The 111006-nt window shown below is 65.2% G+C and carries 109 protein-coding genes and 1 tRNA gene (2 of these 110 running past the window's edge); 68 read left to right on the top strand and 42 right to left on the bottom strand.

The window, feature by feature from the left end; translation table 11 throughout:
• The 3 genes from ACVI1L_RS37565 to ACVI1L_RS37555 all read left to right on the top strand — a co-directional run.
• Positions 1 to 929: the 3' portion of an acetyl-CoA carboxylase biotin carboxylase subunit gene (locus ACVI1L_RS37565; RefSeq protein ID WP_456785141.1), read on the top strand. It extends 1087 nt beyond the left edge of the window; 929 of the gene's 2016 nt are visible here — the last part of the coding sequence; its start codon lies beyond the left edge, outside the window; it ends in the stop codon at positions 927 to 929.
• Between the two features lie 106 nt (positions 930 to 1035).
• Complete coding sequence (locus ACVI1L_RS37560) at positions 1036 to 1902, top strand: isocitrate lyase/PEP mutase family protein (RefSeq protein ID WP_253623764.1); 867 nt, start codon at positions 1036 to 1038, stop codon at positions 1900 to 1902.
• On the top strand, positions 1899 to 2198 hold the full coding sequence (locus tag ACVI1L_RS37555) for an acylphosphatase (RefSeq protein WP_028336455.1): 300 nt from the start codon (positions 1899 to 1901) through the stop codon (positions 2196 to 2198). The genes ACVI1L_RS37560 and ACVI1L_RS37555 overlap by 4 nt, the downstream gene beginning before the upstream one ends.
• A 9-nt stretch (positions 2199 to 2207) precedes the next feature.
• On the opposite strand, the gene ACVI1L_RS37550 is transcribed toward ACVI1L_RS37555, so the two are convergent.
• Positions 2208 to 3020: a class I SAM-dependent methyltransferase gene (locus ACVI1L_RS37550; protein WP_456785140.1), complete on the bottom strand. Its 813-nt coding sequence runs from the start codon at positions 3018 to 3020 to the stop codon at positions 2208 to 2210.
• Between the two features lie 230 nt (positions 3021 to 3250).
• Between ACVI1L_RS37550 and ACVI1L_RS37545 the strand changes: the two genes are divergently transcribed.
• The 4 genes from ACVI1L_RS37545 (at position 3251) to ACVI1L_RS37530 (ending at position 6369) form a co-directional block, all read left to right on the top strand.
• Positions 3251 to 3808, top strand: a complete 558-nt coding sequence (locus ACVI1L_RS37545; RefSeq protein WP_456785139.1) for a GbsR/MarR family transcriptional regulator — start codon at positions 3251 to 3253, stop codon at positions 3806 to 3808.
• Positions 3809 to 3834: 26 nt separating this feature from the next.
• A complete protein-coding gene (locus ACVI1L_RS37540) occupies positions 3835 to 4500 on the top strand; it encodes a DUF4166 domain-containing protein (protein ID WP_057020859.1) in 666 nt (221 codons plus the stop codon).
• Positions 4497 to 5933: a TIGR01777 family oxidoreductase gene (locus ACVI1L_RS37535; protein ID WP_076831225.1), complete on the top strand. Its 1437-nt coding sequence runs from the start codon at positions 4497 to 4499 to the stop codon at positions 5931 to 5933. Before ACVI1L_RS37540 ends, ACVI1L_RS37535 begins: the two co-directional genes overlap by 4 nt.
• Before the next feature lie 73 nt (positions 5934 to 6006).
• Positions 6007 to 6369: a hypothetical protein gene (locus ACVI1L_RS37530; RefSeq protein ID WP_143271108.1), complete on the top strand. Its 363-nt coding sequence runs from the start codon at positions 6007 to 6009 to the stop codon at positions 6367 to 6369.
• A gap of 18 nt (positions 6370 to 6387) precedes the next feature.
• Here ACVI1L_RS37530 and ACVI1L_RS37525 read toward each other — a convergent pair whose 3' ends face one another.
• Positions 6388 to 7245, bottom strand: a complete 858-nt coding sequence (locus ACVI1L_RS37525; protein ID WP_456785658.1) for a LysR family transcriptional regulator — start codon at positions 7243 to 7245, stop codon at positions 6388 to 6390.
• A gap of 115 nt (positions 7246 to 7360) precedes the next feature.
• On the opposite strand from ACVI1L_RS37525, the gene ACVI1L_RS37520 reads away from it, so the two are divergent.
• A complete protein-coding gene (locus tag ACVI1L_RS37520; RefSeq protein ID WP_456785138.1) occupies positions 7361 to 7786 on the top strand; it encodes a tautomerase family protein in 426 nt (141 codons plus the stop codon).
• 3 nt (positions 7787 to 7789) lie between these two features.
• Here the strand turns inward: ACVI1L_RS37520 and lipB are convergent, their stop codons facing one another.
• On the bottom strand, positions 7790 to 8518 hold the full coding sequence (gene lipB, locus ACVI1L_RS37515) for a lipoyl(octanoyl) transferase LipB (protein ID WP_456785137.1): 729 nt from the start codon (positions 8516 to 8518) through the stop codon (positions 7790 to 7792).
• 60 nt (positions 8519 to 8578) lie between these two features.
• On the opposite strand from lipB, the gene ACVI1L_RS37510 reads away from it, so the two are divergent.
• The 3 genes from ACVI1L_RS37510 to ACVI1L_RS37500 all read left to right on the top strand — a co-directional run bounded on the left by ACVI1L_RS37510 (position 8579) and on the right by ACVI1L_RS37500 (position 9627).
• On the top strand, positions 8579 to 8824 hold the full coding sequence (locus tag ACVI1L_RS37510) for a FliM/FliN family flagellar motor switch protein (RefSeq protein WP_076831216.1): 246 nt from the start codon (positions 8579 to 8581) through the stop codon (positions 8822 to 8824).
• 93 nt (positions 8825 to 8917) lie between these two features.
• A tRNA-Leu gene (locus tag ACVI1L_RS37505) sits at positions 8918 to 9002 on the top strand.
• Between the two features lie 250 nt (positions 9003 to 9252).
• Positions 9253 to 9627, top strand: a complete 375-nt coding sequence (locus ACVI1L_RS37500) for a hypothetical protein (protein ID WP_456785136.1) — start codon at positions 9253 to 9255, stop codon at positions 9625 to 9627.
• Positions 9628 to 9633: 6 nt separating this feature from the next.
• Here ACVI1L_RS37500 and ACVI1L_RS37495 read toward each other — a convergent pair whose 3' ends face one another.
• Together ACVI1L_RS37495 and ACVI1L_RS37490 are read right to left on the bottom strand one after the other, a co-directional pair.
• Entirely contained in the window at positions 9634 to 11010 is a 1377-nt protein-coding gene (locus ACVI1L_RS37495) for a polysaccharide deacetylase family protein (RefSeq protein WP_456785135.1), read from the bottom strand.
• Positions 11011 to 11106: 96 nt separating this feature from the next.
• Positions 11107 to 11922 (bottom strand): polysaccharide deacetylase family protein, encoded by an 816-nt coding sequence (locus tag ACVI1L_RS37490; RefSeq protein WP_456785134.1) that lies wholly within the window; start codon positions 11920 to 11922, stop codon positions 11107 to 11109.
• Positions 11923 to 12006: 84 nt separating this feature from the next.
• Between ACVI1L_RS37490 and mgtE the strand changes: the two genes are divergently transcribed.
• Both mgtE and ACVI1L_RS37480 read left to right on the top strand, forming a co-directional pair.
• Positions 12007 to 13428 carry a magnesium transporter gene (gene mgtE / locus ACVI1L_RS37485; protein WP_456785133.1) on the top strand — a complete coding sequence of 474 codons (1422 nt, stop codon included), beginning with the start codon at positions 12007 to 12009 and terminating at the stop codon, positions 13426 to 13428.
• Between the two features lie 126 nt (positions 13429 to 13554).
• Complete coding sequence (locus tag ACVI1L_RS37480; protein ID WP_028343385.1) at positions 13555 to 13875, top strand: helix-turn-helix domain-containing protein; 321 nt, start codon at positions 13555 to 13557, stop codon at positions 13873 to 13875.
• A 774-nt stretch (positions 13876 to 14649) separates the two neighbouring features.
• Here ACVI1L_RS37480 and ACVI1L_RS37475 read toward each other — a convergent pair.
• Entirely contained in the window at positions 14650 to 15177 is a 528-nt protein-coding gene (locus ACVI1L_RS37475; protein ID WP_168857468.1) for a DUF6428 family protein, read from the bottom strand.
• Between the two features lie 49 nt (positions 15178 to 15226).
• On the opposite strand from ACVI1L_RS37475, the gene ACVI1L_RS37470 reads away from it, so the two are divergent.
• The 4 genes from ACVI1L_RS37470 to ACVI1L_RS37455 are packed head-to-tail and all read left to right on the top strand — an operon-like array spanning position 15227 to position 17854.
• A complete protein-coding gene (locus ACVI1L_RS37470; RefSeq protein ID WP_057020839.1) occupies positions 15227 to 15586 on the top strand; it encodes an ArsR/SmtB family transcription factor in 360 nt (119 codons plus the stop codon).
• Positions 15586 to 16272, top strand: a complete 687-nt coding sequence (locus tag ACVI1L_RS37465; protein ID WP_456785657.1) for an aquaporin — start codon at positions 15586 to 15588, stop codon at positions 16270 to 16272. Before ACVI1L_RS37470 ends, ACVI1L_RS37465 begins: the two co-directional genes overlap by 1 nt.
• Positions 16269 to 16691, top strand: coding sequence for an arsenate reductase (glutaredoxin) (gene arsC / locus ACVI1L_RS37460; RefSeq protein WP_456785132.1), 423 nt, complete (start codon positions 16269 to 16271; stop codon positions 16689 to 16691). Before ACVI1L_RS37465 ends, arsC begins: the two co-directional genes overlap by 4 nt.
• Positions 16688 to 17854, top strand: a complete 1167-nt coding sequence (locus tag ACVI1L_RS37455) for an MFS transporter (protein ID WP_229192864.1) — start codon at positions 16688 to 16690, stop codon at positions 17852 to 17854. Before arsC ends, ACVI1L_RS37455 begins: the two co-directional genes overlap by 4 nt.
• Here the strand turns inward: ACVI1L_RS37455 and ACVI1L_RS37450 are convergent.
• Positions 17823 to 18731 (bottom strand): LysR substrate-binding domain-containing protein, encoded by a 909-nt coding sequence (locus ACVI1L_RS37450; protein WP_057020835.1) that lies wholly within the window; start codon positions 18729 to 18731, stop codon positions 17823 to 17825. The genes ACVI1L_RS37455 and ACVI1L_RS37450 overlap by 32 nt on opposite strands.
• An 80-nt stretch (positions 18732 to 18811) precedes the next feature.
• On the opposite strand from ACVI1L_RS37450, the gene psrA reads away from it, so the two are divergent.
• The 14 genes from psrA to ACVI1L_RS37380 all read left to right on the top strand — a co-directional run bounded on the left by psrA (position 18812) and on the right by ACVI1L_RS37380 (position 36118).
• Complete coding sequence (gene psrA, locus ACVI1L_RS37445; protein WP_057020834.1) at positions 18812 to 19942, top strand: iron-containing alcohol dehydrogenase PsrA; 1131 nt, start codon at positions 18812 to 18814, stop codon at positions 19940 to 19942.
• 25 nt (positions 19943 to 19967) lie between these two features.
• Positions 19968 to 21215 carry a phosphonoacetate hydrolase gene (phnA, locus tag ACVI1L_RS37440; RefSeq protein ID WP_371852169.1) on the top strand — a complete coding sequence of 416 codons (1248 nt, stop codon included), beginning with the start codon at positions 19968 to 19970 and terminating at the stop codon, positions 21213 to 21215.
• A gap of 26 nt (positions 21216 to 21241) precedes the next feature.
• A complete protein-coding gene (gene phnY / locus ACVI1L_RS37435) occupies positions 21242 to 22690 on the top strand; it encodes a phosphonoacetaldehyde dehydrogenase (protein ID WP_316395077.1) in 1449 nt (482 codons plus the stop codon).
• A gap of 86 nt (positions 22691 to 22776) precedes the next feature.
• Positions 22777 to 24093, top strand: a complete 1317-nt coding sequence (locus ACVI1L_RS37430) for an MFS transporter (RefSeq protein ID WP_141342698.1) — start codon at positions 22777 to 22779, stop codon at positions 24091 to 24093.
• 441 nt (positions 24094 to 24534) lie between these two features.
• Complete coding sequence (locus ACVI1L_RS37425; RefSeq protein WP_057020831.1) at positions 24535 to 25839, top strand: MFS transporter; 1305 nt, start codon at positions 24535 to 24537, stop codon at positions 25837 to 25839.
• A gap of 52 nt (positions 25840 to 25891) precedes the next feature.
• On the top strand, positions 25892 to 26668 hold the full coding sequence (locus ACVI1L_RS37420; protein WP_076834556.1) for a maleate cis-trans isomerase family protein: 777 nt from the start codon (positions 25892 to 25894) through the stop codon (positions 26666 to 26668).
• Between the two features lie 15 nt (positions 26669 to 26683).
• Entirely contained in the window at positions 26684 to 27490 is an 807-nt protein-coding gene (locus tag ACVI1L_RS37415; protein WP_316395074.1) for a GntR family transcriptional regulator, read from the top strand.
• Positions 27487 to 28251, top strand: coding sequence for an aspartate/glutamate racemase family protein (locus tag ACVI1L_RS37410; protein ID WP_057020829.1), 765 nt, complete (start codon positions 27487 to 27489; stop codon positions 28249 to 28251). Before ACVI1L_RS37415 ends, ACVI1L_RS37410 begins: the two co-directional genes overlap by 4 nt.
• On the top strand, positions 28251 to 29663 hold the full coding sequence (gene hydA / locus ACVI1L_RS37405) for a dihydropyrimidinase (protein ID WP_456785131.1): 1413 nt from the start codon (positions 28251 to 28253) through the stop codon (positions 29661 to 29663). The genes ACVI1L_RS37410 and hydA overlap by 1 nt, the downstream gene beginning before the upstream one ends.
• A 41-nt stretch (positions 29664 to 29704) precedes the next feature.
• Entirely contained in the window at positions 29705 to 30589 is an 885-nt protein-coding gene (locus ACVI1L_RS37400) for an alpha/beta fold hydrolase (protein WP_141342702.1), read from the top strand.
• 474 nt (positions 30590 to 31063) lie between these two features.
• Positions 31064 to 32710: a phospholipase C gene (locus ACVI1L_RS37395; RefSeq protein WP_256521415.1), complete on the top strand. Its 1647-nt coding sequence runs from the start codon at positions 31064 to 31066 to the stop codon at positions 32708 to 32710.
• A gap of 109 nt (positions 32711 to 32819) precedes the next feature.
• Positions 32820 to 34151 (top strand): cytochrome-c peroxidase, encoded by a 1332-nt coding sequence (locus ACVI1L_RS37390; protein ID WP_456785130.1) that lies wholly within the window; start codon positions 32820 to 32822, stop codon positions 34149 to 34151.
• A gap of 72 nt (positions 34152 to 34223) precedes the next feature.
• Positions 34224 to 35009 carry an aldo/keto reductase gene (locus tag ACVI1L_RS37385; RefSeq protein WP_076834545.1) on the top strand — a complete coding sequence of 262 codons (786 nt, stop codon included), beginning with the start codon at positions 34224 to 34226 and terminating at the stop codon, positions 35007 to 35009.
• A gap of 206 nt (positions 35010 to 35215) precedes the next feature.
• On the top strand, positions 35216 to 36118 hold the full coding sequence (locus ACVI1L_RS37380) for a hypothetical protein (protein WP_253590019.1): 903 nt from the start codon (positions 35216 to 35218) through the stop codon (positions 36116 to 36118).
• Between the two features lie 193 nt (positions 36119 to 36311).
• Here ACVI1L_RS37380 and ACVI1L_RS37375 read toward each other — a convergent pair whose 3' ends face one another.
• Positions 36312 to 36989, bottom strand: a complete 678-nt coding sequence (locus tag ACVI1L_RS37375; protein ID WP_076834541.1) for a DUF599 domain-containing protein — start codon at positions 36987 to 36989, stop codon at positions 36312 to 36314.
• A 119-nt stretch (positions 36990 to 37108) separates the two neighbouring features.
• Here ACVI1L_RS37375 and ACVI1L_RS37370 point away from each other — a divergent pair, with 119 nt between their 5' ends.
• The 5 genes from ACVI1L_RS37370 to ACVI1L_RS37350 all read left to right on the top strand — a co-directional run bounded on the left by ACVI1L_RS37370 (position 37109) and on the right by ACVI1L_RS37350 (position 40350).
• Entirely contained in the window at positions 37109 to 37762 is a 654-nt protein-coding gene (locus tag ACVI1L_RS37370) for a glutathione S-transferase family protein (RefSeq protein ID WP_057020823.1), read from the top strand.
• Between the two features lie 117 nt (positions 37763 to 37879).
• Entirely contained in the window at positions 37880 to 38248 is a 369-nt protein-coding gene (locus ACVI1L_RS37365) for a YidB family protein (protein WP_253590021.1), read from the top strand.
• A gap of 218 nt (positions 38249 to 38466) precedes the next feature.
• Complete coding sequence (locus tag ACVI1L_RS37360) at positions 38467 to 38670, top strand: hypothetical protein (RefSeq protein WP_018272021.1); 204 nt, start codon at positions 38467 to 38469, stop codon at positions 38668 to 38670.
• Between the two features lie 153 nt (positions 38671 to 38823).
• Positions 38824 to 39771 carry a hypothetical protein gene (locus ACVI1L_RS37355; RefSeq protein ID WP_456785129.1) on the top strand — a complete coding sequence of 316 codons (948 nt, stop codon included), beginning with the start codon at positions 38824 to 38826 and terminating at the stop codon, positions 39769 to 39771.
• 138 nt (positions 39772 to 39909) lie between these two features.
• Positions 39910 to 40350, top strand: a complete 441-nt coding sequence (locus tag ACVI1L_RS37350) for a DUF1489 family protein (RefSeq protein WP_028336418.1) — start codon at positions 39910 to 39912, stop codon at positions 40348 to 40350.
• Positions 40351 to 40393: 43 nt separating this feature from the next.
• On the opposite strand, the gene ACVI1L_RS37345 is transcribed toward ACVI1L_RS37350, so the two are convergent.
• Positions 40394 to 41140, bottom strand: coding sequence for a hypothetical protein (locus tag ACVI1L_RS37345; protein ID WP_456785128.1), 747 nt, complete (start codon positions 41138 to 41140; stop codon positions 40394 to 40396).
• Positions 41141 to 41281: 141 nt separating this feature from the next.
• Positions 41282 to 42133: a pantoate--beta-alanine ligase gene (gene panC / locus ACVI1L_RS37340; protein WP_028336416.1), complete on the bottom strand. Its 852-nt coding sequence runs from the start codon at positions 42131 to 42133 to the stop codon at positions 41282 to 41284.
• Between the two features lie 272 nt (positions 42134 to 42405).
• Between panC and ACVI1L_RS37335 the strand changes: the two genes are divergently transcribed.
• The 4 genes from ACVI1L_RS37335 (at position 42406) to ACVI1L_RS37320 (ending at position 46295) form a co-directional block, all read left to right on the top strand.
• Positions 42406 to 43329, top strand: a complete 924-nt coding sequence (locus tag ACVI1L_RS37335; protein WP_057020819.1) for a division plane positioning ATPase MipZ — start codon at positions 42406 to 42408, stop codon at positions 43327 to 43329.
• 390 nt (positions 43330 to 43719) lie between these two features.
• On the top strand, positions 43720 to 44661 hold the full coding sequence (locus ACVI1L_RS37330) for an alpha/beta hydrolase (protein WP_057020818.1): 942 nt from the start codon (positions 43720 to 43722) through the stop codon (positions 44659 to 44661).
• Positions 44662 to 44750: 89 nt separating this feature from the next.
• Complete coding sequence (locus ACVI1L_RS37325) at positions 44751 to 45491, top strand: vWA domain-containing protein (protein ID WP_168857453.1); 741 nt, start codon at positions 44751 to 44753, stop codon at positions 45489 to 45491.
• An 84-nt stretch (positions 45492 to 45575) separates the two neighbouring features.
• Positions 45576 to 46295, top strand: a complete 720-nt coding sequence (locus tag ACVI1L_RS37320) for a DnaJ domain-containing protein (RefSeq protein ID WP_456785127.1) — start codon at positions 45576 to 45578, stop codon at positions 46293 to 46295.
• Between the two features lie 239 nt (positions 46296 to 46534).
• On the opposite strand, the gene ACVI1L_RS37315 is transcribed toward ACVI1L_RS37320, so the two are convergent.
• A complete protein-coding gene (locus ACVI1L_RS37315; protein ID WP_456785126.1) occupies positions 46535 to 48328 on the bottom strand; it encodes a serine hydrolase in 1794 nt (597 codons plus the stop codon).
• A gap of 423 nt (positions 48329 to 48751) precedes the next feature.
• Here ACVI1L_RS37315 and ACVI1L_RS37310 point away from each other — a divergent pair, with 423 nt between their 5' ends.
• Positions 48752 to 49090: a phasin family protein gene (locus tag ACVI1L_RS37310; protein WP_016844841.1), complete on the top strand. Its 339-nt coding sequence runs from the start codon at positions 48752 to 48754 to the stop codon at positions 49088 to 49090.
• 71 nt (positions 49091 to 49161) lie between these two features.
• Here the strand turns inward: ACVI1L_RS37310 and ACVI1L_RS37305 are convergent, their stop codons facing one another.
• Both ACVI1L_RS37305 and ACVI1L_RS37300 read right to left on the bottom strand, forming a co-directional pair.
• Entirely contained in the window at positions 49162 to 51042 is a 1881-nt protein-coding gene (locus ACVI1L_RS37305; protein WP_057020815.1) for a TadE/TadG family type IV pilus assembly protein, read from the bottom strand.
• A gap of 345 nt (positions 51043 to 51387) precedes the next feature.
• Positions 51388 to 51564, bottom strand: a complete 177-nt coding sequence (locus tag ACVI1L_RS37300) for a hypothetical protein (protein ID WP_156436563.1) — start codon at positions 51562 to 51564, stop codon at positions 51388 to 51390.
• Between ACVI1L_RS37300 and clpS the strand changes: the two genes are divergently transcribed.
• Entirely contained in the window at positions 51557 to 51889 is a 333-nt protein-coding gene (gene clpS, locus ACVI1L_RS37295) for an ATP-dependent Clp protease adapter ClpS (RefSeq protein WP_038385792.1), read from the top strand. The two genes, ACVI1L_RS37300 and clpS, sit on opposite strands and share 8 nt — an antisense overlap.
• A 259-nt stretch (positions 51890 to 52148) precedes the next feature.
• Positions 52149 to 54554, top strand: a complete 2406-nt coding sequence (clpA, locus tag ACVI1L_RS37290; RefSeq protein WP_076834521.1) for an ATP-dependent Clp protease ATP-binding subunit ClpA — start codon at positions 52149 to 52151, stop codon at positions 54552 to 54554.
• 84 nt (positions 54555 to 54638) lie between these two features.
• Here the strand turns inward: clpA and ACVI1L_RS37285 are convergent, their stop codons facing one another.
• The 3 genes from ACVI1L_RS37285 to ACVI1L_RS37275 form a co-directional block, all read right to left on the bottom strand.
• Positions 54639 to 56060, bottom strand: coding sequence for an MFS transporter (locus ACVI1L_RS37285; protein ID WP_456785125.1), 1422 nt, complete (start codon positions 56058 to 56060; stop codon positions 54639 to 54641).
• A gap of 124 nt (positions 56061 to 56184) precedes the next feature.
• Positions 56185 to 56538 carry a PilZ domain-containing protein gene (locus ACVI1L_RS37280; RefSeq protein ID WP_141342905.1) on the bottom strand — a complete coding sequence of 118 codons (354 nt, stop codon included), beginning with the start codon at positions 56536 to 56538 and terminating at the stop codon, positions 56185 to 56187.
• 162 nt (positions 56539 to 56700) lie between these two features.
• Positions 56701 to 57657 (bottom strand): AraC-like ligand-binding domain-containing protein, encoded by a 957-nt coding sequence (locus ACVI1L_RS37275; protein ID WP_456785124.1) that lies wholly within the window; start codon positions 57655 to 57657, stop codon positions 56701 to 56703.
• A gap of 207 nt (positions 57658 to 57864) precedes the next feature.
• Here ACVI1L_RS37275 and ACVI1L_RS37270 point away from each other — a divergent pair, with 207 nt between their 5' ends.
• Together ACVI1L_RS37270 and ACVI1L_RS37265 are read left to right on the top strand one after the other, a co-directional pair.
• Positions 57865 to 58875: a carbon-nitrogen hydrolase family protein gene (locus tag ACVI1L_RS37270; protein ID WP_229192563.1), complete on the top strand. Its 1011-nt coding sequence runs from the start codon at positions 57865 to 57867 to the stop codon at positions 58873 to 58875.
• Positions 58876 to 58905: 30 nt separating this feature from the next.
• Entirely contained in the window at positions 58906 to 59958 is a 1053-nt protein-coding gene (locus tag ACVI1L_RS37265) for a phenylacetaldoxime dehydratase family protein (protein WP_456785123.1), read from the top strand.
• Positions 59959 to 59990: 32 nt separating this feature from the next.
• On the opposite strand, the gene ACVI1L_RS37260 is transcribed toward ACVI1L_RS37265, so the two are convergent.
• The gene (locus ACVI1L_RS37260) at positions 59991 to 60926 is read right to left on the bottom strand and encodes a glycine/sarcosine/betaine reductase selenoprotein B family protein (RefSeq protein WP_141342902.1); all 936 of its coding nucleotides are present in this window, start codon (positions 60924 to 60926) and stop codon (positions 59991 to 59993) included.
• 91 nt (positions 60927 to 61017) lie between these two features.
• Here ACVI1L_RS37260 and ACVI1L_RS37255 point away from each other — a divergent pair, with 91 nt between their 5' ends.
• The 5 genes from ACVI1L_RS37255 (at position 61018) to tsaA (ending at position 64945) form a co-directional block, all read left to right on the top strand.
• A complete protein-coding gene (locus tag ACVI1L_RS37255) occupies positions 61018 to 62121 on the top strand; it encodes a lytic transglycosylase domain-containing protein (RefSeq protein ID WP_233475619.1) in 1104 nt (367 codons plus the stop codon).
• A gap of 193 nt (positions 62122 to 62314) precedes the next feature.
• Entirely contained in the window at positions 62315 to 63067 is a 753-nt protein-coding gene (locus tag ACVI1L_RS37250; protein WP_028336401.1) for an AzlC family ABC transporter permease, read from the top strand.
• A complete protein-coding gene (locus ACVI1L_RS37245) occupies positions 63064 to 63408 on the top strand; it encodes an AzlD domain-containing protein (RefSeq protein WP_141342748.1) in 345 nt (114 codons plus the stop codon). Before ACVI1L_RS37250 ends, ACVI1L_RS37245 begins: the two co-directional genes overlap by 4 nt.
• 148 nt (positions 63409 to 63556) lie before the next feature.
• On the top strand, positions 63557 to 64450 hold the full coding sequence (locus ACVI1L_RS37240) for a Bug family tripartite tricarboxylate transporter substrate binding protein (protein WP_456785122.1): 894 nt from the start codon (positions 63557 to 63559) through the stop codon (positions 64448 to 64450).
• Positions 64451 to 64453: 3 nt separating this feature from the next.
• The gene (tsaA, locus tag ACVI1L_RS37235) at positions 64454 to 64945 is read left to right on the top strand and encodes a tRNA (N6-threonylcarbamoyladenosine(37)-N6)-methyltransferase TrmO (protein ID WP_026192858.1); all 492 of its coding nucleotides are present in this window, start codon (positions 64454 to 64456) and stop codon (positions 64943 to 64945) included.
• A gap of 99 nt (positions 64946 to 65044) precedes the next feature.
• Here tsaA and ACVI1L_RS37230 read toward each other — a convergent pair whose 3' ends face one another.
• The 4 genes from ACVI1L_RS37230 to ACVI1L_RS37215 all read right to left on the bottom strand — a co-directional run bounded on the left by ACVI1L_RS37230 (position 65045) and on the right by ACVI1L_RS37215 (position 68163).
• Positions 65045 to 65470: an HIT family protein gene (locus ACVI1L_RS37230; RefSeq protein ID WP_018271999.1), complete on the bottom strand. Its 426-nt coding sequence runs from the start codon at positions 65468 to 65470 to the stop codon at positions 65045 to 65047.
• Between the two features lie 53 nt (positions 65471 to 65523).
• The gene (locus tag ACVI1L_RS37225; protein WP_141342746.1) at positions 65524 to 66774 is read right to left on the bottom strand and encodes a GNAT family N-acetyltransferase; all 1251 of its coding nucleotides are present in this window, start codon (positions 66772 to 66774) and stop codon (positions 65524 to 65526) included.
• 165 nt (positions 66775 to 66939) lie between these two features.
• The gene (locus ACVI1L_RS37220; RefSeq protein WP_076834494.1) at positions 66940 to 67692 is read right to left on the bottom strand and encodes a glycerophosphodiester phosphodiesterase; all 753 of its coding nucleotides are present in this window, start codon (positions 67690 to 67692) and stop codon (positions 66940 to 66942) included.
• Between the two features lie 3 nt (positions 67693 to 67695).
• Positions 67696 to 68163, bottom strand: a complete 468-nt coding sequence (locus ACVI1L_RS37215) for a RidA family protein (protein WP_016845428.1) — start codon at positions 68161 to 68163, stop codon at positions 67696 to 67698.
• 263 nt (positions 68164 to 68426) lie between these two features.
• Between ACVI1L_RS37215 and ACVI1L_RS37210 the strand changes: the two genes are divergently transcribed.
• Together ACVI1L_RS37210 and ACVI1L_RS37205 are read left to right on the top strand one after the other, a co-directional pair.
• Entirely contained in the window at positions 68427 to 69293 is an 867-nt protein-coding gene (locus ACVI1L_RS37210; protein WP_456785121.1) for a cell envelope integrity EipB family protein, read from the top strand.
• A gap of 252 nt (positions 69294 to 69545) precedes the next feature.
• A complete protein-coding gene (locus tag ACVI1L_RS37205; protein WP_038388572.1) occupies positions 69546 to 69947 on the top strand; it encodes a RidA family protein in 402 nt (133 codons plus the stop codon).
• A 164-nt stretch (positions 69948 to 70111) separates the two neighbouring features.
• Here the strand turns inward: ACVI1L_RS37205 and ACVI1L_RS37200 are convergent, their stop codons facing one another.
• Entirely contained in the window at positions 70112 to 71428 is a 1317-nt protein-coding gene (locus ACVI1L_RS37200) for a DNA polymerase IV (RefSeq protein ID WP_456785120.1), read from the bottom strand.
• Positions 71407 to 71706 (bottom strand): DUF3572 domain-containing protein, encoded by a 300-nt coding sequence (locus tag ACVI1L_RS37195; protein WP_076834488.1) that lies wholly within the window; start codon positions 71704 to 71706, stop codon positions 71407 to 71409. The genes ACVI1L_RS37200 and ACVI1L_RS37195 overlap by 22 nt, the downstream gene beginning before the upstream one ends.
• Positions 71707 to 71934: 228 nt before the next feature.
• Here ACVI1L_RS37195 and ACVI1L_RS37190 point away from each other — a divergent pair, with 228 nt between their 5' ends.
• Positions 71935 to 72300 (top strand): response regulator, encoded by a 366-nt coding sequence (locus tag ACVI1L_RS37190; RefSeq protein ID WP_028336390.1) that lies wholly within the window; start codon positions 71935 to 71937, stop codon positions 72298 to 72300.
• 15 nt (positions 72301 to 72315) lie between these two features.
• Positions 72316 to 73689, top strand: a complete 1374-nt coding sequence (locus ACVI1L_RS37185) for a PleD family two-component system response regulator (protein WP_168857442.1) — start codon at positions 72316 to 72318, stop codon at positions 73687 to 73689.
• Between the two features lie 104 nt (positions 73690 to 73793).
• Here ACVI1L_RS37185 and ACVI1L_RS37180 read toward each other — a convergent pair whose 3' ends face one another.
• Both ACVI1L_RS37180 and ACVI1L_RS37175 read right to left on the bottom strand, forming a co-directional pair.
• The gene (locus ACVI1L_RS37180; protein WP_233475617.1) at positions 73794 to 74999 is read right to left on the bottom strand and encodes a serine hydrolase domain-containing protein; all 1206 of its coding nucleotides are present in this window, start codon (positions 74997 to 74999) and stop codon (positions 73794 to 73796) included.
• 139 nt (positions 75000 to 75138) lie between these two features.
• Entirely contained in the window at positions 75139 to 75741 is a 603-nt protein-coding gene (locus ACVI1L_RS37175) for a TetR/AcrR family transcriptional regulator (RefSeq protein WP_253590038.1), read from the bottom strand.
• Positions 75742 to 75873: 132 nt separating this feature from the next.
• Here ACVI1L_RS37175 and ACVI1L_RS37170 point away from each other — a divergent pair, with 132 nt between their 5' ends.
• From ACVI1L_RS37170 to ACVI1L_RS37160, 3 genes are all read left to right on the top strand, one after another.
• Positions 75874 to 77106, top strand: coding sequence for an MFS transporter (locus ACVI1L_RS37170; RefSeq protein WP_456785119.1), 1233 nt, complete (start codon positions 75874 to 75876; stop codon positions 77104 to 77106).
• 505 nt (positions 77107 to 77611) lie between these two features.
• Complete coding sequence (locus tag ACVI1L_RS37165; RefSeq protein WP_076834484.1) at positions 77612 to 79009, top strand: ammonium transporter; 1398 nt, start codon at positions 77612 to 77614, stop codon at positions 79007 to 79009.
• Between the two features lie 72 nt (positions 79010 to 79081).
• Positions 79082 to 79210: a hypothetical protein gene (locus ACVI1L_RS37160; protein WP_256520374.1), complete on the top strand. Its 129-nt coding sequence runs from the start codon at positions 79082 to 79084 to the stop codon at positions 79208 to 79210.
• Here ACVI1L_RS37160 and ACVI1L_RS37155 read toward each other — a convergent pair.
• From ACVI1L_RS37155 to ACVI1L_RS37120, 8 genes are all read right to left on the bottom strand, one after another.
• Positions 79207 to 79737, bottom strand: a complete 531-nt coding sequence (locus ACVI1L_RS37155) for a hypothetical protein (protein ID WP_028341027.1) — start codon at positions 79735 to 79737, stop codon at positions 79207 to 79209. The two genes, ACVI1L_RS37160 and ACVI1L_RS37155, sit on opposite strands and share 4 nt — an antisense overlap.
• Positions 79738 to 79846: 109 nt before the next feature.
• Complete coding sequence (gene rpmG / locus ACVI1L_RS37150; RefSeq protein ID WP_018271988.1) at positions 79847 to 80014, bottom strand: 50S ribosomal protein L33; 168 nt, start codon at positions 80012 to 80014, stop codon at positions 79847 to 79849.
• A gap of 129 nt (positions 80015 to 80143) precedes the next feature.
• Positions 80144 to 81469: an LLM class flavin-dependent oxidoreductase gene (locus ACVI1L_RS37145; protein WP_057020797.1), complete on the bottom strand. Its 1326-nt coding sequence runs from the start codon at positions 81467 to 81469 to the stop codon at positions 80144 to 80146.
• A gap of 204 nt (positions 81470 to 81673) precedes the next feature.
• A complete protein-coding gene (locus ACVI1L_RS37140; protein ID WP_141342741.1) occupies positions 81674 to 82423 on the bottom strand; it encodes an NUDIX hydrolase in 750 nt (249 codons plus the stop codon).
• Positions 82424 to 82459: 36 nt separating this feature from the next.
• The gene (locus ACVI1L_RS37135; protein ID WP_018271985.1) at positions 82460 to 82897 is read right to left on the bottom strand and encodes a DUF983 domain-containing protein; all 438 of its coding nucleotides are present in this window, start codon (positions 82895 to 82897) and stop codon (positions 82460 to 82462) included.
• Positions 82888 to 85245: a ribonuclease R gene (gene rnr / locus ACVI1L_RS37130; protein ID WP_456785118.1), complete on the bottom strand. Its 2358-nt coding sequence runs from the start codon at positions 85243 to 85245 to the stop codon at positions 82888 to 82890. Before rnr ends, ACVI1L_RS37135 begins: the two co-directional genes overlap by 10 nt.
• Positions 85246 to 88017: a type I DNA topoisomerase gene (gene topA, locus ACVI1L_RS37125; RefSeq protein ID WP_456785117.1), complete on the bottom strand. Its 2772-nt coding sequence runs from the start codon at positions 88015 to 88017 to the stop codon at positions 85246 to 85248.
• Between the two features lie 884 nt (positions 88018 to 88901).
• Complete coding sequence (locus ACVI1L_RS37120) at positions 88902 to 89378, bottom strand: winged helix-turn-helix transcriptional regulator (protein WP_057020794.1); 477 nt, start codon at positions 89376 to 89378, stop codon at positions 88902 to 88904.
• Positions 89379 to 89487: 109 nt separating this feature from the next.
• Here ACVI1L_RS37120 and ACVI1L_RS37115 point away from each other — a divergent pair, with 109 nt between their 5' ends.
• Both ACVI1L_RS37115 and ACVI1L_RS37110 read left to right on the top strand, forming a co-directional pair.
• Positions 89488 to 90261 carry an SDR family NAD(P)-dependent oxidoreductase gene (locus tag ACVI1L_RS37115; RefSeq protein WP_229163205.1) on the top strand — a complete coding sequence of 258 codons (774 nt, stop codon included), beginning with the start codon at positions 89488 to 89490 and terminating at the stop codon, positions 90259 to 90261.
• Positions 90262 to 90515: 254 nt separating this feature from the next.
• Positions 90516 to 90674: a hypothetical protein gene (locus ACVI1L_RS37110; protein ID WP_092078167.1), complete on the top strand. Its 159-nt coding sequence runs from the start codon at positions 90516 to 90518 to the stop codon at positions 90672 to 90674.
• Positions 90675 to 90731: 57 nt separating this feature from the next.
• Here ACVI1L_RS37110 and ACVI1L_RS37105 read toward each other — a convergent pair whose 3' ends face one another.
• Positions 90732 to 91340 carry an FMN-dependent NADH-azoreductase gene (locus ACVI1L_RS37105; protein ID WP_076834471.1) on the bottom strand — a complete coding sequence of 203 codons (609 nt, stop codon included), beginning with the start codon at positions 91338 to 91340 and terminating at the stop codon, positions 90732 to 90734.
• Positions 91341 to 91439: 99 nt separating this feature from the next.
• On the opposite strand from ACVI1L_RS37105, the gene ACVI1L_RS37100 reads away from it, so the two are divergent.
• The gene (locus ACVI1L_RS37100; RefSeq protein WP_456785116.1) at positions 91440 to 91850 is read left to right on the top strand and encodes a winged helix-turn-helix transcriptional regulator; all 411 of its coding nucleotides are present in this window, start codon (positions 91440 to 91442) and stop codon (positions 91848 to 91850) included.
• A gap of 167 nt (positions 91851 to 92017) precedes the next feature.
• On the opposite strand, the gene dprA is transcribed toward ACVI1L_RS37100, so the two are convergent.
• Positions 92018 to 93133, bottom strand: a complete 1116-nt coding sequence (dprA, locus tag ACVI1L_RS37095; protein ID WP_456785115.1) for a DNA-processing protein DprA — start codon at positions 93131 to 93133, stop codon at positions 92018 to 92020.
• Positions 93134 to 93257: 124 nt separating this feature from the next.
• On the opposite strand from dprA, the gene ACVI1L_RS37090 reads away from it, so the two are divergent.
• On the top strand, positions 93258 to 94496 hold the full coding sequence (locus tag ACVI1L_RS37090; RefSeq protein ID WP_168858163.1) for an amidase: 1239 nt from the start codon (positions 93258 to 93260) through the stop codon (positions 94494 to 94496).
• Between the two features lie 118 nt (positions 94497 to 94614).
• Here ACVI1L_RS37090 and plsY read toward each other — a convergent pair whose 3' ends face one another.
• The 3 genes from plsY to ACVI1L_RS37075 all read right to left on the bottom strand — a co-directional run bounded on the left by plsY (position 94615) and on the right by ACVI1L_RS37075 (position 97696).
• Positions 94615 to 95211, bottom strand: coding sequence for a glycerol-3-phosphate 1-O-acyltransferase PlsY (gene plsY, locus ACVI1L_RS37085; RefSeq protein WP_456785114.1), 597 nt, complete (start codon positions 95209 to 95211; stop codon positions 94615 to 94617).
• 224 nt (positions 95212 to 95435) lie between these two features.
• Positions 95436 to 96737, bottom strand: a complete 1302-nt coding sequence (locus ACVI1L_RS37080) for a dihydroorotase (RefSeq protein ID WP_141341912.1) — start codon at positions 96735 to 96737, stop codon at positions 95436 to 95438.
• Between the two features lie 5 nt (positions 96738 to 96742).
• Entirely contained in the window at positions 96743 to 97696 is a 954-nt protein-coding gene (locus ACVI1L_RS37075) for an aspartate carbamoyltransferase catalytic subunit (RefSeq protein ID WP_026192854.1), read from the bottom strand.
• Positions 97697 to 97964: 268 nt separating this feature from the next.
• Between ACVI1L_RS37075 and ACVI1L_RS37070 the strand changes: the two genes are divergently transcribed.
• On the top strand, positions 97965 to 98699 hold the full coding sequence (locus ACVI1L_RS37070; protein WP_456785656.1) for a M15 family metallopeptidase: 735 nt from the start codon (positions 97965 to 97967) through the stop codon (positions 98697 to 98699).
• A 228-nt stretch (positions 98700 to 98927) separates the two neighbouring features.
• Complete coding sequence (locus ACVI1L_RS37065) at positions 98928 to 99341, top strand: hypothetical protein (RefSeq protein ID WP_456785113.1); 414 nt, start codon at positions 98928 to 98930, stop codon at positions 99339 to 99341.
• Positions 99342 to 99853: 512 nt separating this feature from the next.
• Here the strand turns inward: ACVI1L_RS37065 and ACVI1L_RS37060 are convergent.
• From ACVI1L_RS37060 to ACVI1L_RS37050, 3 genes are read right to left on the bottom strand one after another with little or no spacing between them, the layout of a single operon-like run.
• Positions 99854 to 101830: a glycosyltransferase family 2 protein gene (locus ACVI1L_RS37060; RefSeq protein WP_456785112.1), complete on the bottom strand. Its 1977-nt coding sequence runs from the start codon at positions 101828 to 101830 to the stop codon at positions 99854 to 99856.
• Positions 101830 to 103053, bottom strand: a complete 1224-nt coding sequence (locus tag ACVI1L_RS37055; RefSeq protein ID WP_456785111.1) for a hypothetical protein — start codon at positions 103051 to 103053, stop codon at positions 101830 to 101832. The genes ACVI1L_RS37060 and ACVI1L_RS37055 overlap by 1 nt, the downstream gene beginning before the upstream one ends.
• On the bottom strand, positions 103050 to 104339 hold the full coding sequence (locus tag ACVI1L_RS37050; RefSeq protein ID WP_456785110.1) for an HlyD family efflux transporter periplasmic adaptor subunit: 1290 nt from the start codon (positions 104337 to 104339) through the stop codon (positions 103050 to 103052). The genes ACVI1L_RS37055 and ACVI1L_RS37050 overlap by 4 nt, the downstream gene beginning before the upstream one ends.
• 643 nt (positions 104340 to 104982) lie before the next feature.
• On the opposite strand from ACVI1L_RS37050, the gene ACVI1L_RS37045 reads away from it, so the two are divergent.
• The 4 genes from ACVI1L_RS37045 to ACVI1L_RS37030 all read left to right on the top strand — a co-directional run bounded on the left by ACVI1L_RS37045 (position 104983) and on the right by ACVI1L_RS37030 (position 109761).
• Positions 104983 to 106626 carry an acyl-CoA dehydrogenase family protein gene (locus ACVI1L_RS37045; RefSeq protein ID WP_456785109.1) on the top strand — a complete coding sequence of 548 codons (1644 nt, stop codon included), beginning with the start codon at positions 104983 to 104985 and terminating at the stop codon, positions 106624 to 106626.
• Between the two features lie 128 nt (positions 106627 to 106754).
• Positions 106755 to 107525 carry a CPBP family intramembrane glutamic endopeptidase gene (locus tag ACVI1L_RS37040; protein WP_168858158.1) on the top strand — a complete coding sequence of 257 codons (771 nt, stop codon included), beginning with the start codon at positions 106755 to 106757 and terminating at the stop codon, positions 107523 to 107525.
• A 66-nt stretch (positions 107526 to 107591) separates the two neighbouring features.
• Positions 107592 to 108335 (top strand): CPBP family intramembrane glutamic endopeptidase, encoded by a 744-nt coding sequence (locus ACVI1L_RS37035; RefSeq protein WP_456785108.1) that lies wholly within the window; start codon positions 107592 to 107594, stop codon positions 108333 to 108335.
• A gap of 214 nt (positions 108336 to 108549) precedes the next feature.
• Complete coding sequence (locus ACVI1L_RS37030) at positions 108550 to 109761, top strand: ABC transporter substrate-binding protein (protein WP_456785107.1); 1212 nt, start codon at positions 108550 to 108552, stop codon at positions 109759 to 109761.
• A 272-nt stretch (positions 109762 to 110033) separates the two neighbouring features.
• On the opposite strand, the gene ACVI1L_RS37025 is transcribed toward ACVI1L_RS37030, so the two are convergent.
• The gene (locus ACVI1L_RS37025; RefSeq protein WP_456785106.1) at positions 110034 to 110417 is read right to left on the bottom strand and encodes a hypothetical protein; all 384 of its coding nucleotides are present in this window, start codon (positions 110415 to 110417) and stop codon (positions 110034 to 110036) included.
• Between the two features lie 18 nt (positions 110418 to 110435).
• Here ACVI1L_RS37025 and ACVI1L_RS37020 point away from each other — a divergent pair, with 18 nt between their 5' ends.
• Positions 110436 to 111006, top strand: partial view of a GNAT family N-acetyltransferase gene (locus ACVI1L_RS37020; RefSeq protein ID WP_456785105.1) — the 5' portion only. 224 nt of this gene lie beyond the right edge of the window; the window shows 571 of its 795 coding nt (coding positions 1-571); its start codon is at positions 110436 to 110438; its stop codon lies off the right edge, out of view.

Genomic DNA, 111006 nt, shown 5'->3' with positions numbered 1-111006 from the left:
AGGCCAGCCATGACGGCATCACGATCCGCAACGACACCGGCGTGCAGGAAGGCGGCGAGATTTCGATCCATTACGATCCGATGATCGCCAAGCTCGTCACCCACGCCCCGTCGCGCGCCGCGGCGATCGAGGCGCAGGCGACCGCGCTCGACGCCTTCTATGTCGACGGCATCCGGCACAACATTCCGTTCCTGTCGGCCTTGATGAACCATCCGCGCTGGCGCGAGGGCCGGCTGTCGACCGGCTTCATTGCGGAGGAATTCCCGAAAGGGTTTTCGGCGCGCGCGCCCGAGGGCGAGATCGCGCGGCGGCTGGCCGCGGTCGGTGCCGCCATCGATCACGTGCTGGGCGAGCGCAAGCGGCAGATCTCCGGCCAGATGGGCGGCCGCGTGGTGCTGCGCGAGCGCCGCCGCGCGGTGTGGCTCGACCGCGCCGAGATCGCGCTCGATGTCGCCCGCGAGGGTGACGCCATCGCGGTGCGCTTCATTGCCGCCGACGGGCTCCCTGGCAATCCGCACAATCTGGTGTCGGGCTGGGTGCCGGGCGATCCGGTTTGGCAGGGCACCATCGACGGCAACTTCGTCGCCGTGCAGGTGCGGGCGATCAACAACGGCTTCCGCCTCGCGCATCAGGGTTTTGAGATCCCGGTCTATGTTTTCACCGAGACCGAGGCGACCTCGGCGCGGTTGATGCCGGTGGTCTCGGCCGCCGACACCGGCAAGAAGTTGCTGTGCCCGATGCCTGGTCTCGTGGTGTCGATCGCGGTGACCGAGGGGCAGGAGATCAAGGCCGGCGAGACCCTGGCGGTGGTCGAAGCCATGAAGATGCAGAACGTGCTGCGCGCCGAGCGTGACGGCACGGTCAAGAAGATCCACGCCGCCGCCGGCGCCACGCTCGCGGTCGACGCGCTGATCCTGGAGTTCGCTTAGCACCGTCATTGCGAGCGCCAGCGAAGTAATCCATCTAGCCTCATATGATGAGAGATGGATTGCTTCGTCGCTTTGCTCCTCGCAATGACGTGGATGGAGACACATCATGGCCTTCCGCAAACGCCGCGAAGCCCTGCGATCGATACTCACCGGATCGATCTGCATCCGCCCGGGCTCGGTCTATGACGCGACCTCGATCCGGATTGCGGAGGATCTCGGCTTCGAGCTCGGCATGTTCGGCGGCTCGGTGGCGTCGCTCGCCGTGCTCGGCGATCCCGATATTGCGCTGATCACGCTGACCGAATTCGCCGAGCAGATACGCCGCATGTCGCGTGCGTCGACGCTGCCGGTGCTGGTCGATGCCGACCACGGTTACGGCAACGCGCTCAATGTCCGCCGCACGGTTCAGGAGGTGGAGGCCGCCGGCGCGGCCGGCCTCACCATCGAGGACACGCTGCTGCCGCAGGTGTTCGGCCAGGCCAAGACCCAGCTGATCTCGCTGGAGGAAGGCGTCGGCAAGATGAAGGCGGCGCTTGACGGCCGCAGCGATCCGTCGCTCGTCATCCTGGGCCGGACCGGTGCCGTCTCGATCACCGGTCTCGACGATGCGATCGCACGCGCCAGGGCCTATGAGGCGGTCGGCGTCGATGGCTTGTTCTTCACCGGCATCAAATCGCGTGGCGAGTTGGAGGCGCTCTCGGCCGCGACGACGCTGCCGATCGTGCTCGGCGGCGCGCCGGAGGAGATGACCGCGCTCGACTATCTGGCAAGCCGGCGCGTCAGGATCGCGCTGCAAGGCCACGCGCCATTCGCGGCCGCAACCCAGGCCGTCTACGAGACGCTGAAGGCGCTGCGCGAAGGCACCTCGCCGAAGAACCTCAAGGGTATCGCCTCGTCCGAACTGACCGGCCGCGTCATGCGCGAGGCGGAGACCAAGGCGCGCAGCGGCGAGTTCCTCGGTCTGAAGAAATGAGCGGCGTGATCCGCCACGTCACCATCAGCGGCCGCGTCCAGGGTGTCGGCTATCGCGCCTGGGTCGACGAGCAGGCAAACGCACGCGGCCTCGAAGGCTGGGTCCGCAACCGCCGCGACGGCAGCGTCGAGGCGGTATTCGCCGGTCCCGACGACGTCGTCACTGAAATGATCACGGCATGTGGCCGCGGTCCGTTCTCGGCGCGCGTCGCTGCCGTGCACGCCGCATCTGGCAATTCCGATCTTTTGAACCAGCGCCGGGCAGGGGAGCGGTTCTCGGTCCTGCCCACGATCTGAAGCGCGTCGTTACGCGGCCGCTGAGATCACCAGCGCCTGAATCCGGCCTTCGATCGCGCCGCTGCCGAAGCGGCGCGCAACGGCCGATGCGGCGTGCTCGGTCGCCGCATCAAGGCCGATACCGCCGCGCGCCTCGATCTCGCCACGCAACGGTGATCCCTGGCAAAAGCCGATCGCAGGATCATGAGGCGCATTGGCCCGGCTTTGCAGCCGAACGTCGTCGATTTCGATCTTGCTGAAGCCCGCGAGTGCAAGGTCGGCCCGGATCGGGTCGGCCGCGTAGTGGCCATAAGGCGTGCGCGCCAGGAAGCGCGGCGGATCGGCCGGAAAGACCTCCGCCAATGCCTGGGTCACCACATCGGCAAACTCGTTGTCTTCGATGCGACCCCACATGCTGAACAGGAAACGGCCGCCCGGCTTCAGCACGCGGCGCGCCTCCGAATAACCCTTGGGCTTGTCGGGGAAGAACATCGCGCCGAATTGGCAGGCGACGACGTCGAAGCTCGCATTGTCGAACGGCAGGTTCAGTGCATCGGCCTGCCGCCAGGTGATTGCGGTCCCGCTCGGCATCTGTGACTTCGCTCGTTCGAGCATCGGCTCATTCAGGTCGGTCGCCACGATCCTGGTGTCGCTGCCGAGCGCGGACGACAGCGCGCGGGTGACGGCGCCGGTGCCGGCTGCCGTCTCAAGCAGGTCGCCCGGGCCAAGAGCCTTGGCGCGTTGCGCCAGATCGCGTGCGTAGGGTTCGAAAATCATCGGCACGAGGAGCCGGTCGTAAAGCTCTGGAATGGATCCAACGAACTCCTTGTCGGACGCTGGCATGCGCAATCTCCCTTGCGGCCGCGACGCCGGGCAACCCGGCGCACGGCCCATCATCCACGCGGATCAGCTTGGACGAAGAGCTCGGGGGCCACAAAGGAAAACTCCTCACCTCCGATGCAGGGCATTCGCCGAGGCGCCGGATAGGTCAGGAGACCTGCCATGTCTCGTGCGCCGTCGTGGACAGCACGGCCAGCCTTGACTTCTGCTCCGAACCGTCTGATATTTCTGTTATGACAGAAATATCCGCCAAGAAAAAACTTCCCGCCGTCGTCGAGCGCTTCATCCTGCATTGGGGCGACATGGGCGACGAATGGGGTGTCAACCGTTCGGTCAGCCAGATCCACGGGTTGCTCTACCTTGCCGAAGCGCCGATGACGGCGGAAGACATCGCCGACACCCTCGGCATGGCGCGCTCCAACGTTTCCAACTCGATCAAGGAGCTGTTGTCCTGGGGATTGATCCGGCGGGTGCCGATCCTTGGCGATCGCCGCGACCACTTCGAGGCCGAGACCGACATCTGGGAGGTCGCGGCCAGGATCGCGGCGGGACGCAAGGAGCGCGAGATCGATCCCGCGCTCGCAGCGCTGCGCGCCTGCGTCTCCGACGCGGCCGACGATCCCGCGATCAGCCCGCTCGCGAGCAAGCGGCTGAAGGAGATGCTGACATTCACCGAGCTGGTCGACCGCTGGTACACGCAGATGCTGAACGTGCCGCGGCCGCGCCTGGTCGCGCTGATCAAGCTCGGCGAGAAGATCGTGAGTTTCCTGCCCACGGGCAGGGCCAAATAAAGGCGGCGGCGTAACGGGAGTGTGCGATGGCGTCAGCAAGGATATCCACCTTAAAGACAGCGCCGGCTTCCGATACAAAGCTGCTCGACGACCACCGCTTCCGCGCATTGCTGTCGGACGAGGATTGGGGCCGCCTGCCGGTTGCGATCTGGCGGCGCTTCTCGAAACGGTTCGAGGACGGCAACACCGTCGTCTATGTCGGCGAGGTCGAGGAGGCGGCGTGCAGCCGCATCGGCTGGTGGCTGGCGCAGGCCGCACGGCTGATCGGCGGACCGTTCCCGACCGGCACCGAAACGCGCGTGCCGATGATCGTCACCGTCACCGAGGACGCGGCAAGCGGCGGCCAGGTCTGGACCCGCATCTGCGCGCGCCGCGACGGCTTCCCGCAGGTGATTCATTCCGCCAAGCGCTTTGCCGGTTCGACCGGGCTCGAGGAATATGTCGGCTTCGGCGTCAGCATGGCGCTGCGGATCGCGGTCGAGCACGAGGCGCTGGTGTTCCGCAGCGTCGGCTATTCGCTGCAACTCGGCACGTTTCGCCTGCCGCTGCCCGAATGGCTCACGCCGGGCGATCTCACCGTGACCCATTCCGATCTCGGCTGCGGTGACTTCCGCTTCACGCTGGAGATCATCCACCCGCGTTTCGGCCGGCTGATCCGTCAGTCCGCCGTGTTCAGGGAGGCCACGCCATGACGCCGCTGCTTTGGACGCTTGTCGCCATCCAGATTGCGATGGGCGCATTCGATACGTTCTATCACCACGAATTCACCGAGCGGCTGGCCTGGCGTCCCTCGCAGCGCCACGAGCTGCAGCTGCACAGCGTGCGCAACATGCTCTATGCGCTGCTGTTCCTCGTGCTCGGCTGGCTGCAAGTGCACGGCATCCTTGCGATCGCGATCATGGCCGTCCTCGTCGTCGAGGTCGTCATCACCTTGATGGATTTCGTCGAGGAGGATCTGAGCCGAAAGCTGCCACCGAGCGAGCGGATCAATCACACGCTGCTGGCGATCAATTACGGCGCCATCCTCGTGCTGCTGGTGCCGGTCCTGATCGGCTGGGCGATGCTGCCGACCGCCGTCGCGCCGGCCTATGCGGGTCCGTTAAGTCTGTTCGCGACGGCTGCGGCCTTCGGCGTCGCGCTGTTCGGCGCGCGCGACTTTGCCGCGACGAGGCGCCTCGGACGGTTGGCCAGCGTGCCGGCCGCGACGCTGGTCGAGAAATTGCCGGCGCGGCAGACCGTGCTGGTCACCGGCGCTACCGGCTTCATCGGCAGCCGCCTGGTCGCGAGCCTTACCGCATCCGGCCATCAGGTGATTGCGTTGATCCGAAATCCGGCAAAGGCCGACATGCTGCCGCCGCCGGTGACGCTGGTCACGAGCCTCGACCAATTGCCCGCCGACTACGGGATCGACGCCATCGTCAATCTCGCGGGCGAGCCGATCGGCAACGGCCTCTGGACCGAGGCCAAGCGCCGCAAGATCATCGCCTCACGTATCGACATGACGTCTGACGTGATCAAGCTGATCGCGCGCCTCGAACGCAAGCCGTCGGTACTCGTGAGCGGCTCCGCGATCGGCTGGTACGGGCTCTGGCAGGACCAGGTGCTGACGGAGTCGGCGAAATCCCACGCCTGCTTCAGTCACGAATTGTGCGAGGCCTGGGAGAATGCGGCGAAGCCGGCCGCGGATCACGGCGTGCGCGTGGCATATTTGCGCATCGGTCTCGTGGTCGGCATCGATGGCGGCTTCATCACGCGGATGCTGACGCCGTTCGAGTTCGGCCTCGGCGGCCCGCTCGGCTCGGGCAAGCAGTGGATGTCGTGGATCGAACGCGACGACCTCGTGCGCCTGATCGCGCATGTGATTGCGAGACCTGAACTGTCCGGTCCTGTCAACGCGACCGCGCCGATCCCGGTGACCAACATGAAATTCACCGAGGAGCTCGGACGCCGTCTGCACCGGCCGGCGATCTTCCGCGTGCCGGCGGCGCTGCTCCGCGCCGTTGGCGGCGATTTCGCCGACGAGCTCTTGCTCGGCGGCCAGCGCGTGCTGCCGAACAAGGCGCTGAGCAACGGCTTTGTGTTCCGACACGAAACCTTGCGCAGCGCGTTCGATGCGATCCTGTGAGGAGGCCTCGATGTGCAGCACCTGTTCCCGTGCATTCGGAGGTTGGCTTGCGGGCTGTGGCGCGGCGACTGCGGTGATTTCCGCCGTCGGTCAGACCATTGTGATGATGACGTCGCACGGCGATGTCGCGCGGCTGCTCTACGGCATCGTCGTGATGCTGCTTCCGTCGGCCGCGATCTTCGTCATCACTTGTCTGCTCACAGCGATTCCCACGGCGATCGTCGTCTGGTTCACCGAGGAGTTCCATATCCGAGCCGCGGGATTTTTCGCCTGCGCAGGCGCGGCGATCGGTGCGTTGAGCATCACTGTCCTTCTACGATCCCCGGCTGTCTGGACATCCGGACTGGTTTGCCTGTTCGTCGTGGCCGGGTTTGTCGCCGGCCTGACCTACTGGTTCGTCATGTGCGAACTGGCGGCAGGCGAAGACTCGATGTGAACCGCTACGATGTTCAACCTATGACGCAGACGCCACGCTCCGAAACGTCGCGGCCAGCGTCCTGAGTGCCGCGAGCTTGGCGGGATCGCTGACTTTCGAATGCAGCATCACCTTCGACGTGCCGAGCCGCGGCAGCTTGTGGGCAGGGCCGATATCGACCAGGCCCGGCGGCGCGATGCGGCGGACGAGGGGCGCGACGGCAAGCCCTGCAAGCGCGGCCGCCACCACCGCGGTGACGCCGCCGCCGACGAAGCTTTCGGTCCAGGCGATGCCGGCCTTGTCAAGCGCGCGCACGGCGAGGGCGCGCACGCCGCAGGGCGGCGCCAGGGTCGCGAGCGGCAGCGCATCGCCGCGCGGCCAGACGAAGCGTTTGGCGGCGAACCAGCCGAATTCGTCCTCGGTCAGCTTCTCGCCGCCGCGCCGGCTGCCTTCCTGGCGCACGATCACGGCGTCGAGCTCGCCGCCATCATAAGCGTCGAGCATTTCGCGCGAGAAGCCGATGGTCACGGAGAGGGCAAGCTGGGAGGCCATCGCGTGCAGCCGCTCCAGCAGCGGCACCAGCTCCGGGCCCGCGGCGTGGTCGCTGATCCCGAGCGTGAGTTGCTGCCGCGCCGGTTTCTCGCCGGCCAGCGCGCGATCATGCACCTCGATCAGCGCGCGGGCGTGCTGCAGGAAGGCCGCGCCGTCGGCGGTCAGCCGCACCGCGCGCGGCGAGCGCTCGACCAGCCGCTTGCCCAGCACCGTTTCGAGCCGCTGCAACTTCATGCTGATCGCCGCTTGCGTGGTGCCAAGCGCCTCGGCGGCGCGGGTGAAGCCTTGCAGCTCGGCGACGAGGAGGAAGGCCTGCACGGTGTCGATATCGAGCGTGGTGGTCATGATCAAGGATTATTATCATTGCTATCAATCTAGATAAGATACCAAGATGATGCGCGAAGGTCTAGCTAGAGGAGGCGCAATTGACCCGCGCCAACCGAATTCAAGGAGACCGATCATGCCGCTCATCACCGTCACCTACGCGACCTCGCGCGAGAGGCCGTCGCTGAAGTCCGACATCGCCGCCGCCGCGTCGGACCTGACCGCACGGATTCTGCACAAGGATCCGAAGGTCACCGCTGTTATCGTGAAGTCGGCCGATGCCGGCGACTGGTTCGCAGGCGGCAAGTCGCTCGCCGAGCAGGGGCTTGCAAGCTACTGGCTCGACATCCACGTCACCGAGGGCACTAACACCAAGGACGAGAAGGCGGCCTATCTCGCGGCGCTGTTCAAGCGGATGGGCGAATTGCTCGGGCCGCTGCATACCGAGAGCTACGCCCATGTCGACGAGGTGAAGGGCGACGCCTACGGCTTCGGCGGCCTTACCCAGGAGCGCCGCTACATCGCCGGCAAGCTCGAGGTCGCGCCGCAGAAGGCGGCGTGAAGCCTATGACGTCGCTTCCGGCAGGCGCGCTGCGGTGTCGCCGAACACCTCGGCGAATGCCTGCCGGAGCGCGATGTCGACATCGGCCATCGTGACCGGCAGTCCGAGATCGAGCAGCGAGGTGACGCCGTAGCGCGGATCGACCACGCCGCAGGGCACGATGGCCTGGAAGTGCGCAAGATCAGGCTCGACATTGATCGCGATGCCGTGGAACGAGACCCAGCGGCGCAGCCGCACGCCGATCGCGGCGATCTTGTCCTCATAGCCCGGTCCCTTGTCCGGGCGCCGGACCCAGACCCCGACGCGGTCCTCGCGGCGCTCGCCGCGGACGTTGAAGGCGGCCAGCGTGCGGATGATCCATTCCTCCAGCGAAGCGACATAGGCGCGCACATCGGGCCGGCGCCGCTTGAGGTCGAGCATCACATAGGCGACGCGCTGGCCCGGGCCGTGATAGGTGACCTGGCCGCCGCGGCCGCTCTGGAAGGTCGGAAAGCGCGGCGCGAGCAAATCGTCGGCCTTGCCGCTGGTGCCGGAGGTATAGAGCGGCGGGTGCTCCAGCAGCCATACCAGTTCGGGGGCCGCGCCCGTCGCGATCTTCACTACCCGCTCGTCCATTGCGGCGAGCGAATCGAGGTAGGGCACCGCGCGGTCGGAAATCCGCCATTCGACCGCTTCGCCGCCCGAAGGGCGCGCAAAGGTCGTCAAATCGAGGCTCTGGCGGTCGTTAACCATTAGCTAACCCTAACGTGGTCAGGTGAACCCACAATCTAGTTCCCGTTCGGCGGTTCAGAAGTGCCCACCCTCGATAAAGTCAGCGTTGATCTCATGGTGGTCCTCGGCACCACCACGATGCCGATTCACCAGGTCATGCGGCTGTCCCGCGGCGCCATCATCGAACTGGATGCCACCGAGGCCGACGAGGTCAAGATCCTCGCCAACAACCTGCCGGTGGCCAGCGGCGTGGTCCTGGTCGACCGCAACCGGATTGCCGTCGAGGTCAAGCAGATGCTGCCGAAATCTCCCGGGGTTCGCGGCTAATTCCCGCATTAATCGCCTTGTCCCTGCATCCGTGATTTGTTACATGGCCCCGTCGATCCGGCGGTGCCTTCGGGGTTCCATCCGGTATCCCAAGCGCTCGTGGCGGAATTGGTAGACGCGCTGCCTTGAGGTGGCAGTGGGTAACACCGTGGGGGTTCGAGTCCCTCCGAGCGCACCACACCTCAGCTGATCCTTGAAATCGCTGGACTTTTCGGAGCGTGGCCGCTCGCCGGCTATACCGGCCCGTGCCTCCGGGGGCAGGTCCGACGAGTGCAGGCGGGTGACGTGGAGGTGCAGGTCGATGCGGTCATGTAACACCGGTCAGGTAGATTCGCGGATGCATGGCCTTACCGGTTTGGTGTTGCCGACCGAAGCCGACCGCTTTCCCCCAATCGCGCGGCTGCAAGCTTGCCTTACCGGAGCGCCTGATGATCTTTGCGAGCTACGCCTACCGTGTGGTCTCCAACTTCGTGTTCCTGGGGCTGGTCTATTTCACGCTGAACCTTCTGGAGAAGTACGAGCAGCGCGCGACGGTCGCAATTCTGGTCCTGGTCTATGCGGCGATGCACGCCTTTTCCGGCCTGCGCTCGTTCTATTTCTTCCAGCGCATCGAGCGCCTGGAGGGTGAGACGCGGCGGCTCGCCGCGGCGGCCGGCGAGGGGCCAAATGGTGTCGCCTCGCGCAGGCAGATCGTCGCCGATGTCACCGTGCTCAGGCATGCTGGCGAGATCAAATCCTATATCGATATCTTCTTCCTGGCGCTGGTGATCCTGCTCTGCGTCGCCAAGATCCTGGCCAGCTAAATCACGTCAATCAGGCACGCGCCTGCCAGCCGACGCCTCGGCGCGCGGCGCGCGCTTCTTCACATTATTGGCGACGTGGACTGACGCGTTGTCGGCAGCCGGCGGCGCGACATGCAAGGGCGCGCCGTGGCCTCGGCCGTGCGCCGGGGCGGGCCCCTGATGCGCAGCCTGCTTCGGATGCCTGGCCTGGCGCGCGGAGAACGCCTGCGCGCGCGATACGCCAACGCCAATTGTCGCACGCTGCACGAGGCGGCGATTGGCCGCCGATCGGGCTGCGAGCAGGGTCAGGTCGAGCGCTTCGGGAACGCGGAACACGTCGGGCGCCGGGACCGGCAATGTCGGGACGGATGCGAACCGCGCAAGCTGGGGCTGCGGCCACAGCGTGCGGACGGGCATCGCGACCCGGGTGCGCTGTGCGTGGTCGAGGATGTCGGCATCGCGCCAATCCATGTCGGCAAGCACCGGGGCAGGCAGCGTCCGCGTCGCGGTGAAGACGAAGTTCGGAATCCTGGGCCAGCGCGTGGTCGCCACCGTCTCGGTCGGCGGATGCAGATACCATTGCTGCGGCTGGGTCGGCGTCGCCGGGCGATCGGGCGTTGCGGGCACGACATGAACGATCCGGTAGCCGCGCTCCTTCAGCGTGTTGAGGATGCGCGGCAGCGCCGCAACGGTGCGCGGCTGGATGTCGTGCAGCAGCAGGATGCCCTTGCGCTTGGCTTCGATCCGCTGGATCGCGAGGTCATAGACCCGCTGCGGCGAGATGTGACGCCAGTCGTCCGCGGGGAAGTCGGCGCTCCAGACCTGGATGCCCTGGGACGCCAGATAGGTCTCCGGGATCTCGGCGCGCATCAGGCCGGGAATCCGGAAGAACGGCGCGAGCTTGCTCTTGTCGCCATTGAGGGCTGCGATCGTCGAGGCAATGCCGTCGTCGACCTCCTGCCGCACCTTCTCGAGCGACATCTTGTTCATCGTCAGCGGATGGTTCTGGCTGTGCGTGCCGACGGTATGTCCGGCCGCGATCAGCTTGCGCACGCCCTCCGGATTGAACCGGGCCTGGGAGCCGATGGTGAAGAAGGTCGCCTTGACGCACTGGCTGGCGAGAATGGCCAGCACCTGGTTGCTATATTTAGGTAGCGGCCCGTCGTCGAAGGTCAGCACCACTTCGTGATCGGCGAGCGGCAAGGTCTCCGGGTACTGCATGGTGCCGATCCGGGGATGCTCCTTGGGATCGACGACGAGGGTCCGCGAGGTGCCGAGTGCGTTGGGGTTAGGGCAGTCTGCGGCGAGGGCGGCGTACGGCGTCATCAAGCCGCAGCCCAGCAGCGCCGCGCGGACCACGGTCCGCGACCGCTTCCGGATCATCACCAAGACGTTTGCAATCATCGAATCTCGGCCGCATTCCAAACGCACTGACGAATCCTTAGGTGCGGCGCCATGAATGCCGCCTTAACGGTCTGTAATCCACCTAGCGTCCCGGGTTCAATGTGTCCGGTCGGACACGGTTTTCAGCGCCGCCGGGACGATGTGGACGACGTGGTATTTATGCTCCTGCAGGTACCTCAAGAAGGCGGGCAGCATCTCGGCTGTCCGCATTTGCGGGTCATGCAGCAGTATAATTCCCTTGCGGTGGCCTTCGAGCCGCCCGGTGAGCAGCTTGAGTTCCTCCTCGGGGGTCATCTTGTTCCAATCGCTGGCCCAGAAATCGGCTCCGAACACCGCGATACCGCGCTTTTCCAGATGGTCCAGCAGGGCGGGTGTCGATTCGAAATAGGGGAACCGGAAGAATGGCGTGCTCGGGACCGTGCTTGCGGTGCCGCGCAGGGCCTTCTGGACCGCTTCGATCCCCCGGTTGATGTTCGCCTCGGCCTGATCCAGCGGGAGCTTGTTGAGATGCGGATGGTCCCAGCTGTGATAGCCGATGCTGTGGCCGAGGCGCGCGATCTTGCGGACCATATCGGGATGATCGGCCGCGTTGCGGCCGACCATGAAGAAGGTTGCCTGCACGCATTCGGCCGCCAGCGCCGTCAGCACCTTGTCGGTGACCCCCGGCGTCGGTCCGTCGTCGAAGGTCAGCACGATCTCGCCATCCCTGAGCGGCAGGGTCTGCGGAAAGCTCTTCAACCCGACGCGCGGATAGGTCGCAGGGTCGACCTCGAGCACACGTGAGGTACCGAGCGCGTCCTTGCGCTGGCATTCGGCGGCGTGCGCCGAGCCGAACAGTGCAACAGGCGCGAGCGCGACCAGCGCCGCGAAAGCCTTCCGGAGCGGTCGCGGTGCGCTCGACATCTTTCTCATTGCACTGGGCCCCACCGATTAGGTAATCCGTTCCGCACTCATCCAACCAGTTTTTCCCCTCCTGTCAAACCGGCGAAACACGGCATGGCCGAGAATTTCGACGTTGCCGAACCCGCCGAGGCCGATCCGCTGGCCCGGATGCCGATGTGGGACGAGGAGGGCGAGCTCCGCGGCGAATTCGTCGCGGCGATCACCCGGGCCATCCACGCCGCCGACCGGCCGTTGCTGTGCGAGGTGGTGGCGGAACTGCACGAGGCCGATCTCGGCGACCTGATCGCGGCGCTGGAGCCGGACGACCGCGTCACCCTGGTCGAGATCACCGGCACCGATTTCGACTTCTCGGCGCTCAACGAAGTCGACGAGACCGTCCGCGAGGAGATCCTCGAGGAACTCGAGCCGGAGACGGTTGCCGAGGGCGTCCGCGAGCTCGAATCTGACGACGCCGTCGAGCTCCTGGAGAGTCTCGACGAGGAGGACCAGGAAGAGATCCTGGAGAAGCTGCCAGCGGCCGAGCGCGAGGACATCGAGCGCAGTCTGCTGTACCCGGAGAATTCCGCCGGCCGGCGGATGCAGACCGAGTTCATCGCGGTGCCGCCAGATTGGAATGTCGGGCAGGCGATCGACTACATGCGCGACACGCCGGACCTGCCGGATCGCTTCTACGAAATCTATGTGGTCGATGCCGACAAGCACCTGCTCGGCGCCGTGCCGCTCGACGTGCTGCTGCGCGCGCGCCGCCCGGTCCCGATCAAGGACCTGCTCGACGAGGACCGTCGCCGGGTTTCCGCGCTGGAAGACCAGGAAGAGGTCGCGCGGATGTTCGGCAAGTACAACCTGGTCGCAGCTCCCGTGGTTGACACCATCGACCGGCTGGTCGGCGTGATCACCATCGACGACGTCGTCGACGTGATCGAGGAGGAGGCAGACGAAGACTTGAAGGCGCTCGGCGGCGTCACCAGCGACGAAGAGCTGTCCGACACGGTGTGGACCATCGCCCGCGGCCGCTTCAACTGGCTCCTGGTCAATCTCGCCACCGCATTCCTGGCCTCGTCGGTGCTCGGTCTGTTCGAGGGCCAGCTCGAGAAGATGGTGGCGCTCGCGGTGCTGGCGCCGATCGTGGCGAGCCAGGGCGGCAATGCCGCGACCCAGACCATGACGGTCGCGGTGCGCGCGCTCGCCACCCGCGAGCTCGGCCCGTACAACGCGATGCGGGTGGTGCTGCGCGAGACCATGGTCGGGCTCGTCAACGGCATCGCCTTTGCCGTCATCACCGGCGTCGCCGCGGTGGCGTGGTTCAAGATCCCCGGCCTCGGCATCGTGATCGGGCTTGCGATCATCTGCAATCTGGTCGCCGGCGCGCTCGGCGGCATCCTGATCCCGATGGTGCTGGAACGGGTGCGGGCCGACCCCGCGGTCGCCTCCGGCACCTTCGTCACCACCGTCACCGACGTGGTCGGCTTCTTCTCGTTCCTCGGCATCGCCACGCTGTGGTTCGGCCTCAAGTAACGCGCTCGCGGGCAGGGCGGCGCATGGTTCGGGCGCGAGCCGCGCCGGGCCGCTTATCGTTAATCCGAACTTAACGCGCTTCATCGATGATGCCGCTATCTCCAAGCGGCCATCACGGGGGCCATCATGCAGCGGTTGCGGCTCAAGGCGGACGGACGGATCGTCGAATTGCGCGACGGGCAGGAAATCCCGCTCGTGCCCGCACATCCCGACCAGGCGGCGATGCAGCCTGCGGCAGCGCAGCCGGCCGTACGCGATCTGCGCCGCCGGGCCCAGCTCACCCAGCTCGAATTCGCCGCCAAGCTCGGCGTGCCGGTGGAAACCATCCGCAACTGGGAGCAGGGCAAGCGCGCGCCGCGCGGACCCGCCCGCGCGTTGCTCGCCGTGATCGCCCATTCGCCGGAGACGGTGTTCGCCGCGCTGTCGAGCGAGCCGACGGCGGCTTGAGCGGGTAGGGCGCGCTCTATCATCGCTGCAATCTCGGTGTCGTCCCTGCCTAGTGCGCAATTGCGCACGGGAGCAGGGACCCATACTCCGCGGCCCGTGTTGTGAACGGGACTCGTTCGTTCGACCGTCCCGCAACAATGCCGATCTGTGGTTATGGGTCCCTGCTTTCGCAGGGACGACAGCGAGCGTGTTGCGCGAGCTGTGAATCAAGCTTCCGCGTCCTCGCGACATGATCTGCCCGAGCTTTGCTTTTTGTTCCGCCCTCTCTTGAACAGAGGGCGCAGGGAAAGCCGGGTGCCGATCGCACCCATGGGCCCCGAGCAAAAGGTAGAAAGCTCGGGGGTAGGACCACAGGTGTAACCGGAAACAACCCGGCTTTCCCTGCGCGATGGGTTACGGCTTATACGTGCTCTCCCCGGCGAGACTGGGCTTTTTTGTCGCCGCCCTCGCAAACGCTTGCGCACTTTGCGAGAGGACACCTGCCGCTAGGGCGTCAGGCCTGCACGATTTCGCCGTCCGCATCATGCGCACTCGTCAGTTGCGCTTGCCGCGTCCACCGCATCTCACCGCAACACTCCTGACGATGCGCAGCGCCCCTCGATCGGGTGAGACGGGTTATTCATACATTGAGTTGTCCTTCGGATAAAGCGAAATATTTTTGCTCCGAGGGCTTGACCCGTCGGGCAACTCAGTGATCGGCAATTTCCGGGCAGCCTTGGCCGCGAGCGCCAATCCGCGTGACACGTCTGGCCATATCAGGCGTTCAAGCATCCATCACCCGCAGCACGGCTGTTTGGTTTTCGGTGCGCAGCAGAACTGCTGGTCCTGGAGCCATCGGTCGCGCGGCTTGCAGCTCGACGGGCGCGCCGAGAGATGGACGCGGATCGCAGCGTCGCCGGTCTCCATGCGTTCCGCGCGATAGATCTGCATCGGCCGAACACCGTCGCTCACCTCGAACGTCAGCCTGGCTTGCGGGTCGAAGCCGACCGCCTCGTCGACCTTGCGGATGATCGCAAGAAATTTTCCGGCCGGCATGTGACCGCGGTTTTCCTCTTCGATGTCCCAGAGCTGAATGAAGGTCTCGCTCCAGCTCTCCGGGTTCGCGCCGCAATCGAGCGCCCTGAACGAACCGGTCTTGACTTCGGTCACGTGGTAGCTCGGGCGGACGTCCCGGCCGTCGTAGCTGAAGATCAGCGGTTTCTCCTTGTGCGCCTCAAGGCCGGAAAGGAGGGCCGCGGATGACAGCTCTTCCACCGGAAGCAGGGCGCCGACGATCGAACGGGTATTGGCAAGCGTGTCCATGGCTGCTATCCTCATTTCAACGATTGTTGAATTGTAGGATTATCGAAAGATGGAGGAGCGTCAAGCCCGAACCGCCTTCGCCGCGTTGTCGCAGGAAACGCGGCTGCGGATCGTGCGGCTGCTGGTCCAGGCGGGTCCCGAGGGGATGGCCGCGGGGGCGATTGCGGAGGCGGTCGAGGTGTCGCCATCCAACGTGTCGTTCCATCTGAAGGACCTCGAGCACGCCGGCATGATCGTGCCGCGCCGCGAGGCGCGCTCGATCATCTACTCGGCGGATTTCACCGGTTTGCGTGACCTCATCGCCTTCCTGATGAAGGATTGCTGCGCGGGCCACCCGGAGATCTGCGCGCCGGCGCTCGCCGCCGCCCAGTGCAAGCCTTCCACCAGCAAGAAGAAGGCGCGTGCGTGATGCGCGATTTCGATCTGCCACGGCGCCTTGTGGCGGAATGTCTCGGCACGTTGCTTCTGGTCGCGACCGTCGTCGGCTCCGGCATCATGGCAGAAACCCTGACCAAGGACGTGGCGCTGGCGCTGCTCGGCAATACGCTGCCGACCGGTGCCATGCTGGTGGTGCTGATCACGATCCTTGAACCGATATCCGGCGCGCATTTCAATCCGGCGGTGACGCTGGTGTTCACGCTCAAGGGCGAGCTCCGCCCGCCGCACGCCGCGCAGTACGTCGCGGCGCAGGTGCTCGGGGGAATCCTGGGTGCGATGGTCGCGCATGCCATGTTCGGCCTGCCGCTCCTGGTGTTCTCCGCCAAGGCGAGGACCGGGTTCCCGCAGTGGTTTGCGGAATTCGTTGCCGCGTTCGGACTGGTCGCAACGATCATCGGTGGCGTGCGGTTTCGCGAGGCCGCTATCCCATGGCTGGTCGGGCTCTACATCACCGCCGCCTACTGGTTCACCGCCTCCACGTCTTTCGCCAACCCGGCCGTTGCCATCGCGCGATCATTCACCGATACGTTTTCCGGTATCCGCGCGCAGGACCTGCCGGGATTCATCGTCGCCGAGATTCTGGGGGCGATGGCCGCGCTGGCGCTGATGACGTGGCTCCTGCGGCAGAGCGAAACGAAGATGGAAGCAATCCGATGACGATCACGATTTACCACAATCCCGCTTGCGGGACGTCGCGCAACGCGCTGGCCATGATCCGCCAAAGCGGGGAGGAGCCGGAGATCGTCGAGTATCTCAAGACGCCGCCCGCGCGCGACACGCTGATCGCGCTGATCAAGGCCATGGGCATGACGCCCCGCGCGCTGCTCCGCGAGAAAGGCACGCCTTATGCAGCGCTCGACCTTGCCAATCCGAAATGGAGCGACGACGAGTTGATCGATTTCATGATCGCGCATCCGATCCTGATCAATCGGCCGATCGTGGTCTCGCCGAACGGCGTGAAACTGTGCCGGCCGTCCGAGGCTGTGCTTGAACTTCTCGCCACTGGCATTGGCCAATTCGTCAAGGAGGACGGAGAAGTGGTCCCGCCCAGGACGCCGGGTGCGCGCGCCGGATGAGCCGCCGTGCAGACAACGTCCTGATCGTTGCGCTCGGGACCACGCAAACCCTTGCCTGGGCGGCGAGCTATTATCTGCCCGCCATCCTCGCGGATCCGATCGCGCGGGACCTCGGTATCTCGACGAACTGGCTGTTCGCCGCGTTCTCGATGGCGCTCGTGATCTCCGGGCTGCTCGGCCCGCGCGTCGGCCGCCAGATCGACCGAATGGGCGGACGCGAAGTGCTCTGCGCGTCCAACCTCATCCTGGCGTCGGGGCTGATCCTGCTCGGGCTGTCGCAGGGCGGCGTGCTGATGGCGGTGAGCTGGCTATTGCTCGGCGTCGGCATGGGCCTTGGCCTGTATGATGCCGCCTTCGCGGCGCTCGGGCGCATTTACGGCAACGCCGCCCGTCGCTCCATCACCGGCATTACATTGATCGCGGGCTTTGCCAGCACGATCGGCTGGCCGCTGAGTGCGTGGGGGCTCGCAACCATCGGCTGGCGCTGGACCTGTTTCGGCTGGGCTGCGGCGCACATCCTGATCTGTTTGCCGCTCAACGGCCTCCTGATCCCCAAGCTGAAACGGGAGCATCGGATCGCGGCCGACACGCCGAAGCCGCACATCGCCATCGACCGCGCGATGGTGTTACTCGCCTTTGCCTTCGCCGCCGCCTGGAGCGTGACGTCGGCGATGGCGGTTCATCTGCCGCGAATTCTGGAGTCGCTCGGTGCGACGCAGGCGCAGGCGATCGCGGCGGGCGCACTGATCGGCCCGGCTCAGGTGGCGGCGCGCATTGTCGAAGCGAGCCTGCTGAAGCGCTTCCACCCGCTCTGGTCGGCGCGCCTGGCCTGCATCACACATCCCTTGGGCGCCTGCGTCATCGGCCTGTTCGGCGGTGGCTTCGCGGGGGTGTTCGCGCTGTTGCACGGTGCAGGGAATGGAATCCTGACGATCGCGCGCGGCACGCTGCCGCTGGCGATATTCGGTCCGAAAGATTACGGCTACCGCCTGGGACTGCTCGGCGCGCCGTCGCGACTGTCTCAAGCCCTCGCGCCCCTCATATTCGGATTCCTGATCTCGCCGCTCGGTGGCTACACGCTTGCGGTCACATCGGCTCTGAGCTTGGCCGCGCTGCTGGCGCTGTTCGCACTCAAGGCCGGGCCGAAGACCCCCTCGCGGTAGCATCACGCCCCTTCATCCGCCGGACCGTGTCGATGAACGCCTTGATGATCGGGGAATGGCCGCGTCCGCTGTGATGCGCGATGCTGTACTGGGTCTTGATGGTGCGGTCGCTGATCTCCAGCGCGCGCAGATTGGGATGCGGCACGAATTCGAAGTCGGCGACGACGCTAATGCCCAGGCCGCGCTCGACCGCCTTCCACACACCCTCGCGGCTCTCGATCTCGAACACCGGTTCGATCCTGATGCCCTCGGCCTGCATCGTCGCCTCGAACGCGCGCCGCGTGGTCGAGCCGCGCTCGCGCAGCACGATGGGCTGGTCGGCCAGCTCGCGCAGCCTGACCGACTTGCGCTTGAACCAGGGATGGTCGCGGTTGACGAACACGATCACGCGGTGCGTGCGGTAGGGGATCATGGTGACGCGCGGATCCTCCGGCACCTCCGCCAGGATCGCGACGTCGGCCTCGAAGTCGACGATGTGGCGGAAGGTGCGTTCGGAATTGCCGAGCAGGGTCGAGATCTGCACCTCCGGATGATCGCGCTTGAACGCCGCGATGATCTCGGTGGCATGAAACGGCCCGACGGTCGCGACCCGCAGATGGCCCTTGGTCGCCTTGCCGTGCGCGGCCAGGAGGTCGTGAGCCTCGTCGCAGAACGTCATGATGCCGCGGGTGATCTCGAACAGCGCGGCGCCGGCCTCGGTGAGCTCGGTATGCCGCGGCTTCCGAATCAAAAGCTCGACGCCGTAGCTCTCCTCCAGCTCCTTGACCTGGATGGTCAATGTCGGCTGGCCGACGTTGAGCACGCGCGAGGCCGCGGTGAAGCCGCCATGGGTGGCGACCGCGTGGAAGGCGCGAAGCTGGCTGAACACTATTGACATAATCAATAGAACGCATCCGTAGAATGAATTTGTCAATAGCAGCCGGCGCCGTACCTTCGCGCCAAACGGAGGACGCGCGGATGGACTGGACTTATTCCAACCCGGTGAGGATCGAATTCGGAGCCGACAGCTTCGACAAGCTGCCGGGGCTGATCGGCAAGCGCGCCTACGCGCTCGTGACCTATGGCGAGCCGATCTTCGACGAGCTCGAGCGGCGGCTGCGCGCCGCGGCGGGACCGTCTGTCCTGACCATTCGCGACGTCGCGCCCAATCCGGACTACCGCCTGCTTACCGAGCAGACCGCGCGCTTTGCCGGGCTCGCGAGGCAGCCCGAGGTGATCGTCGCGCTCGGCGGCGGCTCGGTGATCGACTCCGCCAAGGTGTTCGCGGCCGCCGGCGGCGACTTCGCGACCGTCAAAACCTATCTGGAGACGCAGCAGGGCGCCGAGCGCCTCGCGGCGATCCCGATCATCGCGGTGCCGACCACCGCGGGCACCGGCAGCGAGGTGACCTGCTGGGGCACGGTGTGGGACGAGGCCAACGGCAAGAAATACTCGCTGGCGCGTCCGTCGCTCTATCCGACCCATGCCGTGATCGATCCGCGCCTGATGCTCGGCAAGCCGCAGCTTCTGACCGTCAGCACCGGGCTCGACGCGCTGTCACATGCGCTGGAGAGCATCTGGAACGTCAACAACAATCCGGTGTCGGCCAACCACGCGGTGGCCGCGGCACGCAGCATCCTCGAGGTGCTGCCGAAGCTCGCCAACGACCTCGGCAATCTCGAGCTGCGCAGCCGCATGGCGCAGGCGGCGCTGTTCGCGGGCCTGGCATTCTCCAACACCAAGACCGCGATCGCGCATTCGCTGTCCTATCCGATTACGCTGCGGCACGGCGTCCAGCACGGCATCGCCTGCTCGTTCTCGCTGCCGATGGTGCTGCGCAGCGTCAAAGGGGCGGGCGGGCTCTGCGAGGACAGCTTGAGGCAGATCTTCGGCGCCGACCTGGCCCGCGCGGCCGACGATCTCGAGGACTTCATGGCGCGGCTCGGCATCTCCTGCAATCCGGCCGCCTACAGGATCGAGCGCGCCGAATGGCACGCGCTGATCGCGGACTCGCTGGAGGGCGAGCGCGGCCGCAACTTCTTAGGGTCGAAGGAACGGCTGATCGAGGCAGCGCAGACGCAGCGGATGCCGAGCGCGGCGAACGCGTGACGACGGCGCAGTGACGAGGAGAGGCATCATGCAAGACAATCGTAAAACCATCACCGTGAACGGGCGCGATTACGAGGCGCCGACGCGGCCAACCGTCGTGATTTGCCTCGACGGTTCGGAGCCCGGCTATATCGAGCGGGCGATCGAGGCCGGCGTCGCGCCGACCTTCGCGCGCTTCATGAAGGAGGGCGCGCACGTCCATGCCGCCAGCGTGATCCCGAGCTTCACCAATCCGAACAACCTCTCGATCATCACCGGACGTCCGCCCGCGGTGCACGGCATCGCCGGCAACTACTTCTACGACACGGCGAACAACGCCGAAGTCATGATGAACGATCCGAAGTTCCTGCGCGCACCGACCATCCTCGCCGGTGTCCACGACGCCGGCTACAAGGTTGCCGCCGTCACCGCCAAGGACAAGCTGCGCACCTTGCTTGCGTACGGTCTGGACTATTCCAGCGGCCGCGCCATCGCCTTCTCGTCCGAGAAGGCCGACCAGGCCACCAGGGCCGCCAACGGCATCGATGACGTGCTCGATTTCGTCGGCCTGCCGCTGCCCGAGGTCTACTCGGCCGATCTGTCGCGCTTCGTGTTCGCGGCCGGCGTCAAGCTGGTCGAGCGTTACCGTCCCGATCTGATGTACCTGTCGACCACCGACTACATCCAGCACAAGGTCGGGCTCGGCACCAAGATCGCCAACGACTTCTACGCGATGATCGACGGCTATCTTGCGAAGCTGGATGCGCTCGGCTGCAACATCGTGGCGACCGCCGACCACGGCATGAACGACAAGTTCCTGCCCGACGGCAAGCCCGACGTGATCTACCTCCAGGACGTCATGGACGACTGGACCGGTACGGGCGCCGCACGCGTGATCCTGCCGATCACCGATCCCTATGTCGCCCATCACGGCTCGCTCGGCTCGTTCGCGACCATCTACACGCCGGAGGGCGCCAACGTCGATACGCTGCTGTCGCGGCTGCGTGCGACCGGCGGCATCGAGGTCGCGCTGACGCGCAAGGAGGCCTGCGCCAGGTTCGAGCTGCCGCCGGACCGGATCGGCGACATCGTCGTGATCTCGACCAGGCACAAGGTGCTGGGCACCAGCGAGTCCCGTCACGATCTCTCGGGCCTGACCGAGCCGCTGCGCTCGCATGGCGGGCTCACCGAGGAGCGGGTGCCGCTGATCGCCAACCGCAGGATCGCGCTGCCCGCCGGTCACGCCCTGCGCAATTTCGACGCCTTCGACGTCGCGCTCAACCGCATCCAGTGACGCATTCGGACCCCAAGGACAGTGCCATGAACATCCAGAGCCCGGCCGTTCGCCACGAGCAGATGCGGATCGCAGGCAGCCTCGTCGACACCGACGAGCATGTCGAGGTCTTCAATCCCTATACCAACAAGGTGGTTGGCACCGTGCCGGCGGCGCGGCCGGAGCATGTGCGCAGCGCCTTCGCCAGGGCAGCCGCGTTCAAGCCGAAGCTGACGCGCTACGAGCGCCAGCGCATCCTGCTGCGCACCGCCGAGATCCTGGCCGGGCGCAAGGAGGAATTCGCGCGGCTCATCACCGCCGAGTCCGGCCTGTGCTGGAAGGATTCGCTCTACGAGGCCGGGCGCGCCTACGACGTCTATTCCTTTGCCGGCCAGCTCGCGATCAAGGATGACGGCGAGACGTTCTCCTGCGACATCAGCCCGCAGGGCAAGGCGCGCAAGATCTTCACGACGCGCACCCCGCTGCTCGGCGCGATCTCGGCGATCACGCCGTTCAACCATCCGCTCAACATGGTGAGTCACAAGATCGCCCCCGCAATCGCGACCAACAACCGCGTGGTGCTGAAACCCACCGAGCTGACGCCGTTGACCGCGCTCGCGCTCGCCGACGTGCTGTACGAGGCCGGGCTGCCGCCGGAAATGCTGTCGGTGGTGACCGGCAATCCGCATTCGATGGGCGATGCGATGATCACCGATCCGGACGCCGATCTCGTCACCTTCACCGGCTCGGTCAGGGTCGGCAAGCACATCGCCAATAAAGCGGGCTACAAGCGGCTGGTGCTCGAGCTCGGCGGCAACGATCCGCTGATCGTGATGGAGGACGCCGACCTCGACAAGGCGGCCGAGCTCGCGGTGACCGGCGCCACCAAGAATTCCGGCCAGCGCTGCACGGCCGTGAAACGTATCCTCTGCGTCGAGGCGGTCGCCGACGATTTCGCCGCGCTGGTGCTGACGAAGGCACGCAAGCTGAAATGCGGCGACCCGATGGACCCGACGGTCGACGTCGGCACCGTGATCCATGAGGGCGCGGCGAAGGAATTCGAGCGCCGCGTCAATGCCGCCGTCGCCGACGGCGCCGAGCTGCTGCACGGCAACGCTCGCGACGGCGCGCTCTATCCGCCGACCGTGGTCGACCGGATTCCCTACACCAGCGAGCTGGTGATGCAGGAGACGTTCGGGCCTGTGATCCCGATCATCCGCGTGCCCAACGACATCGACAGCGTGATCCGGATCTCGAACGCGACCGCGTTCGGCCTGTCGTCCGGCGTCTGCACCAACCGGCTCGACTACATTACGCGGTTCGTCAACGAGCTCGATGTCGGCACCGTCAACATCTGGGAAGTGCCGGGCTACCGGATCGAGATGTCGCCGTTCGGCGGGATCAAGGATTCCGGCCTCGGCTACAAGGAAGGCGTGCAGGAGGCGATCAAGAGCTTCACCAACGTCAAGACCTATTCGCTGCCCTGGCCGGTCTAGAGCAGCGCGTTCGACGAGGGCCGCACGCGGACAACAAGAACAACGCGGCGGCCGACTGCGATCAACCAAACAAAGGGGAGGCCTTAATGTCGATCACGTTCAGTCCGTCGGGCGTCGGCTCGGTCGGAGTCCAGAATCCGGAGCTTGCGACATCGTTCCGCCGCGCGCAGTGGCGGATGCTGTTCGCGGCGATGTTCTGCTATCTGTTCTTCTACACCGGGCGGCAAACCTTCGGCTTCGCCATTCCCGGCATCCAGGCCGAATTCGGCGTCACCAAGGAGGCGCTGGGCTGGGCCAGCGCGGCGCTGCTCTGGTGTTACGCGGTCGGGCAGGCCATCAACGGCAATCTCGGCGACAAGTTCGGCGGCCGCCGCGTGATGAGCGCCGGCGCGATCCTCTCCTTCATCATGAATTGGGCCACCAGCCTGTCGACCGGGATCGTCAGCCTCACCGCGTTCTGGGGCATCAACGGCTATTTCCAGTCGATGGGCTGGGCGCCGGGCAGCCGGCTGCTGTCGAACTGGTGGGGCCGCCACGAGCGCGGCACGGTCTACGGGCTCTATACATTCGCGGCGGGGCTTGCCTCGGTGCTGTCGTTCGTCACCTCGCTGGTCGTGGTCGGCTACTTCCAGCTCGACTGGCGCTGGATCTTCCGCATTCCGGTAGTGCTGCTGCTGCTCGGCGGCATCGCGTTCTATCTGATCGCGCGCGAGAAGCCCGAGGACATGGGCTTTGCCTCGCCCCATGACGAGGCCGACGATGTCGCCTCTGCGGAAACTGCGGTCAGCGCCGATGAGGGCTCGCTGGCGCGCTACAAGGCGGTGCTGTCGAACTGGCGTCTTTTGGTCGCCGGCGTCGCGATCGGCTTCCAGAACGCGGCGCGTTACGGCCTCTTGGTGTGGGTGCCCGTGCACTTCCTCGGCAGCAACTGGGCCAAGGCCGGCGCCGCCTCGGTGATCGATCCGCGCTGGATCAGCATCGCGCTGCCGGTCGGCATGGCGGTCGGCGCGTTCAGCAATGGCTGGGTCTCGGACAAGGTGTTCGGCTCGCGCCGCTACCTCGCCATCGTGCTCTACATGGCGCTCGCCGCGGTCACCTCGCTGTGCATGTACGCGATCCCGACCTCGGACATCGTTCTCGGGATGACGGTGCTGTTCCTGTGCGGCTTCTTCACCTACGGTCCGCAATCCTCGTTCTGGGCGCTGTGCCCGGATCTGGTCGGCCACAAGCGGGCAGGGACCGCGACCGGGGTGATGAACTTCTTCGCCTATCTGTTCGCAGGTCTCGGCGAGCCGATGATCGGCCACTTCATGGACAAGCATAACCAGACGTCGCTGGTGTTCCTGGTGGTCGCTGTCTGCGCGACCTCCAGCGCGGTGGTGGCGGCCTTCATCCGTCGCTAGCTCACTCACTGCGTCCCGGGCAACGGCCCCGGGGCGCCGCTGTCCGTGCCTACGTAGCCCGGATGAGCGAAGCGATATCCGGGGCTGGTTTTGTCCCCGCATGTCGCTTCGCTCATGCGGGCTACGCTCGTTTTTGCAGTGAGCAGAGCACCGAGGCGGGCGATTTGTTGCAGCGGCGACGCCGGGCCAATTCCCTGCAATCGCCTGCCTCGCGCGGCTGACCTGACGCCCAATTCCTGATCATCGGCTGCTCAATTGAAGCGCAAGATTGATAAAATATCGATTTATATCAATAAGATAAACTAATTTGTATGCAGAATACAAAATGTGCTTGTCCCGTTTGCCGCCTTGAAGCAGACTTCACGCAGGGCAGGAGAGGCCAGCGACCGTCAAGGACGAGGGGCGCGGCAGGGCAAAACAATCTGTCGGGAGGAGCAAGCAATGAGCGATCAGGTGTCCACCATCGCAATGGCAGATGCGGCAAAGCCGAGCGGCGTCCGCTGGAAGATCTTCCTGCTGATGCTGTTCCTGATCTCGATCAACTATATCGATCGCGCCTCGCTCTCGGTCGCAATGCCGGTCATCGCCAAGGAGTTCGATATCGATCCGGCGATGCAGGGGCTGATCCTGAGCTCGTTCTTCTGGACCTATGCGCTGATGCAGGTGCCGGGCGGCATGCTCGCCGATCGCTTCAAGCCGCGCATCGTGATCGCGCTCGCGACGCTGTTCTGGGGCTTCTTCCAGGCGCTGGCGGCGCTGTCCACCAGCTGGATGCTGCTGCTGCTGACCCGGCTCGGGCTCGGCGCGTCGGAAGCGCCGATCTATCCGGCCGGCGGCAAGCTCAACGCGATCTGGATGACGCAGACCGAGCGCGGCCGCGGCGCCACCTTGCTGGACGGCGGCGCGCCGCTTGGTGCGGCGCTCGGCTCGATCGTGATCGCCTGGTTGATGGCGGCGTTCAGCTCCTGGCGCGTCGCCTTCGTCATCGCCGGCGTCGGCACCATGCTGTGCGGGCTGTGGGCCTGGTACTACATCCGCAACGTGCCGCGCGAGCATCCGTCGGTCAATGAAGCCGAGGCGCGCTATCTCGAGGAGGCGCACGCGATCGAGGATGCGGCGACGCCGCCGTCTTCGGGCGCAAGCTGGATGGCGTATTTCCGGTTTCGCTCGGTGTGGTGCATGTGCCTCGGCTGGATGTTCTTCAACACCACGTTCTACGGGCTGCTGACCTGGATGCCGACCTACCTGTTCAAGGTGCACGGCTTCGACATCAAGGCGCTGGGCGGCGCGTCCTTCATCATCTTCTTCGCAGGCTTCGTCGGCGAACTGGTCGGCGGCTGGATCGGCGATAACTGGCGGGAGCGGGGAGGGTCGCCCAACACCGTGTTCCGCACGCTGTTCGGCATCGCGGCGATCATGGCGACGGTGTCGATCTTCCTCGTCGCCTACGTCACCAACGCGGTTGCGGTCGTGGTGCTGCTGTCGACGACGCTGTTCTTCCTGCGCTGGTGCGGCATGTACTGGGCGATTCCGTCGGCGCTGGCGGGCCGCGGCAAGTCCGGCTTCCTCGGCGGCTGCATGAATCTCGGCGGCAACATCGCCGGCATCACGACGCCGCTGATCGTCGGCTTCATCGTGCAGGCCACCGGCTCCTATTTCCTGGCCCTGATGTATTTCGCCGCCGCGGGCATTGCGCTGTTGATCTGCTCGACCCTGATCGATTACAGCCGCAAGCTCCCGGTCTAAAACGGATGCGGCCGAATCCGCCAAGGATTCGGCCGCTTGATGAGGCTCACCAATGACACGTCCCGTCCGGCTCGGCATGCTGACGCCGTCGTCGAATACCGCGCTCGAGCCGATCACCTGCGCGATGCTATCGGGCGTCGACGACGTCTCGGCGCATTTCTCGCGCTTCAAGGTGACCGAGATCGCGCTGTCGGAGCAGGCGCTGCGCCAGTTCGACGCCAGCGAGATTCTTCGCGCGGCCGAGCTGCTGGCGCATGCCAAGGTCGACGTCATCGCCTGGAATGGCACCTCGGCAAGCTGGCTCGGTTTCGACCGCGACGAGAGCCTGTGCGAAGAGATCACGGCGGCAACGGGTATCAAGGCCTGTACCACGGTGCTGGCCTATCGCGACGTGTTGCGGCGGATCGGCGCCAGCCGCATCGGGCTGGTGACGCCGTATCGCAAGGACGTGCAGGAGCGGATCGTCGCCAACTGGAATTCGCAGGGGCTGCACTGTTTTGCCGAGCGGCATCTGTCGCTGCAGGACAATTTCTCCTTTGCCGAGGTCAGCGAGGCCGAGGTCGCGCGGCTGATCGAGGAGGTGGTGCGCGAGGGCTGCGATGCCGCCGTCGTGCTCTGTACCAACATGCGCGGCGCCGGCGCGGCCGAGCGGCTGGAGCGCGGATTTGGCGTCCCGGTGCTGGATTCGATTGCGGTGACACTGTGGGCATGCCTTGCCGCGGCCGGCTGCGATCCGTCGCGCGTGCAGGGCTGGGGCAGCCTGTTCTCGAACCCCGATCTGCGCGCGGCCGCCGCGATCCACGTGGGAGGGCGCGATCTCCAATCATGACAGTGAAGGCAAGCGGTGACTGAACCCAAGGCGACCAGACGTAACAAGGAACCCAAGCGCGCGATGACCGCGCTGCAACGGCGCCGTCTGCGCGTGCCGCGGGTTGGGCTGCACGAGCAGGCGGCGACGCGGCTGCGCACCATGATCGTGCGCGGCGAGCTGGCGCCGGGGCAATCGCTGGGGGAGGCGGACCTGTCCGACGCGCTCGGCGTCTCGCGCACGCCGCTGCGCGAGGCGCTGAAGCAATTGGCGAGCGAGGGCCTGGTCGAGCTGCGGCTCAACCACAGCGCCGTGGTGGCGCCGTTCCGCCGTGCCGAACTCGCCGAACTGTTCGAGGCCGTCAGCGGCATCGAACGCTGCGCCGCCGAGCTCGCTGCGCTGCGCATGGAGCCGGACGACTTCGAACGGCTCGCGGCGCTGCAGGACAAGATCGAATGGCATCACGGCCGCGGCGAGCTGCGCGATTATTTTCAAGTTAATCAGCAGATCCATTCGGCGATCGTCGGCTTCGCCCGCAATGCCGTGTTGAAGGCGACGCACGAGGCGCTGCTGGCGCGGGCCGAGCGGGCGCGCTTCTTCGCGCTGTCGGTGCTCGGCCGCTGGGATGAATCGGTGCAAGAGCATCAGGAGATTTTGTCGGCGCTGAAGGCGCGTGATGCGGCCCGGGCCGGGCAGATACTGGCCCACCACGTGCGCCGCACCGGCGAGATCGTCGCCGAGACGCTGGATGCCAAGGCAATGAACGACAAGGCGGACGACGCCGCGGCACCGGAGGCACCGGCAAGGCCACGCGGCCGCAAGACGAGGGACGTTGCGCCATGAAGATCCTGCTGCTCAATCCCAACACGACGGCTGATGTGACGGATCTGCTCCATGCCGCCGGCAGCAAGGCGGCGTCGGCCGGCACCGAGCTCGTGCCGCTCACCGCCGCGCGCGGCGTGCCTTATATCGCCACCCGCGCCGAGGCCCAGATCGGTGGTGCGATCGCGCTGGAGATGCTGGCTGAAGCCGGCCCCGGCGTCGATGCCGCTGTCATCGCGGCGTTCGGCGATCCCGGCCTGTTCGGCGCGCGTGAGCTGTTCGCCTTCCCCGTCGTGGGATTGGCCGAAGCTGCGATGCTCACGGCCTGTATGCTCGGCCGCCGGTTTGGTATCGTCACCTTCGCCGGCGCGCTGGCGCCCTGGTACGAGGAATGCGTCGCCATGCACGGGCTGAGCTCGCGCTGCGCCGGCATTCGCACGCTTGACGGTCATTTCCAGTCGATCTCGGAGGTGCAGGCCGAGAAGGAGGAGCTGCTGGTCGCGCTCGCCAACCGTGCGGTCGATCAGGACAACGCCGACGTCGTCATTCTGTCGGGCGCACCGCTTGCCGGACTCGCGGCAAAAGTCCGCGACCGCATTCCGGTGCCGGTGGTCGATCCGGTCGCGGCGGCGGTGCGGCAGGCGGAGACGCTCGCCGTGCTCAAGCCGCGCAAGGCGGTGGCCGGCACCTTCCGCCGTCCCGATCCGAAGCCGACGCGCGGGCTGGCCGAGCCACTCGCCGCAATCATCGAACACCGCTCACCGAAGGAGGGAACAAACTGATGTCCTTCGACACCATTATCCGCGGCGGCACCGTGGTGACCGCGGCCGACACCTTCGCCTGCGACGTCGGTATCCGCGGCGGCAAGATCACGGCGCTCGGCCATGATCTCGGCGATGCAGCCACGATCATCGACGCCACCGACCGCCTGGTGCTGCCCGGCGGCATCGACAGCCATGTCCACTTCGCCCAGCCGTCCGGCGACGGCATCGTAATGGCCGATGGTTTTGCCAGCGGCACGCGATCGGCGGCCTTCGGCGGCAACACCACCGTGCTGCCGTTCTGTCTGCAGGAGAAGGGCCAGACCCTGCGCGAGGCGCTGAAGCATTACCATTCGCTGGCCGAAGGCGAGTGCCATGTCGACGTCGCCTTCCATCTCATCCTCACCGATCCGACCGAGCATGTGCTGGGCCAGGAGCTGCCGGCCCTGGTCGAGGACGGCTACACCTCGCTCAAGGTCTTCATGACCTATGAGGGCCTCGCGCTGTCGGACCGGGAGTTGCTCGAGACCATGTCGGTCGCGCGCGAGACCGGCGCCATGCTGATGGTGCATGCGGAGAATTTCGACGCCATCCGCTTCCTGACCGACCGGCTCGAACGGACCGGTAACACCGCGCCGCGCTTCCATGCGACCTCGCGGCCGATCCCGGTCGAGCGCGAGGCCACCCATCGCGCGATCTCGCTGTCCGAGCTCGTCGACGTGCCGATCATGATCGTGCATGTCTCGAACCGCGAGGCGATGGACGAAATCCGGCGCGCGCAGCAAAGGGGCTTGCGGGTCATGGGCGAGACCTGTCCGCAATACCTCATGCTGACCGAAAAGGATCTCGATCAGCTCAACATGGAAGGCGCAAAATACGTCTGCTCGCCCCCGCCGCGCGACGTCGCCAGCCAGCAGGCCTGCTGGGAAGGTCTGCAGCAGAAGGTGTTTTCGGTGTTCTCGTCGGACCATTGTCCGTTCCGTTACGACGACCCGCAGGGCAAGCTTGCGCCGAAGGGACGTACCAGCTTCCGCTGGGTGCCAAACGGAATCCCGGGCGTGGCGACGCGGCTGCCGATCCTGTTCTCCGAAGGCGTGGTGAAGGGGCGGATCGACCTCAACAGCTTCGTCGCCTTCAGCGCCACCAACCATGCCAAGATCTACGGCCTCTATCCGCGCAAGGGTACGATCGCGGTCGGCTCGGATGCCGACATCGCGCTGTGGGACCCGAAGCGCAAGGTGACGATCCGTCACGAGTTGATCCACGACGGCGCGGACTACACGCCCTATGAGGGGCTCGAGGTCACGGGCTGGCCGGTGCTGACCATGGTGCGCGGCAAGGTCGTCGTCGATAACGGTACGCTCATTGGCGGCAAGGACCACGGCACCTATCTGCCCCGCGCCAAGCCGCCGAAGGCCGCGACCATTCCGTAACGCGACCAAATCCGTAACAAGAGAGAAGGCAGGAGATCAACATGCCCTATGCTGTGACAGACGACCGAGTGCGGCTCTATTTCGAGGAGACCGGATCGGGGCATCCGGTGATCCTGGTTCACGAGTTCGCCGGCGACTTGCGCAGCTACGAGCCGCAGATGCGGCACTTCGGCAAGCGCTTCCGGACCATCGCCTACAATGCGCGCGGCTTTCCGCCGTCGGATGTGCCGGAGCAGGTCTCGTCCTATTCGCAGGCGCGCGCCGCCGACGATATCCTGGCGGTGCTCGATCATATCGGCGCGCCGAAGGCGCATATCGTCGGTCTGTCGATGGGCGGCTTTGCGACGCTGCATTTCGGATTACGTCACCCTGATCGGGCGCTGTCGCTATGCATCGGTGGCTGCGGCTACGGCGCCGAGCTCGATAAGCGCGAGACGTTTCGCGCCGAGGCCGACGTGATCGCGGGCATGATCCGCAAGGAGGGCATGCCGACCTTCGCCGAGCGCTACGCCTACGGGCCGACCCGCGTGCAGTACGAGAACAAGGACCCGCGCGGCCATGCCGAGTTCAAGGCCATGCTGGCCGAGCATTCGGCGGTGGGATCGGCCAACACCCAGCAGGGCGTACAGAAGGAGCGCCCTTCGCTCTACACGCTGGTCGACGAGATGAAGCGGATCAAGGTGCCGACGCTGATCATCACCGGCGACGAGGATTGGCCTTGCCTGCTGCCGGGCATCCTGATGAAGCAGAGCATCCCGTCGGCCGCGCTCGCGGTGATGCCGAACTGCGGCCACGCTATCAACATCGAGGAGCCCGACGAATACAACCGGATCGTCGGCGAATTCCTGGCGCAGGTCGAGAGCGGCCGCTGGCCGCAGCGCGATCCGCGCGCGGTCAGTGCTTCGATCACTGGAATGAAGGGGTAGGCTTCACGCCGAGTTGAATCGCGGCCTTCATCCGCCACCAGACCAAGCATCCGCGCTTTTTGGGACACATCCCCGGAAGGCGCGGATTTTTTTCGGGCGTGAGCAAGCCGCGACAGCCGGCGGTGCACAACCTGTTCGCATGATTGCTGACTGCTGCAGTCATCTCCAACGCGATCCGTTCAATTCCATGTCTTGTGACCGAAACCGCGTCCACAGATAGCCGATCGCGTGAGACGGAAGAGGAGGGCGTCTGTCATGCGCGCAAAGATTGGTCCCCCGATATCTGCAACCGATGCGGACATGAGCGCGCATCATCGTTCGTCGCATTCATTCGACCGACACAGCGCTGTCATCGGTGGTGGATAACTTGTCGCAGGTCGACGTCATAAATCCTTAAAAACAAAAAGGGGCACTACGGTGAAAACCAAATTTCTTTCGACGGTCGGAGTCTGTCTGGTTGCTGCCGCTGCGGTGATGTGCAGCGCCGCCGCTCAGGACGACAACAAGGGCAATAACGGCCACGATCATCATCCGCACGACATCCACACCCAAACGCCGATCAAGCATCTCGTCGTCATCTTCAACGAGAACCGCTCGTTCGATCACTACTTCGCAACCTACCCGGTTGCGACCAACCCGACCGGCTCGATTCCGTTCACGGCGAAGCCGCATACGCCGAAGGTCAACAATCTCGCCAGCGCCAATCTGTTGACCAATAACCCGAACACCAATCCGGCCAACGGCACCGGCGCAACCAATCCGTTCCGCCTCGACCGCACCCAGGCCAACACCAAGTCGCAGAACCACGCCTACACGCCCGAGCAGCAGGCAGTCGACAACGGCAAGGAAGACCTGTTTCCGAAATTCACCGGTCGCGGCACCGCCGGCGGCGTCGGCGCGTTCGGTACCAACGGGCAGGTGATGGGCTATTTCGACGGCAACACCGTCACCGCGTTCTGGAATTATGCCCAGAACTTCGCGATGAGCGACAACAGCTGGACCGACACCTTTGGTCCGTCGACGCCCGGCGCGCTCGAGGTGATCTCCGGCCAGACCAACGGCGCGCAGAACATCGTCGGCTCGTCATCTTCGATCGCCGACGGCCAGGGCGGCCTGACGCTGATCGGTGATACCGACCCTGCCTACGATGCCTGCTCTAGCACGACCAGCCAGGTCCTGATGACCAGCAAGAACATCGGCGACCTGCTCAATGCCGAGCAGATTAGCTGGGGCAGCTTCATGGGCGGCTTCGACCTGACGCTCAAGAACAGCAACGGCACCACCAACTGCGGCCGCAGCACGTTCTCGAGCAACGTCAACGGCACCGTCGTGGACTACATCCCGCACCACGCCTGGTTCCAGTACTACAAGTCGACCGCCAACCCGAGCCATGCGCGGCCGAGCTCGGTGAATGCGGTCGGACACACCTATGTGCCCGGCAGCAAGACGCTCGATCCGGCCAATCACGCCTACGATCTCGAGGACTTCTATGCTTCGGTGAAGGCCGGCAACTTCCCGGCCGTCTCCTACATCAAGATGCCGGCCTATCAGGACGGTCATCCCGGCAACTCCGATCCGCTCGATGAGCAGGCCGGCAATGTCGAGTTGATCAACTTCCTGCAGAAGCAGAAGGAGTGGGGCGAGACCGCCGTCATCATCACCTATGACGACTCCGACGGCTGGTACGACCACCAGTACCTTGCACCGATCAGCGCCTCGTATGATCCCACCGCCGACCAGGTCAACGGTCCCGGCCAGTGCGGTCGCGGTATCGGCAGGCAGACGCCGCCGAACGGCCTCAACGGCCAGCCGGTAAACGGCCGCTGCGGTCCCGGTACGCGTGTCCCGTTCCTGGTGATCTCGCCCTTCGCCAAGCGGAATTACGTCAGCCACACCCGCATCTCGCAGGCTTCCGTCGTTCGCTTCATCGAGGACAACTGGCTGCACGGCCAGCGTCTCGGCGGCGGCTCGTTCGACGACAACGTCGAATCGATCGCCGACATGTTCGACTTCGAGCGCGGCCACGGCCAGGACCACGAGTACCGGCAGGACACGCTGTTTCTCGATCCGACCGCCGGCACCGTCATCGTCAGCGCGCCGGACGATCACCATCACCACTAACGCCCTTCGGTTCTGATCCAATCAGAACCGAAGCTCTGCCCTGACGCGTTCTGCTCGCGCGAACTGGTCTCCAGTTCGCGCGAAAACGCTTAACGACACTGGATCTGATATGAATGGCCGCACCTTGTGGCTTCTCGGCGCCGGCCTGCTGTGCATGGCCGGCGCCGTTGCGGCCGTCGAGACGCAGGGACTTCCGGGGACCAATCCGAACCCGGTGCAGCTCAGGCGTCCGCCTGTTGCTCCGCTGTCCGCCATGGCGCAGCTCGGCCAGAAGATTTTTTTCGACGCGTCGCTGTCCTCGTCGGGCGCATTGTCATGCGCGTCCTGTCACAGTCCGGACCACGCCCACGGGCCACCCAATGATGGGCCGGTGATGCTCGGCGGGCCCGCGCAATCCCGGCAAGGGACACGCGCCGTGCCGGGCCTGACCTATCTCGAGCGGCAGCCGAATTTCAGCATCGGGCCGGAAAAGGACGAAGACGACAATGTCGTCGACTTCGCGCAACTGGCCGCGCTCGGCCAGCAGGCTCCGCGCGCCAAGAAGGTCGCGACCGGGACGGCCGCGTCGGCGGTCAACATCGTGCCGCAGGGCGGACTGTTCTGGGACGGCCGCGCCGATACGCTGCAGGACCAGGCGATCTTCCCGCTGCTTGATCCCAACGAGATGGACGGCGGCAGCATCGAAATCGTGGCGCAGAAGCTGCGCCAGGCGAGCTACGCGCCGCGCTTCGCCGAGCTGTTCGGCGCCGGTGTCTTCGACAATACGCGGCTGCTGGTCGCGGAGGCGATGTTTGCCGTCGCGCGCTATCAGGTTGAGGAGCCGAGCTTCCATCCCTACACCAGCAAGTTCGACTACTGGCTGGAGGGCAGGGCGCGATTGAACGAGAGCGAATTGCGCGGCCTGCAATTGTTCAACGATCCGGACAAGGCCAATTGCGGCGGCTGCCATACGTCGCAGCCGACCCGGGACGGTCTGCCGCCGCTGTTCACCGATCACCAATATGAGGCGCTCGGTGCGCCGCGCAACGCCGCGCTCGCCGGCAACCGCGATCCCGACCATTTCGATCTCGGGGTCTGCGGTCCGTACCGCACCGACATTGCCGAGCAGACGCAATATTGCGGGATGTTTCTGACGCCGACCTTGCGCAACGCGGCAACGCGTCGCGTGTTCTTCCACAACGGCGTCTTCACCAGCCTCGAGCAGGTGCTCGACTTCTATAACTTCCGCGATACCAATCCGGAGAAGGTCTTTCCGCGCGGCGCCGACGGCACGGTGCGCAAGTACGATGACCTGCCGGAAAAATATCACGGCAATGTCGACGTCAGCGATCCGCCGTTCGAGCGCCATCTCGGCGACACGCCGGCGATGACGGCGCAGGACGAGGCCGACATTATCGCCTTCCTGAAGACGCTAACCGACGGCTACCAGCCGGAGCGGTGAGACGTCGCGACGTTCCATCGCGGAACCGAACCGCGAGTTGGCAGGGCTTCGTCATGCGCGCATAATGGGCCCATGAATGTCGTCGAAGGCAACGGTGCCAGAATCCCGGCAATCGGGCTCGGCACATGGGAGCTGCGCGGGCGGACCTGCGCACGCATCGTCGAGCAGGCGTTGCGGCTCGGCTATCGCCACATCGACACCGCCCAGATCTATGACAATGAGCGCGAAGTCGGCGAGGGGCTGCGTGCCTCCGGCATCAAGCGCGACGACGTGTTCGTCACCACCAAGGTCTGGACCACGCATTTCATGGCCAAGGATCTCGAGCGGTCGGCGAAGGAGAGCCTGGCGCGGCTGCGCCTGACCGAGGTCGATCTGTTGCTGCTGCACTGGCCCAATGCACAGGTGCCGCTTGCCGAGACGCTCGGCGCGCTGGCGCGGGTCAGGCAGGCGGGCCTGGCGCGGCATATCGGCGTCTCCAACTTCAAAGTGGCGCTGATCAAGGAGGCGGTGGCGGCATGTCCCGAACCGCTCGCCTGCGACCAGGTCGAGTACCATCCTTATCTCGACCAGGCCGATGTGATCGAGGCCTGTCGACGCCGCGGCATGGCGTTCGTTGCCTACAGCCCGATCGCAAAAGGGCGGGTCAAGGGCGACCGCGCGCTCGCGCGGATCGGCGACCGCTATCGCAAGAGCGCTGCCCAGGTCTGCCTGCGCTGGCTGGTGCAGCAGAATGTCTCCGCGATCCCGCGCACCTCGAAGCTCGAACGCCTTCAGGAGAACATCGACATCTTCGATTTCGAGCTGTCCGTTGACGACATGCGCGAGATCTCGGCGATCGGGAGCGCTGACGCACGGTGACGGGCCCCGCGACGCATGGGCTCTTTGCCTGAGCATCAAGTCTTGGAAAGCATCAAGTTTTGGAAAAATGGCTGGGTCCTGATCCGGATCATGCTAATGCGCCGCTGGCCGATTGCAGCTTTGGACCGAATGGGGATTGAGGCAGGCGGGTTCCGGCCGGTATTGTGGCCGGGCGGGAAGAGACGTCACTGATGTGATCGAGTGGGATGAAGTTTCGGCCAAACGCGGATCTGATGGCGTCGGTGTTCGTGCACCTGATGCTGCTCGCGCTGATTTTCCTTTATTCGGAGGTCCATCAATTCGATCCCGTCGCCGCTGACACGGTGCCGGTCGAGATCGTGACGCCGCAGGAAGTCGCCAAGTCCGAGGTCGAGACCAAGCCCGAACCGGCACCGAGCCCGTCGCCGACGCCCGAGTTGCAGTTGCCGTCGCTCGACAAGACGGTGGATTCAGCCCAGCCCGAACCATCGGCGCAGGCGCCTGCGCCGCAGCAGAACGCACCACAGCAGCCGCCGCAGAAGCAGGCGACGCCGACGCCCAAGCCCAGCCCGGCGCCGCAGCGTGCCGCGGCCGAGCCGCCGCCCGCGCCGGCACAGCAAACGCCACCGATGCCCCAGCCAACGGCGCAGCAACAGGCGGCAGCGTCGCCGCCTGCCTATGCGCAGCCCGAGCCCGATCTTTCGGTCAAATACAACGTCATGCTCGGCCTGCCGCCCGATATCTCCGTGAAGCCGCCAGCCAGCGCGCCGTCCGGCCCCGGACCCGGCAAGGATAATTTCGACGCGGCCGCCACCGAGCAGGCCGATGTCGGCTCGAGCGTGGTCGCCGAATTCCGCCGTCATCTGAAGACCTGCCTGAAGCTCCCGCCGACGCTGAAGACGGGCGATGACGTGAAGATCAAGCTCAGGGTGTTCATGAAGCCTGACGGCAGGCTCGCCGCGTCACCCTTGCTGATCGAAGCCACCGCCTCGGAAAAGGGGCCGCTGTTGCTGAAGAGCGCGACCGATGCGCTGCAGGCCTGCCAGCCCTATGCGATGCTGCCGCGGGATCGCTACGGCGAATGGAAGGTGCTCGACCTCGATTTCAGCCCGCGCGATTTCGCGTCGTAGACCAGGGACGAGCGGCGCACTCGGCCTCGCCCCGCGTGCGGGGAGAGGCCGGATTGCATCGCCAGATGCAATCCGGGTGAGGGGGAGTCTCCGCGAACGCGTCTCTCTCCGTCGATGCGGAAACAGCCCCTCACCCCAACCCTCTCCCCGTAAGAACGGGGAGAGGGAGCGCAGCACGGCCTCGACCGTCGCGTCAGCTTCCCATCGCCTGCCAGGCATTCGAGGCGAACTGCCGGCGCCAGATCACGATCACGACCGCGGCTGTCGTGACGAACAGCACCCAGGGGCTGACGAACCAGCCGAGATAGCCGAGCGCGAAGAAAAACGCGCGCTGGCCGCGGTTGAAGTGCCGGCCTGCGGTCTCGAACAGCCGCGTGGTGCGGATCACATGGGCCTCGGCCTCCGGCGTGTCGCGCTGGTCGGCCGGCGGCATCGCGCCGAACAGGATCGCCACATAGTTGAACAGGCGATAGGCCCAGGCGAATTTGAAGAAGGTGTAGATGAAGATCAGGATCAGCCCGATGCACTTGACCTCCCACAAAGCGGGCGAGGGCGTGAGGTTGACCGGCAGGGCGCCGAGCACGGCGAGCGCGTCATTGGTGGCGCGCAATAGCGCCAGCCCGCCGCCGATCGCGATCAGACTGGTGGAGGCAAAGAACGCGGTGCCGTTCTGCAAGCTGGCCATGATCTGCATGTCGACCATCCGTGCGTCGCGGTTGAGCAGATTCCGCACCCAGATCTCGCGATAGACATGCATCCGCGCCGATAGGCTGTCGCGCCCATACGCGGTGTGCTCCAGCGTGATGGCGTAGACCAGCCATTCCAGCGCAAAGAAGCCGACGGCCAGGATGTCGGTCCAATAGCCGGTCATGTTGCCTTCCTTCGTGAGCGCGCGGCTGACTGTCCGCGCCGGGCCGCATCCGCGTCATGTACAGGTTGAACGCGTGCAATGCACTATGGCAAACTACCGAGGCAACAGGATTCCCGGACATGCTCAAGCTCGTCATCGGCAACAAGAACTATTCGTCATGGTCGATGCGGCCCTGGCTGGCGTTGCGCGCCAACAACATCCCGTTCGAAGAGGTCTTCATTCCGCTCTACACGGACCAGGCCGACAAGGACCGCATCCTATCTTTCAGCAAGGCCGGCAAGGTGCCGACGCTGATCGATGGCGACGTCACGGTGTGGGATTCGCTGGCGATCATCGAATATCTCGCCGAGAGATTTCCCGAGGCGAAGCTCTGGCCTGCGGATCGTGCCGCGCGCGCGCATGCCCGCGCGATCTCGGCGGAGATGCATTCCGGCTTCATGCCGCTGCGCAACGAATGCGGCATGAACCTGCACCGGCCGATCCGCGCTGTCGCGCTGTCGGATGATGCGCGCGCCAACGTGGCGCGGATCCAGCAGATCTGGGCCGAGTGCCATGCGCGCTACGGCAAGCAGGGTCCGTTCCTGTTCGGCGCATTCTCTGCCGCCGATGCGATGTACGCGCCCGTGGTGCATCGCTTCCGCACCTACGCGATCCCGGTGAAGGCCGAAGCGCAGCACTATGTCGATGCCATGATGCAGCTTCCGGCGTTCCAGGAATGGACCAGCGACGGCGTTGCCGAGACGCTGCGGATCGCCCGATTCGAGGATGTCTGACGGTTGCTGCGCTTCCGAATTGTGACAGCGCTCGCAAAGATCGCGGCTTGACGCCGCGGGGCCGAAGGCGTCGAATCCGGAAAGGCTGGTTTTGCAAGTCGTGAAAGGACTTAGACCATGGGCATTCTCGATTCCCTGGAGAATTCGCCGGAGCTGAAAGGCATGCTTGGCCAGCTTGGCGCGGCGGTGATCCCCGTCGTGCTCGGCGAGGTCCTGGGCAATGGCGGGCAGGGCGGCTTGTCCGCGATCGTCGCCAAGCTCGAGCAGGCCGGGCTTGGCGAGCAGGTCAGATCCTGGATCGGTACCGGTCAGAACCTGCCGATCACAGCTGAGCAGCTCCAGCAGGTGCTCGGCAGCGACACGGTCAAGCAGCTCGCCGCCAGGTTCAACATTCCGGTGGACCAGCTGTCCAAGGTGCTCGCCCAGCAACTTCCGGCTGCGGTCGACGGCGCGAGCCCGGGCGGCAAGCTGCCGCACACCGCTTGAGCCGGTGGAATCAGGGTTCCAACCGGGCTCGGCGGGCAATTTCCGGCTGGCACGTAAATTGCTGCCTATCGCTCTGAAAAACCTGCAAAAATCGCACCTTCGCTATGCCCCAATCTTGCTGGATTTGGGGAGGTGCGATGTGCTAGCTTGCCGCAGGGTTCTCAAAATGCCGGCCTGAGCTATCGGGACTGTCAGCTCAGCCAGCAATCTCTAAGAAAATGGAGAGGGCGTTGAAGCATAAGTACTCGATTGGCGAGACCGTCTATTTCACGGCCAGCAACGTGGCGCGCCCCGCCGCGAGCGGCACCTATCAAGTGATCCGTCTGCTGCCGACCGACGGTGACGATTGCCAGTATCGCATCAAGAGCTCGACCGAAGCTTTCGAACGGGTGGCCAAGGAGAGTCAGCTCGCGCTGTCCTGAAGGAGTTGTGCGCAAGCCGGCGGCTGGAGCGGGTTCCGCGCCGCCGCCGTCAAAAGGCCCTGTTCGCAGATCCATTGTGCTGAAGGTTGGACGTCGGGGTGGCGGCGTTCGCCGCCGCCGATTGTGCTTACGCTGCGTTGAGGGACATCGCGCATGAACTGGGCTTCCTCGCTGGATCAGATCTGGCGCTCACCGACCTTCCCGATGTGGCTGACGCTGGCCGCTGCGGGGTTCTTTGGGATCGTCGTTCTGGTCACGCTGCTGCGTGCGGAAAAATCCGTCGCCAACGGCGCGCTGACCGTGATCACGCTGCTGTCGATCGCGGTTGCGGTCGCCGCGACGATCCGTGGCTTCGGCTCGGGCGGGCAGGCGGTGCCGGGCGAGACACGGACGGCGCAACTGGCCAGCCAGACGGTGCCGGCGCTGGCCTGCGTCGACGACCTCGCCGGAGACGCCGTTCTCAACGCCTGCGAGAAGGTGCTGTTCGGTTCATCGGATACGGCCGCGGCGGCGGTCAGCTACGCGGCGGCGCAGGTCTCGCGCCTGACCGCGCTGGGCGACCTCGCGACCGCCGAGCGCAATTCGACCACCGAGTTGCAGGCGCTGCGCCGCGCCATCGAGCATGACCGCTACGGCCTGGTCGCCTATGCGCTGATGGCGCGCGACCACTGCACGCCGACCGCGTGCCCCGCGTTCCGCTCGCTCGGCGACAACCATCAGATCATCACCAACATGAACGAGCGGACCTACGAGAACCTGATCACGCGCTACGCAGGGTCGTGGAACGCGCCGGCCGGCGCCCAGGCATCGGCTGCCTCCGGCCTGGTCGCGGCGCTGCCGCAGTCGTTGCCCACCGGCAAGCCGACCAATGCGGAGTTTCCGAGCTCAGCGAACACGCCGCCGGTCAGCATCATGACGCCCGAGCCGGCAAAGCCGGCCGCCGCCGCACCAGCGCCGGCCGCGCGCGCCGCCGCGCCGCCCGCCGCAGCCCCGAAGCGTCCGCCGGCGGCGAAGCGCCCGGTCCAGATCGCGCCGGCCCCGGCCGCGCCGGCGTCGCCTCCTGCCGCCGCCAGCGCACCGGCGGCTGCGAACGAGCAATGAGCGTGATGACAGCGGCTTGAGCCGCCGTCGTTGCGCTGTTCCGGCTTCGTTTGGCTCGAAAAGCGCTCTAGTCCCGATATCCACCGCCGCGGAGAGCGCTCCCTTTTCAAAGCGCTCGCCGGCCGCTACATCCGGCGCATGCCGCTTCATCTCATCAAGCTCGCCGTCGGTTGCGACTCCGTCAAGGAACTCAAGGGCTGGGTTGCCGAACGGATGGCGACCGCGAAGAAAAAGGGCCTGCCGCTCCGTCACGTCCACATCACGCGGATGACGCCGAAGCGCGAGGAGGAGATCCTTGCCGGGGGCTCGCTCTATTGGGTGATCCGCGGCGAGATCGCCGCGCGCGAGAAGATCATCGCCATCGAGCCGTTCCGCGACAAGGACGGCATCGGACGCTGCCGGCTGGTGATGCAGCCCAAGGTGATCGCGGTCTCGCCGCGGCCGATGCGGCCGTTCCAGGGCTGGCGCTACCTGACCGCAGACTCCGCGCCGGCCGATCTCACCAAGTCGAGCGCCGCCAGCGTGGCATCGATGCCCGAGCCGATGCGCCGCGAGTTGCGCGACCTCGGCTTGCTGTAAGCAATCGGGTTGCTCTGAGCAATCGAATGGCAGTGATCCGGGATCACTGGGTCACGAGATGCAGCCGAGCCCATTCTGAGGCCGGGACCTCGACATAACGGCCACCCGCCCTGTCGGCGGTGACGTCGAACAGTTCATGGCCGATCCCCATCTCGCTGAGATATCTCCGGAACTGATCGGTGAAGATTGTGGTAAGGCTTTCGCGGTGCTCGGCAGAGACGTTGGGTGCGAGCCGGTCGTAGATCTGCATCCTTGCGGTCAGGATGACGCGGTTGCCGGGCGGCAGGTTACGATGCACGCCGCCCGCAAGCATCAATACACATGCAAGCTCGCAGGGCACACCGGAGAGCTTTTCCTTCGCATCCAGCGGGCCGCCAGGCCGCTTCAGTGCAAAGCATTCCTCCTCGGGTTTTCCGTTGCATGCCTCGACCTCGGTTGCCGCCACCGCCGCATCGATGCCGCGACCGCGCAGGATGCGACCGAGGCTGGCAGCGACGGTGAGGTCGGAGCCCGGTTTGACATTGATCACCACCGGCAGCTTGCGTCCGTTCTGCCGGTCGAGGATCGCCAGCAGGCGCTTGTAGGTGTCCCATTGCACCGCGCCTTCGGCCGCGATCCAGTCCGAGCAGCCGGGGCCGCAGGCATCAGGCGCACCATGCGCGACGTAGAAGATCATGGCGCCGGGCGCCGAATTGACGCCGCCGACCGGCGGCCGGGTCTGTGCCTGCGCCCCAGCCGCGGCCAGCAGCGCGATGCCAAGAACAATGCCTTGCCTGAAGTAATGGTTCATTCCGATCGCCCTTGAAAGGCGCGATCATCCATGCGTCGCGAGCGTGGCGCAAGCACCCGGCCGCACAGATGAGGCCGAGCCCTCATTACAGGCTCGCATCCTCTCTGCGCATGAACCGTTTCACACTTTTCCGGTCCGGTCTCAGACCGCGATATTGTCGATCAGGCGCGTGCTGCCGAGCTTTGCCGCCACCAGCATCCGCATCGGGCCGTCCTTCAGCGAGCCGATCGGCGCCAGGGAGGCGGCGTGGCGCACTTCGAGATAATCGAGCACGAAGCCGGCCCTGGTGATCGCCGCGGCGCCGTCAGCCATTGCGGTCGCGGTATCCTCGCCGGCGCGCAGGCGGCCGGCCGTTTGCTTCATCACCCGGTGAAGCTCAGGGGCGGCGCGCCGTTCCTCCGGCGAGAGGTAGACGTTGCGTGACGACATCGCGAGACCGTCGCGCTCGCGCACCGTTTTGGATCCGATCACCTTGACCCCGAGGTCGAGGTCCGCGGCCATCTGAGTGACGACCCGGAGCTGCTGAAAGTCCTTCTCGCCAAAGATCGCGACGTCGGGCCGGACCTGGGTGAACAGCTTGCCGACCACGGTGGCGACGCCGCCGAAGAAATGCGGCCGGAAGCGATCCTCGAGCCCGGCGGTGGCCGGCCCCTCCGGCACGATCCTGGTGGCGAAGCCGTCCGGGTACATCGCCTTCACCTCGGGATGCCAGATCAGGTCGACGCCCTCGGCGGCGAGCTTGGCGACGTCGGCTTTCCAGGTGCGCGGATAGGAGCCGAAATCTTCGGTCGGCGCGAACTGGGTCGGGTTGACGAAGATCGAGACGACGACCCGCTTGGCGCGGCGCTTGGCGAGCCGCACCAGCGACACATGGCCGTCATGGAGCGCTCCCATGGTTGGGACCAGCGCGACGGTTGCCTTCTTGGCGCGCAGCGTGTCGACGGCGCGACGAAGGGCGGGGACGGTACGGACGACGGTGGGATTTCTCGGCATCTGGTCTCGGCTCGTGGGGCAATCCGGGTGGGAACGAATCTGGGCGGGACGGGTTGGCGTTCGGCAGGTCACGCAGCTTACCAAGTCCGAACCACGATCGGCAAACCGGCCGATAAGCCTTACACGATCTCGAACGTGCGCGGATCAAAGCCGCCGATCGACGCAGCAGTCTTGCTTGATCGATTCATCAGCACGGCAATCGATTTCCTGTCGCTGCATTTCACTTGACCGCAGCGGCGCTCGCTTTGAAGATCATTGCGGGGATTTGAATCATGTTGGTGCAGGCTCGTCAGGGTCAATCCGGCTCCGCACATGTCATCGTGCTGGGCAACGAGAAGGGTGGATCGGGAAAGTCGACCACCGCCCTGCATATCGCCGTCGCGCTGCTGAAGGCCGGGCAACGCGTCGCCAGCATCGATCTCGACTGCCGCCAGCAGAGCTTCACCCGCTACATCAGCAATCGCCAGGCCTGGGCGCGACGCACCGGGCTCGACCTCGAGCTCCCGGCACACCACTGCATCAAGTACGGCGAGACGATGCAGATCGAGGAGAACGAGAACGCGGAATTCCAGCAGTTCATGGCCGCTGTGAGCGCGGTGGAACGCGCCTGTGATTTCATCGTCATCGATACCCCGGGCGCGGACAGCTACCTGATGCGGCTCGCGCATTCGATGGCCGACACTTTGGTAACCCCGATCAACGACAGCTTCCTCGATTTCGACGTGCTCGGCACCGTCGATCCCGCGACTTACGCGGTGACCGGCGAGAGCCATTATGCGGAGATGGTGCGCGACACCAGACGCAAGCGCCGCCAGCTCGATGGCGCCTCGACCGACTGGATCGTGGTGCGCAACCGGCTGTCGATGCTCGGCTCGCGCAACAAGCAGCTGGTGGCCGACGGCTTGAAACAGCTCTCGCTGCGGCTCGGGTTCCGTGCGGTCGACGGCTTTGCCGAGCGGGTGGTCTATCGCGAATTCTTCCCGCGCGGGCTGACGGCGCTCGACGACATCGACGAGGCGACGCTCGGCACCCGCCCGAGCCTCGGTCACGTCACCGCCCGCGAGGAGGTGATGAGCCTGCTGCGCCAGCTCAAGCTGCCGCTCGACGAGCGCGGCCGCCGCAGGGCCGCCAACCGGGCCGAATGGTTCAGCCAGGTCGACAAGCCGCTGGAAGTCGACGACATCATCGGCAGCTAGACCGCCGGGCACTCCTTCTGGCAGGTTCCAGGGCGTCGGGCGTCCAGGAAGTGACTATCGTCACTTCCTGGCCCGTCCAGAAGCACGGTAGTCTTGCGGGGTTTTCGGCCACTCCGTCGCCAATATGCCGGAACAAAGCTGGCCAGATCCGGTTTTCCCAAGCCAGCCGCGTTTCCGCTCCCCGTCGGTTGGTCTTGAGGTATTATCGTGCCGCAGAGCCATGGCGCCAGAAGCGAATGCACAAAGGTTGTGTGCACCGCACAATGAACGTGCTGCGAAGTCCCAACTTTTAGACTTCCTGTCACAGCGCTGTGACATATATTCTCAAAAGGAGGCCGAAGAGTCTCCGGCCAAGAATAGCCCTGAAAAGGCGGGCACCTCGAGGACGTCATGAAGCGTGGAATTCTCGTTCTGCTTTCTCTCTCCGTGGTGATCACGGCGGCCTATTTCACCGCGAGCAAGTGGGCGATCCGTCATGAAACTCTCATGTTCAAGGACCCGACGCGCGATGAGCGGCCGGTCGCGGTCGACGTTGCCGTGCGCTTCGACAAGGAGATGCAGGCCGACGCTGGCATGATCACGCTGCCGGTTGCGATCCTCAATCATGGCAATACCGTCAAATTCACCGAATATTCCTTCCTCGCGAACGTGTTCGCGGCGCGCGGCTATCTGACCATCAGCATTCAGAACGACCTGCCGTCGGACGGGCCGATGGTGACCAAGGTCGGTGAGCTCTATGTCGGCCGCCTGCCGCAGTACCAGCGCGGCATCACCAACATCAAGTTCGCGATCGAGGAGATGAAGAAGCGCAAGCCGAACGCGGACTACAGCAAGCTGACGATGGTCGGCCATTCCAATGGCGGCGATATCGCGATGTATTTCGCCAAGCAATATCCGGACGAGATCAAGAAGGTGGTGACGCTGGACAATCTGCGCGTGCCGTTCATGACCGACGGCAAGTTCAAGATCCTGTCGTTCCGTTCGCATGACTCGCAGTTCAAGCCGGATCCGGGCGTCGTTCCCGATGCCGACGAATGCGAGAAGGCCGGCATCACCGTGGTGAACACCAACTTCCAGCACAACGACATGCGTGACACCGGGCCCGAGAAGGCCAAGGACTCGATCCAGGCCATGCTCGATAAATTCCTCGCCGATACCGACAGCGCTGTCGCGCCGGTCGACACCAGGAATGCGCCGCCGAAGATTCTGGAGCCCGGTCCCGTCTCGCTTTACGTGCCGGTCGAGAAACCTCAGACCTTGACCGATAAGCTCAAGAAGTCGCTCTCGCTGACCAAGACCGAGACGAAGAAGGATCCGTCGGTCACGAATTGACCGGGCGGCTCGCGGTCCAGGCTGGCCTCTCACGTTGACCAATCCACTGCCGCGGCCCACATAGTGTTTGCTGTACGAGGCAAGCGCTGATGGCCGGCAAGACGATCAAACCGACATCCGGAAGCGATGTACGCCCGGCCCATGCGCCTGGCGTGCCGGCATCCAGCGCGAACGACATCGCGGCATTCGTCGCCAAGGCGCGGGCGATGTCGCCGCATCGCGCCGGCGCCCACGGCAGGCTGGTGTTCGCGCTCGACGCCACGATGAGCCGGCAGCCGACATGGGACATGGCGTGCACGCTGCAGGCGGACATGTTCCGCGAGGCCGGCGCGCTCGGCAGTCTCGATATCCGCCTCGTCTATTATCGCGGCTTCAATGAATGCCGTGCGTCGGGCTGGATCTCCGACAGCGCGCAGCTCGCGCGGCTGATGAGCAAGATCGATTGCCAGGGCGGCAACACCCAGATCGGCAAGGTGCTGTCCGAGACGCGTCGCGAAGCGGTCGAGGCAGGGGTGCGCGCCTTGGTGTTCGTCGGCGACGCGATGGAGGAGAGCGCCGACGATCTCTGCGCCAAAGCCGGTGAGCTCGGCCTGCTCAAGGTGCCGGTCTTCATGTTCCAGGAGGGCAGGGATGCGACCGCCGAGCAAACGTTTCGCGAGATCGCGCGACTGACCGGCGGCGCCTGGTGCAGGTTCGATCCCGGCGCGGCCGCCCAGCTCCGCGAATTGCTGCGTGCCGCCGCAGCCTATGCCGCCGGCGGCCGCGAGGCGCTGCTGCAACTGGCGAAGACGACGAGCGGCGCGGCGAAGCTGATCGGCCAGATGAAATAGCGCCGCATCGCGTCAGGCTCCGCCTGATGCCGGTGAGACGAAGCTTCGCATGCTTTTTGCCGCCGGGCCGCCTATATTCCCGACATGCCAACGCTGATCGCCGGCGTCATCGCCGTTGTCGTCCTTTATTCCGCGCTGCAGATGTTCCGTGCGGCCAATCCCGCCGTGCTTGCGCGCGCGATCAAGATCGGCGGCGGGGTGCTCGCGCTGGCGGTCGCGGCCTTTACCGGCGTGCGGGGCGAACTGGCGGTGGCAATTCCGCTCGGCATTTTCGGCGCCGGACTGCTCGGCTGGTCGCCGTTCGGAAGCACCGGATTTCCCAATCTCGGCGGTATGTTCGGCGGTTCGCGCAGCCAGGGACAAAGCTCGCGGGTGCGCTCGCAATATCTCGATATGACCCTCGATCACCGCAGCGGCGTGCTCAGGGGCCAGATCGTGGCCGGACCGCAGGCCGGCCGCATGCTCGATGAGTTCGACCTGTCGCAGCTATTGGCGATGGTCCCGAGCTTCGACGCCGAGAGCGTCGCGCTACTTGAAAGCTATCTGGACCGCCGCTTTCCCGCCTGGCGTCAGGACGCACAGGGCGACCGGGCACGGGGGCAGGGCCGTGCGGCGTCGGGCGGCAAAATGACGAACGAGGAGGCCTATCAGATCCTTGGCCTGCAGCCGGGAGCGTCGCGCGACGACATCAGCCGGGCTCACCGAACCCTGATGAAGAAACTCCATCCCGACCAGGGGGGCTCGACGTACCTCGCGGCCCGTGTGAACGAGGCCAAGGACACTCTGCTTCGCACGCATCTCTAACTCCGGCTACGCTACCAACGCCACAGCCGAGAGCTGCCTTCCGTTTCTGATTGATGCCCCGTCTGGCCCGCCGCTGTCCGGCGTGGCCGATCGCTCTTTCGGGAAAACTTAACCGTAAAATCTTGACGAGAAGTTTCATGGTTGCGCCGCTCGCGGACGGCCGGCTGTTTTCGCGGCGGCAAAAGCAAAACGGCCGGCGCTTGCGGCGCCGGCCGTTCGAAATCAGCAGATGCTGACGATCAGTTGCGAACGGTGATGCAGGAGATCTCAGCGCGCTTCAGCGTCTTGCAAGCCGCCTCGGCCTGATCGCGCTCGAGGCCGGCAAAACGGGCGCGATAGAGCTTGCGATTATCCTTGGCGACCACCTCGGTAAACGGGTCCGCCTTGCTGAGCAGGCCGCGGGCCGAGCTGCGCGCCAGGTCGATGCGCTTGTTGGCTTCGCCCTCGGACTCCAGCGCGCCAACCTGGATGATCCAGCCGGTATGCGCGGCGCTCGGCTTTGCTGAGCTGGTCGGCGGAGCGGCCTGCACGCTGCGGGTTGCGGGCTCGATCGACGCAACGGCCTGTGGCGCCGGGGTAGCGGGTGCATGGACGGCCGAGGCCGGTAGCACGCCGAGGATGCCATTGCCGGTGCCGAAATTGGCCGGCTGCCGCGGCATTTCCGGCCTCGAGGTCTCGGCGGCCCGCGCCATCATCGCATTGGAGGTCTCGGGGACCTCGCCGCGCGAGGGGATCGTGTTGGTGATCGGAGGCGCGGACTGCGCCGGGCCGGCCGCGGCGAGCTTGATCTGGCCGGCTTTGACCTGCACCGTCTTCACCTTGACCGGCTTCATCGGTTCAGCCGAGCCGGGGATCGCGGCGATCGGCTGGGTCTGGATCACGCCTGAGGTCAGCGGCGCCGGCTCGGGCTTGGCCTGCGGCTCCGGCTTGGCCGGAAGCGGCGGCAGCGCGGCGGCGGCCGCCGCCATCAGCGAGGGCTTGCTGGCCGGGCGCGGCGCCTGGATCGCGGCAGCTGCAGCGGCGGGCTCCGATGCCGCGACCGGCGAAGTGTCCGGCGCGCGCGCACTATCCGCGTCGGCGACCTCGACATTGGCGTCGGCCGGATTGCGTTCGGTGATCGCTGCGGCAGTGCGGGTGGTCGCGGCCTTCCCGACGTTCTCGGCGAGCAGGTTGCGCATGATGGCGTCACGCGAGCCGCCGCTGCGGCCGCCAAGCACCACGCCGACCAGGAAGCGATTGCCGCGGCGCATCGAGGTCACGAGGTTGAAGCCGGACGCGCGGGTGTAGCCGGTCTTGATACCGTCAACGCCCTCGACGTTGCCGAGCAGATGGTTGTGGTTGCGGATCGATTGGCCGCGGAAGTTAAACACCGAGGTCGAGAAGTAGCGGTAGTAGCGCGGGAAGCGGTCCTGGATCGCGCGGCCGAGAGTCGATTGATCGCGCGCCGTCGTCACCTGCTCATCGTTGGGCAGGCCGGAGGCGTTGCGATAAACGGTCCGGCTCATGCCGAGCGCACGGGCCTTGCGGGTCATCATCCGGGCGAAATCGTCTTCGCTGCCGCCGATCGCCTCGGCGATCACGACCGCGGCGTCATTGGCCGAGCGGGTGACCAGGCCCTTGATGGCGTCTTCGACCTTGATGGTCGAGCCGGGCCGCAGGCCGAGCTTGGTCGGGTCCTGTTCGGAGGCGTGCTCGGACACCGGCATTTCGGTGTCGAGCTTCATCTTCCCGGAATCGAGGCGCTCGAACAGCAGATAGAGCGTCATGATCTTGGTCAGCGAGGCCGGGTGGCGCAGGCCGTCGGGACTGGTGGCGGTGAGCACCGAACCGGTGTTGCCGTCGACGATGATCGACGCGAATTGCGGGCTGTAGCTCTCGCGCGCTTCCTGGCTGTGGTGGTGACGGGCGTAGTGGCGCCGGTGACGGCGCGCCTCGGCGCTATCACTCGTGATCAGGATCGCCGTCGTGACGGTAACGAGCCCAAGAACGCCAACTCGCAGCGCCCGCGAGGAGGCCAAGGTTGTTCGAAGCATCTACTTCCCCGTCCCAATTTCTATCTAGATCACTGGCTCGTGAGGCGAAATTGTGCCCGGCGGCCATCGATCCTTGCCTGCGCAACAAACCACTTCGGGCAGAACCATCGGCCGAGGTGGCGGCTCAGGTCGCTCTTCTAGCTAAGGTGTTGTTCACAAACAGCTTTCGAGGCTGTCTGTCGGAAGGCGAACAAAGTCCGGGAATCAGGTTAGGCGGACCGAGTTTCCAAAAGATTAAGCAACCGTTGCGTAGTCCCCCGGGGTTTATCGCGAATGCCGGAGATTCGGGGTTGTGGGATTGTGCGATGCACAATATTCGTTGACTCTATTGTGCGATGCGATATGGCTATCGGCGTCAGGGGGCCGGGAGCTTCCCGGCAATGGGAATTTGCGCCTTCAAGTCTGGGAAAAGGAATTCCATCCATGGTCAAGATCGAAGACATTCAGAACTACGGCAAAGAGCATTTCGAGTCGGTCACCGCGTCGGCGAACAACCTGCAGAGCGGCGTTCAGGCCATCGCCACCGCCTATGGCGACTATGCCAAGAAGTCCTTTGAGGACACCAAGTCGTTCGTCGAGAAGCTGTCGGGCGTGAAGTCGCTGGACAAGGCGCTCGAGGCGCAGACCGAGTACCTGCGCTCGTCCTACGAGACCTTCGTTGCGGAATCGCAGAAGATCGCCGGCCTGTACAGCGACTGCGCCAAGCAGACCTTCAAGCCCTATGAGGGTCTGGTCTCCAAGTTCGCGCCCGCTGCTCAGTAAGCGCAGCGGACCAAGACAAGCGAAAAGCCCGGCTGTTTGGCCGGGCTTTTTTGCTGTGCCTGAAGCGGGGACTATTTGGCCAGCCGCAGCTTGCTGAGGGCGGTTCCGATCGTGTTGAACGTCGTCAGGATCTGGGTCGAGCTGGTCAGCATGAAGAATTTGTCGGGCGTGCTGGCGCAATTCTTGAGGACGGTCGAGGTCGGATCGGCGGGCGAGTGCGTGTTCACCTGGATCGTGTAGATCGTGTACAGCGGCTGGCCGCTGGAGTCCTTCGCGGCCTGCAGATTCTGGCACAGCAGGGCCTGCCTGGCGTCGATCGGGTTGCCGGAGGCCTGCGTGCGGCCGTCGCCGTATTCGGGCCAGCGGTCCTCGGTGTTCAGACCGTCGGACAAGAGAATGATGACCCGGTTGTAGGTGGTGTTGGAGTCCTCCGCCGGCGTGTTCAACGGGCCGCCCACCAGTAGCGACTGCCATGCCCACGCCAGGCCGACCGCCTGGTTGGTGCCGCCGGTCGGCTGCATCGCGTTGACCGCATTTTTGAGCGCGGTCCAGTTGTAGCTCAACGGAATGATCGGCTCGAGCTGCGGCGAGGAGTTGCTGCTGCAGTAGGAGTAGCCGTTCTCAAAGAGCTCGTTGGCCGGGAAAAGCGTGGTGACGTCGGATGACGCCGGCAGCACGCCGGTCGCATCATTCGGCTGGGTGCGGTCGGCGATGCAGCCCGTCCAGTTGCCGATCGGGTTGGTGGACGCTTGCCGCCAGTCGTTTTTCACGGTGGGGATCTGGTTGGTCGAGGTCCATTGATTGTTGGTCCATCCGACGACGGCGCTGACCCGGGGCTGGCCCTGATTGTCGGCCGTGTCGTTGGGGCCGGGCTGCGTCCAGTCGTGGGTATACAGCTTGCCGGTGCATTGATAGACGCCGCCGGAGGTGCCGCAACTGCAGCCGGAGACATCGTTACCCGACGAATTCTTCGGACAGCTGCACGACGTCGAGCCGCTGCAGAACACGCCGGTGCCGACCTGCGTGCTCACCCAGCAGCCATTGTAGCGCGTGTAGGAGTTCGCATCGACGCTGGGGCAGATGTAGCCTGAATAGGTCCCGCTCGAGGGGATGTAGTTCGCGCTGCCGGTATTTGTCGGGCTCTTCTGGCAGGTGAAGCCGCCGTTGTTGTTGGTCCACGGGCATCGCGCACCGGGTCCGACCGCGTGCCAGTTCATCGGCAGGCTTGCCTGCATGGTGCCGTTGGCGGGCTGCGTGGTCGGGGGATTGAGCCAGTCGGTCCAGTCGATCCAGCTCTGACCGACATTGCTGGTGCCGACATTGACGACCTTCTCGAACGGAATGACGGAGATATAGACGTCACCATTGTTCTTGCTCAGCGCGCTGAGCTGGTCGATCAGCCCGCCGGTTCCGGCCACCGCGTTGCGCAGCGCGGTGATCTTGTTGTCGTCCGACATCGATCCCGTGTTGTCGAGGGCGAGGGCGACGCGCATCTTGACGTTGCCCCAGGTGGTGGTCGTCGAGCTCTTGAAACCCAGCGTCGGAAAACCGGCCAGCTGCATGAAATCGGATTTGATGTGGCCGGATCCGCCCAGCAGGATGGTGGCCGCCGCGCTCGAGGTCGGGGTGGTGTAGTTCGCCGTGACGGAAATGCCCTGGCCGTCCTTATTGGTGTAAAGCGCGGTGAAATAGGTCTGCGCCTTGCTCGGGATATCCGCAGCCGTGATGTTGCCCATGGTCAGATCCTTGGACAGCATCAGCGCGGTCGAATCGAGGGCTGCCTGCATCGCGGAGCGGGCGTTGTTGGCGCGGGTATAGTCGATCGCGGCTCCCACGAAAGCGAGGAGCGGCAGCATTGCGAAGGTGAAGATCACCGCGACATTGCCGTTATTTGCCCTGGAAAACCGGCGGGCAACCGCGCAGACGCGATCGGAAATGGCTGAACCAAGCATGGCACTCTCGTCGAAATGGATTGCGGTGGCATCTCGACCGGCGCCGCTAAACAGATGGTGAATCGGGCGCGGGAAACCCGGCAGGGCGGCGCGGGGGAGGCTCAAAAGCCGGGCAAAAGCGCTCGCTATCCTCAATGGCGTCTAAATTGGCCGCCCGACTCCTTTGTCAAATCGGGCAGAAATGATTAACCTTCCGAGGGTTGCCGCGCCCGGAATCGGACCGGTGGGCCGCGCCGGGTCTGCGCTTGCGGCTGGGCCTCGCGAGGCCCATATTCGGGAAGTCGATCCGGCCGCCGGATCGGACCGGGAGCGGCAATCTGGAAAGCATTGCTGGGGGTTCCGCGATCAGTCTTGCGGCAATCGCGACCACCATCCAATTGCCATCCGGTTTCCCGCCATCCGGTTTCCCTTGGGGAATTCGAACGCCTGAGCCATGTTGCGATCCACGTTGACAGTCCCGATTTCCGAGCCGGTTTCGTCGATGCCGGCGGTGGCCGCCGCGCCGGCGCCGAAAATGAACAATGATGACAACCGCAATGGGACGGGCAACGGCCCGTCGACCTCGGTCATCACCAAGGTCAAGCCGAAGACCAAGCGTCCGAACCTGTACCGAGTCCTGATCCTGAACGACGACTACACGCCGATGGAGTTCGTCGTTCACGTGCTGGAACGATTCTTCAACAAGGACGCCGAGGCGGCGACCAAGATCATGCTGCACGTTCATCACCACGGGATCGGCGAGTGCGGCGTTTTTACCTACGAGATCGCCGAGACCAAGGTGACGCAAGTCATGGACTTCGCGCGCAAGCACCAGCATCCACTGCAGTGCGTGATGGAAAAGAAATAGGTCGCTGGAACGACTGACCCGCCGCGAGGCGCGGAACGGGTCTTGCATCGCGGATTTTGATGGTGGTGAACGGCGTTCCCGTACGATCACGGGCGTCGCCGCGCGACGCCCCGATGCCCCGAATTTAGAAGAAAACCATCATCGCGGGACCGGTCTTTCGCCACGATCCGTCGTAACTATATCAAAGGCGATCACGAAGGTTGTTATTGCCTGACCCGGTAATGGCGATCATGATGGCAGGGGGCCATAGAGGACGCGAATGCCAACTTTTTCCCAAAGCCTTGAACAGTCGCTGCACCGTGCATTGGCGATCGCAAACGAGCGTCACCATCAATACGCGACGCTCGAACATCTGCTGCTGTCGCTGATCGATGACTCGGATGCGGCGGCTGTGATGCGGGCCTGCAGCGTCGATCTCGACAAGCTCAGGACCAGCCTCGTTAATTATCTCGAGACCGAATTCGAAAACCTGGTGACTGACGGCGCCGATGACGCGAAGCCGACCGCCGGGTTCCAGCGCGTGATCCAGCGCGCGGTGATTCACGTCCAGTCGTCCGGTCGCGAGGAAGTGACCGGCGCCAACGTCCTGATCGCGATCTTCGCCGAGCGCGAGAGCCACGCCGCGTACTTCCTGCAGGAGCAGGATATGACGCGCTACGACGCCGTCAACTACATCAGCCACGGCATCGCCAAGCGGCCCGGCGTGTCCGAGGCGCGGCCGGTGCGCGGCGTCGACGAGGAAACCGAGACCAAGGGCAACGAGGACGCCAAGAAGAAGGGCGAGGCGCTCGAGACCTATTGCGTCAACCTCAACAAGAAGGCGCGCGACGGCAAGATCGATCCGGTGATCGGCCGCAATGCCGAGATCAATCGTGCGATCCAGGTGCTGTGCCGCCGCCAGAAGAACAACCCGCTGTTCGTCGGCGAAGCCGGCGTCGGCAAGACCGCGATTGCCGAAGGCCTCGCCAAGCGCATCGTCGACAGCGATGTGCCGGAAGTGCTGGCGGCCGCGACCGTCTTCTCGCTCGACATGGGCACGCTGCTTGCGGGCACCCGCTATCGCGGTGATTTCGAGGAGCGGCTCAAACAGGTCCTGAAGGAACTGGAGGCGCATCCGAACGCTATCCTGTTCATCGACGAGATCCACACCGTGATCGGCGCCGGCGCCACCTCCGGCGGCGCGATGGATGCGTCCAATCTGCTGAAGCCCGCGCTGGCTTCGGGCACGATCCGCTGCATGGGCTCGACCACCTACAAGGAATACCGTCAGCACTTCGAGAAGGACCGCGCGCTGGTGCGGCGCTTCCAGAAGATCGACGTCAACGAGCCGACGGTGGAAGACGCAATCGCGATCCTCAAGGGCCTGAAGCCCTATTTCGAGGATTACCATCGGCTGAAATACACCAACGAGGCGATCGAGGCGGCGGTGCAGCTGTCGTCGCGCTACATCCACGACCGCAAGCTGCCCGACAAGGCGATCGATGTGATCGACGAGTCCGGCGCGGCGCAGATGCTGGTCGCCGAGAGCAAGCGCAAGAAGACGATCGGCATTAAGGAGATCGAGACCACGATCGCGACCATGGCGCGGATCCCGCCGAAGAGCGTGTCGAAGGACGATGCCGAGGTGCTGAAGCATCTCGAGCAGACCCTGAAGCGCACGGTGTTCGGCCAGGACAAGGCGATCGAGTCGCTGGCGGCGTCGATCAAGCTGGCGCGAGCCGGCCTGCGCGAGCCGGAGAAGCCGATCGGCAGCTACTTGTTCTCGGGTCCGACCGGCGTCGGCAAGACCGAGGTGGCCAAGCAACTGGCGGCGTCGCTCGGTGTCGAGCTGCTGCGCTTCGACATGTCCGAATACATGGAGCGGCACACCGTGTCGCGCCTGATCGGCGCACCTCCCGGCTATGTCGGTTTCGACCAGGGCGGCCTGCTCACCGATGGCGTGGACCAGCATCCGCATTGCGTCGTGCTGCTCGACGAAATCGAGAAGGCGCACCCGGATCTCTACAACGTGCTGCTGCAGATCATGGATCATGGCCGGCTCACCGACCACAACGGCAAGCAGGTCAACTTCCGCAACGTGATCCTGATCATGACCACGAATGCCGGCGCGGCCGATCTTGCGCGGCAGGCCTTCGGCTTCACCCGCTCGAAGCGGGAAGGCGACGATCACGAAGCGATCAATCGCCAGTTCGCGCCGGAGTTCCGCAACCGGCTGGATGCGATCGTCTCGTTCTCGCACCTCAATGCCGAGGTGATCGGCATGGTGGTCGAGAAGTTCGTGCTGCAGCTCGAGGCGCAACTCGCCGACCGCGACGTCACGATCGAGCTGTCCGAGCCTGCAAAGGCCTGGCTGATCGAGCACGGCTATGACGAGCAGATGGGCGCACGTCCGATGGCGCGCATCATCCAGGAGCACATCAAGAAGCCGCTCGCGGATGAGGTGCTGTTCGGTCAGCTCAAGGGCGGCGGACACGTCCGCGTCATCCTGGTCAAGGACGAGGCGACCGCCAAGGACAAGATCGGCTTCGAATATGTCGAGGGCCCGGTCACGCCGAAGCCCGAGAACCTGCCGCCGCGCAAGCGCAAGCCGCCGAAGGGCGGTCCCAACGGCGGCGGAGGCGGCACCAAGGGGCCGGCCTCAAAGGGACCGATGGTCAAGGTCTGAGGCGCGAGCGAACAACCAAACGAAAAGGCCGGCTGAACAGCCGGCCTTTTTGTTTCTGGCGGTGGGAGGCGCGTCTCCGCGCCGTCACTCGCCCTTCAGCCGCTGGCCCTCCTGGACCCGCACCCGGTCGGCGCCGCGGCTGCCGGCCGAGGACAGCCGGAGCGTGCTGAGCACAGCTCCCACGACGGCAAAGCCGACGCCGACCATCAGCGAGATCCGGGTGCCGTCAGCCGGATAGCGAGCCAGCAGCAGCGCCACCAAAGCGGCGCCGATGGTCTGTCCGAGCAGGCGCGCGGTCCCTAACATGCCGCTGGCGCCGCCCGAGCGCTCGCGCGGGGCGGCGGCGATCATGGTGCGGTTGTTCGGGGTCTGGAACAGGCCGAAGCCGGCGCCGGCCAGCGCCATGCGCCAGACCACGTCGATCGGCGTGGCGTTGACCGGCATCAAGGCCAGCGTGCCCAATCCCGTCGCGAACAGCAGCAGGCCGATGCCGCCGAGCAGGCCGGCCGGATAGCGTTCCACCAGCCAGCCCGCGAGCGGGGCGGCGAACGCGACCGCAATCGGCCACGGCGTGATCAACAGGCCGATCTGCACCGCCGAATATCCGAAATGGTTTTCCAGATAGAACGGCATCGCGACAAAGGCCAGCATCTGGCCGCAGAACGAGGCGATCGAGGTGCCGATCGAGAGCGCGAAGATCGGAATCCGCAGCAGGTCGACGGGCAGCAGCGGCGAGGGCAGATGCTGCTGCCGCCGGTACAGCAAATGCGAGGCGACCGCGGCGACCGCGAACTCCAATGCGCAGAGATACAGCGACCCGCCATGGCCGGCGCTGTCGATCGCGCTGATACCGAACCCGAACGCGATGGCGCTCAGCGCGGCGCTCTGCCAGTCGAAGGCGTGAACCGCCGGCCTCGTGCGCGGCAGGAAGCGCCAGCCCAGCGCCAGCGTGACGATGCCGAGCGGGACATTGATGGCGAACAGATACGGCCAGGTCCCGACCGCCAGGATGAACGAGGCGATGGTCGGGCCGACCGCAGCGGAGATCGCGACCACCAGCGCGTTGACGCCGATGCCGCGGCCGAGCAGCGAATGCGGATAGATGAAGCGGACCAGCGCGGTGTTGACGCTGAGGATGCCTGCAGCGCCAAACCCCTGCAGGATGCGGGCGACCGTCAGCAGCGGCAGCGTATACGACAGCGCGCAGAACAGCGAGGCCAGCGTGAACAGCAACAGCCCCGCCAGATAGACGCGGCGATAGCCGATGATTTCGCCGAGCGAGGCCAGCGGCAGCAGCGAGATCGTGATCGCCAATTGATAGCCGTTGACGATCCAGATCGAGAACGCCGGGCTGGCGTTCAGATCCCGGGCAATGGTCGGCAGCGCAACGTTGGCGATCGAGCCGTCGACGACGGCCATCACAAGGCCGAGCGCGATCGTGAGAATGGCCCAATTGCGCTGCGGCTGCGGCAGCCCGTCGGGATGCTCAATGATCGCGGACGACATGTCGTGGAGTGGCTCTCGGTTCCGGCGTTGCGGGGATTACCGCATGCTGGATTAGCCCGGCCTTTGCAACCCCGAATGCCGGATGCCGGCCGCGACGGAAACGAAGACTCCGAGCCGAGGCGGCTCAGCCCTGGCCGAGCAATTCGTTGATGCGTCGCTGCAGCTGCCGCTTCTTGATCTCGCTGTGGCGGACCCGCTCGTCGAGATCGCTGACCGGCGTGTCGGAAGTCATGATCCGGAAGGCGAGGCCGACCTTGTTGGCCTGGCGCCAGATCAGGCGGGCCAGGAACGAGCGGCCCTTGCGTGCGACGCTGAGATTCATCTCTTCGGGCAAGTGCGCGGCATCGCTAAATTCAACGCAGGCACCGCCTTCGCTGATGTTGCGGACGACGCAATCCATCGTCGAGCCGCGTTCATTGATCTCCGCAACCGCACCATAGAACACCTTCTCGCGTACGTTCTGGCGCCGGTCCTGCATGGGAAATCCTCCAAATGAACGGCACGAATGTACCGGTCCGCCGCAGCGAAAAGAAGTGCGCCGGGGAACCCGTTGCAGTTAGTGTAAATATTTGCATCCGTGATGGCGTGGATTCCCGGCTATTTTGCGCCGCAAGAGACCCTTGGCTTCACGGAGAACGCTTTAGTTCGGCAGCCGGCTTTGCCGCCAGTCGCGCGGCGACAGGCCGTAATGGTCACGGAACACGCGGCCGAAATGCGAGAGATCGTTAAAGCCCCAGGCGAATGCAATCTCGCCGATGTGGCGATGCGCGTGCGCCTGCGAGGCGAGGTCGCGCTTGCAGCGCTCCAGCCGCTGCGCCAGCACGAAGCGCTGGAACGAGGTGTCCTCGTCGGCCAAAAGGCTGTTGACGTAGCGCGGCGAGATGCCGAGCGCGGCGGCGGTCTCGGCGAGGTTGAGCTCGGGGTTCGGCAGATGCGCAAGCACATGCGCCTTCAGCCGGTAGAGCAGCGCGGAGCGGTGGGTCGAGGCGGGCAGCGCGGCGCCGCCGAGCCGCTCGCTCATTGCCATCGCGAGCAGGTCGGCGGCCTGGTCGGCGAGGCGGATCGCGTTGTCAGGATCGAGCTTGTCGGCAATCTCGGAGAGCCCCGCGATGAACTGCCAGGCGAGCCGCTGCACGGGACGATCCGATGTGAACGTGGTCGCAGTTAAGCCCTGGGTGCCGGCGAAGCGCCGGTGCAGCATGGCGCGCGGCACCTGGAAGATGGTCTGCGTGAAGTCGGCGTTGAAGCGCAGCTCATAGGGCCGGGTGGTGTCGTAGAATGCGAACTCGCCCGGTTGGATCACGGTCTCGCGGCCGTCCTGCAGCACGGCGCCCGCGCCACTCCGGCCGAGGGCGAACAGAACAAAATCCTCGCTGGCGCGAGCGATCCGCGACGGGGTACGCAGGACCCGTTGCTGGCCTGACGAGACTACCGAGCATTTCACCGCGCCCAGCTGCGCGCTGGTGATGGCGCCGTGGAAGTCGATGCCGAGATCGGACTTGCAGTCGAGCTGCACGAACACGTCGCAGACGATGTCCTGCCAGAGCGCAAGGCGCCGATGGGTGGGCGCGTCTTCCGTGGTGAACAGGGCCGGCATGATTTCCTCCCTTCACGAGTGCAAACGCTGGCCACGCAAACAAAGCAAGCTTCATACCGGGGACGGCCGGGGAATCTCCTCCGCAGTCGAATTTTCCTTCCGTCCTGGTCGAACGGCGTGCCCGGTCTCGGGGCAGCATGATGTCAGAGGCCGCCATGGCCGATCAAGCACGAACCGGCCGGAAGCGTCGGCCGCGAGGAGGACATCATGGGCATCGAACATCCGAAATACCGCGTTGCGGTGGTGCAGGCCGCACCTGCCTGGCTCGACCTCGACGCCTCCATCGCCAAGTCCATCGCGCTGATCGAGGAGGCCGCCGCCAAAGGGGCGAAGCTGATCGCGTTCCCCGAGGCGTTCATCCCCGGCTATCCCTGGTACATCTGGCTGGACTCGCCGGCTTGGGCGATCGGGCGCGGTTTCGTGCAGCGCTATTTCGACAACTCGCTCAGCTACGACAGCCCGCAGGCCGAGAAGCTGCGGCTCGCGGTCAAGAAGGCCGGCATGACCACGGTGCTCGGCCTGTCCGAGCGCGACGGCGGCAGCCTCTATCTCGCGCAATGGCTGATCGGGCCCGACGGCGAGACCATTGCGAAGCGGCGCAAGCTGCGGCCGACCCATGCCGAGCGCACCGTCTATGGCGAGGGCGACGGCAGCGACCTTGCCGTGCATGACCGTCCCGGCATCGGCCGGCTCGGCGCGCTGTGCTGCTGGGAGCACCTGCAGCCGCTGTCGAAATACGCGATGTACGCCCAGAACGAGCAGGTCCATGTCGCGGCCTGGCCGAGCTTCTCGCTGTACGATCCGTTCGCGCCGGCGCTCGGCTGGGAGGTCAACAACGCGGCCTCGCGGGTCTATGCGGTCGAAGGCTCGTGCTTCGTGCTGGCGCCCTGCGCCACGGTCTCGCAGGCGATGGTCGACGAGATGTGCGACCGCGACGACAAGCACGCGCTGCTGCATGTCGGCGGCGGACATGCCGCGATCTACGGGCCGGACGGCAGCTCGATCGCCGAGAAGCTGCCGCCCGAGCAGGAGGGCCTGCTGCTCGCCGATATCGATCTCGGCGCGATCGGGATCGCCAAGAACGCCGCCGATCCGGCCGGGCACTATTCGCGCCCCGATGTCACGCGTCTGCTGCTGAACAAGAAGCCGTCGAAGCGCGTCGAGCATTTCGCGCTTCCGCTCGACAGCCTTGAGGAGATCGACGCGGCCGCGAGCTGAAAGCACGACATCCAACGGGAGGCGACTGCCATGGAATCCGCCATTCCATCTCATTTGCAGACAGTCCGATCGCGTCATCGGCGTGTGCCCGACGACTACGCGCCGCCTTATCCATCCTTCGTCGCGCGCCACAAGCCCGCGGTCACGCGCGTGATCATGGCCTATTTCGGCGTGCAATATCGCGGTGAGAGGAGCGCGGCGGCGACCGACGCGCTGGCGCAGATCGCCACGCGCTTTGCCAGAGAAAACAGTCCGACGCATTGGGACCGCGCGCAATATGTTGACCAGGCCGGCTTCACCAACGTCGTCTCGGTCGCCTATTGGGACGACGCCGGGCGTTTCGACGCCTGGTTCGACGGCGCGCGCGAGGCCTGGACCGGCAGCGGCGCCGGCGATGGCGTCGGTCGCTTCATCGAGGTGCTGCGGCCGCATGTTGCGCGCTACGAGACGCTGTTCTCGTCGCTCGGCCGTCCGGAGGGCGTCGCGGTGCTTGCCGACGGCATGAGCGGCGAGGTGCAGGAGCACGCCTATTGGGGCGGTATGCGCGACCGTATCCCGCTGTCGCAGACCGACGCGATGACGCCGGGCGGCGAGCCGCGCGTGATTCGCGACGGCGCACGCGTCCGTGTGGTCGCGCATGACAATCTCTGCCTGATCCGTTCCGGACAGGATTGGAGCGATACCGAGGCAGCGGAACGCAAGATGTATCTCGACGATGTCGAACCGGTGCTGCGCCAGGGCATGGATTTCCTGCGCGACGACGGTGTGCCGATCGGCTGCTATGCCAACCGCTATATGCGCGTTGTCGATGCGGAGGGCAGGCCGACCGAAAAGTCTTACGGCCAGAGCTGGTGGAAGAGCCTTGCGGCACTCGAGCGCTGGGCGGAATCGCACCCGACCCATGTCAGGATTTTTGGCGCGGCGATGAAGTATCTCTCGACCTTGGGGCCGAACGCCAAGCTCAGGCTGTATCACGAGGTCACGGTGGCAGGCGCCGACGAGCAGTTCTTCGAATATCTCGGCTGCCATGAACGGACCGGCATGCTCACCGCCGTACAGGTCGCCCGAGCGACGACGCCTTGAGTTGGCTAAGTGCTCGTGTCTAGCGCCGAGCCTTACGCCACGCGCTCGCGCAGGCCCTTGGCGACTTCCTTCTGCGCGTCGAACTCGCGGCGCAGGCGGGCCAGCTCCTCGGCGCTGAGCGCATCGGCGTTGCTGTAGTCGCGCTTCCAGGAAGCATCCTCGCTCCAGCGCAGCGGTGACTGCACGGTGGTCTGCGGACCGGGCGCCTGCTCAAGCACGCGCAGCGCCAGCTCCAGCGTGAACGCCTGCGAGGCGACGTCCTGCGGCTTGCCGGCGGAATTGCCGAGCGGGAAATCGGAGAACAGGAAACGCGGCACCGCGGCATGCTCGACGATATCCTTGGCGCAGCCTATCACGACCGTGGAAATCCCGTTGGCCTCGAGATGCCGCGCCACCAGGCTGACGGTCTGGTGGCAGACCGGGCAGTTCGGCACCAGCACCGCGGCGTCGACCTTGTCGTCACGGCAACGCTTGAGGATTTCGGGCGCGTCGGTCTCGATGGTGACGCGGTGGCTGCGGTTGGTCGGGGCGCCGAAGAAGCGCGGCGCGACGTCGCCGATCGTGCCGGCCGCGGCGAGGCGCTTCAGCTGTGCCAGCGGGAACCAGGTGCCGTTGTCGGTCGCCGTGGTGTGGGTGCGGTCATAGGCGATGTGCGAAATCCGCAGATCGTGCTGCTTTGACGTGTCGCCGTCATAGACCGCATAGAACTTGGCCCCGCCGTTGTATTTCGCGCCGGGACCCTGGTCGCCCCGTGCCGGATCGAACGGCGCCGCGGTCGTGATGATGGCGACCCGGGACTGGTTCAGCGGCTTCTTCAGGGGCTGGAACGGGGCGGAGGTGTAATGCGCCCAGCGGTAGGGGGTGGTGTAGCCGATAGCCGCGTAATAATCGCGGGTTCGCTTCATATAGCCGATCGGGGCGTCGTCATCGGGGGCAAAGCCGAGTTGATCGTCGGATGCTGCGGCCATTTGCGCTCCCTTTTGCGCGCCATCATTTCAGTCCATAGCTAGACCACGAGCTTGCGGTGTCAAGCCGCGCCCGCACGGGAACAGAATTGCCATGCGAACCGGTCGTTGCGCCGCATTGGTCATGCTTGTGCTGCTGGTGCCGCCGGCCCGGGTCGGCGCGGAGGACGCTCCGGCCGCGGCCCCGGCGCCGCCGCCTGGCGCCGAGCAGCCGGCAGCGCCGCCCCCGGACAAGCCCGCTGAGCAGCCCGCGGCCGCGCCGGCGGAGCCGCCTGCGCCACCGCTGGGAGAGCAGGCCGCACCATCGGCCGAGAAACCTGCCGCGCCCCCGGCGGATACGCCCCCGGCGGATACGCCCGCGGCGGCGACCGACAAGCCCGCGGACGATGTGCGCGAGAGCGACACCCGCGAGGCGATGTGCCTGATGATCGAGTCGGCGGCGCGGGCCAACGATCTGCCGCTCGAATTCTTCGCGCGCGTGATCTGGCAGGAGAGCCGCTTCCAGGCCGATGCGGTTGGTCCGATGACCCGCAACGGCCAGCGCGCGCAGGGCATCGCGCAATTCATGCCGGGCACCGCGAACGAGCGCGGGCTGCTCGATCCGTTCAATCCGGTGCAGGCGCTGCCGAAGTCGGCCGAATTCCTCAGCGAGCTGCGCAACCAGTTCGGCAATCTCGGCCTCGCGGCGGCGGCCTACAATGCCGGCCCGCGCCGAATCCAGGACTGGCTCGCCGGCTCCGGATACATGCCGCAGGAGACGCGCAACTACGTCTCCGCGATCACCGGCTCCAGCGTCGACGACTGGGCCGCCGCCGGGCGCAACGGCAAGATGCCGCAGCGCGCGCCGACCAAGAGCTGCCGCGAGCTGATGGCGTTGCTCAAGCGCGCGCCCAACCCGTTCGTCGCAGGGCTCGAGCAGCACATCACGCTGTCGGCGGCCAAGGTGTGGGGCGTCCAGCTCGCCGCCGGCTTCAGCCGCGACAAGGCGCTGGCGATGTATGCCCGCGCCATCAAGCGCCTCGCCAACGTGATCGGCGACCAGGATCCGAGCCTGTTGAGCTCGCGGCTGCGCACCCGCGGCAGCGCGACCTTCTACCAGGTGCGCATCGGCGCCGACACGCGCCCCGAGGCCGACGGCCTGTGCAACCGCATCCGCAAGGCGGGCGGGGCGTGCTTCGTGCTGAAGAACAGGGCGTGATTGCGTGGATCGGTAGCCCGGATGAAGCGAAGCGCAATCCGGGACAGCTCTCGCCGGTTGCAAGAGCGGCCCCGGATTTTCGCTGGCGCTTCATCCGGGCTACCAAGGCGCATACCCGCCCTGTGCCGTCTCTTGCTTGACCCTGCGTTGTCAGCGCCCTAAGCCGCCGCGATTGCAAACCATCCGGTTCCCCGTGGCGCTTCCTCCGCTCGATTCTCCGCAATGGCACACCTCATTCCGCGCCTTCCTATGGGGCGCGCGGTCGATCGGCGCGACCGTGCTGACCCTGGTGCTGTTTGCGACATATCTCGGCATCGGCGCGCTGGCGCATGATTCCGGTTTCTCGCTGGGCTGGACGCTGGCGAGCACGGCGTTCGTCTGGGCTGGCCCTGCGCAGATCATCGTGATCACGACACTCGGCTCCGGCGCCACCGTGCTGCAATCGGCGATCGCGGTCACCGTCAGCGCGATCCGCCTGTTTCCGATGGTGGTGTCGGTGTTGCCGATGATGCGGACCGAACAGACCAAGCGCCGGCATCTGATCCTGGTGGCGCATCTCACCGCCGTGACGCTGTGGGTCGAATGCTTCCGCTTCCTGCCGCAGGTGCCGCGCAACCGGCGGATCGCCTTCATCCACGGGCTCGGCTGCGGCCTGGTCACGGTCTGCCTGATCGCCAACACGATCGGCTACATGCTCGCGGCCAACCTCACGCCGCTGTTCGCCGCCGGCATGCTGATGCTGACGCCGCTCGCCTTCCTGTTCTCCACGGCGCGCAACTGCCGCGAGCTCGCCGATGTCATCGCGCTGGTGCTCGGCCTATTGCTGTTCCCGCTGGCGGCGATGCTGAACAGCGGCGTCGACATCCTGGTCAGCGGCGTCGTCGCCGGCACCATCGCCTATGCCGTGCACCGCGCGAGGGCAGGCATCGTCGGGGCGCGCGCATGAGCGGTTTCATCGGCGAATGGCACGCGCTGGCGATCCTGTTCGTCGCGGGCGTCATCCCCAACCAGATCTGGCGCATGCTCGGCCTGTGGTTCGGCGGCGGCATCGACGAGAACTCCGAACTCTTGGTCTGGGTGAGGGCGGTCGCCACCGCGATCCTCGCCGGTATCATCGCGCAGATCGTGGTGCAACCGCCGGGCGCGCTCGCCAGCGTGCCGGACTGGCTGCGCTACGGCGCCGTCGCCGCCGGCTTTGTCGTGTTCATGCTGGCGAGGAAATCGATCTTCGCCGGCGTGATCGCAGGCGAAGTCGTCATGATCGCTGGCAAATACTGGCTCGGCTGATTGCGGCGTCCGCATTATCCGCTACTCTCGCTCCCCAAGAACAAGACAACGGGGAAACGGCATGCAGCGGCGCGCATCATCGCTAATCATTGTTGCTCTGACGGCGTTGCTGGCGGCGACGCTGCCGGCGCGTGCCGCGGATTATCCAATGCGGCCGATCAAGCTCGTGGTGCCCTATGCCGCGGGCGGGCCGACCGACGTGCTCGGCCGCATCGTCGGCGAATATCTCGGGCGCGATCTCAAGCAGGTGGTCGTGGTCGAGAACAAGGCCGGTGCGCAGGGCGCGATCGGCGCCGAGGCCGTGGCGCGCTCCGATCCCGACGGCTACACGCTGTTCGTGACGGCCGCCTCGATCTTCGTGCTCAATCCGATGCTCTACAAGAAGCTGCCCTACGATCCGGACAGGGATTTTCACCTGCTGTCCGTCATCACGGACGCGCCGATGATCATGGAGGTGCACCCGTCGGTGCCGGCGAGGACGATCGCAGAGTTCGTCGCCTATGCGAAGAAGAATCCCGGAAAACTCAATTTCGGATCGGCGGGCACCGGCGGCACGGTTCATCTCGCCGGCGAGATGTTCAAGCAGATGGCCGGCGTCGAGATGACCCACGTGCCGTACAAGGGCGCAGGACCCGCGCTGACCGATCTGCTGTCCGGCAACATCCAGCTGATGTTCGACACGCTCGGCACCGCGCTGCCGCCGGTCAAATCGGGCATGCTGCGGCCGCTCGGCGTCAGCTCGACCGAGCGCATCCCCGATTTGCCCGATCTGCCGACGATCGCCGAGAGCGGCTATCCCGATTATGCGGTCAGCGTCTGGTATGGTATCGCAGCGCCGTCGAAAGTGCCTGACGACGTCGCCGACAAGATCAAGGCGAGCCTCGACCGGGCCTTGAACGACGAAGCGTTCCGCGCTTCGCTGCTCAAGATCGGTTTCCCGCCGCTGCATGCGAAGAGCCAGGCCGAGATCGACAAGTTCGTGAATACCGATCGCGCGCGATGGGCGGGCGTGGTCAAGGCGCTGAACATATCGCTGGATTGACACATGGTACGTGAAATGGAACTGCGCCAGGGCGAGGTCGCCGTCGACATGCCGACGGCGCGCGATGCCGCGCTTGTCTTCATCGGCCGCATCCGCACGCCCTGGACCTCGCGGCTGGCGACGCCGCGACAGGGGCGGCATGACGGCCCGGTGTGCCGGCTCGAGATTTTCGAGCCCTGGGTCGCCGCGATCAAGGGCGTCGATTTCTATTCAAATCTCGAGGTGCTGTACTGGCTGCACCAGTCGCGCCGCGACATCGTGCTGCAAAGCCCGAAGAACAACGGCAACACCCGCGGCACCTTCTCGCTGCGCTCGCCGGTGCGCCCCAATCCGATCGGCACCTCGATCGTCAAGCTGGTCGGCGTCGAGGGCAACGTCATCTTGGTGCGCGGCCTCGACTGCCTCGACGAGACGCCGCTGATCGACGTCAAGCCCGATCGCTGCGAGTTCACCCCGCTGGCTCCGCCGCAGGCCGGGGACTTTGAGACGGAGTAGAATCTCTCAACCGGTCATTCCGGGGCGATGCGAAGCATCGAACCCGGAATCTCGAGATTCCGGGTTCGAGCTCCGCGCGCCCCGGAATGACAGCGGGGATTACTTCAACGCTGCGATCAGCTTCGCCGCGCTGGCCTCCAGCACCTTGCCGTCTTCCTTGTGGCTCGCGGGCGGCAGCAGTGCGACGCCGTCCTTGCGTGGCATGACGTGCATGTGCAGATGGAAGACGACCTGGCCACCGGCCGGCTCGTTGAATTGCTGCACCGTGATGCCGTCGGCTTCGAACGCCTTCATCGCGGCGGCGGCGATCTTGTGCGAGGCGCGCGCGACATGGGCGTAGTCGTCGGGCTTGATGTCGAGGATGTTGCGGGCAGGGGCCTTCGGGATCACGAGCGTGTGCCCCGGCGAGCGCGGCATGATGTCGAGGAACGCGAACACGTGCTCGTCCTCATAGACCTTGTAGCAGGGCAGCTCGCCGCGCAGGATCTTCGCGAAGATGTTGTTGCTGTCGTAGGCGGCGGGCATGGCGGCGGCTCCTCGATGATGCTGCTTTTATTGCCTAGGTGGCGGCGGAGACGTCAAGCGTCGTCGTCGACCGTCTTGCGGAACGGGCCGGCCTCGGCGAGCTCACGGCCGACCTCGGCGACATAGTCGCGCTCGCGCTTGAGGTAATCGGCGATCGCCCGGCGCAGTCCGGGGTCGGCGATGAAATGCGCCGAATAGGTGGTCTGCGGCAGGTAGCCGCGCGCCAGCTTGTGCTCGCCCTGCGCGCCGGCCTCGACCACCTTGAGGCCGCGCTGAACCGCGAAATCGATCGCTTGGTAGTAGCAGACCTCGAAATGCAGGAACGGGTGGTGCTCGATCGCGCCCCAGTTGCGGCCGAACAGCGTGTCGGAGCCGATGAAGTTGATCGCACCGGCGATCCAGCGGCCGTTGCGCTTGGCCATCACCAGCAGCACGTCCCGGCTCATGGTCTCGCCGATCAGCGAGAAGAATTCTCGGGTCAGATACGGCCGGCCCCATTTGCGCGAGCCGGTCTCCATGTAGAACTCGAAGAACGCATCCCAGGCGTCCTCGGTGATGTCCGAGCCGGTCAGCCAGTGGATGGTGATCCCGGCGGCGACCGCCTCGCGGCGCTCGCGCTTGATGCCCTTGCGATGGCGGGAGTTCAGCGAACCGAGAAAGTCGTCGAAGGTCTTGTAGCCCTGATTGTGCCAGTGGAACTGCTGGTCGGTCCGCTGCAGGAAACCGTGGGCGCCGAGGAACCTGGCCTCGTCCTCGCGGGCGAACGTCACATGCACGGAGGACGCCTCGGTGGCGTTGCAGAGCGCCCGCAGGCCCCGCGCCAGCGCCGAGCCGATCACCTCGCGGTCGACGCCGTCGCGGATCAACAGCCGCGGCCCGGTCGCGGGCGTGAAGGGGACCGACACCTGAAGCTTCGGGTAATAGCTGCCGCCGGCGCGGTGGTAGGCCTCGGCCCAGCCGCGGTCGAACACGTATTCGCCCTGCGAGTGCGATTTCAGATAGCAGGGCACGACGCCGACGATCCGGCCATCGAGCTTCGCGATCAGATGCCGCGGGCCCCAGCCGGTCCGCGGGCAGGCCGACTTGGAGGCTTCGGCGGCGGCAAAAAAGGCGTGGGAAACGAATGGGTTATAGCTCGAACTTGCGGTGGTCTGGCAATCCTTTGCGGAACCGGGCGAGGCCAGCGTGTCGAGGTGATGGATGCTGTCCGCATCCGCCTTGGGATTGGCGCAGGCGTCCCATTCGGCGGCCGGAATGCCGCCGATGTCGGCTACAGCTTCTAGGGTGATTTCAGAAGACGCCATCGAGAATGAAGACCGGTGCCTCGTTTGAGCATGATCTTTCCGGAACAGCTGGCTCCACGTCCGGATCATGCCCCGCATTGCGCCATCGCCGATGACGACCAACCCTCGCCAACATCGTGCGTCGCAGCGACGAGTTCAAGACTGCAAGGGCATGTCTCGGACATGTCAGGTTCCCGGCACGAACCCCTCGAAAATCATCTGGTCGGCGTAGCGCGCCGCGCGCTCGCGCTGTTCCACCGTCCGCACGGTCCAGGCCAGCAGCGCACAGCCGAACACGTTGCGGGCGATCCACGGCTCCGGTGCCGGCAGCTGGTTGACCCAATAGGCGACGAAATGCGGCTCGGTCGTAAAGCCGTGCCGCAGGTATAGCATGCTGTCGCGCTGTGCCGGCGTCAGCTTGTCCCAATGGCCGTCGTCATAGGTGCGCTGGGCGGTGATGCCGCGCGGCAGGTTCGGCATGATCTCGCGCAGCGCCAGCACCTGGTCGGGATCGAAGGACATGCCGACCACCGGGCCGGAATAGGACGCCAGCACCTCGGCCATCCGCCGCACCAGCTTGCGGTCGCCGTCGAAATGGCTCTTCACCTCGACCACCAGCGGCACGCGGCCGGCGACCAGCGCGCAGAGATCGCCGAGCGTCATCATCTGCTCGGCGGTGTCCTTGAACTTGACGGCCTTCAGTTCGGCCGCCGTCCTGGTTGCCAGCAGGCCCGCCCCCTCGGTGAGGCGGCCGAGCGCATCGTCGTGATGCACCATGGCCTCGCCGTCGGCGGTGAGCTGGATATCGCACTCGATGGCGAAGTTGCCGGCGACCGCGGCGGTGGCCGCGGCCGGCATGTTCTCGATGATGCCGCGTGCGGCATCGTGCAGGCCGCGATGGGCGACCGGCCGTTTCGTCAGCCAATCAGGAGCGCGCATCGATCAGGCGACTTCGAACACGCCTTCGACTTCGACCGCAGCGTCCGCGGGCAGCGAGGCGACGCCGACGGTGGTGCGGGCATGGCGGCCCTTGTCGCCGAATGCTTCGACCATCAGGTCGGAGGCGCCGTTCAGCACCTTCGGCCCGTCAAAGAAGTCGGGCGCCGAATTGATGAATCCGCCGAGCCGCACCACGCGCACGACCTTGTCGAGGTCGCCGAGCGCGGCCTTGATCTGGGCCAGCAGATTGATTGCGCAGCCGCGCGCGGCAGCGGCGCCCTGTTCGAGCGTGACGCCGGCGCCGAGCTTGCCCTTGGCGATCAGCTTGCCCTCGGCGTTGAAGCAGACCTGGCCGGACACGAACAGCAGGTTTCCGCTGCGGACGAAGGGGACATAGTTTGCGACCGGGGAGGTCGGCTCGGGAAGTGTGATGCCCTGTGACGCCAGTTTTTGTTCGACGGTACCCGCCATTTTTGGTCCCCCAATTGGATTGCACGAAGCCTGAAACGCGGTCAGGGCCAAGTTTGTTTCGATTGTTTCGCGCATCGTGCCGCCGGTTGCAAGCGACGGTAAGGTGAGGACAACGCGGCCATGACGTGCCGAATCGCACGGAAAGGTGCCGAAAATGACGGCAATTTCGCTGCATACATTGCCATTTTGTCAGACTTGCCCCAGTTGCGGCGCAATACCACCGTCACTATTGTGGCGAATCCCTGCCTCCTTGAGGAAACCACATGACCCTGCCGTTCCGGACTCCGTCGCGTGCCCTGGTGTTTGCGATCGCCGTTGCCGCAGGATCCGACCTGGTTCAGGGGCCCGCGGTCGCTGCGGCAAGCGGGCCGTTTCTCGCGCATCAGGCGCTCTACGACCTCAGCCTGGTGAAATCGCGCGGCTCCAACTCGGTCAGCGATGCGCGCGGGCGCATCCTCTACAATTTCTCCGGCAACTCCTGCGAAGGCTACACCTCCGAATTCCGCCAGGTGTCCGAGCTCGACAGCGGCGAGGGCAAGGTGACGCTGTCCGATCTTCGCTCCACGTCCTGGGAGGACGCGGCCGGCAAAAGCTACCGCTTCAAGATCGACACGCGGATGAACGACAGCGAATCGTCGCCGGTCGACGGCATCGCCGAGCGGGTCGGCGATCATATCACCGTGAAGCTGACCCAGCCGGTCAAGAAGACGTTCAATATCGACGGCAAGATCGTGTTCCCGACCGAGCAGATCCAGCACATCATCGCTGCCGCCCGCGACGGCAAGTCGGTGCTCGAGCAGACCGTCTATGACGGCTCCGACAACGGCGAGAAGATCTACAACACGCTGACCGTGATCGGCCGGCCGATCACAGGCGACCGCGCGCCGTCATCGCCCGATCCGTCGACGGCGAGCAATGCGATGAAGGCCATGACGCGCTGGCCGGTGACGGTGAGCTATTACGACAGCGACGCGCGCGCGAAGGACGGCGAGCAGACGCCGGTCTACGCGATGTCGTTCGAGCTGTACGAGAACGGCGTCTCCCGTGCGCTGGTGCTGGACTACAACGATTTCGTGATCTCGGGCGCGCTGGACAAGTTCGACGTCAGGGATTCCAAGCCCTGCAAGTGAGGGCTGGCTATCGCCACCCACTCAGCGTCGTCCCGGGCAAGCGAAGCGGGACCCGGGACCCATAACTACAGGGTTGAGTTGTTGAAGGGGGCTGTGGCCCCAGCGTCGCACAACAATCACCTTCGGTGGATGGGTCCCGGCTTTCGTCGGGACGACGGCGGAGCAAGCCCGAGCACTCCACGACACCGCACTGGCCGGAACCGTCCGGCACGAGTAGGCTTCCCACAAACACGCGTGTCAGGGAGGCACCTCATGAGCGAGCTCAACCACCTTCGCCCCAGCGGCCTGCATCACAATCCGGCTTACTCCCACGTCGTCGTCGCCTCCGGCGCGCGCACGATCTACATTTCGGGACAGGTCTCCGTCGACGAGGAGGGCCGCGTGGTCGGCGCCGGCGATCTCGCCGCGCAGACGACGCAGGTGATGCAGAACCTCGGCATGGCGCTGAAGGCCGCCGGAGCCAGCTATTCCAATATCGTGAAGATCACGACCTTCGTCGTCGGCTACAAGCCGGAACTCCGTCCCATCATCGGTAAGGCACGCTCGGCGTTCTTCGAGGGCATGGAGCCGCCGGCCTCTACGCTGGTCGGTGTCACCGCGCTCGCGGCGCCGGAATGGCTGATTGAGATCGAGGCGGTTGCGGTCGCGGATTGAGAAGGGCATCGTGACGCTGAGTACCGTCACCCTGAGGAGCGCGCATCGCGCGCGTCTCGAAGGGCGACGGCCCGAGGCTTTCCGGTCATCCTTCAAGGCTCGCTCCGCTCACGCCTCCAGCGACAAAGGCGAGGCCTTTGCGCGGGGATGACGTCAACGATGAATTACTCCTCCGCGCTCTTCTGCGGCCCCTCATAGGCAATGCCCCTGATCACGGCGGCATTGCCGAATTTCCTGCGCAGATTGTCCATCGCGCGTTCGGCGTGCGCCGAGCGGCGGTCGAGCATGTCGGAATCGTTGGCCTGCGCGCCCGGGCGCAGCGCGCTGACGCCGGTGCCCATCAGGCGGAAGGCGGTGCCGTCGATTTCCTTCGCGAGCATCTCGCGCGACACCGCAAAGATCTTGGCGGCAAGCTGGGTTGGGGTCTGGATCGATTGCGAACGGGTACGCTGGCGGAAGTCCGCGGTCTTCAGCTTCAGCGTGATGGTACAGCCCGAGAGCTCGCTGGTCTTCAGCCGCGCCGAGACTTTCTCGGACAGTTTCCAGAGCAGTCTTTCCAGCGTTGCGAAGTCGCGGATGTCGGTCTCGAAGGTGGTCTCGCTCGAGATCGTCTTGGCGCCGCGATCGGCCACCACGCTCCGGTCGTCGATGCCGCGCGCCAGCCGCCACAGCCTACGGCCTTCGCTCGCGAACTGCTTCATCAATTCGTTCTCGTCGGCGCGCTGCAGGTCGGCGATGACGCGGAAACCGCGCTGCACCAGCTTCTCCTGGGTCGCAGGGCCAACGCCGTAGATGAACCCGACCGGCTTGCTCGCCAGCATCTCGCGCGCCTCGTCCTGGTCGAGCGCGGCAAAGCCCCTCGGCTTGTCGAGGTCGGAAGCGATCTTGGCGAGGAACTTGTTGCAGGACAGCCCGACCGACACCGTGATGCCGATGTCGCGCTCGACATCGCGGGCGAATTTGGCGAGCACCTTGGCCGGGATCATGCCGTGGACGCGCTGCGTGCCGGCGAGATCGAGGAAGGCTTCGTCGATCGACAGCGGCTCGACCAGCGGCGTCAGCGCCTGCATCGCCTGCCGCACCTCGCGCCCGACCCGGACATACTTCGCCATGTCCGGCGGAATCACGGTCGCATCCGGGCAGAGTTCCAGCGCCTTGAACATCGGCATCGCCGAGCGGACGCCATAGGTGCGGGCGATGTAACAGGCGGCCGACACGACGCCGCGCTTGCCGCCGCCGATGATGACCGGGCGGTCGGCGATCTCGGGATTGTCGCGCTTCTCGACGGTGGCATAGAACGCGTCGCAGTCGATGTGCGCCAGCGCCAGTGCGGGCAGGGCGCGATGACGCACCAGCCGCGGCGAGCCGCAATGGCTGCATCGCTTCACCTTGATATCGAGGTCGCCGAGGCAGTCTCGGCAGAAACTGAGGGGGCCGTCGGAAGCTGCCGCTGCCGTCGTCACGGCACGTCGCGCTCCCATTTCGGGTCGCCCAGCGCCTGATGGGCGGCGGCGATATTGGTCGGGTGCAGTTCCGAGGCCCTGGCAAACGCCTTCACGGTGGCGTCGTCGCGCATCACGAAATCGAGCACGCTCGCAAGAAATTGAGGGTTGGACGCGGCGTTCCGCAGCGTCTCTGGACCGATTCCGGTTTCAGCCAGGAACAGGCCCAGCCGCTCGGGATCGCCGGCAATGAAGCCGAGCGCCTGAATCGCAACGATTTCAGCAACTTCCCGGGGGTTGTGAACAGGCTTTTTCAACGCGCCGGTTTGCCTTTCCGTTAACTTATGGTCTCTATTGAGGGGCCCATCATGCCCGAGTCTTCCTCATGTGTTCAAGCAACGGAAACCACGCTGCGGAAGTTGGACTTCGGGTTAACGGGTTAGAGCGATTCTGGCGCTAGTTTGAATTCACATTTTCGACGCGCCCCGAGCGCGGTGCGTGAGGTACCGCAGCCGGGCCCGTCTCCTGGGTTTGGGAGGGACGGGATGGCCAAAACCGTCCTGATCGTGGAGGACAACGAGCTCAACATGAAGCTCTTTCGCGATCTGTTGGAAGCGCACGGCTATCAGACTTCGGGCACCAGCAATGGCTTCGAAGCGCTCGACCTCGTCCGCAAGCTGCGCCCCGACCTCATCCTGATGGACATCCAGCTACCCCAGGTTTCCGGCCTGGAGGTCACGCGCTGGATCAAGGACGATCCCGATCTGCGCGCAATTCCGGTGGTCGCGGTCACCGCCTTCGCCATGAAGGGCGACGAAGAACGTATCCGCGAGGGCGGCTGCGAAGCCTATTTGTCCAAGCCGATCTCGGTCGGCAAATTTATTGAGACTGTCCGACGCTTTATCGGATAGGGGAGTTGTGGTGCAATGTCCGCGCGTATCCTCGTGGTCGACGACGTTCCGGCGAACGTCAAGTTGTTGGAAGCCCGTCTGTCAGCCGAATATTTCGATGTGTTGACTGCCTCCAACGGGACCGAGGCACTGGAAATTTGCGCACGCGCCGAATGCGACATCATCCTGCTCGATGTCATGATGCCTGACATGGACGGCTTCGAGGTCTGCCGCCGGCTGAAGTCGAATCCGGCGACCCATTTCATTCCGGTCGTCATCGTCACTGCGCTCGACAGCCCGGCCGATCGCGTGCGCGGCCTTGAAGCCGGCGCCGATGACTTCCTGACCAAGCCGGTGTCCGACGTCGTGCTGATCGCGCGCGTGCGCTCGCTGACGCGGCTGAAGATGATGACCGACGAACTGCGCATGCGCGCCATCACCTCGCTCGAGATCGGCATGCAGGCGCCCGAGCGCAGCGCGATCGCCGACAAGGGCACCGGCGGCCGCATTCTCCTCGTCGACGACCGGCCGTCGTCCTACGAGAAACTGGCGCCGATCCTCTCCGCCGAACACAACGTCGACGTCGAGATCAATCCGTCGGAAGCCTTGTTCCACGCCGCCGAGGGCAATTACGACTTGCTGATCGTGTCGCTCAGCCTCGACAATTACGACGGCCTGCGGCTGTGCAGCCAGGCCCGCTCGCTGGAGCGCACGCGCCAGGTCCCGATCCTCGCCATCTCGGATGCCGACAACAACACGCGGCTGATGCGCGGGCTCGAGATCGGCGTCAACGACTATCTGCTGCGTCCGGTCGACAAGAACGAGCTCTTGGCGCGTGCGCGCACGCAGATCCGCCGCCGCCGCTACACCGATCATCTGCGCGACAATGTGCAGAACTCGATCGAGATGGCGATCACGGATGCGCTGACCGGTCTCAACAACCGGCGCTACATGGAAAGCCACCTCGCGACGCTGGCGGAGCAGGCCTCGATCCGCGGCAAGCCGCTGGCGCTGATGATCCTCGACATCGACTACTTCAAGGCGATCAACGACACCTACGGCCACGATGCCGGCGATGATGTGCTGCGCGAATTCGCCGTCCGTATCCGCAAGTCGATCCGCGGCATCGATCTTGCCTGCCGCTATGGCGGCGAGGAGTTCGTGATCGTGATGCCCGAGACCGACTTGCATGTCGCCGGGATGGTCGCCGAGCGGCTGCGCCGCTCGATCGCGGGCGAGCCCTTCACCGTCGACAAGGGCGGCAAGCGGATCACCGTCACGATCTCGATCGGTCTCACCACGCTGGAGCGCAAGGGCGAGCAGGTCACCGATGTGCTCAAGCGCGCCGACACTGCGCTCTATCGCGCCAAGCATGACGGCCGCAACCGCGTGGTGTCTGCGGCAGCGTAGCGCGATCTCGTAGCCCGGATGCAGCGAAGCGCAATCCGGGGTATCGCGCCGCTTGCACCAGCTTCCCGGATTTCGCTGCGCTCCATCCGGGCTACGAAGTGCCCTTAGCGGCCGCGTCTCACCGCGTCATAGGCCATCCGCTTGAACTCGAACGAGAACGGATGGACGAACGCCATCTGGCGCTGCGCCATCATGACGCCGGCGATGCCCGTTTTGGGCGAAATCCACCACTGCGTGCCTGCGACGCCGCCCCAATAGAGCTCGCCGGCGGCGTCGGGATGATCGATCGGGGAGGGGTTGAGGATCAGTCCGCCGGCGAGACCGTAGGTCTTGCCGGGCTGCTCGCCCATCATCGCAAAGCGGATCCATTGGCCCGGCGTGAGCTGGTTGGTCATCGCCTCTGCGATCGTCTCCGGCTTCAGCAGCGTCGGTCCGCCGGGCAGCAGGCTGCGGATCAGTGCGACCATGTCATGCAGCGTCGAGACGAGGCCGCCGCCGCCATTGAAGCGCGGCACCGGGCGCAGATAGGCGCCAGGATAGGGCGCGTTGTCGGTGCGCGTCAGCCCGGGCTTCATCGGGTCCATCAGATCGGCGCCGGCGTAATAGGCGACGAGCCGGTTGTGATCCTTCTCCGGAACATGGAAGCCGGTGTCGACCATGCCGAGCGGATCGAGGATGCGCGCCTTGATGAATTTGTCGAACGGCTGGCCGCTCACCACCTCGACCAGCCGTGCGACCACGTCGATGGCAACGGAATATTCCCACGACGAGCCGGGATGGAACACCAGCGGCAGATCGGACAGACCGTCGACCATGTCGGCGAGCGTCGTCATCGGATTGAGGATCTTGCGCTCGTTGTAGGCCTTGAAGATCGGTGTGCCCGGATCGAACAGGCCGTAGCTGAGGCCGGCCGAGTGGCTCAGCAGATGGCGAATGGTGATCGACCGCTGCGCCGGTTCGGTGTCGTCGATCGACGTCGCGCCCGGCCGCAGCACCTTGCGGTTTCTGAGTTGCGGGATGAAGGTCTCGATCGGATCGTCGAGCCGGAAGCGGCCTTCCTCGACCAGCAGCAGCGCCGCGCAGGAGGTGATCAGCTTGGTGTTGGAGAAGACGCGGAAGATGTGATCGGTGCGCAACGGAATCTGCGCTTCCTTGTCGGCCCATCCGACGCAGCCCGTGTCAGCGATGTCGCGCCCGACCAGAACCGTCCAGGAGATGCCGGACAGGAGATCGTTGTCGATGTAGCGCTGCATGGCCGCGCGCGCCGGCGCGAAATCATAGCCGGTGGCCGTCACCTTCAGATCTTCCATGGTCGTTTCCCCTGTTGTGCCGCAAGTCTTCTAAGTAGCAGGTCTTCGCGCAATCTCGCCGGACGGAATATCCAGCCGGGAATGCCGTGGCCTGCGGTCGGTGTTAACAACCAAACCTGACTTCCGCACGCAACCGGATTTATCCGGCGCGTTTCTTGCCGGCGGGGGCGGGGCTGCCGACCTTGACGCCTGCATTTGCCAGCAACACGCGCGCGGCTTCCTTGGCCGCGCGCGCCATCGCCGGATCGTCGCGCACCAGATCCTGCGCGATCGAGCCATCGACCAGCAGCGTGAGCTGGGTCGCAAGTCCCTCGGCATCGGCGACGCCGAGCCGCCGCAGCAGATCGCGAAACCAGAGCCGGCGGCTTTCCTTGAAGGCGATTGCGATGTTCCTGAAGGTGCGATCCTCGTCCTCCGGCCCGAGCTCGGCCACCGCGTTCACGAACGGGCAGCCGCGAAAATCCTTCGCCGAGAAGCGCCGCTCCAGCGAATCGAAGGTTGCGAGAATCTGCTCGGCCGGCGGCTTGTCGGAGGGACGCGGCTGCACGAAGCGGCGTTGCAGATAGGCTTCGATCAGCGCGTCCTTCGACGGGAAGTGGTTGTAGAGCGTGCGCTTGCTGATGCCGATCTCGGCCGCGATGGTGTCGACGCCGATGGCGCGAATGCCTTGCAGGTAGAACAGTCTGTCAGCGGTCTCGAGGATCCGCTCCTTCATGGTCTGTTTGGGAGGCGGGGAAGCCATGCGCCAGCCGTGATCCTCTTCGCTTGACAGTCGGCCCCCTGTATAGCCTAAGTGCACAGGTCTGTGTAACCAAAACATGCATGAATCGCAGGCCATGGCACGCGTGCCGTGCCGTATGGGAGAATAAGAACAATGCCCCTGTTGCAGGTCCTGCGTCCCACCCTTCCCATCCTGATCGGCGCCTCCATCATGCTCACGCTGAGCATGGGGCTGCGGCAGAGCCTCGGCATCTTCATGCAGCCGCTGACGCACGACATCGGCATCTCGATATCCCACTTCACGCTGGCGCTCGCGGTGCAGAACCTCGCCTGGGGTTTTCTGCAGCCGGTCGCCGGCGCGATGACGGTGCGTTACGGCTTTCGCCCGATCATGGTGGTCGGCGCGCTGGCCTACATCGCGGGCCTCGTGCTGATGACGACGGCGCATGGGCTCGTTGCCATCATGATCGGCGCCGGTGTCCTGATCGGCCTTTCGCTCGCCTGCACCGCGAATGCGATCGCAATGTCGGTCTCGGCGCGCGCGGTGCCGGAGACGGTACGCTCGACAGTGCTCGGCATGGTCTCCGCCGCGGGCTCGCTCGGCGCGCTGCTGTCGGCGCCGATCGGCCAGATGCTCAATGAGGGTTTCGGTTGGCGCGTCGGACTTGCCGGCTTTGTCATTCTCTCGATCTTCATGATCCCGGCGGCGTTGTACGCCGGGCGCGTCGACAAGATTCCGCTGCCGAAGCCCGCTGGCGACGACATCGGCAACGCCACCGCGGCGACGGCGGCGAAGACCGCGTTCGGCAACGCAGCCTTCGTGGTGATGACCTGCGCCTACATGGTCTGCGGCATGCAGCTCGTCTTCCTCACCACGCATCTGCCGTCGTATCTCGCGATCTGCGGGCTCGATCCGATGCTGAGCGCGCAGACGCTCGGCATGATCGGCGGCTTCAACGTGCTGGGCTCGCTGTTCTTCGGCTGGGCCGGCCAGCGCTGGAACAAGCTGGCGCTGCTCGGCGCGATCTACATCGTGCGCTCGCTGGCGCTCGCCTGGTACTTCATGCTGCCGGCAACGCCCGGCTCGACGCTGCTGTTCGGCGCGATCATGGGCTTCCTCTGGATGGGTGTCGGTCCGCTGGTCGCGGGCGCGGTGGCCGAGATGTTCGGCTTGCGCTGGCAGGCGATGATCCAGGGCCTCGCCTTCATGAGCCACCAGGTCGGCAGCTTCCTCGGCGCTTACGGAGGAGGGCTGATCTACGATTCGCTCGGCTCCTACACCATGGCCTGGCGCATCGGCGTCGCGCTGGGCCTCGCCGGCGGCATCATCCAGCTCGCCTTCGCGCTGATCCGGCCGGCGCAACCGCCACTGCTCAAGACCGCTTAGCTTTCAGACTCCCTGCGAAGCTGGCGGCTGCTCCTTGCGAGGGCAGTCGCCAGATGCCGCCTAGTTTTTGACCGGCCACTTGCCGCAAGAGCGTGCAATGGAGCGCGATGCTGTTCCGGCCGCGGATCGAAGCAATAGCGTTTTCAAAGTGTTACGCGGCGCGCAGTGGTGGCACGAATCTTGTTTCAATTTGGCTAGAAATCGTGCCGGAAAGCCTCGCTGAGGGTTCCGGCCTGGGGACTTTGGGAAGGGCTGGCCGCGATGGGGCTAGTCGCCGTCATTCTCCAGGCATCCGCGCACCACGGCCTTTGCCGCGCCGCCGAGCAGGAGGCCCTTGTGCCCTGCGTCGGGCCTGATGCCGCTGCGACTTCGCTGCATCCCGCCACCCGCACTGCGGCACTTCGAGACATCCCGATAGCCGGACGCGCGCTGTCCTTCGGCGCTCACGCTGCGAACGCGCCGCGCCCATTCCGAACGCCAGCATTTCTCTTGTGATGGGAGGTCGATGATGGAGTCTGCGACACACACGCGCCAGAAGCTCGTGAGAATCGTGGTTGCCTTGTTGGGCGTGGCGTTCCTTTGCCTGCTGTTCGGCGATCTTGCGCTGGCCGAGGATGCGGCGGCGCCGCCGGCCTGTGGCGGCAAGATCCTCGAGAAGTGCACGCCGAATTCCGGCGACACCGCCTGGATGCTCACGTCAGTCGCGCTCGTCCTGATGATGACGATCCCGGGGCTCGGCCTGTTCTATGGCGGCATGGTGCGCAAGAAGAATGTCGGCGATACCGTGATGACTAGCTTCGCGGTCACCTGCCTAGTCACGATCCTGTTTGCCGTCCTTACCTACAGTCTGGCGTTTCGTGCCGGCACGCCGTTCATCGGCGGCCTCGATCGCCTGTTCCTCAAGGACATCCTGAGCGACATCGGCAAGGGAGGCATCGGCAATCCCAATCCGCTCGCTGCGACGATCCCCGAGTCCGTTTACATCTGCTTCCAGATGACGTTCGCCATCATCACGCCGGCGCTGATTGCCGGCGCGTTTGCCGAGCGGATGAAGTTCTCCGCGATGCTCTGGTTCATCGGGCTGTGGGCGATCTTCGTCTATGCGCCGATCGCGCACTGGGTCTGGGGCCCTGACGGCATATTCTCGGCCGGCAACGACGCTGCGTATGTCAAGGTTCTCGATTTCGCCGGCGGCACCGTTGTGCACATCAACGCCGGCGTCGCGGGCCTGATGTGCGCCATTATGCTCGGCAAGCGCGTCGAGACGGGGCCGGCGCACAATATGGTGCTGACCTTCATTGGCGCCTCGCTGTTGTGGGTCGGCTGGTTCGGGTTCAACGCCGGCTCCGCTGTCACGGCCGGAATGCAGGCGGGCATGGCCATGCTGGTGACTCAGATCGCCACGGCGGTGGCGGGCTTCACCTGGATGCTGGTGGAATGGGCGTTGAAGGGCAAGCCGACCGTCGTCGGAATCTGCTCGGGTGCCGTGGCGGGCCTCGTCGCGATCACGCCGGCCTCCGGTTTCGTCGGGCCGGTCGGCGCTTTCGCGATCGGCATCGCCGCCGGCGTCTGCTGCTACTGGGGATGCACCGGCTTGAAGCGCATGTTCAGCTACGATGATGCGCTGGACTGCTTCGGTGTCCATGCCCTTGGCGGCATCGTCGGAGCGCTGCTGACCGGGGTGTTCGCGGTCGAGCAGTATGGTGGAACGGCAGGTGTTCTGGAAGGAAATCCCGGGCAGTTCCTCAATCAATGCATCGGCGTCGCGACGGTTTTCGTGTATGATGCCGTGGTGAGCCTGATCATCCTGTTCGTGATCAATCTCTTCGTCGGGCTTCGAGTGACGCGGGACATCGAGCGCGAAGGGTTGGATCTGGCACTGCACGGCGAGGTCGTGCAGTAGACTTTGGCGGCATTCCGCGCAGCCGGCGATCTTCGCCGGCTGGCGCGGATCTAAGCTGTTCGAGGTGATCCGATGAACTGGTTCTATTGGAACACAGCGTGGTCGCTGTTCTTCAGCCTCGTTTGGTTCATGACGATCACACACAATCCGGATGCAGAGATCGCGGACGCGCATCTGCGCGATGAGGCGTTCAAAGGTTAGCTCCGATAATAGCGCCACATCCTGAGGAAAGTCCGGTGGATCTCGTCGGGCGTCCGGTCGAATGGCTCCAGATTGACGCGGACCACGCCACGATGGTCCATGCGCCACGGCAGGCGCATCAGCAGCCGGTAGGCCGGCCGCTTGCGCCAATCGGCGACCAGCGCGCTGCCGAGCGGCCCGCTGAGTGCGATCTGCAATTCGTGAACGGTCATCGCGCGCTCGGCGATCTCGACGAGGTCGATGCGCGTGATAGCGCGCCAGCGGATCAGCCCGAAGGCCTGGATGAAGATGCCGTACTGGTTGGCCCCGATCGTCGGACGACCGGCCTCCAGCAGGGGGATGTTGTAATAGGTGAAGCCGCCCGCTGCCGCCGCCGGCGCCAGCCAATAGATCGCGCCCGTGATCCAGGTCGCGGTCAGAAAAATCGCGGCGAGGGCTGCCGTGACATAGACCGGAAAGTAGATGTCCTCGCGGCCGTAAGCGACCGAGTAGCCGCCGACGTTTCCCTCGTCCAAGGTTGCGATCATCTGAGCCCTGCGCCCGGGACTGGTCCGGGAATCATGAGGGATGACGCAAGCCTAGAAAGCAAAAACGGGGCCGCGAGGGCCCCGTTTGAAACGTCGGAAGCTGCAGATCTTACTTGATCTTGGCTTCCTTGAACTCGACGTGCTTGCGCGCGACCGGATCGTACTTCTTCTTGACCAGCTTGTCCGTCATGGTGCGCGAATTCTTCTTGGCAACGTAATAGAAGCCGGTGTCGGCCGTCGACACGAGCTTGACCTTGATGGTGACCGCCTTGGCCATGTGCAAAACCTCGAAAATCGGGGGAATTCGGGAGCCGGCCAAATCGGCCCGCGTTTGGCCGGGAAACTAGCCAGAAACAGCCCAAAGTCAAGGATTTCTGAGCCAAGATCACCCCGATTCCGGGCCTAATTACCCCTCGAAGAACTGATTTTTCGGCCGCGGCAGGCCCAAATTCTCGCGCAAGGTCCGCCCCTCATACTCTGTGCGGAAAATCCCGCGCTTTTGCAGTTCCGGCACCACCTTATCGACGAACTCGAACAGGCCCTGCGGCAGATAGGGGAACATGATGTTGAAGCCGTCGCTGCCCCGGCCGGTCAGCCATTCCTCCATCTGGTCGGCGATGGTCTGCGGCGTGCCGACGAAGGCGAGCCCGCCATAGCCGCCGACGCGCTGCGCGAGCTGGCGCACGGTGAGCTTGTCGCGCGCCGCGACATCGACGAGGCGCTGCCGGCCGCTTTTGCTTGCATTGGTTTCGGGGATCGGCGGCAACTGTCCGTCGGGATCGAAGCCGGACGCATCGGTGCCGAGGATAACCGACAGCGAGGCGATCGCGCTGTCGTAATGCACGCGGCTGTCGAGCAGCGCGCGCTTCTCTTTTGCTTCTTCGACGCTGTCACCGACCACGACGAAGGCGCCGGGCAGGATCTTCAGATGCTCGGGATCGCGGCCGATCTTCTCCATGCGGCCCTTGATGTCGGCATAGAGCTTCTGTCCGTCGGCCAGGCTGCCGCCGCCGGTGAACACGGCTTCCGCGGTCTCGGCCGCAAGCTGCCTGCCGTCATCGGAAGCGCCGGCCTGCACGATGACAGGCCAGCCCTGCACGGGGCGGGCGATGTTCAGCGGACCGCGGACCGAGAGATATTTGCCCTTATGATTGAGCACATGCATCTTGTCGGGATCGACGAACAGTCCGGACTCGACGTCGCGCACGAACGCGTCATCGGCGAACGAATCCCACAGGCCGGTGACGACATCGTAGAACTCGCGGGCGCGCTTGTAGCGCTCGGCGTGCTCCATATGGTCGTCGAGCCCGAAATTCAGCGCCGCGTCCGGATTGGACGTGGTGACGATATTCCAGCCGGCGCGGCCGCCGGAGATGTGGTCGAGCGAGGCGAAGCGCCGCGCGACGTGATAGGGCTCGTCGAAGGTGGTCGAACCGGTCGCGATCAGGCCGATATTCTCCGTCACGGCGGCGAGCGCCGATAGCAGCGTGAACGGCTCGAACGAGGTCACGGTGTGGCTGCGCTTCAGCGCGTTGATCGGCATGTTCAGCACGGCAAGATGGTCGGCCATGAAGAAGGCGTCGAATTTGCCGGCCTCGAGCTTGCGGATCAGCGTCTTGATGTGGTCGAAGTTGAAATTGGCGTCGGGCCAGGCCCCGGGATAGCGCCAGGCACCGGTGTGAATGCTGATCGGCCGCATGAACGCGCCGAGCTTGAGTTGACGCTTCGCCATTGCCCCGTTCCGTCCTTGATGTCGTTAGCGGAACAGATAGGGAGGCGTTTCGCGGCGCGCCATCGGGAAGATTATTTTGTTTTTGGCCGCTCTCTCGACAGTGTCATTCCGGGGCATCGCGCAGCGATGAACCCGGAATCTCGCGCCGCAATCTCGGGATTCCGGGTTCGATGCTGCGATCGCCTCGGAATGACGAGGATCATACTACGCCCCCAGCACGTCCTTCTGCATCTTGCCGCCGTAGAAATGGAAGAACGGCACCGGCGCGTCGTGGCGGAGCGGCCCGGTGGCGAGACGGCGGTCGAGCTCGGCGAGCACGTTCTTGGTCATGGCATGCGCGTCGGCGAGCGGCTCGGAGCCGATCTCGACCCAGACCAGCTCGACCAGCTCGGCATCGGCATGCACCACGCCCTCGACACGATGCGCGATGGTCGACGCGTCGGCAGTGAAGAAGCGCGTGTCGAAGCGGCGGACGCGGCCGGGCGGGGTGATCGCGCGCGCGATCAGGAACAGGCCGGACGGATCGGGCAAGAGACCAGCGTCGGCGAACGGTGCCCAGGGCCCGTCGAGCTTGTGCGGCTTCTCGACCTTGCGGCCGAGGCAGAGCCCGGTCTCTTCGCACGCCTCGCGGATCGCGGCGTTGGCAAGCGCACGCGCGCGGCCGGGCGTGATCTTCGGGCTGCCCTTCAACAGATTGGCTTCGAGCTCCGGCGTGATCGGCGCTGCGACCGGCACGCGGTTGTCGGCCTTGTCGACGCGGCCGCCGGGGAAAACGAATTTGCCGGGCATGAACACGACCTTGTCGTGACGCTTGCCGACCAGCACCTTCGGCTTGGCGCCGGAGCGATCGATCAGGATCAGCGTCGCCGCATCCTTCGGCCGGAAATACGCATGATGGTCGGCTTCTTTTTCGCCCTGGTGGACGACAGCGGCGGGCGCGGCAGCTTCAGTCATTTCATCCCTTTCATTTCTTCTTGCGGCCCGGTTTAGCTAGACCGGCGGGATGTCGCTAGGGGGATTCTCGTCAAAGCCATGCATGCGCAGGGCCCATTGCAAGCCGATCACGGCTCCCTTCACCGGCTGCAACAGCGCCAGCGATGCGAACAGCGTGAACGGCAGATAGATCGCAAGTTGCAGCCACACCGGCGGCGAATAATTGGTCTCGATCCACAGCGCCATCGGTACCACGATATGGCCGACGATAACGATGACGAGATAGGCAGGCAGATCGTCCGCGCGATGCGGCGTGAAGTCGAGGTCGCAGACCGGGCAATGGCCGTCGCATTTGAGAAACTTGCGGAACAGTCTGCCTTTTCCGCAGCGCGGACAGCGGCAGCGGAACCCGCGCTTCATCGCGCTCCACACGTCGCGCTTCTCGGGCTCGGCCGCCTCGCGAGTCCAGACCACTGTCGGTGGTGTCACTTCCATGACTTGCCTCGCTTCGATTTGCCGGACTTCTGCTGCGCCGGCTTGCGATCCTTCTTGCGCGATTTCCGCTCCTTGTGCGCCTTCTTGCCTGATCGTTTCGGTCCCTTGTCAAATCCGGCGGCACGGCGCTCGGCCCTTACGCTGTCGCGTTTTCTGCCGCGCGGAATTGCCTGACCATCGGATAATAACTCAAATCGCAGCGCGCCGGCTATCGGCGCGGCTTCCACCAGACGCACATCGACGACGTCGCCGAGGCGATACATGGTGCCGCTGCGCGTGCCGATGAGCGCGTGGCGAGTTTCGTCGTAGTTGAAATATTCGCTGCCGATGGTGCGGATCGGGATCAGACCGTCGGCGCCGGTGTCGTCGAGCTTCACGAACAGGCCGGATCGCGTCACGCCGGAAATGCGGCCCTGGAACGAGGCGCCGACCTTATCGGCAAGGAAATGCGCGATCAGGCGGTCGGTGGTCTCACGCTCCGCCTTCATCGCGCGGCGCTCGGTGACGGAAATCTGCGCGGCGATCTCGGCGAGCGTCTCCACGGTTTCATCGGTCGGCAACGCGCCTTCGCCAAGCCCGAGCGCGCGGATCAGCGCGCGATGCACGATCAGATCGGCATAGCGGCGGATCGGCGAGGTGAAGTGCGCGTAGCGGCGCAGGTTCAAGCCGAAATGGCCGTAGTTCTCGGCGGAGTATTCCGCCTGCGCCTGCGAACGCAGCACCACCTCGTTGACCAGCGGCTCGTAGTCCTCGCCGGCAACCTGCGCCAGCACGCGGTTGAATTGCGTGGGACGCAGCGCGCCCTGCTTGGTGAAGGGCAGGTCGAGCGTCTTCAGGAATTCCTGCAGGTTGTGCACCTTCTCCTGGCTCGGCTCGTCGTGCACGCGGTAGATCAGCGGCAGCGCCTTCTTCTCCAGCATCTCGGCCGCGGCGACGTTGGCGAGGATCATGAACTCCTCGATCAGCCGGTGCGCGTCGAGCCGCTGCGGCACGATCACGCGATCGACGGTGCCGTCGGCTTTCTGCAGGATCTTGCGCTCGGGCAGATCGAGATCGAGCGGGTCGCGCTCGTTGCGTGCAAGCTTGACCAGCTCGTAGGCCGACCACAGCGGCTTCAGGATCGGATCGAGGATAGGGCCCGTCGTGTCATCGGGCCTGCCGTCGATCGCGGCCTGCGCCTGCGCATAATGTAGCTTCGCAGCCGAGCGCATCAGCACGCGGTGGAAGGTATGCGAGCGCTTGCGGCCGTCGGCGCCGATCACCATGCGCACCGCGAGCGCGCCGCGCGGCTCGCCCGGCACCAGCGAGCAGAGATCGTTGGAGATCCGCTCGGGCAGCATCGGCACGACGCGATCAGGGAAATACACCGAGTTGCCGCGCTGCAGCGCGTCGCGGTCGAGCGCCGAGCCGGGCCGCACATAGAAGGCGACGTCGGCGATCGCGACATGGACGATGAAGCCGCCCTTGTTGTTCGGATCGGGATCGACTTCCGCATGCACCGCGTCGTCGTGATCCTTGGCATCCGGCGGATCGATGGTGACGAGCGGCACGTCACGCCAGTCCTCGCGGCCCTGCAAGGTTGCGGGCTTGGCGTCTTCAGCTTCGCGCAGCGCAGAAGTGGAGAACACCTGCGGGATATCGTGGGTGTTGATCGCGATCAAGCTGATCGCCTTCTCACTGGCGATCGAACCGAGCCGCTCCTTGACGCGGGCGGAGGCGAGGCCGTAGCCGCGGGTGCGGATCAGGTCGACGCTGATGAGATCGCCGTCTTCGGCGCCGCCGCTGTCGGCCTTGGCGATGTTGAGCTCGCGGCCGGCCTGCTTCTTGTCGACCGGGATCAGGCGCCCGCCGCCATCGGGATTGCGACGGAAGATGCCGAGGATCCGGGTGCGCCCGTGATCGATCACCTTGATGACGCGGCCGCGATAGGGTGTGCCGTCTTGCTCGTCCGTGACTTCGACGCGCAGCAGCGCGCGGTCGCCGACGCCGGCGGTGGTGCCGGGCTTCGGCCGCCGCGGCGTCTCGATACGGATTTTCGGGGCGGTGCCGTTCTCGTCCGAGTCCCACTCGGCGGGCGTGGCGATCAGCTCGCCGTCGCTGTCGCGGCCGGTGATGTCGGCGAGCAGGGTCGGTGGCAGCGCCGCCGGCTCGTGGATCTTGCGGCCGCGCTTGGCAATCGTGCCGTCGTCGGCGAGCTCACGGAGGATCCGCTTCAGCTCGACGCGGTCGGCGTTCTTCAGGCCGAACTCGCGCGCGATCTCGCGGGTGCCGACCTTGCCTGGATTGGCGCGGATGAAGGCGACGATGGCGTCCCGGCCCGGAAAGCCATGGTCGGGTTTTCGTTTCACTTATCCTCGTGCCTTGCCGGCGCTTTTCTTCGCGGGCGCTTTCGCTGGTGCCGATGATTTTGCAGGCGACGTCTTGGCACCGGAGGCGACCGGCGCGCGCGCCTTGCTGGTCGCATCCGTTTTCGGCTTCGTCGCGGCTTTCTTCGACGCAGCCTTCTTGGCGGGCTTGGCCTCGCCGTCGCCGTCAGTCTCGGTCGCCTCGGACTTGGCTTTCTTCGCCTTGGCGGGCTTTTCCGCCTTGGCCTTCTTGGCCTTTTTGCCGCCGCCCTTGGCCGCGCGCTCGTCGATCAGCGCGATCGCTTCGGCGAGCGTGATCTGGTCGGGGGTGCGGTCGCTCGGGATCGTCGCGTTGACGCCGCCCGCCGCGACATAGGCGCCGTAGCGGCCGTTCTTCAGCGCGACCGCGCCGAGCGTCGGATGATCGCCGAGCGGCTTGCCGGGATCGGCACCGAAGCGGCGGCCGCTCGGGCCCTTCGCGATCTTCTCCGCGATCAGCGTGACGGCGCGGTTCAACCCGATATCAAAGACCTCGTCGCCGGCCTCGAGGCTCGCATAAGTCTTCTCGTGCTTGACGAACGGCCCGAACCGGCCGAGGCCGGCGGTGATCGGCTGCCCGGTTTCCGGATGCTTGCCTATCTCGCGCGGCAGCGACAGCAGTTTCAGTGCCAGTTCGAGATCGACATCGGCCGGTGAGGTGCCCTTTGGAATGCCCGCGCGCTTCGGCTTCTCGCCTTCGGCGTAATCCTTCTGCTCGCCGAGCTGGATGTAGGGGCCGAAGCGGCCGGCCTTCACCGTGACATCGAAGCCGGTGTCGGGATCGGTGCCGAGCACGCGGTCGGCGCTCTCGGCGCTGTCGGCCGCGAGCGGACGGGTGTAGCGGCATTCCGGATAATTCGAGCAGCCGACGAAGGCGCCGAACTTGCCGGCCTTGAGGTTGAGCCGGCCGGTGCCGCAGGTCGGGCATTGCCTGACGTCGCCGCCATCCGCGCGCGGCGGATAGATATGCGGGCCGAGCATCTCGTCGAGCGCGTCGAGCACCTCGGCGACGCGCAGGTCCTTGATGTCGTTGACCGCGCCGATGAAGCCGCGCCAGAAGTCCTGCAGCACCTGCTGCCAGGCGATCTCATTGTTGGAGATGCGGTCGAGCTGCTCCTCGAGATCGGCGGTGAAGTCGTATTCGACGTAGCGCGAGAAGAAGTTCTCCAGGAACGCGACCACGACGCGGCCCTTGTCTTCGCCGTGCAGCCGCTTCTTCTCGAGCTTGACGTAGCCGCGGTCCTTCAGGACCTGCAGGATCGAGGCGTAGGTCGAGGGGCGGCCGATGCCGAGCTCCTCCATCCGCTTCACCAATGATGCTTCCGAGAAGCGCGGCGGCGGCTCGGTGAAATGCTGGGTGACGGCAAGGCTCTGGCGCTTCACGGCCTCGCCCTCGCTCATCGCGGGCAGGCGGCGCGAATCCTCGTCCTCCTCGTCGTCGCGGCTTTCCTGATAGAGCGCGAGGAAGCCGTCGAACTTGATGACCTGGCCGGAGGCGCGCAATTCCAGCACGCGTGAGCCGGCCTTGGCCTCGATGTCGACGGTGGTGCGCTCGAGTTCCGCCGACTCCATCTGGCTCGCAATGGTGCGCTTCCAGATCAATTCATAAAGCCGCGCCTGATCGGCATCGAGCCGTCGGCCGATGGTGGCCGGGCGACGCGACAGATCGGTCGGGCGGATCGCTTCGTGGGCTTCCTGCGCGTTCTTGGCCTTGGCCTGGTACTGGCGCGGGGCGTCCGGCACGTAGGCGTTGCCATAGTCCTCGCCGATCACCTTGCGCGCCTGCGTGATCGCTTCGGGTGCGATCTGCACGCCGTCGGTTCGCATATAGGTGATGAGGCCGGTGGTCTCGCCGCCGATGTCGATGCCCTCATAGAGCCGCTGCGCGATGCGCATGGTGTGCGCCGGCGCGAAACCGAGCTTGCGGCTAGCTTCCTGCTGCAGGGTCGAGGTGGTGAAAGGCGCCTGCGGATTGCGCCGCGCCGGCTTGGCCTCGACGGTCGCAACCTTGAACAGGGCCGCCTCGATCGCCTTCTTGAAATCCTCGGCTTCCGCGCCGGAGCCAATGTCGAGCCGTGCGATCTTCTTGCCGTCGGCGCCGACCAGCCGCGCCTCGAAGGCGTCGCCGCGCGGCGTCAGCAACGTCGCGACCAGCGACCAGTACTCCTTCGGAACGAACTTCTCGATCTCGAGCTCGCGGTCGCAGACCAGCCGCAGCGCGACCGACTGCACGCGGCCGGCGGAGCGGGCGCCGGGCAGCTTGCGCCACAGCACGGGGGAGAGGGTGAAGCCGACCAGATAGTCCAGCGCACGGCGCGCCATATAGGCGTCGACCAGCGCGCCGTCGATCTGGCGCGGCGCCTTCATCGCCTCGGAGACGGCCTGCTTGGTGATGGCGTTGAACACCACGCGCTCGACCTTCTGGTCCTTCAGCGCGCGCTTCTCCTTCATCACCTCCAGCACGTGCCAGGAGATCGCCTCGCCCTCGCGATCGGGGTCGGTTGCGAGGATCAGACGGTCGGCACCCTTGAGCGCCTTGGCGATGTCGTTGAGCCGGCTCGCGGCCTTGGCATCGACCTCCCAGATCATCTGGAAATTGGCGTCGGGATCGACGGAACCATTCTTGGCCGGGAGGTCGCGAACATGGCCGAACGACGCCAGGACCTCGTAGGAGGACCCCAGATATTTGTTGATCGTCTTGGCCTTGGCCGGCGACTCCACAATGACGATATTCATGTCATTCCAATAGCTTACGGGAAAACTTGAAGGTGGGTTCCGCTAGACTCGCGGCCCGCCGTGTCGGGGCGAACATGGGTGCTGGGGCGGTCCCTGTCAAATCGCCAGATATTGAAGGGAGGCGCCAAGCTGTGGAGTTTCTATCCCAAGGGTTGCAAAATGCGTCCTAGAGTTGCGGCCGGCAAGGGCTTATCTCTTTATATATAGCGTAGGAATCGGATTAGGCCTTTTGAGCAGCACAGGGGGCGGCCGGAAGCGCAAGGCGTCCGGCGGGCGACGAGACGGCTGGGGAAGGCGGCCCCGACGACGCCCTGGTCCTGATCGCAGGCGCCGCGACCTAACTCGCCAAACTCGCCCGGCGCCACAAACTCGAAGTTCTCGACCGCCTGTTCGCGATGGCCCGCCTGGGGGCCGACGAGCAGCTGCGCTCGCGCAGCCGAAGGAAGCGGTCGTGAGGGGCGTTACGGGAAGCAGGGTCGTGTCCTGGCTTTCGCCAGGACGACGGTGGGGATGGACCGCAATTCAAGATGTCAAACAGCGCGGTGCGGCGAAACAGAAGTCGTGATTTGCGACCCTTCCTGGAGAAAGGAAGAACGCTAGCTCGCGCCACATCCACCGCCGTCGTCCCGGCGAAGGCCGGGACCCATACGCCGCGGCGGGTGTTGAGAACGGGACTCGTCGTCCCAGCATCGTTCAACAATCCGCATTTGTGGTTATGGTCCCTGCTTTCGCAGGGACGACACCCAATATGGGTCGTCGTATGTGAGTCATACATCCGCATCCTCGCGACGCGAGGCGTATTCGGATAAAGCGAAATATTTTCGCGGGCGAGGATGACAAGTTTTTGGTGAGTTGCCCGTCGTGTCGTACCAGCAACACCCGTCCTACGCACTCACGAGGCGCCGCGCGCGCTTCGCTGCAGGCCGCGGCTTCAGCGTCGTATCCGCGGCACCCAGCACGCGTCCATCCTGCGAATAGAGCGCGAGCTTCTTCACCGGCTTGCCCTTGTCGCGGTCGACCAGGATGGTCGCGATCTCGTCCGGATGCTCGTCGAATTCCTCGGTCCATTGCCGCAACGCGACCAGGATCGGAAAGATGCCGTGGCCCTTCGGCGTCAGGACATATTCCTGATAGGCGCTGCCGTCGGAGGCGGGGACCGTCTTCAGGATGCCGCGTTCGACCAGCGTGCGCAGCCGTGTGGCAAGGATGTTTTTGGCAAGCCCGAGGCTCGCCTGGAATTCGCCGAAGCGGCGCCGGCCGAGGCTGGCGTCGCGGATGATCAGGAGCGACCACCAGTCGCCGAACACGTCGAGCGCGCGTGCGACAGGACAGCTGTCGCCTGCAAGGCTGGTTCGTTTCACCGGCTGTCTCCAGGAGTTTGGGCCATCACGACCTTGTGTGGTTGCAATATTAAACCGTATGCCTTAGCTAGGCAAAGAAGTTTAATAATGCAACCAACTGGAGGCGGAAATGAGACTGGCGAACAAGACGGCGTTGATCACCGGCGGCAACAGCGGCATCGGGCTCGCGACAGCGAAGCTGTTCGTGGCGGAGGGCGCCAAGGTCGTCATCACCGGGCGCAACAAGGAGACGCTTGCGGCGGCATCCAGGGAGCTCGGGCCGAACGCGCTCGCAGTGGTGGCTGATGCCACCGACGTCGCGGCGCTGGAAGCCGCGGTGAAGCAGGGCGCCGAGAAGTTCGGCAAGTATGACGTTCTGTTCGCCAATGCCGGCATTCCCGGCCAGACGCCGGTGGGCGGCACCACGCTGGCCGCATTCGAGAATGTGATCCGGACCAATCTCACCGGCGTGTTCTTCACGGTGCAGGCGGTCGCGCCGTACCTCAACGACGGCGCATCGATCATTCTCAACGGCTCGGTGATCTCCGTGCTCGGCAATCCCGGCTACTCGGCCTATGCCGCGAGCAAGGCCGGCGTGCGCGCGATGGCGCGGGTGATGGCGTCAGAATTCTCGCCGCGCAACATCCGCGTCAACGTGGTGGCGCCGGGCGCGGTGCGCACGCCGATCTGGGGCGCGGCGATCGCGACGCCCGAGGCCGAGAAGATCTTCGAGCAGCGGATCGGCAAGACCACGCCGCTCGGGCGGATCGGCGAGCCCGATCACATTTCAAAGACCGTGCTGTTCCTGGCGTCCGACGACGCCGCGCATGTGCAGGGGCAGGAGCTGTTCATCGATGGCGGTGCAACGGCATCACCGGCGGGCGCGCCGATCTATCGCGGATAGAGCCTTTCCGTTCCGATTAAATCGGAACGCGGCTCTGGTTTTATTCTGACGCGTTTTCTTCACGCGAACCGGTATCCACTTCGCTCGAAAACGCTCTGGTTTGTTTCTCATTGTATCGAACGGCCGGTGTGAAGCGTTTCATACCGGCCGGTTTGGCTTGCGACTATCATCGCGCGCATTGAACCTTTGACGTACTGCCCGGACTCCTGATTGGGCGGGGAGTTTTTCACCACGGAATCATTTGGAGTGCCGCCATGCCGAAAGCAGCCCGCATTTCGACGTCGATCCCGGTTTCGCCCGCATCCGAAAGTTCAGATACGACGCAGTTTGTGACGGTCGCGCTGTTCTCCGGCATCGGCCTGTTGATTTCGCTGGTCGCCGTCATCCTCGGCATACAGGGCGTCTGGTTCTGAGTTCGTCCACCTGAACGGCCTGCCGCCGCCAGGCGACGGCAGGCACTTTGAATCACATCAGGCTGCGTTCAGGCTGCCGGCGGCCTGCAGCGCGCCCGCAACCGCCTTTTCGCGATGCTCGGGGCCGACCTGGATGCCATCGGCGGGGATGAACTCGACATTCCTGACGCCGATGAAGCCGAACACGCCGCGCAGGTAGGTCTCGAGGTGCTCGAGCGCGGCCATCGGCGTGTCGGCGCCGTAATAGCCGCCGCGCGAGATCGCGATGATGACGCGCTTGTTGCCGGCCAATCCCTCGACGCCGCCGGTGCCATACTTGAAGGTCTTGCCCGCGACCAGGATGCGGTCGATCCAGGCCTTGAGCTGGCTCGGAATCGTGAAATTGTACATTGGCGCGCCGATCACGACGATGTCGGCGGCGAGGAACTCGTCCAGCACCGCTTGGCCGGTCGCGATGTCGTCGCGCACCGACGGATCCGGCGCCGCGCCTTGGCTGGCGGCGAGGTGCAGGCCGGAGAGGTGGGCGAGCGGCGTCTGGCTGAGGTCGCGGTAGCTGACGACGAGGCCCGGATTGGCCTGGCGCAGCCGCTCGACGGCAGCGGCCGAGACCTGGCGGCTGACGGAGTGAGGGCCGAGGACCGAGGAATCGATGTGCAGAAGTTTCATGGCTGGGGTCACCTTTGGTATAGGTTTGTAACTGGCGCTATATGAGTGACCGCCCTAAATCTCCGCAAGAACGCACATTTTTGAAACCCGAGCACACCAATGGAACCCGAGCACATCGATGTAACCGCCGAAACCGGCCTGCCGCGTGGCCCCGGGACGCATCAGGACTGCCGCGGCGTGGCCTCGGTGCTGTCGCGGGTCGGCGACAAATGGAGCGTGCTGGTCATCATGCTGCTGCGCGATGGACCGCGCCGCTTCAACGAGCTGAAGAGGATGATCAACGGCATCTCGCAGCGCATGCTGACCTTGACGCTGCGCGGCCTGGAGCGCGATGGCCTGGTGACGCGCACGGTGTTTCCGACCATTCCGCCGCGGGTCGACTACGAGCTGACCGATCTCGGGCGCGGACTGGCGGTGCCTGTGATGGCGCTCGGCGAATGGGCGTTCGCGCATCTGCCGGAGATCGAGGGCGCGCGAAACGACTTCGATGCGCGGAATGGCCAAGGCTGAGTTCGGAGCCTTCGCGTTCGGACAAGCAGACCCGTCATCCTGAGAGCCTGCGTAGCAGGCGTCTCGAAGGACGCACGGCCACCAGTCGGGCCGTCGATCCTTCGAGACGCGCTGCGCGCTCCTCAGGATGACGGACAGGCGTTTGCGCGAGCGAGATATTCAGCTCGTCAAATCATCGACACCAGCCCATCGCCGTGGCGTTCGAGCCTGCCGGCGAGCTCGAGCTCGAGCAGCACGGCGCGGACAACGGCCGGCGACACGTCGGCCATCCGGATCAGATCGTCGATGCTGATCGGGCTCGGCCCGAGCAGGTCGATGATGCGCGCGCGATCGCCGCTATCAGTGGCAAAGTCCAGCGGCTCGTCGTCCTCGCGCGCGCCAAGCATCACCGGCCGCTCCATGATCGGCGTCACCGCGCTGATGACGTCGGCGGCTTCGGTGACCAAGGTGGCGCCTTGCTTGATCAGGTCGTTGGCGCCGGCGGCGCGCGGATCGATCGGCGAGCCCGGCACCGCGAACACCTCGCGGCCCTGTTCGGCCGCCATCCGCGCAGTGATCAGCGAGCCCGAGCGATGCGCGGCCTCGACGATCACGACGCCGAGCGAGGCGCCCGAGATCAAACGATTGCGACGGGGAAAGTCGCGCGCCCGCGGCACGTGGCCGAGCGGCATCTCCGAGATCGCCGCGCCATGCTCGAGCAGGGCGGCCAGCAGATCCTCGTGCTCTGGCGGGTAGATCCTGTCGTGGCCGCCGGCGAGCACGGCGACCGTGCCGCTGGCAACGGTGGCGCGGTGCGCTGCCTGATCGATGCCGCGGGCGAGGCCCGAGATCACGACAAAGCCGGCATCGCCAAGATTGCGCGCCAGGGTGCCTGCAAATTTCAACCCGGCGCCGGAGGCATTGCGGGAGCCGACGATCGCGATCATCGGCCGCGTCAGGACCTCGCGCGCGCCGCGCACGGCAAGCAGCGGCGGCGCGTCGTCGATGGTGGCAAGCCGCGCCGGATAGTGCGCTTCCTCCGGCGCGACGAGATCGATGCCGAATTTGCGGCAGGCCGCGAGCTCGGCGGCGGCGTCGGCCTCGCTGCAGATCCGCCCGGGGCCGGAGGCGCCGCCGCGGCGCGCGAGGTCAGGCAGGCGCTCCAGCGCGTGCGCCGCATCGCCAAAATGGCGGAGCAGCGATGCAAAGGTGCGCGGGCCGACATTGTCGGAGCGGATCAGCCGCAGGCGGTTGAGCCGTTCGGTGTCGGTGAGTTTTGGAGGGCTGGGCGAGCGGTCATGCATGCGGGGCGCAGCTTCGCCCAACCTGAGATTGTGATCAACTGCGACATTGGCGCAGCCGCGCGCGACGCGCTAAAAGCGCTGGGCAAGAAGCCGCCAAAAACCGTCAAGATACAGGAATCCGCCGATGATTTCGCTTGCCGATCTCCAACGCCGCATCGCCTCCGGCGAATTGTCCACCGATGTCGCCATTGCGCAGACGCGGGACGCCATCGCGGCGCAGGACAAGACCATCGGCGCCTTCGTCCGCCTCGACGAGAAGGCGCGTGGGCAACAGGCCGGGCCGCTGCGTGGAATTGCAGTCGGCATCAAGGACATCATCGATACCGCTGACCTCCCGACCGAGATGGGCGCCGCGATCTATCGCGGGCATCGGCCGCGCGCCGACGCTCCGGTCGTGATGGCGCTGAAGCAGGCCGGCGCCACCATCATCGGCAAGACCACGACAACGGCATTCGCGGCGAACGATCCGACCGCAACGCTCAATCCGCACAATCACGCGCACACGCCGGGCGGATCGTCGTCGGGCTCGGCCGCCGCGGTCGCCGCCGGGATGATCCCGCTCGCGCTCGGCACGCAGACCGGCGGCTCGGTGATCCGGCCGGCCTCGTTCTGCGGCGTCGCCGCGATCAAGCCGAGCTACCGGCTGCTGCCGACCGTCGGCGTGAAATGCTTCTCCTGGACGCTTGACACGGTGGGGCTGTTCGGCGCCGGCGTGCGCGATGTCGCGCTGGGGCTCGCTGCGATGACCAGGCGACCTGAGCTGGTGGTGCCGTCGAAGGTTTCCGCGCCGCGCATCGGCGTCGTGACGCAGGCCTTCGCCGGTTCGCCTGAACCTTCCGGCGCGGAGGCGTTGCAGAAGGCCGCGCGTGCGGCGGAGCAGGCCGGAGCGACCGTGCACGAGTTCGCTGTGCCCGAGATCATCGCCGAGGCGTGGCGGATCCATCCGGTGGTGCAGGAGTTCGAGGCGCATCAGTCGTTCGCCTGGGAATACGGCCGGAACTACGATGCGATGCCGCCGCTGCTGCGCGGCCGGCTCGACGAGAGCAGGGGTGGCACGCCGGCCGAATACGACGCGGCGATAGACGTCACGCTGCGCGCACGGCTGGCGCTGGCCACGATCCTCACCGAGGTCGACGTGCTGCTGACGCTGTCGGCACCGGGCGCGGCACCCGAGGGTTTGGCGTCGACCGGCGATCCCCGTTACAACCGGCTCTGGACCTTGATGGGCGTGCCCTGCGTCAACGTGCCGACACTGACCGCCGAGGGCGGATTGCCGGTCGGCGTCACCGTGATCGCGGGGTTTGGCGATGATGCCAAAGCGCTGGCGGCCGCGAGCTTTGTCGAGGACGCGCTGAAGCGGTAGGCCTAGTCATTCCGGGGCGATGCGCCGCATCGAATCCGGAATCTCAACCTCTGGATTCCCCGGTGCGCAATTGCGCACCTGAGGTTCATCGCTGCGCGATGCCCCGGAATGACATACGTCACTTCCGCTCGCCGATCTTGCCCTCGGTACCGGCCTGCAGGCGCTGGATGTTCTCGCGGTGCATGTAGAACAGCAGCAGCGTCAGCACGGCGAACAGCGAGGCGAGCGCGTTATGGCCGAACCACCACAGGAACAGCGGCGTCACGAACGCGGCGATCAGCGCCGACAGCGACGAGTAGCGCGTGGTGTAGGCGGTGCCGAGCCAGATCACGGCGAAGATCAGCGCCGCCGGCCAGAACAGGCCGAGCAGCACGCCGAGATAGGTCGCGACACCCTTGCCGCCGCGAAACTTGAGCCAGACCGGGAAGAGGTGGCCGAGGAAAGCCCCCAGCGCCGCCAGCATCGCCGCGTTCGGGCCGTCGATGGTGCCGGCGATGATGACGGCGACGGTGCCCTTCAACATGTCGCCGAGCAGCGTCGCCGCGGCGAGGCCCTTGCGGCCGGTGCGCAGCACATTGGTGGCGCCGATATTGCCCGAGCCGACCGTGCGCAGATCCTGCGTGCCGGCTATCCTGGTCAGCACCATGCCGAACGGGATCGAGCCCAGCAGGTAGCCGATCAGGAAGGCGAGCGGCAGCAGCCCATCAGCAGACATCGCAGTGGTTCCCTGGAGCGGTCCGGCCAGAACGGGGCAGTGCCGTCAATGAAATATTAACCATAAATCCGCACCATGGCCTTGGTAATGAGGGAGCTTATCATGGCTTCTGTTCGCAGGCGGCTGGAGCAGTTTTTCTTTGTCGTTTACGTCGCGGCCATCGTCGTTGGCACAACGATGGAAGCGATGTCGCAACTCGCGTCGCGCTAAGTTCCACCCCAGTTTCAGACGTGCTCGTAAACGGTCCGTCCGCCGACGATCGTCCGCGTCACGCGGCCCGAGAAGCGGGCGTCGTCGAACGGCGTGTTCTTGCACAGTGATTTGAGATCGTCGCGGTCGAGGACCCAGGGCGTGTCGGCGTCGATCACGATGACGTCGGCCGGCGCGCCCGCGCGCAGCGTGCCGCCGGGCAGGCCGAGCAGCTCCGCCGGCCGTGTCGACATCGCCCGGATCAGCGTCTTGAAGTCCATCTCGCCATTGTGGATCAGCCGCAGCGCCGCCGGCAGCATGGTCTGCAGGCCGACTGCGCCGCTTGCCGCTTCCGCGAACGGCAGCCGCTTGACCTCGACGTCCTGCGGATTGTGGTCGCTCATCACGACGTCGATCAGCCCGGAGGCCAGCGCCGCGACCAGCGCCTTGCGGTCCTCCTCGGTGCGCAGCGGCGGGGCCAGCTTGAGGAAGGTGCGGTAGGGGCCGATGTCGTTCTCGTTCAGCGTCACGTGATTGATCGAGACCGAGGCCGAGACATTGTGGCCGGCGTCGCGGGCGCGCTTGAGGATCTCCAGCGACTCGATCGAGGTCAGCGAGGCTGCGTGATAGCGCCCGCCGGTCAAGCCTGCGAGCCGCATGTCGCGTTCGAGCATGATCGACTCGGCCGCGGTGGGAATGCCGGCGAGGCCGAGCCTTGTGGCGAATTCGCCCTCGTTCATCACGCCTTCGCCCACCAGATTCGGATCCTCGGTGTGATGCACGATCAGCGCGTCGAAATCGCGGGCATAGGTCAGCGCGCGCCGCATCACCTGGGCGTTGGTGACGCTGCGGTCGCCGTCGGTGAAGGCGACGGCGCCGGCGGCCTTGAGCAGGCCGATCTCGGTCATCTCCTGGCCCTGCATGCCCTTGGTCAGCGCCGCCATCGGATGGATGTTGACGATCGCGGTGTCGCGGGCCCGGCGCAGCACGAAGTCGACGGTCGCCGAATTGTCGATCACCGGCGAGGTGTCGGGCTGGCAGATGATGGTGGTGATGCCGCCGGCCGCGGCGGCCTGGCTGGCGGAGGCGAAAGTCTCGCGATGGCTGGCGCCGGGCTCGCCGACAAAGGCGCGCATGTCGATCAGGCCGGGGGCCACGATCTTGCCGGCGCAATTGACGATGTCGGTGCCTTCGGGGACGCCGGCGGCGCCGATGCCGCGCTTGGCGTCACGGATCACGCCGTCGGCAATCAGGACATCGCCCGGACCGTCGAAATCGCGCGACGGATCGATGACGCGGGCGTTGGCGAGCAGGATGGGGCGGCGGTCGGTCAGCATCGGTCTCACGCGTTCGGCAGGTTGCGGGCGAGCGCTTCCAGCACCGCCATGCGCACTGCCACACCCATTTCAACTTGTTCACGGATCAGCGACTGCGCGCCGTCGGCGACGAAGGTGTCGATCTCGACACCGCGGTTCATCGGGCCGGGATGCATCACCAGCGCATCCGGCTTGGCATAGCCGAGCTTCTTCTGGTCGAGGCCGAAATAGTGGAAATACTCGCCCGACGACGGCACGAAGGAGCCGTTCATGCGCTCGCGCTGCAGCCGCAGCATCATCACGATGTCGGCGCCGTTCAGCCCCTCGCGCATGTCGCGCGCGACCTCGACGCCCATCCGCTCGATGCCGGGCGGCAGCAGGGTGGAGGGGGCCACCACGCGGACGCGTGCGCCCATCGTGTTGAGCAGGAAGATGTTGGAGCGCGCCACCCGCGAATGCAGCACGTCGCCGCAGATCGCGATCGTCAGCCCCTCGAGCCGGCCCTTGTTGCGGCGGATCGTCAGCGCGTCGAGCAGCGCCTGGGTCGGGTGCTCGTGGCTGCCGTCGCCGGCGTTGATCACGGAACCGTCAACCTTGCGCGCCAGAAGCTCGACCGCGCCGGAGGCGTGGTGGCGTACCACGAGAATGTCCGGGTGCATCGCGTTCAGTGTCACCGCGGTGTCCATCAGGGTCTCGCCCTTGCGGGTCGACATCGATGACACCGACATGTTCATGACGTCGGCGCCCAGGCGTTTTCCGGCGATCTCGAACGAGGATTGGGTCCGGGTCGAGGCCTCGAAGAACAGATTGACCTGGGTACGGCCGCGCAGGCTGGCGCGCTTCTTGTCGACCTGGCGGTTGAGCTCGACATACTCCTCGGAGAGGTCGAGCAGGCCCGTGATGTCGTCAGCGGAAAGGCCCTCGATGCCCAGCAGATGCCGGTGACCGAGGACAAAAGTCGATTTCAATGATGGGGTCATTAAAGCGAGAGCTATAGGCGCGGATGGCCGGTGGGGCAAGCGCGAAGAGGGCTCGCGGGAGTTTTCCCCGAGTAAGATGTCGCCGCCTTCCCGGCGGTCCTGCCGGGGCCCGGCGCGGGACATCCGCGCCTTGCTTTTGCGGGGGTTTCCGGAACAAGACGTGGATGGCGGGGCACAGGCGGAGCGGCAGCGACGCCGTCCTCCTGACGGGCTATACCCGGCCGTGACGCCGGAGCGAGACCTCGTGAAAATTGTCGTGATCGCATGGATGGCCATCGCATTGATCCCGGGGGCGATCTCGCCTGCCTTCGCTCAGAACTTGCCCGGCGACTTCGCGTTCCTTCGCGACATCGATCCGACCATCATCCAGGACATCCGCTACGCCGGCGCGAACAATTTCATGGGCCGGCCGCTCGCGGGCTATGGCGCGGCGGAATGCGTGGTGAAGCGGGAGGTCGGGCTTCGGCTCAAGGCCGTGCAGCAGGAACTGGCCCGGCAAAGACTGTCGCTGAAGATGTTCGATTGCTACCGGCCGGCTCGCGCCGTCGCCGACATGGTGGCATGGTCGAAGAACGGCACCGAGACCGCCGCCGAGCGGCGCTACAGCCCGGCCTTTTCGAAGACGGACCTGTTCCGCCTCGGCTACATCGCCACCCATTCGGGCCATTCGACCGGGGCCGCGGTCGATCTCACGCTGGTCGATCTTGGCGCCGACAATTCGCGCAAGTTCGATCCGGCCAGGGACTATGCCGACTGCACCGCGCCGGCCGCCGCGCGCGCCCCCGAGGGCAGCGTCGACATGGGCACCGGCTACGACTGTTCCGACGTCAAGGCCCACACCGCGACGAGCTCGATCACGCCGGCGCAGAGACGCTGGCGCGCCATGCTGGTCGCGGCGATGGCCCAGCAGGGGTTCGCGAACTATGCCAAGGAATGGTGGCACTTTTCGCTGCCGGGGGCAGGCCGGCCGGCCTACGACTTCCCGATCGTCCGGGCGCGGTAGAGCGTTTTCGAGCGAAGTGGACTCCGGTTCGCGTTGAAGAAAACGCGTCGGAACAAAGACTGGAGCTTCGATTCCGATCAATCAGAACCGAAGCTCCAGCGCAGGATTTTCCTCAAATCCGAAGCATTTTCGCAAGACGATGCTTGCCATCGCAAAAGTAGCTGAGCGCGCTTTCAACACTCCTTAATTGTGGCCGTATGAAGTGCGGGCAACACGGGAGCATGCAGCATGCGTTTCGCAGCCATTGCAATTGTTGTCGTCGGCGTCGCCGGCGTCTTGATCTACGATCGACACGACAAGAGCGCGAATTATCAGCGCGTCGATGCCCACATCAGCGGCGTCAGCGAGCAATGCTATCTGGAAAAGGTCGAGCGCGGGGTCATCACCAAGACGACATCGACCTCCGATCTGACCCGCTGCGAGATTGCCGAGCTGCTGCGCAAGGAGCATCCGAAGTGGCAGGGCTATGACGTGAAGCACAAGATCGAGGTGAAGGTCGTTTATGTCTCGCCGGTCGACGGGGCCACGCACCAGTCGAGCCTGCAGATGTCCTACTTCCCCAACGGCAAGCCGCTGCGCGCCGGGGACGTGTTTCCTGTCCTCGCCTCCAAGACCAAGGCGGACAAGACGCGTTCGATCTGACCGACGCGGTTCGACAGGACGGAAGCACAACCATGCGCCTTGGCCTCTACGCTATGATCGCTGTCGCCGTCGCGAGCTTCTATGTCTATAGCGAGCTCGACAAGCGGTTGAACTTCCGGCCGATCGATGCGCGCGTCAGCAGCGTCAAGGAACAATGCTACATGGAGAAGACCGAGGGGTCGCGAAGCTCGACCTCCGATCTGTTGCCGTGCGAGCTGGTCGAGCTCTTGGCGCGCCATCATCCTAAGTGGCACGGCGCCGACATCAAGCACAAGATCGAGATCCGGTTTGCCTACATCTCGCCGGTGGACGGCGCCGCGCATGAGTCCAACCTGCAGTTGGCGGCCTATCCCGATAACCGGCAATTGAGCAGCGGCGACATTTTTCCTGTCCGGCTTCCAGGAAGGAGGCGAACCGGACCCGCGTCAATGACTGGGTCGACCGCTGGCTCGGCCGCCATGCGCCCAAGCATGGCAGCATCTGAACGCGATGAGCTTGGGCGCAGGCTGGTCCTACGCGCCGATAAACCCGCGGCGCAGCAATCCGCCCAGCACACCGCGAAGACTGGCGACGGCGGCGATGTTGCCGTGCGACGCGCTGAACAGCCACACCACCAGACGCTGATACTGTTCGGCGCTCGGCTCAAGCCGCGCCAGCACGGTTTGGCGGGATCGCGAGACCATGGAAATGTCGGTCCACCCCAGCTCCTCCAGGTGAATTCTGTAGCGCCAGCCGGCAAGCTCAAGCGCCTCGCCCGACCGACCCGAGAGCCGCACCGAGTCCGGTGATATCGCGAGCAGGCGGCACGACAGGATTTTTCCTTCGCCGAAGAGCCAGACCAGTTCGTCCGTCTCGAACATGTGACCGGAGCGAGGCAGCTCGAAGCAGACCAGGAACGCGATGAAGGCGATCAGCATCGCGATCGCCGCCCACAGCATGTTGAAGAAATCGAGCGAGGAAATCTCGCTGGCGCCGTACGGGGAGACGTACGCCCACACGATGCTTGCGGCGGAGCTTGCCGCGATCAATCCGAAAATGGCGGCGAGTTTCCAGTGGATGCGCGGCGCCGATCGATCACCTCCCTTGTCGGTGATCTTGAAGGGACGTCCGAACGGCTTGACGATGGCGCTGAGCAGCGTTGCGGTCACCGCAAAGCAGGTGACGGCGTGGGTGGCCTCCATGAACAAGGGCAGCGTCCGCGCGCGCGATATCCAGCTCATGTAGATAATCTGTCCGAGCAGCGCCGGCATGCCATAGCGCAGGAAGGAATGATAATCGGCTTCGAACGCGGGCAGCCCGCCGAACCAATAGATCGTCGGTGCGATCAATAGCAGCACCATGAAGGGTTTGGAGAGCCAGTTCAGCACGCCGTGCACATAGTGCCAGCGCTCGGTGAAGCTGAAGCCGCGGCCGAACAGCGGTCCGTTGCGCAGCAGGCCAACCTGTATGGTGCCAAGGCACCAGCGAGCGCGCTGAGTGACATATTCCGGGATGCCTTCGGCCGAAAGTCCGAAACTGAGCGGCTCGTTCAGCCAGACCGTGCGATAGCCGCGCGCCAGCATGGTGTAAGTGAGGTTGATATCCTCCGAGATCGCCTGTTCGGGAAAGCCGCCGATCTCGTCGAGCCGGTCGCGGCGAACGACGAAGGAGGTGCCGACGCAGAACGCACAGCCCCACGCATCCTTGGCGGGTTGAAAGACGTCGAAGAAGAAGCGTTGATCGTCGACCCAGCTCTTCTCAGCCAGGAGATTATGCTGGATCGGATCGGCGTTGTAGTAAAACTGCGGGGTCTGCACGATCGCAACCTCCGGATCGGACAGCAGCAGGCCGACCGTGCGTTTCAAGAAGTCACGCCGCGGCGCGAAATCCGCATCGAGCACCAGAATGACCGGCGCGGCGGTCGCACGGCCAGCCGCGGCCAACCCGTTGTTGAGGTTGCCGGCCTTGGCACCCCTGTTGTCAGGCCGCGTCAGATGGCGTGCGCCGACCCGCTCGCAATAGTCCCGCAGCCAGTCGCGTCGCGTGTCATCGAGAACCCACACCGTCACATTGGCATAGTCGAGCGCCAGCGCGCCCAGGATCGAGCGCTGGAGGATTTCGAACGGCTCGTCATAGGTGCAGATGAAGACGTCGACGGCGGGATCGCGATTGTCCGCGGCCAAAAGCTGCTGGGCGGCGTCGGCCTGCGCGGTGCGGTCGGTGCTGCGGAACAGGATGACGATCGAGATCAGCGTGTAGAGGATCGCGAGCAACTCGAACGCAATGAAGAGCCGCGGCCAAAGACTTTGCGCCGATAACTCGAACGGCGGCAGCGTATCGCTCCATCGCCACAGCGCATACATGACGAGAAGGGCCGCCGTGGTCGTCCCGAACAGCGTACGGTGGCTGGCATGCGACGGCTCCAACAGCCGAGCCATGACCAGAAGCCCGAGCAAAATGCCGACGTCGATGGTCAGGACTGACACGATATCCGCGGCGGATGGGAACATTAGCTTATCCTTTTGCCGGTGAACGGATTCCAGCCGGTTTCGGCCAGCGCGGCCCACGCCGTCGCGCCGAGATGCGGGCGGCGGTAGTAGAAAAAGTCGGGATCGCCGCCGCTGGTCGGATCGATCGATAATCCCGTCGTCAGCCGCGCCGGCCGTGACGCATTGAGCAGGCCGGACGACGTCTGGTCCGCCTTCAGGTCTGCCAGCAGTCGATTGCTCTCGTGTAGGTCGCCGCTGATCCGGTAGGCCAAGGCCGCCTGCGCGGTGCCCTCCACCCAGAGGCCGTCGCGATCGCCGTTGAAATCGAAACCGCCGTCGACCCCGAGCCGCGCTTTTGCGAAGCCGAGCGCGCTCTTCCATGCTGCGGGCGATTCAGGCATCGCCATCCACGGCCAAAGCTGCGCGTCGAGCGCGAGCAGGCCCTCGTCCGCGAGGCTGCCGTCAGGCTTCGTCCCAAGCAGGAAGTGATCGCCGCGAAAGGCGCGATCGAGCAGCCGCCGCGCCTGTCCTGCCGCGCTGTCGTATTTCCGTTCGCCAGTCAGGCGGAACAGCCAGCGAGCGGCGGCGTGAACGTCGGCGTTGTGCTCGGTCGACATCCAGGTGAGCCTGACCTGCTTCGGATCGTAGCCGTGAAAGCCGCCGTAAAAGCCATTTTCGGAAGCGGTTGCGCCGATCATCCAATCGACCAGGCGCTCCGCGTCGGCGAGATATCGAGGATCGTGGGTTGCCTGATGCAGCGTCAGCAGTGCCAAGGCAGCCCAGGCGACGTTTCCGGTCGAGGTGCCGTCCTGCGCCGGATCCTCCGCCCAGACCCTGGCATGTCCGTCCCACCAGCCCGGTAGATCGGGAATAGGCTGGTTCACCGCGCCGGCACGATAGGCATTGCGCACACGGCCGTCATCGAAGCTCCGGTCGTTGCCTGCGGCGCGGCTGAGCGCGTTGCTGATTGGCCTTGCATCCGACACGTTGCCGCAGGCAACAAGCGCAATGACGGCGAGCGCATTGTCGTAGACGAACGCCGTCGTGGCGAGACCCGCGGGAAGGGCCGCTTCATCCTCGCCGGGCTCATAGCTGCGGACGAAGACCGCGTCGGCCGCGCTGCTGTGCGGCGCGACCGCCTTTTTCAGCCCGGCGCAGAACGTGCTTGCGGTTTGCGCCGTGTGGCCTGCCGCCGGCGCGCCCACGATCGCCGCGCACAGCATCATCGCGATGGCCGATTTCATTGCGATACGAGGGCACGAGTTCCGGGTGGTGGTTCGTTGTCGTCGGCCTTCGGCTGCGGCGGCTCCGAGGCATGGAAAGCGTCATGCAGACGAGCGATACCGGCGCGCCGGGCATCCGCATCCGGCGGCGTCTTCTGCGCGGTATCGGCGGTGCCTGCGTCGCCGCCGATCCACGACGCAACGTAGTGGCCGAGCCGGTGCCAAGTGACCGACATCGAGGGGACCACACCATTCTCGCGCGTCACCGTCACCCATTGGCCGACCGGACAGGCGGACGCGTCGGCGGTCCCCGTTTGCTGCACCGGTCCGCCGTCGCCTGCCTGGTCCGGCGTGATGATGGCGTAGAGTTCGCGCCGCTCGGTTTGCGGGAACGGAACGGCAAAGCGCTCATCGGCTTTGTCGCTGGTCTTCGGTACGACCGCAGTGACGACGCCGGACCGCAACGAACTCCCGTCGATGCGAACGCGGGTGCCGGGCATCATGCTCTGGCCCTGCCGGTAGGAAAAGATGGCGACGACAAAGCGCTTGTCGCAGTCGATGACGGAGCTGATAGTATCACCGGCGCTGACATGCCGCCCCATCGCGGCGCCGACGCTCGAGACCTTGCCCTGGCCGCGCGCGACGACATCGGCATCCGCCAGCGTCGCCAGCCTGCGCGTTTCGGCGTCGATCAGGTGCTCGAGATCGGCAAGCACTGCGGCTTGCTGCTTTTGCTCGATTTTCATCCGCGTGGCGTCGAGATCGATGTCCCTGCGCTTCTGGGCCAGATTGTTGAGAGCAACCAGTTCCTCGCCGACATAGATACCCCTGCTCAGGGCGTTGAGCTGTGCCATCTTCTGATTCAGCTTGGCGGCCTCTGCGTCCGCACCATGTATGGTCGCGGCATATTGCTGAGTTGTCGGCCGGAGCATGTCGTTACTCGCGGCATTGCGTGTCACCATATTGGTCTGGCGGTCGACCAGGGCCTTCTTTTCACCGCTCGCGGCGTTGGATTGAGCGACACGGGCGCGAAGCTCCTCGATCCGCGACTGTAACTGACCCTTGAGCTGGCTGGTCTGATCAGCAATCTCGCCATCGAGGGACGAAACATAGTTGAAGTCCGATTCGTGCTTTGCGCGCGTCGCATCGAGCTTCTGCCGTGCGTCGGACGCCTTTTCCTGCAACGCGATCAGCGTCCCGCGATCGATCCTTGGATTGCTGATCCGCGCCAGCGTTTCGCCATCGCGGACGTCCCGGCCCGGAAGCACCGTCAACAGGCCGACTTCGCCGCTGATCGGCGCGGTCAAAAGCGTAACGGGGGCGTTGACCACGGCACGATCGGATTGATCCGCTACGATCGGCGGCGTCACCGCGGTGAGCATCAGGACAGAGAGCAATCCGGCGACGCCGATGGCGGATATTCTCAGTATTCCGGGATGTTTCCGCACAGTACCGCGCGTTTCAGATCTATCAATCATCAGTTCTCTCTCGGTTGGGAGGGCCTAAAAGAGCGCGTCTTGGTGATTGGTTGCCTGTTTTTCCCTGCGCATGGCTAGGACTGCAACAACGCAGAGCGCATTTGGTTGCTGCAGAAACCGAGCGGAAAACCTGCAGCAGGAGCGGCGGACGCACGGAGGAACGGGTGAACGGCAGCCCGGATCGCCGGTTCCGGCCGTACGGCGGCGGCTGATGATAGCGGACAGCCCAAGGGGCGTCCGTTGATGGGCCCTGCTGCGATATCGCCCCGCGATCGGAGCGGACATCGGCTGCGCGGACCCCGATAACCCCCGATTCACCAGCACGCGGCCGAATGCGCATTTTTCGCTGCCCGGCACCGGCTCACGGGCTTATGATCCTCCGATTCCATTGCGCCGCGGCTGGCCCGTGATCCCGGCCGGAAGAGGCCGGTTGTCCAGGCCGCATGCGTGCAGACCAGTTGCCGAGGAGACCATGACGCAGGCTCCGTTTGCCACCCACGACGTCTTCAACCAGTCGCCGCCGTTCGAAAATGTCGACCTGTTCACGGCGGATGTGCCGCTCGCCGCGGCAGTCGCTGCCAATGGCGGGGCGGCGGCAACGGCGGAGCTGTCGGATTTTGGCAAGCATTGGGGCTCGGACGCGATGGCGGAGCGCGGCCGCATCGCCAACGAGAACACGCCGAAGCTGCGCTTGTTCGATGCCAGGGGCAATCGCCGCGACGAGGTCGAGTTTCATCCGGCCTATCACGAGCTGATGGCGCACTCCGCGCATGCAGGCGTGCACAACTCGACCTGGAGCGCCGACGGCAAGCCGGCCGGCGGAGCGGCCGAGGTGGTGCGTGCGGCAAAGTTCTACATCGCTTCCCAGGTCGAGACCGGCCATCTCTGCCCGATCACGATGACGCGCGCCTCGGTCGCGGCGCTGGCCTCGCAGCCGGACATTCTGGCGAAGACGATGCCGGTGATCGGAACGCGCGCCTACGATCCCACCTTTGCGCCGTGGTGGACCAAGCGCGGCATGACCCTCGGCATGGGCATGACGGAAAAGCAGGGCGGCACGGATGTGCGCGCCAACATGACGCGCGCCGAGCGCGACGGCGGGGCCTGGCGCATCACCGGGCACAAATGGTTCATGTCGGCGCCGATGTGCGACGCCTTCCTGGTGCTGGCGCAGACCATGAATGGGCTGAGCTGCTTCTTCATGCCGCGCTTTGCGTCCGACGGCACGGTCAACGCGATCCACTTCCAGCGCCTGAAGGACAAGCTCGGCAACCGCTCCAATGCCTCGTCGGAGGTCGAATTCCACGGCGCTTATGCCGAGCTGATCGGCGAGGAGGGCAAGGGCATCCGCACCATCATCCAGATGGTGCAGCTGACGCGGCAGGATTGCGCGATCGCATCCGCCGGGCTGATGCGCTCGGGGCTGGCGCATGCGCTCCATCACGCGCGGCATCGCAGCGTGTTCCAGAAGCATCTCGCCGACCAGCCGCTGATGCAGGCGGTGCTGTCGGACATGGCGCTGCATGTCGAGGCGTCGATCGCGCTGGTGATGAGGCTCTGCCGTGCCTTCGATCGCGCGCCGGCCGATGCGGGCGAGGCCGCCTATATGCGGCTGCTGACGCCGGCGATCAAATACTGGACCTGCAAGAGCGCGCCCGGCTTCCTCTATGAGGCGATGGAGTGCCTCGGCGGCAATGGCTATGTCGAGGAAGGCATTTTGGCGCGCCATTACCGGGAGGCGCCGGTCAACGCGATCTGGGAGGGGTCCGGCAACGTGATGTGCCTCGACGTGCTGCGCGCGCTCGGCCGCGAGGCCGATGCCGCGCTCGCGGTGCTGCGCGCGCTCGCCGAGGAGACCAGGGGCCTGCCCGGCGCCGCCGAGGCTGTTGCCTCGATCGGGCAGTCGTTCCGGCGGCCGGACAGCGAGCGCGTCGCGCGGCTTGCAGTCGAGCAGCTGGCGCTCCTGGCGGCAACCGCGGCGCTCAACCAGGTCTCGCCGAAAAACGCCGAACTGTTCGCGGTGGCACAGCTTGCCGAACGCCACGCCGGCATGTACGGCGCGGTGGACTTATCCGATGCCAATCAGCACGCGCTGCTGGCGCGGGCGCTGCCATGACCACATTGACCACCGTCATGCCCGGCCTTGTGCCGGGCATCCACGTCTTTGCTTCGACAGGGCAAGGAAAGACGTTGATGGCCGGGACAAGCCCGGCCATGACGAATTGATAGAGCCGAGGTTCGCTGATGGATTCTCTCACGCCGCAAGACGCGACTGCCGCGATCGAACCGCCACCGCTCCCCCCGCGGGTCTGGAAATTCTGGGGCACCGCGCTGTGGGGCCTGTTGATCTTCGCCGCGATGTTCGTCGGCCAGGTCACGGTCATCGTCTGGCGCATCGTCGCGCAGGGCGGGGAGGTGTCGACGGCCGGCATCACCCATGTGGTCGCCGACGGCCTGACGATCTCGCTCTCGGTCCTCGCCGGCCTGCCGATGGTGTTGCTGGTGCTGTGGTTCGCGATCCGCCGGACCCGGATCCCGTTCGCCGTTTACCTCGGGCTGCGCGGGACGTCGTGGAAGAACGTGATCATCGGCGTCGTCGCGCTCGTCGTGCTGGTCGGAGCCTGGGACATGGTGTCCCGCGCCGCCGGCCGCGAGGTGTCGCCGGGCTTCATGGGCGACGTGCTGAAATCGGCGCAGGAGCACAGCGCGCTGTGGCTCCTGGTGATCGCCTTCGCCGTGGCCGCGCCGCTCTGGGAGGAACTGTTCGCGCGCGGCTGGCTCTACCGCGGCTGGTCGGAATCCGCGCTCGGACCCTATGGCGCGATCCTGCTGTCGTCGATCGTCTGGACGGTGATGCACCTGCAGTACGACTGGTTCTTCCTCTGCCAGGTGCTGACGATCGGCCTCCTGTTCGGCTATTTGCGCTTCCGCACCGGATCGACCTGGCTGACCATCCTGCTGCACGGGCTGAACAATTTCGCGGCGACGATCCAGACCTGGTGGCTGGCGGGCTGAGAGTTCTCTATGCTAGGTTGAAGCTAGCCCCACCTTCGCTGCAACGTTGTTGCAGAAGAATCCCATATGTCGAACTTCGAGAATGCCAACGCGCCGGTCCCGGCTTCGGCGAAATCGCCGCGGGTATGGGATTTCCTGGAGACGACGCTTGTTGGCCTTCTCGCCTACGGCGCGTTTCTTCTGACGGGAGGGCTTGGTGTTCTTGTCCTTATGCACGCGCAGTATGGGACAATCCCGATTGCTCAGGCCGGGCTCGAGGGACGCTGGCAGGGTGCAGGTCTGGTGCTCGGAAGTCCAGCCGCTGTTGCGGTGCTTTGGGTCGCCGTCCGCAAGCTCGATCGGGGCTTTTCCGAGTACCTTGCGCTCAATTGGCCCAGTTCAAGAGAGCTTTTTCTCGCATTGGCCATCGCGGCAGTTCTGCTGATTGTGGAGAGCTGTTTTCTAGCTTTCGTAGGAGCAGACACGAGTCGGGCCGCTCCCAATCTGAACGTGCAGGGGCGGGTTGGCTTGCTCACCTTCCTGATCGGCTGCTGCTTGGCCGCGCCGATCATGGAGGAGTTTGTCTTCCGCGGCTTTTTGTTTCGAGGATGGTCGCAGTCCTTCCTCGGACCAGTCGGTGCCATCGTCTTGACATCACTGGTTTGGGCTCTCAACCACACGCAGTACGATTGGTCCTATCGTTTTTGTCTATTCATTTTCGGCCTCGCTCTGGGCTACTTTCGTTGGCGCAGTAATTCGACCTGGCTGACTGTGATCGTTCACTCGGCCTTGAACATAGTCAGCTGCTTCATGATAGGCCCTTACGCTTAACGCCCCATCGCGACGACACGATCGGCAACGTGATGGCCGCCGGAGCCGTCTGCAGCGCGATGATCCGGAACAAGCAGTGGCGCATCGCCGCCCATCGGAAGGTTGACGAAGGGGATGCCAGCATCCCGTCCGAGTGCTATGATCTGGATCAATGAATGAGCGCGGGCCGGACTGAAACCAGGCAGCGGCGGCTGCCGTCGTGCGAGCTCTTCTCATGGCTATCTTGATCCGAGCAATCCTGGCCAGCGTCGTTGCGCTGGCGTCTCTCGGCGCCATCACGCAGCAGGTGCGCGACCAGGGCGTTACCGACACCGAAATCCGGATCGGCAATGTCATGCCGTATAGCGGCGCGCTGGAGATTTTCGGCCAGATCGGCAAGGCGGAAGCCGCCTATTTCGAGATGATCAACGAACGCGGCGGCATCAATGGCCGCAAGATCCGCTTCATGTCCTATGACGATCTGTCGGATCCCGCCAACGCCATGGATCTCACGCGCATTCTGGTCGAAACCGACAATGTGCTCTTGATGTTCGGTTCGTTCGGCACGCCGGGGAATCTCGCGGTGCGGAAGTATCTCAACGAACGGAAGATCCCCCAGCTTTTCGTTGCTTCCGGCGATCACGAGCTCAGCGAGCCGGCCTCCTATCCGTGGACCATGGGCTGGCAGCCTTCGTATCGCGAGGAGGGACGCATCTACGCGAACTACATCCAGGCTTTCTATCCCGGCAAGAAAATCGTGGCGCTTTGGGAGAATGACCAGTTCGGGCGCGAATTGTTCAAGGGACTGGTGCAAGGGCTGGGCGACGTCGCCCACAACATCAGGGTCGACATCGCCTATGATGTCGACGATCAGCACCTGGACGGCCACGTCTCGATCCTGAAGCAATCTGGCGCCGAGGTCTTCGTGTTTGCCGGAGTACCGGAAAATGCCGCCAAGGTGATCCGCGCGGCGGCCGACCACGGCTGGCGGCCGGTGTTCGTCGTGAACCAGATGGCGTCATCGATCGAGACGGTGCTCAAGCGGGCCGGCACGGAGAATGCGACCGGCGTCATCACCGCCGCGTTCCTGAAGGATGCGAGCGATCCGGCCTGGAGAGCGGAGCAGGGCGCCTGGTACAGCTTCCTGGACAAGTATACCAAAGCCGGCGGCAAGGATGACGCGGCCGCAGTCTACGGCTATGCCGCCGCCGAAACGATGGTCGAGGTGCTCAGGCAATGCGGCAACGACCTGTCGCGCGAGAACGTCATGAAGCAGGCCGCGGCGCTCAGGGATTATCAGGCGTCCGCCTTGCTCCCCGGCATCAAGATCAACACCGCTCAGTTCCGACCGGTCGAGCAATTGCGGTTGCTTCAGTTCGATGGCCGTAGCTGGCAGCCGATCGGGGATGTGCTCGATACGGCGTTCGCCGGTTCGACCGGGAAATAGCGGCGATCAACATAAGTCTACGAGCCGCGCGCAATTGTTGCGGGCCTTCGCTCTTGCTGAAGCGCAAGGGCGAGTTGTGGTGCTACGTCGCTGGGACCGGCGGGCCGGTCTATTGCGGGAGGGCGCGCCGCTCGGCGCCGACGGGGCCTCGAAAGAGACGCAACTTCGAAAGTAATGACTTGTTGCGCGGATGGCACAGGAGGCCGCGGCCAAATCAGGTACATTGATACTGTATTGAAAGAGTTTTCATCACCCGGAGCATTGCGTTGGCGTCAGACGCAGTCAGTCTGGCTGATACAACAAGCGTAGCGGACGCGGCGGCTGCTACAGCGCCGTTTCGCGTAAAGATCGTGACGCGCGACGAAATCGCCGGTTGTCCCGCTTGGGAGGCCAGTTTCGCCGACCTGCGCAAGGATCACCGCTACTACGAAATCCTGGAGGATACGCTCCGCGAGCGTGTCGAGTACCGGTACTTCGCGATCATCGACCGGGCAGGCTGTCTCCATGCCGTCCAGCCGTTTTTTCTTCTCGACCAGGACGTTCTCGAAGGACTTGGAGCGCAATGGCAGCCGCTGCTGGCGCGCATCCGAGGCTTCATTCCCAGGTTTCTCAAAATGCGAACCCTGATGATCGGATGCTTCGCCGGTGAAGGGCATCTTGCCGGATCAAGCACGGTGCCGTCCGGCAAGATCGCCGAGATTCTTTGCGGCGAAATCGTCACGCTCGCCCGATCGTGCGGGGCGCAACTCATCGTCCTGAAGGAATTTCCTGCGCGCTACCGGCCGGTGCTGGATTGCTTTGTCCGGCGCGGCTTCGCCCGTGCGCCGAGCATGCCGATGACGGCGCTCAATATCGAGCATGACGACTTCGATGCCTACATGCAAAATGCGCTGCCGCGATCGGCACGCTGGCAGCTCCGCAAGAAATTCAAGGCAACCGACGGTGAAACCATAGCTCTTACCGTCACCGACGACGCAAGGGATGCCGTCGACGAGATCTATCCGCTCTACCTGCAGGTCTTCGATCGCTCGAAATTCCGTTTCGAGAAACTGACAGCCGACTATCTCCGCCGGCTCGGCAGCGACATGAAGGACAAGGTCCGCTTCTTCATCTGGCGCCGTGGCGGGAAGGTGATCGCCTTCAGCCTTTGCATGGTCGAAGGCGACAGTCTGTTCTGGGAGTATGTCGGGCTCGACTATGCTGTCGCACTCGACCTTCATCTTTATTACTACACCATTCGCGACA

It is taken from the genome of Bradyrhizobium sp. USDA 4516 (assembly GCF_054055915.1).
Note: the sequence above shows the minus strand (reverse complement) of the source record. Positions and strands in the feature narration are given on the sequence as shown.

Bases quoted from the DNA above. Each gene is read 5' to 3' on its own strand.
- ACVI1L_RS37100 (WP_456785116.1), top strand. From the start codon at position 91,440: ATGGAACCCGAGCACATCGATGTAACCGCCGAAACCGGCCTGCCGCGT.
- ACVI1L_RS37040 (WP_168858158.1), top strand. From the start codon at position 106,755: ATGGATTCTCTCACGCCGCAAGACGCGACTGCCGCGATCGAACCGCCA.
- ACVI1L_RS37520 (WP_456785138.1), top strand. From the start codon at position 7,361: ATGCCGCTCATCACCGTCACCTACGCGACCTCGCGCGAGAGGCCGTCG.
- ACVI1L_RS37540 (WP_057020859.1), top strand. From the start codon at position 3,835: ATGGCGTCAGCAAGGATATCCACCTTAAAGACAGCGCCGGCTTCCGAT.
- ACVI1L_RS37375 (WP_076834541.1), bottom strand. From the start codon at position 36,989: ATGACCGGCTATTGGACCGACATCCTGGCCGTCGGCTTCTTTGCGCTG.
- ACVI1L_RS37425 (WP_057020831.1), top strand. From the start codon at position 24,535: ATGAGCGATCAGGTGTCCACCATCGCAATGGCAGATGCGGCAAAGCCG.
- ACVI1L_RS37360 (WP_018272021.1), top strand. From the start codon at position 38,467: ATGGAGAGGGCGTTGAAGCATAAGTACTCGATTGGCGAGACCGTCTAT.
- ACVI1L_RS37240 (WP_456785122.1), top strand. From the start codon at position 63,557: ATGCGGCCGATCAAGCTCGTGGTGCCCTATGCCGCGGGCGGGCCGACC.
- ACVI1L_RS37155 (WP_028341027.1), bottom strand. From the start codon at position 79,737: ATGATCGCAACCTTGGACGAGGGAAACGTCGGCGGCTACTCGGTCGCT.
- topA (WP_456785117.1), bottom strand. From the start codon at position 88,017: ATGAATATCGTCATTGTGGAGTCGCCGGCCAAGGCCAAGACGATCAAC.
- ACVI1L_RS37280 (WP_141342905.1), bottom strand. From the start codon at position 56,538: ATGCAGGACCGGCGCCAGAACGTACGCGAGAAGGTGTTCTATGGTGCG.
- ACVI1L_RS37145 (WP_057020797.1), bottom strand. From the start codon at position 81,469: ATGGCGAAGCGTCAACTCAAGCTCGGCGCGTTCATGCGGCCGATCAGC.
- ACVI1L_RS37035 (WP_456785108.1), top strand. From the start codon at position 107,592: ATGTCGAACTTCGAGAATGCCAACGCGCCGGTCCCGGCTTCGGCGAAA.
- ACVI1L_RS37115 (WP_229163205.1), top strand. From the start codon at position 89,488: ATGAGACTGGCGAACAAGACGGCGTTGATCACCGGCGGCAACAGCGGC.
- rpmG (WP_018271988.1), bottom strand. From the start codon at position 80,014: ATGGCCAAGGCGGTCACCATCAAGGTCAAGCTCGTGTCGACGGCCGAC.
- ACVI1L_RS37535 (WP_076831225.1), top strand. From the start codon at position 4,497: ATGACGCCGCTGCTTTGGACGCTTGTCGCCATCCAGATTGCGATGGGC.
- ACVI1L_RS37400 (WP_141342702.1), top strand. From the start codon at position 29,705: ATGCCCTATGCTGTGACAGACGACCGAGTGCGGCTCTATTTCGAGGAG.
- ACVI1L_RS37200 (WP_456785120.1), bottom strand. From the start codon at position 71,428: ATGGGAGCGCGACGTGCCGTGACGACGGCAGCGGCAGCTTCCGACGGC.
- ACVI1L_RS37480 (WP_028343385.1), top strand. From the start codon at position 13,555: ATGCAGCGGTTGCGGCTCAAGGCGGACGGACGGATCGTCGAATTGCGC.
- dprA (WP_456785115.1), bottom strand. From the start codon at position 93,133: ATGCATGACCGCTCGCCCAGCCCTCCAAAACTCACCGACACCGAACGG.
- ACVI1L_RS37140 (WP_141342741.1), bottom strand. From the start codon at position 82,423: ATGACTGAAGCTGCCGCGCCCGCCGCTGTCGTCCACCAGGGCGAAAAA.
- ACVI1L_RS37475 (WP_168857468.1), bottom strand. From the start codon at position 15,177: ATGGACACGCTTGCCAATACCCGTTCGATCGTCGGCGCCCTGCTTCCG.
- ACVI1L_RS37385 (WP_076834545.1), top strand. From the start codon at position 34,224: ATGAATGTCGTCGAAGGCAACGGTGCCAGAATCCCGGCAATCGGGCTC.
- ACVI1L_RS37225 (WP_141342746.1), bottom strand. From the start codon at position 66,774: ATGGCGTCTTCTGAAATCACCCTAGAAGCTGTAGCCGACATCGGCGGC.
- ACVI1L_RS37090 (WP_168858163.1), top strand. From the start codon at position 93,258: ATGATTTCGCTTGCCGATCTCCAACGCCGCATCGCCTCCGGCGAATTG.
- ACVI1L_RS37285 (WP_456785125.1), bottom strand. From the start codon at position 56,060: ATGTCGTCCGCGATCATTGAGCATCCCGACGGGCTGCCGCAGCCGCAG.
- ACVI1L_RS37430 (WP_141342698.1), top strand. From the start codon at position 22,777: ATGTCGATCACGTTCAGTCCGTCGGGCGTCGGCTCGGTCGGAGTCCAG.
- ACVI1L_RS37345 (WP_456785128.1), bottom strand. From the start codon at position 41,140: ATGAACCATTACTTCAGGCAAGGCATTGTTCTTGGCATCGCGCTGCTG.
- ACVI1L_RS37165 (WP_076834484.1), top strand. From the start codon at position 77,612: ATGATGGAGTCTGCGACACACACGCGCCAGAAGCTCGTGAGAATCGTG.
- ACVI1L_RS37390 (WP_456785130.1), top strand. From the start codon at position 32,820: ATGAATGGCCGCACCTTGTGGCTTCTCGGCGCCGGCCTGCTGTGCATG.
- ACVI1L_RS37070 (WP_456785656.1), top strand. From the start codon at position 97,965: ATGGCCATCGCATTGATCCCGGGGGCGATCTCGCCTGCCTTCGCTCAG.
- ACVI1L_RS37185 (WP_168857442.1), top strand. From the start codon at position 72,316: ATGTCCGCGCGTATCCTCGTGGTCGACGACGTTCCGGCGAACGTCAAG.
- ACVI1L_RS37260 (WP_141342902.1), bottom strand. From the start codon at position 60,926: ATGGCCGCAGCATCCGACGATCAACTCGGCTTTGCCCCCGATGACGAC.
- ACVI1L_RS37395 (WP_256521415.1), top strand. From the start codon at position 31,064: ATGTGCAGCGCCGCCGCTCAGGACGACAACAAGGGCAATAACGGCCAC.
- panC (WP_028336416.1), bottom strand. From the start codon at position 42,133: ATGCCGAGAAATCCCACCGTCGTCCGTACCGTCCCCGCCCTTCGTCGC.
- ACVI1L_RS37325 (WP_168857453.1), top strand. From the start codon at position 44,751: ATGGCCGGCAAGACGATCAAACCGACATCCGGAAGCGATGTACGCCCG.
- ACVI1L_RS37410 (WP_057020829.1), top strand. From the start codon at position 27,487: ATGAAGATCCTGCTGCTCAATCCCAACACGACGGCTGATGTGACGGAT.
- phnY (WP_316395077.1), top strand. From the start codon at position 21,242: ATGAACATCCAGAGCCCGGCCGTTCGCCACGAGCAGATGCGGATCGCA.
- ACVI1L_RS37370 (WP_057020823.1), top strand. From the start codon at position 37,109: ATGCTCAAGCTCGTCATCGGCAACAAGAACTATTCGTCATGGTCGATG.
- ACVI1L_RS37220 (WP_076834494.1), bottom strand. From the start codon at position 67,692: ATGCGCGCTCCTGATTGGCTGACGAAACGGCCGGTCGCCCATCGCGGC.
- ACVI1L_RS37335 (WP_057020819.1), top strand. From the start codon at position 42,406: ATGTTGGTGCAGGCTCGTCAGGGTCAATCCGGCTCCGCACATGTCATC.
- ACVI1L_RS37180 (WP_233475617.1), bottom strand. From the start codon at position 74,999: ATGGAAGATCTGAAGGTGACGGCCACCGGCTATGATTTCGCGCCGGCG.
- ACVI1L_RS37550 (WP_456785140.1), bottom strand. From the start codon at position 3,020: ATGCCAGCGTCCGACAAGGAGTTCGTTGGATCCATTCCAGAGCTTTAC.
- ACVI1L_RS37265 (WP_456785123.1), top strand. From the start codon at position 58,906: ATGGAATCCGCCATTCCATCTCATTTGCAGACAGTCCGATCGCGTCAT.
- ACVI1L_RS37490 (WP_456785134.1), bottom strand. From the start codon at position 11,922: ATGAGAAAGATGTCGAGCGCACCGCGACCGCTCCGGAAGGCTTTCGCG.
- ACVI1L_RS37105 (WP_076834471.1), bottom strand. From the start codon at position 91,340: ATGAAACTTCTGCACATCGATTCCTCGGTCCTCGGCCCTCACTCCGTC.
- ACVI1L_RS37060 (WP_456785112.1), bottom strand. From the start codon at position 101,830: ATGTTCCCATCCGCCGCGGATATCGTGTCAGTCCTGACCATCGACGTC.
- ACVI1L_RS37380 (WP_253590019.1), top strand. From the start codon at position 35,216: ATGAAGTTTCGGCCAAACGCGGATCTGATGGCGTCGGTGTTCGTGCAC.
- clpS (WP_038385792.1), top strand. From the start codon at position 51,557: ATGAACAATGATGACAACCGCAATGGGACGGGCAACGGCCCGTCGACC.
- clpA (WP_076834521.1), top strand. From the start codon at position 52,149: ATGCCAACTTTTTCCCAAAGCCTTGAACAGTCGCTGCACCGTGCATTG.
- ACVI1L_RS37175 (WP_253590038.1), bottom strand. From the start codon at position 75,741: ATGGCTTCCCCGCCTCCCAAACAGACCATGAAGGAGCGGATCCTCGAG.
- ACVI1L_RS37065 (WP_456785113.1), top strand. From the start codon at position 98,928: ATGCGTTTCGCAGCCATTGCAATTGTTGTCGTCGGCGTCGCCGGCGTC.
- ACVI1L_RS37110 (WP_092078167.1), top strand. From the start codon at position 90,516: ATGCCGAAAGCAGCCCGCATTTCGACGTCGATCCCGGTTTCGCCCGCA.
- ACVI1L_RS37500 (WP_456785136.1), top strand. From the start codon at position 9,253: ATGATCTTTGCGAGCTACGCCTACCGTGTGGTCTCCAACTTCGTGTTC.
- lipB (WP_456785137.1), bottom strand. From the start codon at position 8,518: ATGGTTAACGACCGCCAGAGCCTCGATTTGACGACCTTTGCGCGCCCT.
- tsaA (WP_026192858.1), top strand. From the start codon at position 64,454: ATGGTACGTGAAATGGAACTGCGCCAGGGCGAGGTCGCCGTCGACATG.
- plsY (WP_456785114.1), bottom strand. From the start codon at position 95,211: ATGTCTGCTGATGGGCTGCTGCCGCTCGCCTTCCTGATCGGCTACCTG.
- ACVI1L_RS37525 (WP_456785658.1), bottom strand. From the start codon at position 7,245: ATGACCACCACGCTCGATATCGACACCGTGCAGGCCTTCCTCCTCGTC.
- ACVI1L_RS37420 (WP_076834556.1), top strand. From the start codon at position 25,892: ATGACACGTCCCGTCCGGCTCGGCATGCTGACGCCGTCGTCGAATACC.
- ACVI1L_RS37030 (WP_456785107.1), top strand. From the start codon at position 108,550: ATGGCTATCTTGATCCGAGCAATCCTGGCCAGCGTCGTTGCGCTGGCG.
- ACVI1L_RS37270 (WP_229192563.1), top strand. From the start codon at position 57,865: ATGGGCATCGAACATCCGAAATACCGCGTTGCGGTGGTGCAGGCCGCA.
- ACVI1L_RS37230 (WP_018271999.1), bottom strand. From the start codon at position 65,470: ATGCCCGCCGCCTACGACAGCAACAACATCTTCGCGAAGATCCTGCGC.
- ACVI1L_RS37075 (WP_026192854.1), bottom strand. From the start codon at position 97,696: ATGACCCCATCATTGAAATCGACTTTTGTCCTCGGTCACCGGCATCTG.
- ACVI1L_RS37160 (WP_256520374.1), top strand. From the start codon at position 79,082: ATGAACTGGTTCTATTGGAACACAGCGTGGTCGCTGTTCTTCAGCCTC.
- ACVI1L_RS37310 (WP_016844841.1), top strand. From the start codon at position 48,752: ATGGTCAAGATCGAAGACATTCAGAACTACGGCAAAGAGCATTTCGAG.
- ACVI1L_RS37080 (WP_141341912.1), bottom strand. From the start codon at position 96,737: ATGCTGACCGACCGCCGCCCCATCCTGCTCGCCAACGCCCGCGTCATC.
- arsC (WP_456785132.1), top strand. From the start codon at position 16,269: ATGACGATCACGATTTACCACAATCCCGCTTGCGGGACGTCGCGCAAC.
- ACVI1L_RS37055 (WP_456785111.1), bottom strand. From the start codon at position 103,053: ATGAAATCGGCCATCGCGATGATGCTGTGCGCGGCGATCGTGGGCGCG.
- ACVI1L_RS37495 (WP_456785135.1), bottom strand. From the start codon at position 11,010: ATGATTGCAAACGTCTTGGTGATGATCCGGAAGCGGTCGCGGACCGTG.
- ACVI1L_RS37210 (WP_456785121.1), top strand. From the start codon at position 68,427: ATGACCCTGCCGTTCCGGACTCCGTCGCGTGCCCTGGTGTTTGCGATC.
- ACVI1L_RS37205 (WP_038388572.1), top strand. From the start codon at position 69,546: ATGAGCGAGCTCAACCACCTTCGCCCCAGCGGCCTGCATCACAATCCG.
- psrA (WP_057020834.1), top strand. From the start codon at position 18,812: ATGGACTGGACTTATTCCAACCCGGTGAGGATCGAATTCGGAGCCGAC.
- ACVI1L_RS37305 (WP_057020815.1), bottom strand. From the start codon at position 51,042: ATGCTTGGTTCAGCCATTTCCGATCGCGTCTGCGCGGTTGCCCGCCGG.
- ACVI1L_RS37045 (WP_456785109.1), top strand. From the start codon at position 104,983: ATGACGCAGGCTCCGTTTGCCACCCACGACGTCTTCAACCAGTCGCCG.
- ACVI1L_RS37560 (WP_253623764.1), top strand. From the start codon at position 1,036: ATGGCCTTCCGCAAACGCCGCGAAGCCCTGCGATCGATACTCACCGGA.
- ACVI1L_RS37330 (WP_057020818.1), top strand. From the start codon at position 43,720: ATGAAGCGTGGAATTCTCGTTCTGCTTTCTCTCTCCGTGGTGATCACG.
- ACVI1L_RS37465 (WP_456785657.1), top strand. From the start codon at position 15,586: ATGCGCGATTTCGATCTGCCACGGCGCCTTGTGGCGGAATGTCTCGGC.
- ACVI1L_RS37355 (WP_456785129.1), top strand. From the start codon at position 38,824: ATGAACTGGGCTTCCTCGCTGGATCAGATCTGGCGCTCACCGACCTTC.
- ACVI1L_RS37255 (WP_233475619.1), top strand. From the start codon at position 61,018: ATGCGAACCGGTCGTTGCGCCGCATTGGTCATGCTTGTGCTGCTGGTG.
- ACVI1L_RS37190 (WP_028336390.1), top strand. From the start codon at position 71,935: ATGGCCAAAACCGTCCTGATCGTGGAGGACAACGAGCTCAACATGAAG.
- ACVI1L_RS37315 (WP_456785126.1), bottom strand. From the start codon at position 48,328: ATGCTTCGAACAACCTTGGCCTCCTCGCGGGCGCTGCGAGTTGGCGTT.
- ACVI1L_RS37320 (WP_456785127.1), top strand. From the start codon at position 45,576: ATGCCAACGCTGATCGCCGGCGTCATCGCCGTTGTCGTCCTTTATTCC.
- hydA (WP_456785131.1), top strand. From the start codon at position 28,251: ATGTCCTTCGACACCATTATCCGCGGCGGCACCGTGGTGACCGCGGCC.
- ACVI1L_RS37365 (WP_253590021.1), top strand. From the start codon at position 37,880: ATGGGCATTCTCGATTCCCTGGAGAATTCGCCGGAGCTGAAAGGCATG.
- ACVI1L_RS37350 (WP_028336418.1), top strand. From the start codon at position 39,910: ATGCCGCTTCATCTCATCAAGCTCGCCGTCGGTTGCGACTCCGTCAAG.
- ACVI1L_RS37450 (WP_057020835.1), bottom strand. From the start codon at position 18,731: ATGTCAATAGTGTTCAGCCAGCTTCGCGCCTTCCACGCGGTCGCCACC.
- ACVI1L_RS37275 (WP_456785124.1), bottom strand. From the start codon at position 57,657: ATGCCGGCCCTGTTCACCACGGAAGACGCGCCCACCCATCGGCGCCTT.
- ACVI1L_RS37555 (WP_028336455.1), top strand. From the start codon at position 1,899: ATGAGCGGCGTGATCCGCCACGTCACCATCAGCGGCCGCGTCCAGGGT.
- ACVI1L_RS37455 (WP_229192864.1), top strand. From the start codon at position 16,688: ATGAGCCGCCGTGCAGACAACGTCCTGATCGTTGCGCTCGGGACCACG.
- mgtE (WP_456785133.1), top strand. From the start codon at position 12,007: ATGGCCGAGAATTTCGACGTTGCCGAACCCGCCGAGGCCGATCCGCTG.
- ACVI1L_RS37545 (WP_456785139.1), top strand. From the start codon at position 3,251: ATGACAGAAATATCCGCCAAGAAAAAACTTCCCGCCGTCGTCGAGCGC.
- ACVI1L_RS37245 (WP_141342748.1), top strand. From the start codon at position 63,064: ATGAGCGGTTTCATCGGCGAATGGCACGCGCTGGCGATCCTGTTCGTC.
- ACVI1L_RS37170 (WP_456785119.1), top strand. From the start codon at position 75,874: ATGCCCCTGTTGCAGGTCCTGCGTCCCACCCTTCCCATCCTGATCGGC.
- ACVI1L_RS37025 (WP_456785106.1), bottom strand. From the start codon at position 110,417: ATGCCCTTCACCGGCGAAGCATCCGATCATCAGGGTTCGCATTTTGAG.
- ACVI1L_RS37135 (WP_018271985.1), bottom strand. From the start codon at position 82,897: ATGGAAGTGACACCACCGACAGTGGTCTGGACTCGCGAGGCGGCCGAG.
- ACVI1L_RS37215 (WP_016845428.1), bottom strand. From the start codon at position 68,163: ATGGCGGGTACCGTCGAACAAAAACTGGCGTCACAGGGCATCACACTT.
- ACVI1L_RS37470 (WP_057020839.1), top strand. From the start codon at position 15,227: ATGGAGGAGCGTCAAGCCCGAACCGCCTTCGCCGCGTTGTCGCAGGAA.